General features: G+C 65.1%; 106 protein-coding genes and 1 pseudogene (2 of these 107 only partly in view). 30 read left to right on the plus strand and 77 right to left on the minus strand.

Annotation, left to right across the window (positions count from 1 at the left end; genetic code table 11):
- Positions 1 to 2488 carry the 3' portion of a bifunctional acetate--CoA ligase family protein/GNAT family N-acetyltransferase gene (locus HOP59_RS11260; protein WP_010628572.1) on the plus strand. 260 nt of this gene lie to the left of the window's left edge, so 2488 of the gene's 2748 nt are visible here — the last part of the coding sequence; the start codon falls outside the window, past its left edge; its stop codon occupies positions 2486 to 2488.
- A 379-nt stretch (positions 2489 to 2867) separates the two neighbouring features.
- Here the strand turns inward: HOP59_RS11260 and pdxH are convergent, their stop codons facing one another.
- From pdxH to HOP59_RS11285, 5 genes are all read right to left on the minus strand, one after another.
- Positions 2868 to 3509: a pyridoxamine 5'-phosphate oxidase gene (pdxH, locus tag HOP59_RS11265; protein WP_234254021.1), complete on the minus strand. Its 642-nt coding sequence runs from the start codon at positions 3507 to 3509 to the stop codon at positions 2868 to 2870.
- Between the two features lie 116 nt (positions 3510 to 3625).
- Positions 3626 to 4027, minus strand: coding sequence for a DUF2069 domain-containing protein (locus tag HOP59_RS11270; RefSeq protein WP_010628574.1), 402 nt, complete (start codon positions 4025 to 4027; stop codon positions 3626 to 3628).
- Positions 4024 to 4644, minus strand: coding sequence for an NAD(P)H:quinone oxidoreductase (wrbA, locus tag HOP59_RS11275; protein WP_234254022.1), 621 nt, complete (start codon positions 4642 to 4644; stop codon positions 4024 to 4026). Before wrbA ends, HOP59_RS11270 begins: the two co-directional genes overlap by 4 nt.
- Before the next feature lie 25 nt (positions 4645 to 4669).
- Positions 4670 to 5026 carry an arsenate reductase (glutaredoxin) gene (arsC, locus tag HOP59_RS11280; RefSeq protein ID WP_010628576.1) on the minus strand — a complete coding sequence of 119 codons (357 nt, stop codon included), beginning with the start codon at positions 5024 to 5026 and terminating at the stop codon, positions 4670 to 4672.
- A 91-nt stretch (positions 5027 to 5117) separates the two neighbouring features.
- The gene (locus HOP59_RS11285; RefSeq protein ID WP_234254023.1) at positions 5118 to 5579 is read right to left on the minus strand and encodes a gamma-glutamylcyclotransferase family protein; all 462 of its coding nucleotides are present in this window, start codon (positions 5577 to 5579) and stop codon (positions 5118 to 5120) included.
- Positions 5580 to 5702: 123 nt separating this feature from the next.
- Between HOP59_RS11285 and smrA the strand changes: the two genes are divergently transcribed.
- Complete coding sequence (gene smrA / locus HOP59_RS11290; protein ID WP_234254024.1) at positions 5703 to 6296, plus strand: DNA endonuclease SmrA; 594 nt, start codon at positions 5703 to 5705, stop codon at positions 6294 to 6296.
- 85 nt (positions 6297 to 6381) lie between these two features.
- Here the strand turns inward: smrA and HOP59_RS11295 are convergent, their stop codons facing one another.
- The 4 genes from HOP59_RS11295 to metH form a co-directional block, all read right to left on the minus strand.
- Positions 6382 to 6918 (minus strand): DUF934 domain-containing protein, encoded by a 537-nt coding sequence (locus HOP59_RS11295; RefSeq protein ID WP_234254025.1) that lies wholly within the window; start codon positions 6916 to 6918, stop codon positions 6382 to 6384.
- On the minus strand, positions 6911 to 8563 hold the full coding sequence (locus HOP59_RS11300; RefSeq protein ID WP_010628580.1) for a nitrite/sulfite reductase: 1653 nt from the start codon (positions 8561 to 8563) through the stop codon (positions 6911 to 6913). The genes HOP59_RS11295 and HOP59_RS11300 overlap by 8 nt, the downstream gene beginning before the upstream one ends.
- A 143-nt stretch (positions 8564 to 8706) precedes the next feature.
- Positions 8707 to 10035 (minus strand): MATE family efflux transporter, encoded by a 1329-nt coding sequence (locus tag HOP59_RS11305; protein WP_234254026.1) that lies wholly within the window; start codon positions 10033 to 10035, stop codon positions 8707 to 8709.
- A gap of 61 nt (positions 10036 to 10096) precedes the next feature.
- Positions 10097 to 13816: a methionine synthase gene (gene metH / locus HOP59_RS11310; protein WP_234254027.1), complete on the minus strand. Its 3720-nt coding sequence runs from the start codon at positions 13814 to 13816 to the stop codon at positions 10097 to 10099.
- Positions 13817 to 14055: 239 nt separating this feature from the next.
- Here metH and nfuA point away from each other — a divergent pair, with 239 nt between their 5' ends.
- Positions 14056 to 14646, plus strand: coding sequence for a Fe-S biogenesis protein NfuA (gene nfuA / locus HOP59_RS11315; RefSeq protein WP_010628583.1), 591 nt, complete (start codon positions 14056 to 14058; stop codon positions 14644 to 14646).
- Positions 14647 to 14731: 85 nt separating this feature from the next.
- Here the strand turns inward: nfuA and HOP59_RS11320 are convergent, their stop codons facing one another.
- Positions 14732 to 15787: a DNA-binding protein gene (locus HOP59_RS11320; protein ID WP_010628584.1), complete on the minus strand. Its 1056-nt coding sequence runs from the start codon at positions 15785 to 15787 to the stop codon at positions 14732 to 14734.
- 339 nt (positions 15788 to 16126) lie between these two features.
- On the opposite strand from HOP59_RS11320, the gene HOP59_RS11325 reads away from it, so the two are divergent.
- Both HOP59_RS11325 and HOP59_RS11330 read left to right on the plus strand, forming a co-directional pair.
- A complete protein-coding gene (locus HOP59_RS11325) occupies positions 16127 to 17236 on the plus strand; it encodes a tyrosine-type recombinase/integrase (protein WP_010628585.1) in 1110 nt (369 codons plus the stop codon).
- 28 nt (positions 17237 to 17264) lie between these two features.
- On the plus strand, positions 17265 to 17690 hold the full coding sequence (locus HOP59_RS11330) for a SufE family protein (protein WP_010628586.1): 426 nt from the start codon (positions 17265 to 17267) through the stop codon (positions 17688 to 17690).
- On the opposite strand, the gene HOP59_RS11335 is transcribed toward HOP59_RS11330, so the two are convergent.
- From HOP59_RS11335 to gorA, 12 genes are all read right to left on the minus strand, one after another.
- Complete coding sequence (locus HOP59_RS11335) at positions 17660 to 18061, minus strand: ribbon-helix-helix domain-containing protein (protein ID WP_010628587.1); 402 nt, start codon at positions 18059 to 18061, stop codon at positions 17660 to 17662. The genes HOP59_RS11330 and HOP59_RS11335 overlap by 31 nt on opposite strands.
- 86 nt (positions 18062 to 18147) lie before the next feature.
- The gene (locus tag HOP59_RS11340; RefSeq protein WP_234254028.1) at positions 18148 to 18729 is read right to left on the minus strand and encodes a DJ-1/PfpI family protein; all 582 of its coding nucleotides are present in this window, start codon (positions 18727 to 18729) and stop codon (positions 18148 to 18150) included.
- Between the two features lie 178 nt (positions 18730 to 18907).
- Positions 18908 to 19213 (minus strand): membrane protein insertion efficiency factor YidD, encoded by a 306-nt coding sequence (yidD, locus tag HOP59_RS11345; RefSeq protein ID WP_234254112.1) that lies wholly within the window; start codon positions 19211 to 19213, stop codon positions 18908 to 18910.
- Positions 19214 to 19257: 44 nt separating this feature from the next.
- On the minus strand, positions 19258 to 19710 hold the full coding sequence (gene hisI, locus HOP59_RS11350; protein WP_234254029.1) for a phosphoribosyl-AMP cyclohydrolase: 453 nt from the start codon (positions 19708 to 19710) through the stop codon (positions 19258 to 19260).
- A complete protein-coding gene (locus HOP59_RS11355) occupies positions 19707 to 20186 on the minus strand; it encodes a transcriptional repressor (protein ID WP_010628591.1) in 480 nt (159 codons plus the stop codon). The genes hisI and HOP59_RS11355 overlap by 4 nt, the downstream gene beginning before the upstream one ends.
- A 33-nt stretch (positions 20187 to 20219) precedes the next feature.
- A complete protein-coding gene (locus tag HOP59_RS11360) occupies positions 20220 to 21215 on the minus strand; it encodes an alpha-L-glutamate ligase-like protein (protein ID WP_010628592.1) in 996 nt (331 codons plus the stop codon).
- Positions 21216 to 21220: 5 nt separating this feature from the next.
- Entirely contained in the window at positions 21221 to 22726 is a 1506-nt protein-coding gene (locus HOP59_RS11365) for an inactive transglutaminase family protein (protein WP_234254030.1), read from the minus strand.
- A 35-nt stretch (positions 22727 to 22761) separates the two neighbouring features.
- The gene (locus HOP59_RS11370; RefSeq protein WP_234254031.1) at positions 22762 to 23619 is read right to left on the minus strand and encodes an ATP-dependent zinc protease family protein; all 858 of its coding nucleotides are present in this window, start codon (positions 23617 to 23619) and stop codon (positions 22762 to 22764) included.
- A gap of 335 nt (positions 23620 to 23954) precedes the next feature.
- Positions 23955 to 24350: an ectoine synthase gene (locus HOP59_RS11375; RefSeq protein ID WP_010628596.1), complete on the minus strand. Its 396-nt coding sequence runs from the start codon at positions 24348 to 24350 to the stop codon at positions 23955 to 23957.
- 85 nt (positions 24351 to 24435) lie between these two features.
- On the minus strand, positions 24436 to 25701 hold the full coding sequence (gene ectB, locus HOP59_RS11380; RefSeq protein WP_234254032.1) for a diaminobutyrate--2-oxoglutarate transaminase: 1266 nt from the start codon (positions 25699 to 25701) through the stop codon (positions 24436 to 24438).
- Positions 25702 to 25780: 79 nt separating this feature from the next.
- Complete coding sequence (ectA, locus tag HOP59_RS11385; protein WP_010628598.1) at positions 25781 to 26359, minus strand: diaminobutyrate acetyltransferase; 579 nt, start codon at positions 26357 to 26359, stop codon at positions 25781 to 25783.
- A 278-nt stretch (positions 26360 to 26637) separates the two neighbouring features.
- Complete coding sequence (gene gorA, locus HOP59_RS11390) at positions 26638 to 27999, minus strand: glutathione-disulfide reductase (protein ID WP_234254033.1); 1362 nt, start codon at positions 27997 to 27999, stop codon at positions 26638 to 26640.
- Positions 28000 to 28207: 208 nt separating this feature from the next.
- Here gorA and can point away from each other — a divergent pair, with 208 nt between their 5' ends.
- The 3 genes from can to HOP59_RS11405 all read left to right on the plus strand — a co-directional run bounded on the left by can (position 28208) and on the right by HOP59_RS11405 (position 31301).
- The gene (can, locus tag HOP59_RS11395; protein WP_010628600.1) at positions 28208 to 28864 is read left to right on the plus strand and encodes a carbonate dehydratase; all 657 of its coding nucleotides are present in this window, start codon (positions 28208 to 28210) and stop codon (positions 28862 to 28864) included.
- A gap of 83 nt (positions 28865 to 28947) precedes the next feature.
- Positions 28948 to 30255, plus strand: a complete 1308-nt coding sequence (gene pepQ, locus HOP59_RS11400; RefSeq protein ID WP_234254034.1) for a Xaa-Pro dipeptidase — start codon at positions 28948 to 28950, stop codon at positions 30253 to 30255.
- 5 nt (positions 30256 to 30260) lie between these two features.
- Positions 30261 to 31301, plus strand: a complete 1041-nt coding sequence (locus HOP59_RS11405) for a hydrolase (protein ID WP_234254035.1) — start codon at positions 30261 to 30263, stop codon at positions 31299 to 31301.
- Here HOP59_RS11405 and msrA read toward each other — a convergent pair.
- The 6 genes from msrA to galU all read right to left on the minus strand — a co-directional run bounded on the left by msrA (position 31282) and on the right by galU (position 41363).
- Positions 31282 to 31896 carry a peptide-methionine (S)-S-oxide reductase MsrA gene (gene msrA, locus HOP59_RS11410; RefSeq protein ID WP_234254036.1) on the minus strand — a complete coding sequence of 205 codons (615 nt, stop codon included), beginning with the start codon at positions 31894 to 31896 and terminating at the stop codon, positions 31282 to 31284. The two genes, HOP59_RS11405 and msrA, sit on opposite strands and share 20 nt — an antisense overlap.
- 33 nt (positions 31897 to 31929) lie before the next feature.
- On the minus strand, positions 31930 to 36240 hold the full coding sequence (gene tamB / locus HOP59_RS11415; protein ID WP_234254037.1) for an autotransporter assembly complex protein TamB: 4311 nt from the start codon (positions 36238 to 36240) through the stop codon (positions 31930 to 31932).
- Positions 36204 to 38075 carry an autotransporter assembly complex protein TamA gene (gene tamA, locus HOP59_RS11420; protein WP_338073330.1) on the minus strand — a complete coding sequence of 624 codons (1872 nt, stop codon included), beginning with the start codon at positions 38073 to 38075 and terminating at the stop codon, positions 36204 to 36206. Before tamA ends, tamB begins: the two co-directional genes overlap by 37 nt.
- Positions 38076 to 38139: 64 nt before the next feature.
- Positions 38140 to 39078, minus strand: a complete 939-nt coding sequence (locus tag HOP59_RS11425) for a coiled-coil domain-containing protein (protein ID WP_010628606.1) — start codon at positions 39076 to 39078, stop codon at positions 38140 to 38142.
- A gap of 78 nt (positions 39079 to 39156) precedes the next feature.
- A complete protein-coding gene (locus tag HOP59_RS11430; RefSeq protein WP_010628607.1) occupies positions 39157 to 40467 on the minus strand; it encodes a nucleotide sugar dehydrogenase in 1311 nt (436 codons plus the stop codon).
- A 5-nt stretch (positions 40468 to 40472) separates the two neighbouring features.
- A complete protein-coding gene (gene galU / locus HOP59_RS11435) occupies positions 40473 to 41363 on the minus strand; it encodes a UTP--glucose-1-phosphate uridylyltransferase GalU (protein WP_010628608.1) in 891 nt (296 codons plus the stop codon).
- 154 nt (positions 41364 to 41517) lie between these two features.
- On the opposite strand from galU, the gene ubiG reads away from it, so the two are divergent.
- Together ubiG and HOP59_RS11445 are read left to right on the plus strand one after the other, a co-directional pair.
- The gene (gene ubiG, locus HOP59_RS11440) at positions 41518 to 42237 is read left to right on the plus strand and encodes a bifunctional 2-polyprenyl-6-hydroxyphenol methylase/3-demethylubiquinol 3-O-methyltransferase UbiG (protein ID WP_010628609.1); all 720 of its coding nucleotides are present in this window, start codon (positions 41518 to 41520) and stop codon (positions 42235 to 42237) included.
- Entirely contained in the window at positions 42234 to 42899 is a 666-nt protein-coding gene (locus HOP59_RS11445) for an HAD-IA family hydrolase (protein WP_010628610.1), read from the plus strand. Before ubiG ends, HOP59_RS11445 begins: the two co-directional genes overlap by 4 nt.
- A 167-nt stretch (positions 42900 to 43066) precedes the next feature.
- On the opposite strand, the gene HOP59_RS11450 is transcribed toward HOP59_RS11445, so the two are convergent.
- The 13 genes from HOP59_RS11450 to HOP59_RS11510 form a co-directional block, all read right to left on the minus strand.
- Positions 43067 to 43822 carry a YciK family oxidoreductase gene (locus HOP59_RS11450; RefSeq protein WP_010628611.1) on the minus strand — a complete coding sequence of 252 codons (756 nt, stop codon included), beginning with the start codon at positions 43820 to 43822 and terminating at the stop codon, positions 43067 to 43069.
- Between the two features lie 27 nt (positions 43823 to 43849).
- Entirely contained in the window at positions 43850 to 44620 is a 771-nt protein-coding gene (gene ybgF, locus HOP59_RS11455) for a tol-pal system protein YbgF (RefSeq protein WP_010628612.1), read from the minus strand.
- A gap of 36 nt (positions 44621 to 44656) precedes the next feature.
- Positions 44657 to 45193 (minus strand): peptidoglycan-associated lipoprotein Pal, encoded by a 537-nt coding sequence (gene pal, locus HOP59_RS11460; protein WP_010628613.1) that lies wholly within the window; start codon positions 45191 to 45193, stop codon positions 44657 to 44659.
- A gap of 37 nt (positions 45194 to 45230) precedes the next feature.
- Positions 45231 to 46520 (minus strand): Tol-Pal system beta propeller repeat protein TolB, encoded by a 1290-nt coding sequence (tolB, locus tag HOP59_RS11465; RefSeq protein ID WP_234254038.1) that lies wholly within the window; start codon positions 46518 to 46520, stop codon positions 45231 to 45233.
- Positions 46520 to 47782: a cell envelope integrity protein TolA gene (gene tolA / locus HOP59_RS11470; RefSeq protein WP_234254039.1), complete on the minus strand. Its 1263-nt coding sequence runs from the start codon at positions 47780 to 47782 to the stop codon at positions 46520 to 46522. The genes tolB and tolA overlap by 1 nt, the downstream gene beginning before the upstream one ends.
- Before the next feature lie 31 nt (positions 47783 to 47813).
- Positions 47814 to 48251 (minus strand): protein TolR, encoded by a 438-nt coding sequence (gene tolR / locus HOP59_RS11475; protein ID WP_010628617.1) that lies wholly within the window; start codon positions 48249 to 48251, stop codon positions 47814 to 47816.
- Between the two features lie 12 nt (positions 48252 to 48263).
- Complete coding sequence (gene tolQ, locus HOP59_RS11480) at positions 48264 to 48953, minus strand: protein TolQ (protein WP_026038145.1); 690 nt, start codon at positions 48951 to 48953, stop codon at positions 48264 to 48266.
- Between the two features lie 23 nt (positions 48954 to 48976).
- Positions 48977 to 49372: a tol-pal system-associated acyl-CoA thioesterase gene (gene ybgC / locus HOP59_RS11485; protein WP_338073331.1), complete on the minus strand. Its 396-nt coding sequence runs from the start codon at positions 49370 to 49372 to the stop codon at positions 48977 to 48979.
- A complete protein-coding gene (gene ruvB / locus HOP59_RS11490) occupies positions 49369 to 50406 on the minus strand; it encodes a Holliday junction branch migration DNA helicase RuvB (protein ID WP_026038147.1) in 1038 nt (345 codons plus the stop codon). Before ruvB ends, ybgC begins: the two co-directional genes overlap by 4 nt.
- Before the next feature lie 101 nt (positions 50407 to 50507).
- On the minus strand, positions 50508 to 51122 hold the full coding sequence (gene ruvA, locus HOP59_RS11495) for a Holliday junction branch migration protein RuvA (RefSeq protein ID WP_026038148.1): 615 nt from the start codon (positions 51120 to 51122) through the stop codon (positions 50508 to 50510).
- A gap of 136 nt (positions 51123 to 51258) precedes the next feature.
- A complete protein-coding gene (ruvC, locus tag HOP59_RS11500; RefSeq protein WP_010628622.1) occupies positions 51259 to 51798 on the minus strand; it encodes a crossover junction endodeoxyribonuclease RuvC in 540 nt (179 codons plus the stop codon).
- A 118-nt stretch (positions 51799 to 51916) separates the two neighbouring features.
- Entirely contained in the window at positions 51917 to 53695 is a 1779-nt protein-coding gene (gene aspS, locus HOP59_RS11505; RefSeq protein WP_234254040.1) for an aspartate--tRNA ligase, read from the minus strand.
- 46 nt (positions 53696 to 53741) lie between these two features.
- Positions 53742 to 54014: an FmdB family zinc ribbon protein gene (locus HOP59_RS11510; protein ID WP_010628624.1), complete on the minus strand. Its 273-nt coding sequence runs from the start codon at positions 54012 to 54014 to the stop codon at positions 53742 to 53744.
- 155 nt (positions 54015 to 54169) lie between these two features.
- Between HOP59_RS11510 and HOP59_RS11515 the strand changes: the two genes are divergently transcribed.
- From HOP59_RS11515 to HOP59_RS11525, 3 genes are read left to right on the plus strand one after another with little or no spacing between them, the layout of a single operon-like run.
- Positions 54170 to 55117 carry a D-2-hydroxyacid dehydrogenase gene (locus HOP59_RS11515; RefSeq protein WP_234254041.1) on the plus strand — a complete coding sequence of 316 codons (948 nt, stop codon included), beginning with the start codon at positions 54170 to 54172 and terminating at the stop codon, positions 55115 to 55117.
- Positions 55114 to 56040, plus strand: a complete 927-nt coding sequence (locus HOP59_RS11520; protein ID WP_234254042.1) for a ribokinase — start codon at positions 55114 to 55116, stop codon at positions 56038 to 56040. Before HOP59_RS11515 ends, HOP59_RS11520 begins: the two co-directional genes overlap by 4 nt.
- A gap of 18 nt (positions 56041 to 56058) precedes the next feature.
- Positions 56059 to 57003, plus strand: coding sequence for a nucleoside hydrolase (locus tag HOP59_RS11525; protein WP_234254043.1), 945 nt, complete (start codon positions 56059 to 56061; stop codon positions 57001 to 57003).
- Positions 57004 to 57016: 13 nt separating this feature from the next.
- Here HOP59_RS11525 and yccX read toward each other — a convergent pair whose 3' ends face one another.
- Complete coding sequence (gene yccX, locus HOP59_RS11530) at positions 57017 to 57289, minus strand: acylphosphatase (protein ID WP_010628628.1); 273 nt, start codon at positions 57287 to 57289, stop codon at positions 57017 to 57019.
- Between the two features lie 156 nt (positions 57290 to 57445).
- On the opposite strand from yccX, the gene HOP59_RS11535 reads away from it, so the two are divergent.
- A complete protein-coding gene (locus tag HOP59_RS11535) occupies positions 57446 to 58483 on the plus strand; it encodes a Glu/Leu/Phe/Val family dehydrogenase (RefSeq protein ID WP_010628629.1) in 1038 nt (345 codons plus the stop codon).
- A 64-nt stretch (positions 58484 to 58547) separates the two neighbouring features.
- On the opposite strand, the gene HOP59_RS11540 is transcribed toward HOP59_RS11535, so the two are convergent.
- Positions 58548 to 59480, minus strand: coding sequence for a YihY/virulence factor BrkB family protein (locus HOP59_RS11540; RefSeq protein WP_010628630.1), 933 nt, complete (start codon positions 59478 to 59480; stop codon positions 58548 to 58550).
- Between the two features lie 107 nt (positions 59481 to 59587).
- Here HOP59_RS11540 and HOP59_RS11545 point away from each other — a divergent pair, with 107 nt between their 5' ends.
- Positions 59588 to 60664 carry a bifunctional nicotinamide-nucleotide adenylyltransferase/Nudix hydroxylase gene (locus tag HOP59_RS11545; protein WP_010628631.1) on the plus strand — a complete coding sequence of 359 codons (1077 nt, stop codon included), beginning with the start codon at positions 59588 to 59590 and terminating at the stop codon, positions 60662 to 60664.
- Here HOP59_RS11545 and HOP59_RS11550 read toward each other — a convergent pair.
- From HOP59_RS11550 to HOP59_RS11560, 3 genes are all read right to left on the minus strand, one after another.
- The gene (locus HOP59_RS11550; RefSeq protein ID WP_010628632.1) at positions 60661 to 61578 is read right to left on the minus strand and encodes a LysR substrate-binding domain-containing protein; all 918 of its coding nucleotides are present in this window, start codon (positions 61576 to 61578) and stop codon (positions 60661 to 60663) included. The two genes, HOP59_RS11545 and HOP59_RS11550, sit on opposite strands and share 4 nt — an antisense overlap.
- A gap of 149 nt (positions 61579 to 61727) precedes the next feature.
- Complete coding sequence (gene cls, locus HOP59_RS11555; RefSeq protein WP_234254044.1) at positions 61728 to 63146, minus strand: cardiolipin synthase; 1419 nt, start codon at positions 63144 to 63146, stop codon at positions 61728 to 61730.
- A gap of 105 nt (positions 63147 to 63251) precedes the next feature.
- On the minus strand, positions 63252 to 64757 hold the full coding sequence (locus HOP59_RS11560; protein WP_234254045.1) for a fumarate hydratase: 1506 nt from the start codon (positions 64755 to 64757) through the stop codon (positions 63252 to 63254).
- A gap of 265 nt (positions 64758 to 65022) precedes the next feature.
- On the opposite strand from HOP59_RS11560, the gene HOP59_RS11565 reads away from it, so the two are divergent.
- Entirely contained in the window at positions 65023 to 66810 is a 1788-nt protein-coding gene (locus HOP59_RS11565) for a thiamine pyrophosphate-requiring protein (RefSeq protein ID WP_234254046.1), read from the plus strand.
- Between the two features lie 136 nt (positions 66811 to 66946).
- Here HOP59_RS11565 and nei read toward each other — a convergent pair whose 3' ends face one another.
- From nei to HOP59_RS11585, 4 genes are all read right to left on the minus strand, one after another.
- A complete protein-coding gene (gene nei, locus HOP59_RS11570) occupies positions 66947 to 67768 on the minus strand; it encodes an endonuclease VIII (protein ID WP_234254047.1) in 822 nt (273 codons plus the stop codon).
- A 96-nt stretch (positions 67769 to 67864) separates the two neighbouring features.
- Positions 67865 to 69886: an excinuclease ABC subunit UvrB gene (uvrB, locus tag HOP59_RS11575; RefSeq protein WP_234254048.1), complete on the minus strand. Its 2022-nt coding sequence runs from the start codon at positions 69884 to 69886 to the stop codon at positions 67865 to 67867.
- 135 nt (positions 69887 to 70021) lie between these two features.
- A complete protein-coding gene (locus tag HOP59_RS11580) occupies positions 70022 to 70441 on the minus strand; it encodes an OsmC family protein (RefSeq protein WP_234254049.1) in 420 nt (139 codons plus the stop codon).
- A 45-nt stretch (positions 70442 to 70486) separates the two neighbouring features.
- Positions 70487 to 70684 (minus strand): hypothetical protein, encoded by a 198-nt coding sequence (locus HOP59_RS11585; RefSeq protein WP_103968000.1) that lies wholly within the window; start codon positions 70682 to 70684, stop codon positions 70487 to 70489.
- Positions 70685 to 70822: 138 nt separating this feature from the next.
- Here HOP59_RS11585 and ygfZ point away from each other — a divergent pair, with 138 nt between their 5' ends.
- Entirely contained in the window at positions 70823 to 71851 is a 1029-nt protein-coding gene (gene ygfZ, locus HOP59_RS11590; protein ID WP_234254050.1) for a CAF17-like 4Fe-4S cluster assembly/insertion protein YgfZ, read from the plus strand.
- Here the strand turns inward: ygfZ and HOP59_RS11595 are convergent.
- A complete protein-coding gene (locus tag HOP59_RS11595; protein ID WP_234254051.1) occupies positions 71848 to 72627 on the minus strand; it encodes a TatD family hydrolase in 780 nt (259 codons plus the stop codon). The two genes, ygfZ and HOP59_RS11595, sit on opposite strands and share 4 nt — an antisense overlap.
- 49 nt (positions 72628 to 72676) lie before the next feature.
- Positions 72677 to 74266 carry a peptide chain release factor 3 gene (locus HOP59_RS11600; RefSeq protein WP_234254052.1) on the minus strand — a complete coding sequence of 530 codons (1590 nt, stop codon included), beginning with the start codon at positions 74264 to 74266 and terminating at the stop codon, positions 72677 to 72679.
- A gap of 185 nt (positions 74267 to 74451) precedes the next feature.
- On the opposite strand from HOP59_RS11600, the gene HOP59_RS11605 reads away from it, so the two are divergent.
- Entirely contained in the window at positions 74452 to 75717 is a 1266-nt protein-coding gene (locus HOP59_RS11605) for an ATP-binding protein (RefSeq protein WP_234254053.1), read from the plus strand.
- Positions 75718 to 75731: 14 nt separating this feature from the next.
- On the plus strand, positions 75732 to 76271 hold the full coding sequence (locus HOP59_RS11610) for a response regulator transcription factor (protein WP_234254054.1): 540 nt from the start codon (positions 75732 to 75734) through the stop codon (positions 76269 to 76271).
- A gap of 177 nt (positions 76272 to 76448) precedes the next feature.
- On the opposite strand, the gene HOP59_RS11615 is transcribed toward HOP59_RS11610, so the two are convergent.
- A complete protein-coding gene (locus HOP59_RS11615) occupies positions 76449 to 77222 on the minus strand; it encodes a 3-hydroxybutyrate dehydrogenase (RefSeq protein ID WP_234254055.1) in 774 nt (257 codons plus the stop codon).
- A gap of 84 nt (positions 77223 to 77306) precedes the next feature.
- The gene (hybE, locus tag HOP59_RS11620) at positions 77307 to 77753 is read right to left on the minus strand and encodes a [NiFe]-hydrogenase assembly chaperone HybE (RefSeq protein WP_234254056.1); all 447 of its coding nucleotides are present in this window, start codon (positions 77751 to 77753) and stop codon (positions 77307 to 77309) included.
- 141 nt (positions 77754 to 77894) lie between these two features.
- Here hybE and HOP59_RS11625 point away from each other — a divergent pair, with 141 nt between their 5' ends.
- The 3 genes from HOP59_RS11625 (at position 77895) to HOP59_RS11635 (ending at position 80013) form a co-directional block, all read left to right on the plus strand.
- Positions 77895 to 78716, plus strand: coding sequence for an inositol monophosphatase family protein (locus HOP59_RS11625; protein WP_234254057.1), 822 nt, complete (start codon positions 77895 to 77897; stop codon positions 78714 to 78716).
- A gap of 120 nt (positions 78717 to 78836) precedes the next feature.
- Positions 78837 to 79097, plus strand: a complete 261-nt coding sequence (locus HOP59_RS11630) for a GrxA family glutaredoxin (RefSeq protein WP_086511371.1) — start codon at positions 78837 to 78839, stop codon at positions 79095 to 79097.
- Between the two features lie 148 nt (positions 79098 to 79245).
- Complete coding sequence (locus HOP59_RS11635) at positions 79246 to 80013, plus strand: VOC family protein (RefSeq protein WP_234254058.1); 768 nt, start codon at positions 79246 to 79248, stop codon at positions 80011 to 80013.
- Between the two features lie 225 nt (positions 80014 to 80238).
- Here HOP59_RS11635 and HOP59_RS11640 read toward each other — a convergent pair whose 3' ends face one another.
- Both HOP59_RS11640 and HOP59_RS11645 read right to left on the minus strand, forming a co-directional pair.
- The gene (locus HOP59_RS11640) at positions 80239 to 80898 is read right to left on the minus strand and encodes a CoA transferase subunit B (protein ID WP_010628649.1); all 660 of its coding nucleotides are present in this window, start codon (positions 80896 to 80898) and stop codon (positions 80239 to 80241) included.
- A 75-nt stretch (positions 80899 to 80973) separates the two neighbouring features.
- Entirely contained in the window at positions 80974 to 81675 is a 702-nt protein-coding gene (locus tag HOP59_RS11645) for a CoA transferase subunit A (protein ID WP_010628650.1), read from the minus strand.
- A 130-nt stretch (positions 81676 to 81805) separates the two neighbouring features.
- On the opposite strand from HOP59_RS11645, the gene HOP59_RS11650 reads away from it, so the two are divergent.
- The 4 genes from HOP59_RS11650 (at position 81806) to HOP59_RS11665 (ending at position 85279) form a co-directional block, all read left to right on the plus strand.
- Positions 81806 to 82702 carry a LysR family transcriptional regulator gene (locus HOP59_RS11650; RefSeq protein WP_234254059.1) on the plus strand — a complete coding sequence of 299 codons (897 nt, stop codon included), beginning with the start codon at positions 81806 to 81808 and terminating at the stop codon, positions 82700 to 82702.
- A 137-nt stretch (positions 82703 to 82839) separates the two neighbouring features.
- A complete protein-coding gene (locus HOP59_RS11655) occupies positions 82840 to 83709 on the plus strand; it encodes an acyltransferase (RefSeq protein WP_234254060.1) in 870 nt (289 codons plus the stop codon).
- A complete protein-coding gene (locus HOP59_RS11660) occupies positions 83658 to 84623 on the plus strand; it encodes a LysM peptidoglycan-binding domain-containing protein (protein ID WP_234254061.1) in 966 nt (321 codons plus the stop codon). Before HOP59_RS11655 ends, HOP59_RS11660 begins: the two co-directional genes overlap by 52 nt.
- Before the next feature lie 14 nt (positions 84624 to 84637).
- Positions 84638 to 85279, plus strand: a complete 642-nt coding sequence (locus HOP59_RS11665) for an alpha-ketoglutarate-dependent dioxygenase AlkB family protein (RefSeq protein ID WP_234254062.1) — start codon at positions 84638 to 84640, stop codon at positions 85277 to 85279.
- On the opposite strand, the gene HOP59_RS11670 is transcribed toward HOP59_RS11665, so the two are convergent.
- The 21 genes and pseudogenes from HOP59_RS11670 to HOP59_RS11770 all read right to left on the minus strand — a co-directional run bounded on the left by HOP59_RS11670 (position 85267) and on the right by HOP59_RS11770 (position 111214).
- Positions 85267 to 86541 (minus strand): O-antigen ligase family protein, encoded by a 1275-nt coding sequence (locus HOP59_RS11670; RefSeq protein ID WP_234254063.1) that lies wholly within the window; start codon positions 86539 to 86541, stop codon positions 85267 to 85269. The two genes, HOP59_RS11665 and HOP59_RS11670, sit on opposite strands and share 13 nt — an antisense overlap.
- A 140-nt stretch (positions 86542 to 86681) precedes the next feature.
- Entirely contained in the window at positions 86682 to 88532 is a 1851-nt protein-coding gene (glmS, locus tag HOP59_RS11675) for a glutamine--fructose-6-phosphate transaminase (isomerizing) (RefSeq protein WP_234254064.1), read from the minus strand.
- 298 nt (positions 88533 to 88830) lie between these two features.
- Positions 88831 to 90798, minus strand: a complete 1968-nt coding sequence (locus HOP59_RS11680; protein WP_234254065.1) for a polysaccharide biosynthesis protein — start codon at positions 90796 to 90798, stop codon at positions 88831 to 88833.
- 50 nt (positions 90799 to 90848) lie between these two features.
- Complete coding sequence (locus HOP59_RS11685) at positions 90849 to 92030, minus strand: DegT/DnrJ/EryC1/StrS family aminotransferase (protein ID WP_234254066.1); 1182 nt, start codon at positions 92028 to 92030, stop codon at positions 90849 to 90851.
- Entirely contained in the window at positions 92030 to 92746 is a 717-nt protein-coding gene (locus HOP59_RS11690) for an acetyltransferase (RefSeq protein ID WP_010628659.1), read from the minus strand. The genes HOP59_RS11685 and HOP59_RS11690 overlap by 1 nt, the downstream gene beginning before the upstream one ends.
- On the minus strand, positions 92739 to 93338 hold the full coding sequence (locus tag HOP59_RS11695; protein WP_010628660.1) for a sugar transferase: 600 nt from the start codon (positions 93336 to 93338) through the stop codon (positions 92739 to 92741). The genes HOP59_RS11690 and HOP59_RS11695 overlap by 8 nt, the downstream gene beginning before the upstream one ends.
- The gene (locus tag HOP59_RS11700) at positions 93335 to 94585 is read right to left on the minus strand and encodes a glycosyltransferase family 4 protein (protein WP_234254067.1); all 1251 of its coding nucleotides are present in this window, start codon (positions 94583 to 94585) and stop codon (positions 93335 to 93337) included. The genes HOP59_RS11695 and HOP59_RS11700 overlap by 4 nt, the downstream gene beginning before the upstream one ends.
- Positions 94586 to 94611: 26 nt before the next feature.
- Positions 94612 to 95730, minus strand: a complete 1119-nt coding sequence (locus tag HOP59_RS11705) for a glycosyltransferase family 4 protein (protein WP_010628662.1) — start codon at positions 95728 to 95730, stop codon at positions 94612 to 94614.
- On the minus strand, positions 95690 to 97030 hold the full coding sequence (locus tag HOP59_RS11710; RefSeq protein WP_234254068.1) for a hypothetical protein: 1341 nt from the start codon (positions 97028 to 97030) through the stop codon (positions 95690 to 95692). Before HOP59_RS11710 ends, HOP59_RS11705 begins: the two co-directional genes overlap by 41 nt.
- 18 nt (positions 97031 to 97048) lie before the next feature.
- Positions 97049 to 98488, minus strand: a complete 1440-nt coding sequence (locus HOP59_RS11715) for a polysaccharide deacetylase family protein (RefSeq protein ID WP_234254114.1) — start codon at positions 98486 to 98488, stop codon at positions 97049 to 97051.
- 5 nt (positions 98489 to 98493) lie between these two features.
- Positions 98494 to 99420, minus strand: coding sequence for a GNAT family N-acetyltransferase (locus HOP59_RS11720; RefSeq protein ID WP_234254069.1), 927 nt, complete (start codon positions 99418 to 99420; stop codon positions 98494 to 98496).
- 26 nt (positions 99421 to 99446) lie between these two features.
- Positions 99447 to 100070: a GNAT family N-acetyltransferase gene (locus HOP59_RS11725; RefSeq protein ID WP_010628666.1), complete on the minus strand. Its 624-nt coding sequence runs from the start codon at positions 100068 to 100070 to the stop codon at positions 99447 to 99449.
- 3 nt (positions 100071 to 100073) lie between these two features.
- Positions 100074 to 101699 carry an asparagine synthase-related protein gene (locus HOP59_RS11730; RefSeq protein WP_234254070.1) on the minus strand — a complete coding sequence of 542 codons (1626 nt, stop codon included), beginning with the start codon at positions 101697 to 101699 and terminating at the stop codon, positions 100074 to 100076.
- Positions 101696 to 103141 (minus strand): lipopolysaccharide biosynthesis protein, encoded by a 1446-nt coding sequence (locus HOP59_RS11735; RefSeq protein ID WP_234254071.1) that lies wholly within the window; start codon positions 103139 to 103141, stop codon positions 101696 to 101698. The genes HOP59_RS11730 and HOP59_RS11735 overlap by 4 nt, the downstream gene beginning before the upstream one ends.
- A gap of 24 nt (positions 103142 to 103165) precedes the next feature.
- Positions 103166 to 104251, minus strand: a complete 1086-nt coding sequence (locus HOP59_RS11740; RefSeq protein ID WP_234254115.1) for a DegT/DnrJ/EryC1/StrS family aminotransferase — start codon at positions 104249 to 104251, stop codon at positions 103166 to 103168.
- A gap of 51 nt (positions 104252 to 104302) precedes the next feature.
- Positions 104303 to 104899: pseudogene (locus HOP59_RS11745) on the minus strand (acyltransferase); the annotation flags it as partial.
- A gap of 8 nt (positions 104900 to 104907) precedes the next feature.
- Positions 104908 to 105858, minus strand: coding sequence for a Gfo/Idh/MocA family oxidoreductase (locus HOP59_RS11750; RefSeq protein ID WP_234254072.1), 951 nt, complete (start codon positions 105856 to 105858; stop codon positions 104908 to 104910).
- A gap of 27 nt (positions 105859 to 105885) precedes the next feature.
- Entirely contained in the window at positions 105886 to 107202 is a 1317-nt protein-coding gene (locus HOP59_RS11755) for a nucleotide sugar dehydrogenase (RefSeq protein ID WP_234254073.1), read from the minus strand.
- Between the two features lie 133 nt (positions 107203 to 107335).
- Positions 107336 to 109537, minus strand: a complete 2202-nt coding sequence (locus tag HOP59_RS11760; RefSeq protein ID WP_338073332.1) for a polysaccharide biosynthesis tyrosine autokinase — start codon at positions 109535 to 109537, stop codon at positions 107336 to 107338.
- Positions 109538 to 109595: 58 nt separating this feature from the next.
- Positions 109596 to 110054: a low molecular weight protein-tyrosine-phosphatase gene (locus HOP59_RS11765; RefSeq protein ID WP_234254074.1), complete on the minus strand. Its 459-nt coding sequence runs from the start codon at positions 110052 to 110054 to the stop codon at positions 109596 to 109598.
- Between the two features lie 23 nt (positions 110055 to 110077).
- The gene (locus HOP59_RS11770) at positions 110078 to 111214 is read right to left on the minus strand and encodes a polysaccharide export protein (RefSeq protein WP_234254075.1); all 1137 of its coding nucleotides are present in this window, start codon (positions 111212 to 111214) and stop codon (positions 110078 to 110080) included.
- Between the two features lie 802 nt (positions 111215 to 112016).
- Between HOP59_RS11770 and HOP59_RS11775 the strand changes: the two genes are divergently transcribed.
- From HOP59_RS11775 to HOP59_RS11790, 4 genes are all read left to right on the plus strand, one after another.
- Positions 112017 to 112337 (plus strand): hypothetical protein, encoded by a 321-nt coding sequence (locus tag HOP59_RS11775; RefSeq protein ID WP_234254076.1) that lies wholly within the window; start codon positions 112017 to 112019, stop codon positions 112335 to 112337.
- Between the two features lie 95 nt (positions 112338 to 112432).
- Positions 112433 to 113086 carry a YjbF family lipoprotein gene (locus HOP59_RS11780; protein ID WP_158409653.1) on the plus strand — a complete coding sequence of 218 codons (654 nt, stop codon included), beginning with the start codon at positions 112433 to 112435 and terminating at the stop codon, positions 113084 to 113086.
- Between the two features lie 14 nt (positions 113087 to 113100).
- Positions 113101 to 113961, plus strand: coding sequence for a capsule biosynthesis GfcC family protein (locus tag HOP59_RS11785; RefSeq protein WP_234254077.1), 861 nt, complete (start codon positions 113101 to 113103; stop codon positions 113959 to 113961).
- Positions 113958 to 114285 carry the 5' portion of a YjbH domain-containing protein gene (locus tag HOP59_RS11790; RefSeq protein WP_234254078.1) on the plus strand. It continues 1784 nt past the right edge of the window, so only the first 328 of its 2112 coding nucleotides appear in the window; it begins with the start codon at positions 113958 to 113960; its stop codon lies off the right edge, out of view. The genes HOP59_RS11785 and HOP59_RS11790 overlap by 4 nt, the downstream gene beginning before the upstream one ends.

A 114285-nucleotide genomic window follows, 5' to 3' on the forward strand; every position in this document is an offset into this window, starting at 1 on the left:
ATCGCGGCTGGGCAGAATCGGCGTCAAGGCGGCGCTGGTGCTGTCCGGCGGGGCCCATCTGGACGAAACCGAAGGGGACAAGGGCTCGATTCGCGAGCGCATGCTCACGGCGGCGCGCGAATCGGGTATCCGTGTGCTCGGCCCTGAGTGCATGGGGCTGATCGTGCCGGGTCGCCGTATCAACGCCTCCTATGCCAGTCAGCCGGTCAAGGCTGGCAAGGTCGCCTATCTCGGGCAGTCGGGCATGCTTGGCAACGCCATGATCGATTGGGCGGCAGGGCGTGGCATCGGCTTCTCGCACCTGATCACGGTAGGCGACAGCGTCGACGTCATGCTTCCCGACCTGATCGACTACATCAACCAGTTCGCCCCGACCCAGGCCATCCTGCTGCACCTCGAGCGTATCCAGGATTCGCAGCATTTCATGACCGCCCTGCGCGATGCCTCGCGCAATCGCCTGGTGCTGGCGATCAAGAGCGGACGCACGCCCCAGTCCGACCTTTCCGGCATGCCGCCCACGCCGGGCATCGCCAACCGCGACGTGGTATTCGATGCCGCCTTGGCGCGCGCCGGGGTGGTGCGGGTCAACGACTCCGACGAGCTGTTCGATGCGCTGATGACGCTGTCGCAGATGCGGCCGCTCAAGGGCGACCGCCTGGCCATCGTCTCCAACGGCCTGGGGCCCGCCATGCTCGCCATCGACAAGCTGATCAGCGCCGGTGGCACCCTGGCCAGCTTCAGCCAGGAGACCCGCACGGCGCTGCGCAAGGGCGACTTCGACATGAGCAAACCCGGCGAGAATCCAGTGGATCTGGGCGGCAACGCCACGCCGGAGCGTTTCGTCGACGCCCTGGAGATCGTCGCCGCCGACCCAGGGGTCGATGCGGTGCTGGTGGTGCATGCCCCCACGCGCCTGGCGCCGTCGAAGGTCACTGCCCAGGCGCTGATCGCCAATCGCAAGCGCTTCAAGCGCAACCTGCTGACCAGTTGGATGGGACTCGAAGGCGCCCTCTATGCACGCCACGAGTGCAGCCTGGCGGGCATACCGACCTACGTCTCGCCGGAGAAAGCGGTCAAGGCCTTCATGCACATGGTCGACTACCAGCGTGTGCAGGCGCTGCTGCAGGAAACCCCACCTAGCCTGCCGTTCAGCACCACGCCCGACATTCGTGCCCGCTGCCGCACCCTGATCGAACAGGCCAGGTCAGAGGGGCGCGAGATGCTGTCTCACTCCGAAACCGCCCAGGTACTGGAGGCCTACGGTATCCCCGTGGCCTCGAGCCGCTACGTGCACACGCCCGAGGAAGCCGCAGCCGCGGCTCGGGATCTCGAAGGGCCTTGGGCGCTCAAGGTAGTACACGACGGCAACTGCCGGCCGTTTCGCTATCGCAAGCATCCCCACCGCATCTCGGCGGGACTGCTGCAGGATCTCGACGACCCGCAGCAGGTGGCCGAGGGCCTCACCCGGCTGGGACACAAGGTGCACGAGAAATTCCCCCCGGTGAAGATTCGCGAGTACTGCCTGCAGTCCATGCAGCGGGGCAAGCAGTCGATGCAGATCTGCGCCGGCATCACCCGCGACCCGGTGTTCGGTCCGCTCATCGTGTTCGGCATCGGCGGCTACAAGGTCAACATCCTGGCCGACCGGCAGGTAGCACTGCCACCGCTGAACATGACGCTGGCGGCGGACGTGGTCGGACGCACCCATGCCGCGCGCCTGATCCGCGAGCACTCCAGCGAACCCGAACGCGATCTTCAGCGGCTATGCCAGCTACTGGTCAAGCTATCGCAGATGGCCTCGGACCTGCTCGAACTGCGTGGGCTCGAGCTCAACCCGCTGCTGCTCAACCGCGATGGGGTGGTGGCGGTGGATTTCGCCCTCGATCTCGGCTCACCGGCACGCTTCGCGATCATGCCTTACCCGGAAGAGCTGCGGGAATGGGTGACGCTGAACAACGGCATGCGGGTCGAGGTGCGCCCCATTCGCGCCGAGGATGCACCCCTGATCACCAGCTTCCACAGTCAGCTCTCCGAGGAGAGCATTCGCTTTCGCTACTTTCACAACAAGTCCGATCTCAGCCAGCGCGACCTGTCGATCCTGTCGCACATCAACTACGACCGTCAGATGGCGTTCATTGCCGAACATCAGAAGGAGGACGGCAGCAAGGAGATGCTGGGGGTGGTCCGGGTGTGGAACGACCCGGACAACATTCGCACCGAGTTCTCGATCATCGTGCGCGACGACATGGCCGGGCAGGGGCTCGGCAGCCTGCTGATGCGCAAGATGATCGGCTACTGCAAGAGCGTCGGCACGCTGGAGATGATCGGCAAGATAATGGTCGACAATCACCCCATGCGAGCCCTGATGAAGTACCTGGGCTTCCGCTGCCGTTACAACATGGAGGAACAGGTGGTGGATGCGGTGCTGCGGCTCAACGAGCCGGAGAGCGAATGGCAGAGGCTGCGTCTGGAAAGCCTCCCCGACTAGGGAAACGCTGCACAAATGTCTGCGCGGGCAAATCGCTGCGTTGCGCGGTGCTGGTGCGCCAGCCCGGTCGGAATCCTCACATATACCCCATATGCTCCGGTTGACTCGAAGCCTGCGGCTTCTCGCCCCTTCGGGGCCAGCCTACGGCTGTTTGTCGCTTCGCTCGGTACTGTGCTCCGTGCGCCTTGCGACCCACAGGGATGTGGGAAGTGCGTTGGTTCGTAGGGAACGAACCTAGCCGCTTCACTCCGCTCGCCTATTTGTTCAGCAGTTTCCTAGCGGAAACCCCGATTCATTACTGCGCTTGATATCCTGGCCGCCGGCGGCGGCCAGCCTATCTTCGCTCGTGACATGAAATCAGGGCTTCCTGGCGGTCAGCTCACGGGGCGAGACGGAAGGAGCGCCAGCTCTCGTCGCGGTACTCGTAGCGGATGCGGTCGTGCAGCCGGCTCGGCTGCCCCTGCCAGAATTCAATCATGTCCGGCACCACGCGGTAACCGCCCCAGTGCACCGGGCGCGGAATGTCCTGACCCTCGTAGGCCTGCTCGAAACGGTGCTGACGCTCTTCGATCCAGTGCCGGTCGGGGATCACCACGCTCTGGGTGGCGACCCAGGCACCCAACTGGCTGGCGCGCGGCCTGCTGTTGAAGTAGGCATCCGACTCATCCTCGGCTACCAGTTCCACCCGGCCCTCGACGCGAATTTGCCGGCCCAGCGAGGGCCACCAGAACACCAGTGCGGCATGCGGCACGTTGGCCAGCTCGCTACCCTTGTGGCTGTGATAGTTGGTGTAGAAGACCAGGCCGCGCTCATCGGAGCCCTTCAACAGCACGATGCGCGCATGGGGCAGGCCCTGGCTGTCCACGGTGGCCAGGGTCATCACGTTGCCGTCCTCGCCTTCGCTATCGAGCGCCAGCGTCAGCCACTCGTCGAACAGCACCATGGGCTCGGCGGGCACCATGCTTTCCTCGAGCCTGCCGCCCTCGTAATCGCGCCGGATATCGGCAATGTTGCGTGTCATGGCGTACTCCTCGTCCTTTTTCTCAATGGTGGCCGCTGTGCGAGAGCAGCACAACACCTGCGCTTTGACCGTCGTCACGGATTCCATTCACTGCAGCGGAGCAGCATAGGCGAAGGTCACTCACCGCGCTGCGCTTTCATCTGTCGGCTGCGAAAGCGGGCGTAGAACATGCAGCCGGTGAACAGCCCCAGCGCCGCGAGTGCTTCGGCGATACCCAGCAGCCCCTGACCGGGAAGCGTGGCCACCATGACCCCCTGAACGAAGTAGAGCAGGCTGACGAAGGCGAGCCAGACATGCCCACGGGGGCGCTTGGCGACGATCGAAGGCAGGAACAGGATCAGCGGTAGGCCGCGGATCAGGATGGGCGTCAGCGGGTTGGCGCCGGCTTCCATGGCCAGGCCGCTCCAGGCCAGCAGCGCCAGGAGAACGACATAGCTGACGAGCACCGCCTGACGGCTGCGCTCGGTGAGGAAGTCCAGCCCATGACGCGCCTCGAGCCCCTCGACCCAGCGCCTCATGAGCCTTCCCTCAGGCTGTCGAGCGCCAGCGCCAAACGAGCCAGCCGCTTGCCCTGAGCGCGCACCAGCCGGCGCTCGGCATCCGTCAGAGGCTGATCGCTGCGCTGCCCGGCCACATGGCTGGCCCCGTAGGGTGTGCCGCCCGCGGTGGTGGTCATCAGGTCGGTCTCGCTGTAGGGCAGGCCGGCATAGACCATGCCGTGGTGCAGCAAGGGCAGCAGCATGGAGACCAGCGTGGTTTCCTGGCCGCCGTGCAGGCTTGAGGTAGAGGTGAAGGCAGTGGCCGGCTTGTCCACCAGGGCACCGTTGAGCCACAGCGCACTGGTCGAGTCGATGAAATGCTTGAGCGGCGCGGCCATGTTGCCGAAGCGGGTCGGGCTGCCCAGCGCCAGGCCGGCGCAATGACGCAGGTCGTCCAGTTCGGCATAAATGGCACCCTCGGCGGGAATCTCCGGGTCGACTGCCTCACAGGTGGGCGAAACCGGCGGCACGGTGCGCAGCCGAGCCTCGATGCCGGAGCAGGACTCCACGCCGGCGGCCAGCTGTTCGGCCATGCTGCGCGTGGCGCCGTGGCGGGAATAATAGAGAATCAGCACATAGGGCAGGGAGTCGCGCATCGTGGCTCCAGAAGCAGAGGAAAGGTCAATCGCGGGCGTGAAGCAGGGCCAGCACGTCTTCGGGCGGGCGGCCGATGACGGCACGCTTGCCGTCGTCGGCAATCGGCCGTTCCAACAGCCTGGGAAAGCGCACCAGCGCGCTTATCACCTGCTCCTGATCCTGCAGGTCGGTATCTTCGACTTCCTTCCACTCCGCTTCCTTGGTGCGCACCAGAGCCTCGCCGTCGGCGTCCAGGCGCGACATGAGGTCACGCAGCTCCTCTTCGCTGAGCGGCTCGTCGAGGTAGCGACGCACCCTGACCTCGGCGCCGCGCTCCTCGAGCAGCGCCAGCGCCTGTCGCGACTTGGAGCAGCGGGGATTGTGGTAGAGCGTAATGGCCATGCGAGACTCCTCGATCCATGAAAGCTGGCCCGTATTGTAGAAGGGGCATCGTGTCGTCCACAACCGTGATGCTCGGGAATCTCCGCGCCGATCAGTCGGTTGCATTGGACTCGCGGGCTTGTGAAGGGGGTCGTGACGCCTCGTCGAGGCGACGATAGACCCATGCCATGCGGCCATCCGCAAGGCGCATGGGAACGCGCTGATAGCGAATGCCCAGTCGCTCGTAGCGGTCCAGCCGTTCCAGCTCGTCGGCATCGACCACTACCACTTCTCCCAGTACCCGCTCGTCGGACGCTTCGACCAGATCGAGGCGCTCGCGGCGAAAGCCTTCGAGTACGGCCGTCTCGGTCTCCCCCGCACGACCCATGACCACCCAGCGCAGCGGGGCAAAGCGCAGCGTACCGTAGACGAACACGGCGTGCTCACCGGCCTCGATCTCAGGCAGATGGGCGGGGCGATCGTAGGTGTAAGGACTCAGCATGGTGAGCCATAGCCAGCCGGCCAGGGCGAGCAGGCCCAACAGCATGGCGAGAACGTAATGACGCAGGCGCATGTCGTCTCCCTATGACATGTGAAAACACATCCTGCCACGCCGAGAGGGCGGTTGTCCGGTTCTCCGCCGCCAGTGGGCTCTGTTAGGATGCTAGTCGAGGCTCGATCACAGCGGAGGTTGCCCATGACGCACTCAGCACACGAGGATCAGGACTTCAGGGCACTGGTGGGTGATGTGAAGCCACTGCGCAGGAGCGCCAATCGAGCCGATCCGGGCCAGCGTCGTAGCCGGCCCAGCGAGGCACAGCTGGCTCGCCGCGAGAGCGCCCAGGCGGAGCTCGGGGAGAACAATTTCCTGTCGGACGATTTCGTCGAGCTGGTGCCGCCGTTCGATCCCCTGGCATTTCGCCGCGACGGCATTCAGCAGGGCGTGGTCGACCGCCTGCGGCACGGCGGCTATCCCGCCCAGTCGCGTCTGCATCTGCTGCGCCGCCCGCTGGCGGAGTGCCGCCGGATGCTGCCGCCCTTCATACGTGAAGCCTATGCCCACGATCTGCGCTCGCTGCTGATCGTGCATGGCCGTGGGCAGGAGATCGACAGCCCTGCCAACGTGCTGCGTTCCTACCTGGCCAAGTGGTTGGTGCAGTTCGACGAGGTGCAGGCATTCGCTTCCGCCCAGCAGGCCGACGGCGGCCTGGGAGCGACCTGGGTGATGCTGCGCAAGAGCGAGCGGGCGAGGGCGGACAACCGCGAGCGTCAGCAGAAGCGCCGCGGCTGATCGCAAGGTCGAAAGCCGGCACGAGGCCGGCTTTCGTTCTGGATGGCGCGATAGGGCTTTGCGTCAGGGGGTCTCGTACGCGGGGCTAGGCCAGCGCCGGCTCCACCCGTTTGGCGACTTCACGCATGCGCTGGCGGAACAGCGGCTCGCTCACGTCGACGGCCGGCTGATAGGCACGGCTGAAGGTGTTCAGCGCGTTCAGCGCGTCTTCCAGCCACTGATCTTCACGCAGCGACAGCGCGTTGAAACCGCAGCGGGTGAGGAAGAAGGCCTGATCGACCAGCACGTCGCCAATGGCGCGAATCTCGCCATCGAAGCCGTAGCGCTCGCGCAGCAGGCGCGCCAGGCTGTAGCCGCGGCCATCGGTGAACTTGGGGAAGTCGATGGCAATCAGCGGGGCGGCTGCCAGCTGTTCGGCCAGCTCCGGCGTCAGCTCGGTGTCGCTGGAAAGCCACGGCGCCAGCTCACGGCTGCCTTCCAGCGCCTGCCAGCGTGCCAGGGGCACGATGGCAGGAGTGGCAGCCGGAAGCTCCGCTTCGGCGTCGCGAATCAGCACCCAGCGGTCGTCGGCCGGCTTGCCGTCACGGATGAAAGGGCGCTGGATGGCGTTCTGATCAGGCATAGACCCGCTCCTTGAATGGCTTGAGGCCGATACGGCGATACGTTTCGATGAAGGTCTCGCCTTCGGCACGCTCGCCGACGTAGACCTGCAGCACCTTGTCGATGACGTCGGGCACGCTCTCGCGGTCGAACGAGGGGCCGAGAATCTTGCCCAGCGAGGAGTCGTTGCCCTGGGCTCCGCCGAGAGAGATCTGGTACCACTCCTCACCCTTCTTGTCGACGCCGAGAATGCCGATGTGGCCCACGTGGTGGTGACCGCAGGCATTCATGCAGCCAGAAATGTTGAGATCCAGCGGCCCCAGGTCATAGAGGTAGTCGATGTCCTCGAAGCGCTCCTGAATCGCCTGAGCCACCGGGATCGACTTGGCATTGGCCAGGGCGCAGTAATCGCCGCCGGGGCAGCAGATCAGGTCAGCCAGGGTGCCCACGGTGGGGTTGGCCAGGCCCAGCTCTTCCAGGCGATGCCAGAGTTCCTCGAGGCGGTCCACCGCCACGTCGGCCAGCACCAGGTTCTGCTCGTGGGTGACACGGATCTCGCCGTAGCTGAACTCGTCGGCCAGATCGGCCACCTGGTGCATCTGCTCCCAGGTCAGGTCGCCCGGAGAATGGTTCTTGCGCTTGAGCGAGAGGGTGACGGCCTTGTAGCCCGGCACCTTGTGGCCGTGCACGTTGTTGGTGACGAAACGCGCAAAGGCGCGATTCTCGCCGCGCAGGCGCTCGAACTCGGCAATCGCCTCTTCACCGATGGCGCGGCGCTCCGGGTCGACGAAGTGAGACTGCATCGCCTCGACGGCTTCGCGGGTCAGCGTCTGGGGGCCATCCTTGAGATGCGCCCACTCGGCGTCGACCCGACGACGGAATTCCTCGACGCCCAGCGCCTTGACCAGGATCTTGATGCGCGCCTTGAACTTGTTGTCACGGCGGCCGAACTGGTTGTAGACGCGAACCAGCGCCTCGAGATAGGTCAGCAGGTGCTGCCAGGGCAGGTCGTCACGCACTACCTCGCCGATCATCGGCGTGCGGCCGAGACCACCACCGGCCAGCACCTTGACCCGCACCTCGCCCTTGTCGTCGCGCCACAGGCGCAGGCCGACGTCGTGCACCTGGATGGCGGCGCGATCCTCGGCGGCACCGGTCACGGCGATCTTGAACTTGCGCGGCAGGTAGGTGAACTCGGGGTGAAACGTCGACCACTGACGAATCAGCTCGCACCAGGGCCGCGGATCGACTTCCTCGTCCTCGGAGATGCCGGCGAACTGATCGGTGGAGGTGTTGCGAATATCGTTGCCGCTGGTCTGGATGCCGTGCATCTGCACGCTGGCCAGTTCGGCCAGCATGTCGGGCACGGTTTCCAGCTTCGGCCAGTTCAGCTGCAGATTGGTACGGGTAGTGAAGTGACCGTAGCCGCGATCGTAGTCACGTGCCAGATCGCCCAGCTTGCGCAGCTGATAGGAGGCCAGCATGCCGTAGGGGATGGCGATACGCAGCATGGGCGCGTAGCGCTGAACATAGAGGCCGTTCTGCACGCGCAGCGGCAAGAATTCTTCGTCGCTGATCCGTCCGGCCAGATAGCGGTTCATCTGGTCGCGAAACTGAGCGACGCGTTCATTGACCAGAGTCTGATCATGGGTGTCGTAGCGATACATTCAGCCGGTCCTGCTGCAGGGGAAATGGCGGAGCGTCAGGGGGCACCTTAACGCCCCTGGCATATTCTTTGAAAGAATAAATATTCATATTTTTTATACGTAAAGACATATAAAGGTCAAGTCACCTCTCTATCACCTCTCTGTCAGATCTCCAGTCGCAGCCACTGCCGCCGCTGCCAGATCGTCACGAACCATAGCGAGTTGAGACAGCGATAGCCAAGCTGCACCCACCAGATGCCCAGCAGCCCTTGCTCCATGACCACACCGACCCACCATGCCAGCGGCAGGAAGACCAGCCACTGAAGTGAGAGCGTGGTGGTCATCACGGTGCGACTGGCACCGGCACCCAGCAGGGCCTGGGCCAGCACCAGAGCGGCGCCGTCCAGCACGATCATGACCGCGGTGAGCTGCAGCGGCAGACGGGCGAGGGCAATGAGCTCGGGGTCGCGCAGGAACAGGCCGAGGATCTGTTCCGGAAACAGCGCCATGGGCAACGCCAGGGCCGCCAGGCACAGCCAGGCGAGGCGTACCACGTCCCAGCCCCAGCGATGGGCGTCGCCATGAGCCTGACGACCGAGCGACTGGCCGACCAGGCTCATGGCGGCCATGCCCAGCCCCACGCCGGGCAGGATCAACAGCAGCGAGAGGTTCACCAGCACGTGGCCAACGGCGACGCTGGCCGTGTCGATGCGCCCCAGAATCCAGAACAGCACCGCATAGCCGGCAGCGAACCACAGCTGCTGGAAGGAGTGGGGCGTTGCCAGGCGCAGGGTAGTCAGCAGCGCCGGGCGCCGGGGCACGCCCGCGAGAAAGCCGCTGGGCACGGCGTGGCGCAGGCTCAGCAGCGCCCAGAGCGCGAGGCCGACGTAGAGCGAGAGCGTGGTGCCCGCACCGGCGCCGGCGGCGCCCATGGCCGGCAGCCCCAGGTAGCCGAAGATCAGGCACACGCTGGCCGCCACGTTGACCGCGTGCATCACCAGCATGATGCGCAGATAGAAGCCGCTCTGCTCGATGCCGTTCCAGTAGCCTCGGAAGCAGAAGATCATGGCCACGGCGACGAGCGACAGCACGCGCCAGCGGAAGTACTCGACCGCGACGGCATTGACCGCGGCATCGGGGTTGATGAGGGCCATCAGGCGCGGCGCCTGCCACAGGCACAGCAGCGTCAACGGCAGCGAGACGAGCAGGGCGATGGCCAGCCCGGCATTGAGCGGCCTGGCCCGCAGCTGCCAGGCCTCTTCGCCATGGCGCCTGGCCGTCTGCGACTGCACGCCGGAAGAGAGCCCGAAGACCAGGGCCGTGACCAGGAACATGGCATAGCCGCCGATACCGACGCCGGCCAGCGGTACCTCGCCGAGCGAGCCGACCAGCGCCGCATCGATCAGATTGATCAGGCTCTGGGTCAGCATCGCGGCGATGATCGGCGTGGCTAGGCGCAGGATACGTCGACGGCGGATCGAATCTGGCAGCATGCTCTATCGTTGGGTTCGAGAATGCCCCGCGCCGGGGCACGGGGCATCAGGGGTCGTCGTCTCAGGCCGGATCGTAGGAGAGTACCGGCGAGAGCCAGCGCTCCAGCTCCGCCAGGCTCATACCCTTGCGCTCGGCCAGGGCCTCGACCTGGTCGCGGGTGATCTTGCCGGTGGAGAAGTACTTGGCCTGGGGATGCGAGAAGTACCACCCCGACACCGCGGCAGCCGGCCACATGGCGAAGTTCTCGGTCAACTCGATGCCAGCGTTCTCGGTGGCATCGAGCAGCTGGAACAGGGTGCGCTTCTCGGTGTGGTCGGGGCAGGCGGGGTAACCCGGCGCCGGCCGGATGCCCTGGTACTTCTCGGCAATCAGGGCGTCGTTGTCCAGGGTCTCCTCGGGCACGTAGCCCCAGAACTCCTTGCGCACCCGCTCGTGCATGCGCTCGGCAAAGGCCTCGGCCAGACGATCGGTAAGAGCCTGCACCATGATCGCGCTGTAGTCGTCACCGGCGGCCTTGTAACGTTCGGCCAGCGCTTCCACGCCGTGGCCAGTGGTCACGGCAAAGCCGCCGATCCAATCGAGCTGATCGCGCTCGTTGCCGTCGGCGTCGTAACGAGGGCTGACGAAATCGGCCAGGCTGTAGCAGACGCCGTCACGGTTCTTGGTGGTCTGCTGGCGGATGTGGTGCAGGCGGGCGATCACCTCGCTGCGCGACTCGTCCGCATATACCTCGATGATGTCGTCGTCGACGCTGTTGGCCGGCCACAGACCGATCACCCCGCGCGCCTCGACGTGCTTGCCGTCGATCAGCTTGCGCAGCATCTGCTGGGCATCGGCGAACAGGTTGCGGGCGGCTTCGCCGACCATTACGTCGTCGAGAATTTTCGGGTACTTGCCCGCCAGCTCCCAGCTCATGAAGAAGGGTGTCCAGTCGATGCGCTCGACCAGCTCCTCGATGTCGTAGCCGTCGAATACCTCGAGCCCGGTGATGGCGGGCCGGGGCGGCGTGTAGCTGTCCCAGTCGATGGGCAGCTTGCGCTGGCGGGCCTCGGCGTAGCTCAGGTCCGCCGCCTTGGGGCGGCGCTTGGCGTTACGCTCGCGCACCTGCTCGTACTCCGCCTTGATCTCGGCCACATAGGCGGGCTTGAGCGTGGGGGAGAGCAGCTTGCCGGCAACGCCCACCGCCCGCGAGGCGTCGGTCACGTAGATGACCGGTTCGTCGTACTGCGGTTCGACCTTCACCGCGGTGTGGGCCTTGGAAGTGGTGGCACCACCGATCAGCAGCGGCAGCTTGAAGCCCTGGCGCTTCATCTCCTTGGCCACGTGGACCATCTCGTCCAGCGAGGGCGTGATCAGCCCCGAGAGGCCGATGATGTCGGCATTGACCTCGCGGGCCGTCTGCAGAATCTTTTCCGCCGGCACCATCACGCCCAGGTCGACCACATCGTAGTTGTTGCACTGCAGGACCACGCCGACGATGTTCTTGCCGATGTCGTGCACGTCGCCCTTCACCGTGGCCATGACGATCTTGCCCTTGGCCTGAGTGCCTTCGCTCTTCTCCGCCTCGATGAAGGGGATGAGATAGGCCACCGCCTGCTTCATGACCCGCGCCGACTTGACCACCTGGGGCAGGAACATCTTGCCGGCACCGAACAGGTCGCCGACCACGTTCATGCCGTCCATCAGCGGCCCTTCGATCACCTCGATGGGGCGCGTGGCGCGCTGGCGGGCGAGTTCGGTGTCCTCTTCAATGAAAGCGGTGATGCCCTTGACCAGGGCATGCTCGATACGCTTTTCCACCGGCCAGGAGCGCCACTCCAGGTCCTCTTTCTTCGCCGCGCCGCTACCGTCGCCCTTGTACTTCTCGGCCAGATCGACCAGGCGTTCGGTACCGTCGCTGCGGCGGTTGAGCACCACGTCCTCGACCGCCTCGCGCAGCTCCGCCGGCAGGTCGTCGTAGACCGCCAGTTGGCCGGCGTTGACGATGCCCATGGTCAGACCGGCACGGATGGCGTGATAGAGGAACACCGAGTGAATCGCCTCGCGCACCGGGTCGTTGCCGCGGAAGGAGAACGAAACGTTGGAGACCCCGCCCGAGACCATGGCATGGGGCAGGTGCTCACGGATCCAGCGGGTCGCCTCGATGAAGTCGACGGCGTAGTTGTCGTGCTCCTCGATGCCGGTGGCGATGGCGAAGATGTTGGGGTCGAAGATGATGTCTTCCGGCGGGAAGCCGACCCGTTCGACCAGCAGCTCATAGGCGCGCTGACAGATCTCGGTCTTGCGCGCGAAGGTATCGGCCTGGCCGGTCTCGTCGAAGGCCATGACCACCACGGCGGCCCCGTAGCGGCGGCACAGGGTGGCCTGCTCCAGGAAGGCTTCCTCGCCCTCCTTGAGCGAGATGGAGTTGACCACCGCCTTGCCCTGGACGCACTTGAGGCCGGCCTCGATGATCTCCCACTTGGAGGAGTCGATCATGATCGGCACCCGGGCGATGTCGGGCTCGCCGGCGATCAGGTTGAGGAAGCGCACCATCGCCTCCTGCGACTCCAGCATGCCCTCGTCCATGTTGATGTCGATGATCTGGGCGCCGTTCTCGACCTGGTCCAGCGCCACTTCCAGGGCGGTGGTGTAATCCTCTTCGACGATCAGGCGCTTGAAGCGCGCCGAGCCGGTGACGTTGGTACGCTCGCCGACGTTGACGAACAGCGAGCCCTTCTCGATGTTGAAGGGCTCCAGCCCCGCCAGGCGGCAGGCACGCGGACGCTCGGGCACCTTGCGCGGCGCCATGCCCTGGATGGCGGCATGAATCGCGGCGATGTGCTCGGGCGTCGAGCCGCAGCAACCGCCGATGATGTTGACCAGGCCGCTCGAGGCGAACTCGGCGACGATGGCCGCCATCTCTTCGGGGGTCTGATCGTACTCGCCGAATTCGTTGGGCAGCCCGGCGTTGGGGTGCGCCGAGACGAAGGTGTCGGCCTTGGTCGAGAGCTCTTCCAGGTAGGGGCGCAGCTCCTCGGCGCCCAGCGCACAGTTCAGGCCGATGGAGAGCGGCTGGGCATGGCGCACCGAGTTCCAGAACGCCTCGGTGGTCTGACCGGAGAGGGTGCGTCCGGAAGCGTCGGTGATGGTGCCGGATATCATCACCGGCAGCCGCTCGCCACGGTCGTCGAACAGCGCCTCCAGGGCGAAGATGGCCGCCTTGGCGTTGAGGGTGTCGAAGATCGTCTCGATCAGGATCAGGTCGGCGCCGCCCTCGATCAGCGCTTCGGCCGCCTCGTAGTAGTTGTCACGCAGCTGGTCGAAGGTGACGTTGCGCTTGGCCGGGTCGTTGACGTCGGGCGAGAGCGAGGCGGTGCGCGAGGTCGGCCCCAGCACCCCGGCCACGTAGCGCGGCACACCGGTCTCTGCCGCCACCGCATCGCATGCCTCGCGGGCCAGACGCGCCGATTCGCGGTTGATCTCCGGCACCAGCGCCTCCATGCCGTAATCGGCCTGGGAGAAGCGGGTGCTGTTGAAGGTGTTGGTCTCGATAATGTCGGCGCCGGCCTCGAGATAAGCGCGATGAAGGCGCGTGACGAGATCGGGGCAGGTCAGTGCCAGCAGGTCGTTGTTGCCCTTGAGTTCCGAGGGCCAGTCGCCGAATCGCTCACCGCGGAAGTCGGCTTCCTCGAGCTTGGCATTCTGTATCATGGTACCCATGCCGCCATCCAGCATGAGGATGCGCTCGCCGAGCCGTTCGGTGAGAGTGGCGGTCAGTGCAGAGGGAAGGGCGGCCATGGGTCGGGTCTGTCTCCAGCAAAGTCACGTCCAGGTATGTGACCGCCCTTGGATCCTGGTGCTCTTTGGCAGGGGCGGCCTTGTCGGCCGGCTATGGTAGCAAAACCAGCGGCTTGAGGGCAGGGTTGCTCAAAAACCGAGCAAAACAGTCGGGATTGTCTCGAAGCCTGCTTTTGCTTACCATGATGGCATGTCACCTATGGCCGGCCCCGTTGCCGCGTCCGACCAGCGAGAACATCATGAGCGAGATCATCCAGATTACCGACAGCGCCCAGGAATACCTTGCCGAGCTGCTGGCAAAGCAGAACGTCGAGGGCATTGCGGTGCGCATCTTCATCACCCAGCCGGGCACACCCTACGCCGAGACCTGCCTGGCCTACTGCCGGCCCGGCGAAGAAGAGCCCACTGACGAGCGTCTGGAGCTCGACAAGATCGCCGTGCTGCTCGACAAGAACAGCATCCCTTTCCTCGAAGAAGCGGTGGTCGACTTCAACGCCGACCGCATGGGTGGGCAGCTCACCATCAAGGCGCCCAACGCCAAGATGCCCAAGGTCAACGCCGACAGCCCGCTCGAGGATCGCGTCAATTATATCCTCTACAGCGAGATCAATCCGGGCCTTGCCGCCCACGGCGGCGAGATCAAGCTGGTCGAACTGACCGAGGATCAGGTCGCGGTTCTGGCCTTCGGCGGCGGCTGCCAGGGCTGTGCTGCGGTCGACTTGACGCTCAAGGAAGGGGTGGAGAAAACCCTGATGGAGCGCATCCCGGAACTGGCCGGCATTCGCGACGTGACCGATCACACCGACACCACCAACGCCTACTATCGCTGAAATCGGGCTCCATCCGCCCATACCCTTCGCAACAGCACCCTTCGGATAGCAAGCGACGCGCCGCTCGAGGCGCGCCGCCTCATGCTCAACGAACGCTTTCGGAAGGTGCCGTCTCGGCGCCTTTCAGCGTTTCACCTCCTTCTCCTACGCGGCCTTCGTCCGCGCGCCGAGCGACGCCTTCCTCGACGGGCTGCCAGGTGCGCCGCATGAGTTCGGCGTCCTGGGTGCGCAGCCGGGCCGCCTGCTCTTCGATGTGGCGCTTCTGGTCCTCGATGCGCGCCTGCAGCAGCGACTGTTCGTGGCGCAGCGTATCGATACGCTCTTCGGCGCGACTCCTCGCCCACTGGGTCTCGCGGTGCTGCTTCTCCTCGCGGCCCAGCGCAGCCTGGGTCTCGTGCAGCTGACGCTGCAGGTTCTCCTGACGCTTCTCCAACTGCTGGGTCGCGGCATCGTAGCGCTTTTCGGCCGCCACTCGCTCCTGGCGCGCCTCATCCAGCAGCGTCATCAGGCGCGCCTCGGCGGCCTCATGGCGCTGCTCCTCCTGATTGAGGCGAGCCAAGTGCTGCGCATCACGGTCGGCCAGGGCCTGCTGATGCGCCTGAGCCTGCTGCTCGCTTTCCTGCTGTAGCTTGTCGAGCTGCTGCAGGGCACGACTCAGACGCTCCTCGAACTGGCGAGCGCGCTCCTGCCACTGATCGCGCTCGGCCTCGACCCGCGCCAGGGCGGCGCTACGCGCCTCCAGCCGCTGCTCGGTACCCGCCACGTGAGCGGAGAGGGCGGCTTCGCGCTGCTCGGCATCCTCGACCTGCCGCTGCGCCTCCTGCATGGCTTCCTGCGCCTCGGCAACACGGCGGTCGGCGCGCTCGCGATACTCCGCCAGCGCCTCGCCGGCTGCCTCCTGGGCCTTGTGCCAGAGGGTTTCCGCCAAGCGCTGCACTGGCTCGGGCATGGCTTGCGACGCAGGCGGCTCGCGGCTGCCTTCCCGCCGCAAGCGCCATTCGCGCAGATGATCGCTGATAGTGGTGAAGCTACCGGTACCCAACACTTCGCGAATCTTCTGCACGCTGGGGGCTTCTCCCCGCGCCTGCAGGGATTCGATGGCGCCCAGTACATCCTCGTATTGCACACCGCTGCGTGCCATGTCGATCTCCTTGATGGTGTGGCTGCTGCTCCATGCATCACGCGGCGGGCGACGCTTGTTCTTGCTCTGCCATGCGCCCGCTTGAGTGGTTCAAGCATAGCCGTTTTCCCGGCTGCGGGGAAGGAAATTACATTTTATGTATTACGTAATTTACATTACGCTATTAATCAAAATTCATGATTACCCGTCTTATCTTGAAAAACTGATCGATACGTCTGACACTGAACGCTCAGTGAATGGGACAGGGGCCCCATGAGGATGTCGAGCGAGACAAGCAGGGCAGAGGCGGGCTCACAGCCCGAACCGCAATCGAGCGATATAGCGCCCATTGGCGGACTGATGCCCGGCCGCCCGCGCGCAGGCCATGTCCATATCGCCGCACACAGCGACACCGAAGCCGTAGCGCGCTGGCTTGCCGAATATCGCGACAGTCCGCGAACGCTGCGCGCCTATCGCCGCGAGGCCGAGCGGCTACTGCTGTGGCTGGAACGGGAAGGGCGGGGGCTGGCCGAACTGCGCCGTCACGACCTGGATGCCTATGAGGCGTTTCTGGCCTCCCCCACACCGCGCGAGCATTGGGTAGGGCCGCCGCGGCCGCGCCATGCTCCCGACTGGCGCCCGTTCCGCGGGCCGCTGTCGCCCAGCAGTCGGCGGCAGAGCCTGGTGATCCTGCAGGGCATGTTCGCCTGGCTGGTGGAAGCGGGGTGGCTGGCACACAACCCCTTTCGCCTGATGCGCGACAAGCGCCGTCGACTGGACAACCGCCAGACCGGCATCGAGCGCTACCTGGAGCGGCCGCTGTGGGAGTGGCTATGGCAGTGGCTGAACGAGCCACCGACCCAGGAGGCCAGCCTCAGGGAGCACTATCTCCACCAACGACGGCGACTGATCTTCGGCTTTGCCTATCTGCTGGCACCGCGTATCGGCGAGATGGCCGCCGCCGAGATGAGCGACTTCTTCCTACGCGAAGGACGCTGGTGGTGGCGCGTGGTGGGGAAGGGCGACAAGCTGGCACGCATTCCCGTACCGCCCGACATGCTGGAGCTGCTGGAGCAGTGGCGGGAAACGCTGGGGCTTTCGCGCCATCCCAAGCTCGGAGAAGCCGGAGCGTTGCTGCGCGGGCTGGACGGCCAGCGCCGCCTGGGTGACAACCAGCTCTACCGGCTGATTCGCAGCACCTTTCACGCCGCCGCCGACGCCCTGCAAGCCGATGCCGGCGAGACGGCTGCCGCTCAGGTGGCACGGCTGCGCGCCGCCACGCCGCACTGGCTGCGCCACACCTCGCTGACCCATCAGGCTCAGGCCGGGGTCGAGCTGCGCTACCTGGCCAGCACCGCACGCCACGCGCGGCTCGACACCACGGCGCAATACCTGCACACCGAAGACGAGGAGTGGCATCGTCAACAAGCCGCTCACGGTTTGCCCGGCAGGGCGCCCGAACCGGTATAATGACCTTCGAGTCATCACGGGAGGCCACATGACCACCGAAGCCACGGCCGAGCAGGCCCAGCAGGCACTGCTGGAAGAGTTCGAGATGTTCGACAACTGGATGGACCGCTACCAGTACATCATCGACATGGGCAAACAGCTGCCGCCGTTTCCCGAGGAGTGGAAGACCCCGGAGCGCAAGATCCAGGGCTGTCAATCCAACGTCTGGATTCACCATCGCCGCGAAGGCGAGGCGCTGCACTTCGACGCGGTATCCGATGCCGCCATCGTTTCCGGGCTGATTGCCGTGCTGATGCGCATCTTCAACGACCGCCCGCCGGCCGAGATCCGCAGCACCAGCCCTCACTTCCTGCAGGATCTGGGGCTCGACAAGCACCTGTCGCCGACGCGCAGCAACGGTCTGCACGCCATGCTGGCAAAGATCTACGAAGTCGCCGAGAGCGAGGCCGCCTGAGGTCTCGCTGCGCGCCGCCCCGCGGCATGGCGTCGCCGCTCCCTGGCCAGTATGCCTTCGGCGTCAAGGCTGGCGATGGCCACATCCGGCTGCGCGGGGATCTCACCCGCCAGCTGCAGCGCCTGATAACGGCCGCAGCACACCCTCAGAAAGGAAGCGAAGTTGGCGGGATCGTGGCCGGCCTCGGCGCACTCCCGCGCCAGCCTGGCCACCAGCTGACTGAGTGACAGTCCGTCACGCCTGCCCACCTCTTCGAGTACCGCCCAGAAGAAGCGCTCCAGACGCACGCTGGTGGAAACGCCATCGATACGCATGGAGCGCGTCTGCGGCTCCCAGAGATCTGCTTCGGCACCGATGAAAAGCCTGCACATGACTCTTTCCCCCTGATCCGGCTCGCGACGATGCCTTCAGCATGGCGCCGGTCGCGAGCCAGGGCAAGGTGGCCAGCACTGACCGTTCAAAGTTCGATACGCGTTCCCAGTACGGCGAGGAACTGGGCCAGCCAGGCGGGGTGAGCGGGCCAGGCGGGCGCCGTCACCAGCTTACCGTCGGTCACGGCATCGTCCACGGCGATATCGGCATAACGGCCACCGGCCAGCTCCACCTCGGGCCGACAGGCGGGATAGGCCGAGCAGGTCCGGCCTTCCAGAACCCGTGCCGCCGCCAGCAGCTGAGCGCCATGGCAGATCGCCGCCACCGGCTTGTCCTGGGCGAAGAAGTGACGCACCACTTCGATGACCCGATCGTTGAGGCGCAGGTACTCGGGGGCGCGTCCGCCGGCGACCACCAGGCCGTCATAGTCGGCAGGGTCGACGGCGGCGAAATCGGCGTTCAAGGTAAAGCGGTGGCCGGGTTTCTCGCTGTAGGTCTGGTCGCCCTCGAAGTCGTGAATGGCGGTGGCGATACTTTCGCCTGCCCGCTTGTCCGGGCAGACGGCATCGACGCGGTGCCCCACGGCCTGCAGCGCCTGGAACGGCACCATGGTTTCATAGTCTTCGGCGAAATCGCCGCAAAGCAAAAGCAGTCGCTTGGCAGACATGGCGTGTTTCCTCATCGGATCGTTGTGTTGGGTGTGCCATTGAGCAGTCTGGCACGGGCGAACCGGGTGAGGGTGGTAGCGGGCTACTACAGTGGGACGACTACAGCGAGGAAGATGCAGGACGGATGCAAGGGCAGGGTAAGGTGATGGCGGCGGTCGGGCGCACTCTACGCCATCTTCAATGCTTGGTCACGTGCTGCGAGCAGCAGCGATAGTGCTCGTCGAGCTCCGGATCTTCGCGGCACAGGCGTTCACTGGGCCCGCCCGGCACGGGGTCGATACCGCCATCGCTGCCGGGATGACAGCGTACGATGCGCTTCACCGCCAGCCAGCCGCCGCGCAACGGACCGTGCACCTGAACGGCCTCGACGGTGTAATGGGAGCAGCTGGGCCAGTAGCGGCAGCGTGGGCCGAGCAGAGGACTGATAACCAGTTGATAGAGCCTGACGAGAGCGATCATCGCCAGCCCCAGGGCGCGCGCCATCAACCCGCCGAGGCGCTGCAGCCAGGCCGCCGGGCGAGCCACGCTCAGCCTTCCTTCGACGGCTTGCCGTACAGGGTGTCTGGATCGATCAGCGGCTCGCTGGTGATCCTCGCTTCGCCGCCCTCCAGCGCTACGTAGAAGCAGCTGCGCCGGCCGGTATGGCAGGCCGGGCCGCTCTGTTCCACCTGCAGCAGCAGGGTGTCGCCATCGCAATCGAGGCTGGCCGCACGCAGATGCTGCTGCTGACCGGAAGACTCCCCCTTGCGCCACAGCTTGCCCCGCGAGCGCGACCAGTAGCAGACACGCCCGCTGGCCAGGGTCTCTTCGAGAGCCTCACGGTTCATCCATGCCATCATCAGCACCTCGCCGCTATCGTGCTGCTGAGCGATGGCCGGGATCAGACCGTCTTGATTGAAGCGCACTTCCGCCAATACGCGCTCGATGGGGAGGCGGGCATCGAGCTCGGCGCGCTCGAGCTGTTTGAAGGTATCGCTCATGACGTTTCCGTAGTGGCTGGCTTGTCGTCTCTTGCCGGCGCGGCAAGGCAAAGGTCGCAGCTGCCCAGGAGTTCGATGGTCTGACGCTCGACGCGAAACCCGAGTTCCCGCGCCCGGGTGCTCAGCTGCGCATTGACGTCATCCAGATGCAGCTCTTCGACGCGGCCGCAGTGACGACAGATCAGCAGTTGGAAGCCGTGAGCATGCTCGGGGCAGGGGCAGGCCACATACGCATTGAGGGACTCGATGCGGTGCACCAGCCCCTGTTCGATCAGAAAATCGAGCGCACGATAAACGGTCGGCGGGCGGGCAGCGGCATGCTCGACGGCGAGCCGGTCGAGTAACTCATAGGCCTTCAGACCACCGCTGGTTGCCGCGATCATCTCGAGCACGCGGCGCCTGATCGGGGTGAAGCGAACCCCACGAAGCTGGCATTGTCTTTCGGCCTGCGCAAGCAGGGCAGTAGCGTCGGTCATGGTAGAGCCGATGTTTAGGGAATGGCATTCATTCTACGTGCTGAGGCTTGCCTCGGCCAGCACGGGCTCAGGAAGCGCCTTGAGTTCGCCATGACGCGCGAAGTGGCGCTGCGAGAAGGCGACTCGCTCCTTGACGCTCACTCCTTCGGGTTGCTTCTCCACCAGGTCCAGACGCGCACGCAACCCTTCGCCATTGGCCATCTGAATGGCCAGGCCGGGGCGGGCATTGAGCTCCAGCAGCATGGGCCCACGGTTGCGATCGATGACCATATCGGTGCCCAGATAGCCAAGCCCCGTCATCTCGTAACAGCCGGCCGCCAGTTCCAGCAGGTTGGACCAGTCGGGAATCCGCAGGCTGGCGAGCTCATGGCCGGTATCGGGATGGTCGCGCCTGGTACGGTCGAACTGGACGCCGCGTACCGCCGTGCCCGTGGCAATGTCCAGCCCCACGCCCACTGCACCCTGGTGCAGGTTGGCCTTGCCGTCGGAAGCCGCCGTGGAGAGACGCATCATGGCCATCACCGGATAGCCGCGGAAGATGATCACGCGAATGTCGGGTACGCCTTCGTAGGTGTACTCGGAGAGCTTCTCGTCGAAGTTGATCAACCCCTCGATCATGGCCACGTCGGGCGTACCGCCCAGCGAATAGAGACCGGAGAGGATATTCGAGACGTGGCGATGGAGATCCTCGATGCTCAGGCGGGCACCGCTGGGCTTGATGAAACTCTCTCCATCGACATGTTCGATGACCAGGATGCCCTTGCCGCCGCTACCCTTGGCGGGCTTGATGACGAACCCCGGATGACCGGCAATCATGCTGCCCAGCGCCTTGACGCCGAACTGGGTGGACACGGTGCCGATCAGCGCCGGTGTGGTGATCCCGTGTTTTTCCGCCAGCAGCTTGGTTTTCAGCTTGTCATCCACCAGCGGGTACAAGCGCCGGCTGTTGTAGCGCCCGATATAGCGGATGTTGCGCCGATTCATGCCGATGATGCCTCGGAGCTTGAGCTGCTTCGGTCGTGCCCACATGGGACTCAATCCTCGGTGACCGGTTTGAAGCGTCGCAGCTCGAGCAGCCGATATCCCGTGTAGTTACCCAACAGCAGGATCAGCGACATGATGATGAGCTGCACGCCCAGGAAGTTGAAGGTGAGATGGCGTATCCAGGGGTTGTTCATGGCCAGGTACGCCAGTATGGCGGTAATGAGGCTTCCGCCGCCTTGAATCAAGACCTCCTTGGGACCCTCTTCCTCCCACAGGATCGACATCCGTTCGATGGTCCAGGCCAGGATGATCATCGGGAAGAAGGTGATCGTCAGGCCTGCATTGAGTCCCACTCGATACGATAGCACCGAAAACAGAGAAATGATCGCGATCACCGTGATGATGACCGCCGACACTCGCGCCACCAGCAGCAAGTTGAGGTAGGAGAGGTAGTTACGTATCACCAGTCCCACCGCCACGATCAACAGAAAACCGATCATGCCGGTTGGCAGAGTCGTCTGAATGAAGGCGAGGGCGATCAACACGGGCATGAAAGTGCCGGAGGTCTTGATGCCGACGATGATGCGCAGGAAAACCACCACCAGAGCCCCGATGGGGATCAACAGGATGGTCTGGAAGAGGGCCTGTTCCTCCAGCGGCAGACTGTGGATCGAGAAGTTGAGCAGGGTATCGTCCGCCAACTGGCTGCGCACCGCCGCCGCTGCCGGTTGATTGCGCGACAGCATCGAGAAGGTCACGCGCGAATTGGTCCCGCCCTGAACTTCGAGCACGGCGCGCCCGCCGGCTTCCCACAGCAGCAGGTTGTCCGGCTGCCCCTGGTCGGCGGTACGGGGATTGAACAGGGTCCAGTTCTGCTCGTCCTCGAACACCATGATCCAGGATGTCAGCGACTGCCGGCGGCGGCCATCCTCGAGCATCAGCCCGCTCACCTCGCGGGCATGTACGCCGGCCTGGTTGAGCAGCCGTACCAGCAGCGGGGTGCGCTCGAATTGGGTCAGCAAAAGACGCGCGTTCTCGCCCTGGCGGTCTTCGCTGAAGTCGCGGATCAGCTCGCGGGTGAAGGTGTAGGGGTCGGCGCTGCGCATCCAGGCCCGCTCGATGACTTGGGCGGCGGCGGTATCGTAGGGCCGCTCCCAGCTGATCTCTCGCAGCGGCGGGCGCACCATCTGCTGCTGACGCCTGTCTTCGGTCACCTGCAAGCGCACGGAGTAATAGAGCTGCTGGCTGCCCGTGGCACTGCGAATCGACCACTGCGCGCGGCGACTGCGCTCATCCTGCAGAAACGAGAGGCCGTAGCCCGGCGAGGCCGTATTCTCGGTCAGAATGCGATAGCCACGCTGGTGCGAAGGCAGCGCCAGATCGACCCGCACGGGATCGCCAAGTGCGGAGAAGTCGACGATGGCCTCGACCTCCCAGATCTGGCGTTGCTCACCGGGCGTCCAGGGCACCTCCATCTGAATGTGCCGATGCAGGCTCGTGCCGATGCCAAGCACCATCAGCAGACCCACGATGAGGTAGAAGGGCAGTCGTGACATGTAGAATCCTTGCAGGTAGGGCAGTCAGGCCACGATCAGCCTTCTTCTTCGTCCCGGTCGTTGATCTGGTCCTCGGCCGCCTCGGAGGCAGGGCGGCCACCGGGGAATTCGGGACGGGGGTGGAGATAGTTCTCTGCCACGTCGATCAGGGCGATGTCCATGAGGAAACGACGACCGAGCAGCACCGGATAGTTGAGGTGAGTACGGTCACTCAGGGTGAACTCCACGGTTTCGCGGATCGGACCCAGCGTCATCATGAGGCTGACGACCGGGCGCGACTCGCTGCCGGCGGCCTGCATGATGCGTACCCGGCGCTCGACCGGGCGCTCGATCCACTCGTCGCGCACATGCTCGACGACGATATCGTTGTCGGTGAGGCCTAGCTTGAAACGCACCCAATCCTCACCGTCGCGCTCGAAGCGAGTGACGTCCGTCGCACTCAGCGAGGAGGTGTTGGCCCCGGAATCGACCCGGGCGCGCAGATAGGTACCCACCTCCGGCAGCCCGATCCATTCGGCACGACCCACCATCTCCTTGGAGGAGAGCGCTTCGCTCAGCTCGTTGTTGCATTCGGCCGGAACAAGGATCGGCTCGTCGCCGCTACGTTGCTCGAGCCGCTCGATGTCGCCACGCAGGTGGCGCAGCGTGACACCCGCATCGCGCAGTTCGGCAAGCAGCTCGGCCTGGTGGCGCTCATGCTGTGCGAAGTGAGCCTCGGTCTGGTCGCAGCGCAAGGCCATGCGTTCCTCGAGCTGGCCGATACGCGCTTCGAAAAGGTCGGGACTCAGTGTGGGCTCAGGCTCGACCTGAGGCCCGGAATTGAGGGCGCATCCGCTGATCAACAACGAACTCAGCAACCAGACGGCGGGGGCGGATAGCGTTCTCGGTTGCATGAAAATCGACAGCCTCCATTTGGACAGCGCATTGGGCGCAGCGACAGTGGGCTTGGCACAATCCCGGGTAACACCGGGGTCTGGGGCGCTTGGGCAATCGCGCCGGGCATGACGGGGGATGATAAGGATTTCGAGGTGGGCTTGTCCAACATCGTAACAGATAGCTGATTTAACATAATATACATTATGCGAACTATCGGGATGCAGAATCACTGCGCTCGGGCGATGCCGTCCTTACCTGTCTCTTTCCTTGATACGCCAGACCCCGGTGCCTTGATACGCCAAACCCCGGGCGTTGGCCGGGGTTGCGGTCTGTACCTGAGCCTTTGAGTCTATCAGGCTTCGTCGGGCGGCGCGTAGGAACCGTCCTCGCGATGCACTTCCTTGCCGGTGATCGGCGGCGTGAACACACAGGCCAGATGCATGGTCTTGTGTGCGCGCAGCAGGTGTTCGTCGTGCTGGTCGAGAACGTAGATGTCACCGGGCTTGATCGGCCAGATCTTGCCGTCGGCCAGAGTCTCCACTTCACCTTCGCCTTCGATGCAGTACACCGACTCGTAGTGATGCTTGTAGTGAATGTGAGTCTCGGTGCCTTCGTAGATCCGCGTGATGTGGAACGAGAAGCCGCCACCATCGCTGGCCAGCACCAGACGCGTGCTGTCCCAGGTGCCGCTTTCCGACTTGACCAGGCGGTCGGTCTTACGCGCTTCCTCGAGATTGCGAACGATCATTGCTCTGTCACTCCATACGATCCATGGACTGGCCGGCTGACACCGCAGCCGGCCGGTTTCTGCCCGTTGCTCGGCGAATCGCCGCTCAACCAAAGACTTCCTTTACGCTGGCCTCGAGGATATCCAGCCCCTCGAGCAGATCCTCGTCGGGAATCGTCAGCGGACACAGACACTTGACCACCTCGCCGGCCTGACCACTGGTCTCGATCACCAGCCCCTTCTCGAAGGCCTTGGCGGTGATCTTGTCGGCCAGCTCGCCGTCGCCCACATCGATGCCGCGCATCAGACCACGGCCGCGCTCGCTGGCATTCACACCCTGCTCGCCAATCCAGGCGGCAATCTTCTGGAAGCGGTCCTCGACCACCCTGCCCTTGCGCTGAACGTCACGCTCGAAGGTGTCGTCCTGCCAGTACTTTCGCATGGCCGCCGCGGCCGTGGCAAAAGCCAGGTTGAAGCCGCGGAAGGTGCCGTTGTACTGGCCGGGCTTCCATTTATCGAGTTCCGGCCGCATCAGCACGTGAGCGAACGGCAGGCCGAAACCGGACAGCGATTTGGAGTTGGTGACGATGTCGGGCGTGATGCCGGCATGCTCGAAGCTGAAGAACTTGCCGGTGCGGCCGCAGCCGGCCTGAATGTCGTCGACGATCAGCAGGATGCCGTGGCCGCGGCAGATCCGCTCCAGACGTTTGAGCCAGTCGAGCCCGGCCACGTTGATACCGCCTTCGCCCTGTACGGTCTCGACGATCACCGCCGCCGGCAGGTCGAGGCCGCTGGAGTTGTCGCCCAGCAGCTTCTCGAAGTAATCGAGCGTGTCAGCATGCTCGCCAAGATAGCCGTCATATGGCATGAAAGCGCTGCCCTGCAGCGGGATGCCACCGGTGGCTTCGCGGAACTTGCGGTTGCCGGTGGTGGCAAGCGCGCCCATGGTCACGCCGTGAAAGCCGTTGGTGAAGGTCACGATGTTGTGCCGGCCCTGGGCTACCCGGGCCAGGCGAATCGCCGCCTCGACGGCGTTGGTGCCGGTCGGGCCTGGCAGATGCACCTTGTAGTCCAGCCCACGCGGCTTGAGGATCACTTCCTCGAGGGTTTCCAGGTAGTCGCGCTTGGCGGCGGTCCAGAAGTCGAGGCCGTGAACGATGCCGTCGCTATCGAGATAGTCCAGCAGCGCCTGCTTCAGGTGCGGGTTGTTATGGCCATAGTTGAGGGTGCCGGCGCCGGCCAGAAAATCGATGTACTCGCGGCCGTCCTCGTCGGTCAGGCGTGCGTTCCTGGCCTTGGTGAAAACCACCGGAAACGAGCGGGAATAGGTGCGCACATTGGATTCGAGACGTTCGAGTGTCTGGGTCTGCATGGTGACCTCCTGTCAGATGATCAGGCGAAAGGCTGCGTGGACGACCGAGCCGCTCGGCCGTCCGGCAATGGGATGGGGATCAGATGCGCCGCGTATCGAAAGGGCCGATACGTACGAGATTCTCGGGGTCGTGCTCACCGCCGAGTTGATCCGTCGAGAAGTATTCACGGCTATTGAGGGGTGCCTGCCAGCGATCGGCAAGGCGGCGGAAAAGCCCCCAGGACGCCTGATTGTCAGGCGTGATGGTGGTTTCCAGATGGTGCACGTCGAGCAATTCGGGGCGGCTCATGACGGCTTCTACCAGGCGCCGGGCCAGGCCGGTACCGCGCGCCTTCTCGCCCACCGCCACCTGCCACAGGAAATAGGTATCCGGCGCGTTGCTCTTCACGTAGCCAGAAACGAAGCCGACGATTTCGCCCTCTTCATTGGTGGCAACGGCACAGGTGTCGCGAAATTGGGTCGCCAGAAGCAGGTAGGCGTAGGCGGAATTGACATCGAGTGGCGGGCAGGACTTGACCAGTTCGTAGATGCCCCAGCCGTCGTCTGGGTTGGGTTTGCGGATGAACAGCGGCGAGGCATCGCTACCGACCACGGCATCGGCCACGCTGGGGCGGGCCAGGTCGGCGGAAGGAGTGAAAGGCTGCGGTGTCATGTTCATGGTCAGGTTTCGCTGTAGCGATGTTGCAGCTAATGATAACAGGGCTTAGCGACAAATCAAAACTAGCGTTATGACTGAGGCACAGTTCAATAACAAAAAATTATCAAGATTTTCCAAGCCGTACGCATCGCCTACAACGCGAAGCCGGCCTGGATAGGATCTATCGCAAGTCTAGTCCAGGATTTCACCGGCGTAGGAAATGAAACGGGCCGCCTGAAAAGGCGGCCCGACGTGAGGCACTGAGTGCTTGCAGAGAACGTGCTCGATTGGCGGCCGCTCTAGCGCCTCGACAGCGTGCGCATGGTGACGAATTCTTCGGCAGCAGTAGGATGAATGCCCACGGTGGCATCGAAGTCCGCCTTGGTGAGCCCCGCCTTCACCGCAATGGCGATGCCCTGAATGAGCTCCCCCGCCTCTTCGCCGACCATATGGGCACCGACCACCACGTCGCTGACATCGTCGACGATCAGCTTCATCAGGCAGCGCTCCTCGCTGCCGGAAAGCGTATGCTTCATCGGTCGGAAATCGGTGCGGTAGACGCGAATCGCGTCATACTCCTTGCGCGCCTGCTCTTCCGACAAGCCAACCGTGCCGATGTTGGGATGACAGAACACGGCCGTGGCGATGTTGCGGTAATCCATGGGCTTGGGCGGTGCCTCACCGAAATGCTGGCTGACCAGATGCATGGCTTCCGCCAGCGCCACCGGCGTCAGCTCCGGCCCTCCCGTTACGTCGCCCAGCGCCAGGATGGAGGGCATGGTGGTCTCGAAGCGGTCGTTCACCTTGACGGTACCGTCGGGGTTGAGGGCGATGTCCAGCGCATCGAGCCCGACCCCCTCGAGATTGGGTTTGCGGCCGGTAGCCGCCAGCACCACGTCCACCTCCAGCGACTCACCGTTGGTCAGCGCCACGAGAAGCCCACCCTCTACCTTCTCGATGCTTTCGATATTGGTCTCGAAGTGCAGGTTCACACCCTTGGCGGCCATCTGCTCACGGGTGAATTCACGCACCTCGCGATCGAAGCCGCGCAGGAACAGCTCGCCGCGATAGACCAGGTGCGACTCGCTGCCCAGCCCATTGAAGATGCTGGCAAACTCCACCGCGATGTAGCCGCCGCCCAGCACCAGGAAACGCTGCGGCATGCGCTCCAGATCGAACACTTCGTTGGACGTCACGGCCATTTCGCGACCGGGGAAGTCGGGTACCCAGGGCCAGCCGCCCACGGCCACCAGAATCTTGGCGGCGGTGTAGGCACGGCCATCGACCTCGACGCGGTGAGCATCGACTACCCGCGCCCGGCCGTGAATCAACTCGACCCCGGCGTTGCCCAGCAGACGACCGTAGATCTCGTTGAGGCGTTTGATCTCGCGCACTTTGTTGTCGCGCAGGGTGGCCCAGTCGAAGCGCGGGGCCTGGGGCAGGCTCCAGCCGAACCCTCGGGCGTCTTCGAAGGCGTCGTGAAAATGGGCGGCATAGGAATAGAGTTTCTTGGGCACGCAACCCACGTTCACGCAGGTGCCGCCCAGATAGCGATCTTCGGCAACGGCCACTCTGGCACCGGTTGCCGCTGCGGTGCGGGCGGCACGAACCCCACCGGAGCCGGCGCCAATCACGAACAGGTCATAGTCGAAGTCTGACACGCATTTCTCCTCGTCTAGCCGGGATTGGTGGCATACCCGGTCTGATCGGCAGATCATAACAGTGCAGGTGTAACCCTGTAGAGCGATGCCCCACGTAGAGCGGTGCCCCATGTAGAGTGGTACCTAGGTGCAGCTCCTGGTTGACCGACTCGGGGCATGGCGGTAAAAGGTGCCCTCCCCACTCTCTGACCTTCGGACGGACTCTGCCATGAACCAGGAAATCGACTGCCTGCTGGAAAACAACCGGCGCTGGGCAGAGCGGATGTGTCAGGAAGATGCGGACTATTTCACCCGCCTTTCCCGCCAGCAAAACCCCGACTATCTTTGGATCGGCTGCTCCGACAGCCGGGTGCCGGCCAATCAGATCGTCTCGCTGCCACCGGGTGAAGTCTTCGTCCACCGCAACGTCGCCAACCTGCTGCATCACAACGACATGAACGCCCTTTCCGTGGTGCAGTATGCCGTCGATGTCCTCAAGGTCAGACACATCATGGTGGTCGGTCACTACGGCTGCGGCGGCGTGCGAGCGGCAGTGACGGGCGGCGATTGCGGCATGGTGGATTACTGGCTGCATTCGGTGCGCGAGCTCTACAGCCAGCATCGCCCTTCGCTCGAGGATTTACCGCTGGACCAGCAGGTCGACCGGCTTTGCGAGCTCAACGTGCAGGCACAGGTCAACAACCTGTGTCGCACCAAGATCGTTCAGCTCGCCTGGCAGCGCGGCCAAGAACTTTCCGTTCACGGCTGGATCTACGGCCTGGGCGATGGTCGCATCGCCGATCTCGGCTGTACCGTGGAAGGACTGGATCAGGTGGCCACGCTTTATCGCATCGACCGGCTTCAGGCAGCGTCCGACAGTTGCTAGGCTCTGGCTGAAGCTGACCGGCTCGAAACCGCCCATACCAGGCCTTACACTTGAATCGAAGCCACCAACTGCCGGAACCTGACATGCCCGACGCTCTTGCCCCGCTTCAGAACAGACACCTCGAGGCCCTGGAACGGCGCTACGCCGAGGTGTTGGGCGCCCTGGGGTATGACGGCGTATTGATCTACAGCGGCCACCCTGCCCTGCACTTCGGCGACGACCAGCACGCTAGCTTCTGCAGCTACGGCCATTTCCAGCACTGGACCGGTCAGGCCGGCCTGACTCATAGCTGGCTGCTGGTGAGGCCGGGCCAGCGCACGACCTGCTTCGTGCATGCGCCAGACGACTTCTGGCATCTGCCGCCAAGCCTTCCCGACGAGGGCTGGACCGAATACCTCGAGGTGATCAGCGGTCGCTTCGAGACACCGCCGGCAGTGAAGGCCAGCCGCCTTGCCGTGATCGGCGACATTGATGACGACACGGCTCGCGCCCTTGGCGCCGAGCGCAATCCCCCCGCCCTGCTGATCGCCCTGGATGAGGGCCGGGTACGCAAGAGCGAGTACGAGATCGCCTGTCTGAGCGAGGCCAACCGGATGGCGCTGTACGGCCACCGAGCCGCCCAACAAGCATTCCTGACCGGCGCGAGCGAACTCGACATTCAGCTGGCCTACCTCAAGGCATCGCGACAGCGTGAAAGCGACGTGCCCTACGGCAACATCATCGGTCTCGGCGCCCATGGCGCGGTGCTGCACTATCAGCATTACGCCAATGAAGCGCCGGTGTCGCGCCATAGCCTGCTGGTGGATGCCGGGCACCGTTACCGCGGCTACTGCGCCGACATCACCCGCAGCTGGCCGGGGCCGGACGCCGCCCCCACCTTCGCCGCGCTGATAACGCGCATGAACGACATCAAGCAGCAACTGGTTGCCGCCCTGGCGCCCGGTGTCGAGTTCGTCGCGCTGCACGAGCGTATGCATCAGTTACTGGGGGAACTGCTGGTCGAGAGCGAACTGGTCAGCGCCTCCGCCGAGGCCGCGCTCGAAAGCGGTATCACCCGCGCCTTCTGCCCTCATGGCCTGGGCCATCTGCTGGGCGTGCAGGTACACGACGTGGCCGGACGCATGAGCCGTGAAGGCACGGCTCTGCCACCGCCGCCCGAGCATCCGGCGCTGCGCCTGACCCGGGAACTGGAAGCGGGAATGACGGTCACCATAGAACCCGGGCTCTACTTCATTCCCATGCTGCTCGGACCGCTGGAGGCAGGCCCCGCGGGTAGCGCCGTGAACTGGCCGCTGGTCGAACGCCTGATGCCTCATGGCGGTATTCGCATCGAAGACAACGTGGCCATCGCCACGAACTCGGTACGCAATCTGACCTTGGAACACGAGTGAGCGACATGCGTGAACGGCAGCAAGAGGCCGACTTTGCTCCGCCGCGCGGATTCAGCAATCCGCACGTTCAGACGCTGCTGCCCCGCTTTCTGCCCCGCCCCCGACTCGCCCGTGACGTCGAGTTATTCGAACTCCCCGACGGCGACTTCGTCGAACTCAACTGGATCCGGCCGATCCCCACCAGCAGCACGGCGCCGATCCTGGTGCTGTTTCACGGTCTGGAGGGCTCGTTTCACTCCCCCTATTCCCGCTGGCTGCTCGCCACGGCCAGCCGCATGGGCTGGCGCACGGTACTTATGCATTTCCGCGGCTGCGGCAGTCAACCGAACCGCCTGCCGCGTGCCTACCACAGCGGCGACACCGCCGATGCCTATTGGTTGATCGCCGAACTTTCGCGACGCTACCCCGGCGCCTTGAAGGTGGCCGTCGGAGTATCACTGGGCGGCAACATGCTGCTCAAGCTAGTGGCGGAACAGGGTGGCAGCGGCCTCGATCTGGCCGGCGCCATCGTGATCAGCGCCCCGCTCGACCTTGCCGCCAGCGCCGATACCCTGAACCGGGGCTTTTCCCGGGTATACGAACGCCATCTACTCAGGGCCCTCAAACGCAAGGTGGCGCCACGGCTGGTGCGCGGCGAGCTGCCGCTGTCGCTGAACGGCGAGGCGCTGCAGCGAATCGACAGCCTGCGTGGATACGACGATGCCGTGACCGCCCCGCTACACGGCTTTCAGGGCGCCGACGATTATTATCGGCGCGCCTCGGCCGGAAGGCTGCTCGGCGACATCGAGCTGCCGACCCTGATCCTGCACGCCGATGACGATCCCTTCATGCCGGCCGGACTGTTCCAGCGCCTACCACAGCCTTCCGCTGCGGTGCATCTGGAAATCACCCACCATGGCGGGCACGTCGGCTTCATGGAATGGCGCCACAAGCGTCTCTCGCCATGGCTGGCCCGACGCCTCGCCCGCGAGCTGGAAGGCTGGGCCAGTCTCGGCGACTCGTGGCGCTCGATCGCCGACCACCGGCTCAGTCGATCGGACAGCTGACTCCGGTTCCCTTCAGCCCGCAGTAGCCGCCCGGGTTCTTGTGCAGATACTGCTGATGGTACTCCTCGGCCGGATAGAAGACATCGAGGGATGCGATCTCGGTGGTGATCTGGCCGCGCCCTGCCTGAGCCAGCGAATACTGATAGACGTCCCGGCTGCGCTTGGCGGCTGCCAGTTGGGCATCGCTGGTGGCGTAGATCGCCGAGCGGTACTGGCTGCCAATGTCGTTGCCCTGGCGCATGCCCTGAGTCGGATCATGGGCTTCCCAGAACACCTTCAGCAGCGTTTCGACGTCTACCTGGCGAGGGTCGAACACCACCCTCACCACCTCGGCGTGGCCGGTCCTCCCGGAGCAGGTCTCCTCATAGGTGGGGTTGGGCGTCACCCCGCCGGCATACCCAACCGCCGTTACATACACCCCCGGGTGCTGCCAGAACAGACGCTCGGCGCCCCAGAAGCAGCCAAGCCCAACAACCAGCTGCTCATGCCCCTCGGGAAACGGCGGCAGCATCGAGCGGCCGCTGACGGCATGCACGCCGGATATCCGAAGCGGCGTGTCGCGCCCCGGCAGGGCATGAGTCGGATCGATGTTCATGACGTTATCCTCGCAGCAACACGTTGAAGGCGCTCACTGAGCGGGCTCGAGCCGTGGCGGCCGACCGGGCCGGGAGAAGATGTAAACCAGATCGACGGCCTGGGCGGCTCCGGAAACGGCCTGCACGTAGAGATTGCGCCACAGGGTATAGCGCAGCGTAAGCTCCGCGATCGGCGAGAAGATACCGACACCATAGCTGACGCGCAGATCTTCTGTCAGGTAGCCGCTCACGACCACCTGACTGTCGTCGCCGACGCCGGTCGTCTCCAGCGCCAGATCGTCGATGCCGAACGCCTGGCCGATGGCACCGACCACCCCGCCGGTCTGCCCCAATGCCAGGCCCACCAGGGCCGAGGTCAGCGCGCCGTCCGCGTCGCCGTCCCGTGGTGCCCGGCCGCGCAGCAGGTACGACAGTGCCCGCGCTTCGTCCATGGCCGGCTCGGAGAAAATCGCCAGGGTTGGCTCGGCAGCGAAGCCGGTAACGCGCAGCCCAGCAATGACGCCATCCTCGGTGATGTCGGGATTGCGTATGGCTTCGAAGTCGAGCAGCGGCTGATCCGGTGGTCCGCTGAACAGCAGCTGCCCCTGCCGAATCAGCAGATCCTGGCCGAAGGCGCGGAAACGACCGTCAACGAGGTTGACCTCGCCGAACAGCTGCACCGGGCCATCCTGCTGGCGCACTTGCAGGGTGCCGGCCAGGCCAGTTTCCAGGCCCGACGCGGCAAGCATCATGTCCGGTCCCAGATGTAGCTCGATACGCACGTCCAGTTCCATGCCCGCCTCGCGCAGCGCCACGGCGGCGGCTTCGTCACCGCCGGCGGTCGGTTCCAACTCCTCACGCCGCTGGGCTCGGGCCTCATCGCGCCGGGTGATGATGATCTCGTCTGGACTGGGACTGACTGCCGCCGGCGGCGCCTCGCCGATCTCCAGTCGTGCCCAAGGCACCTGAACGTCGCCCCGCACGCGCAGTGCCTGCGGGGTAATCCTGACGGCGATCTGAGGGGAGACTCGCAGGCGGCCGAACTGCGGCATGCTCACCAGCAGCGGCCGCCGGGTACCGTCAAGGTCCATGGCGATGCGCCACTCGTCGAGCGAGGGCCAACTGGCGTTGCCGTCGATCACCAGGCGCCCGTCGTCGCTAGCGACATAGCCCATCAGGCGTGCACTGTCGCCGTTGAATTCAATGCGAATGCGGCCATCCTCCACGATCAGCGGCACATCCAGCCCCGAAGCGCGCAACCCGGTCAGTTCCAGCGCACCATCCAGGCTGGGGTTGTCACGGTTTCCGGAGATTCCGACCCGGCCGGCCAGGGTACCTTCCAGCATGTCGAGCCCGGCTGCCAGAGTCTGGTAGCGGGACAGATCGAGAGCATCGACGACGAGACTACCGTCAAGCTCTCCGCTGCCCAGCGGGTCGTTCAGATCGAGATTCAGGGCCAGCCGCCCGGCATCGCCAAGGCCCAGGTCGAGAGCCAGCGCCATACGCGCCTGGTTGGCATCCAACTGCACGTCGAGGCGAGTCGCGGGCATCGCCCAGGGCTGCCCATAGATATCCACCCCTTCCAGGTCGAGCTGGCTGGCCAGATTCGCCTCGGCGCTCCACTGCCGACCGCCCTGTCGCCAACCGGCCTGCAGCTGTAGGTCGGTCTCGCCGCTGGCTCGCCAGTCCTCCGGTAGCCACTCGTTGAACATGCTCATGGGCAGCCCGCGCACGGCCAGACTCACCTGGCCCTGGTCGGCGCCGGCCTGCAGCGTCTCCTCCACACACAGGTGTCCGCCCTGCTCTCGACGCAGGCAGAATGGCTGTACCTGAGCCCGGCTCGTCGCCAGATCGAAAGTGAACGTCACGGGATCAGCGAGTCGCATCTCGCCGTAATCGGTATCGACCTCCAATGGATCGATGCGACCACTGTAGCGCTGGCGCTCGGTGGAGAGCCCACCCTCGAGCACCAGCGAGGCACGCGACAGCGGCATGCCCCGCCCGGCAAGCGCGGTCAGTTCGGCCCGATGGGACGACAGCCGGCCGGACAGGGCCAGCGACACCTCGCTGAAACGTTGGCCCCCGGCGTTTAGCTGCTCGATGACGAGATTGCCATCGAGGGTCGGATCGTCCAGCCCCTGGACGCTAGCGGTGAGCTGCAGCGCCTCGAGGCGGTTCTCGGCAAACGCCAGGGTCTGGCCTTGCAGGTCGAGCTGCAAGCGTGGGTTCTCCGGTGTACCGGCGGTGCGGAAGCGACCGCTCAGGCTTCCGCTGAGGTCGTCGTGCAGGCTGCCGAGCTCGGTCAGCGAGATGTCGCCGCTGAGGTCCATGCGCTGCTCGGTAATGGCGCCGGCAGCGGTGATGCGGTTCTGCCCCTGGCGGAAATCGAACTCCTGTACCTGCCAGCGCATGTCACTGTCACCGGCCAGGCGTGCCCGCAGCGACAGCGGCAGCTCCTGCAGCTGACCGTCGATGGCCAGCCGCGGCACCCGCAGCTGCCAGCCTGCTTCGACCTGATTGAAAGCGAGGTCTATATTCCCGCTGAGGCGCCCCTGCATGGCATCGGTGAACTGGCCGGGGTCGAGATTGTCGAGGCGCACGGTGGCATCGAGCGCCAGGCCGTCATGCCATTCGATGCGCCCACGGCTGACCACCGAGGCATTGCCGAGGCTCAGGGAGAGCGGGGTCCAGGCAAAGTGCTCCAGGTCGCCGCTACCGGTAAGGGCAATCCGGGTCAGCGGCACCTCCGGCCCCTCGACCCGGGCCGAGAGTGCCGCGCTGTACTGGTCGAGAGTGCCCGACAGACGCAAATCGAGGTCCTCGATCACATAGGGGTCGTCGAGCGCGTCATCCTCTTCGGCGAAGGCGGCCGCCATCGGCAGCGGCCACTGCAGGAACTCGCTGCGCAGCCTGGCGGAGAAAGGCACCTCAGGATCGAGCACATCGGCCTGGGCGGTCAGTCGCGTGCCCACCGGGCCGCGTGCCACGAGCTCGGCGTCAAGCTCGGCCAGCGTGCCGTCGAGCCTGAGGTCGAGCCGCTGCCCGGCAAGTTCGGGCATCAGCTCCGGCAGCCACAGCGCGGCCTCCAGCCGCGCCTGGAGCGGGTAATCGTCACGCAATTCGATGCGGGCGCCGAGCCTGACGTCGGCGTCCAGGCTGGCGGCTTCCAGAGCAACGATCTCGACCACGTGGCCGCTGGCCTCGAAGGCCAGGGTGAGATGACGCAGGTCATAATCGAGCGGCCCCCGCACCTCGACGTCGTCGAGATGAATGCGCGGCGCCGCTATCGTCAAGGGCAGGACGATTTCCGGCAGTGCGATGCGCTCGCGCTGCGCCAGTGGCTCGTCGGGCTCACCGGCCTCGATCGGCAGCGGTGCCCGAGCAGCGGCCTCGGCGGCGGCCAGTGCCTGAGCGCTCAGCACCGGCGTGCCTGCCGGCGCCTCCAGCGCCAGTTGCTCGGCCCCGCCCGCTGACAGACTGACCTGTAGCCGCTCGAGCCGTGTGGGCAGCAGCGTCAGCCGTTCGCCCTCGGCCTCGATCCCGGTATGCAGTCTGTTCCAGGCAACCTGGGTGCCGTCGCCCAGCCGCAGCACGACATCTTCGATGACCAGCTCGGGGGCCGTGATGTCGAGCGGGAAGTGGAACGGCGCCGGCGCGGTGGCCGCCGGCAGCTCATCGGGAACATCCGCTGCCGGCGGAGCGGCCCCCTCGCCCGCCCTCTCCTCCACGGCTTCGGCATCGGCATCGGCATCGGCGGGCAGCGTCACGTTCAGGCCTTCGGCTCGTGAAGCACCGAGCTGCAGTCCTGAATTCTCGGCCATGGCGGTGGTATCCAACTGAGCGAGTTCGACCTGCGTGCCGTCGGCCAGACTCACCCGGGTATCCACCAGCACCAGTTCGCGCACCTCCATGGGGAACGGCAAACGGATCGGATCGCTCGCCTCGGCCTCGTCCTGGGCCGCTGCTGCGGGCGCTTCGTCAGCGGCCTGTCCCGGCTGCAGCCGTACCCGCCCCCCCTGCATGGCCAAGCGTTCGATACACAGACGCCCCCGCAGCAGGCAGTCATCCGCCCAAACGAGTTCGAGCCGTTCGGCGGCGATGTCGGCAGGACCCGCCTCGATCTGGAACCCATGCAGCACGAGTCGATCCAGCGGCGCCCCTTCGATACGCTCCAACTGATAGAAACCACGCTTGGCCCCTTCTTCGAGCAGCAAGCCGGCCCCCCAGGGTGACAGTGCCAGGCCCAGCACGAGGAAGAGCATGCCGATGGCCACCAGCGGCAGCACGATCAGTAAACGGAGCAGCGACCACAGCAGCAGGCGCATTCTCAGAATTCCGGGCCGATGGCGAAGTGCAGACGCCACGAGTTCTCCTCGTCATCGAAGGGGTGAGCGATATCGAAACGCACCGGCCCGACGGGGGATATCCATCTGACGCCGAGGCCGGCACCGGTATTGAGGGTTTCCGGCCACCAGTCGTCGAAGGCATCGCCGCTGTCGACGAAGGCGGCGCCCCACCAGTTGCCGGAGACACGCCGCTGAAGCTCGGCGCTGCCGACCAGCATCTGCTGCCCGCCGCGCAACAGACCTTCTTCGTTACGTGGCGCCAGAGTCTCGAAGCCGTAGCCCCTTACCGAACGGTCGCCGCCGGCAAAGAAGCGCAGCGAGGGCGGCACCTGGGAGAAGTCATCGGTTTCGATGGCTCCGACCCCCAGCCGGGTGACGAAACGCAGGTCGTCGCCCAGCATGCGGATCCATTCGGTGTTGCCGGTCATGCGCAGAAAGTCGGCATCGGAGCCCCACACGCTGTCCGAATACTCGAATGTAATGCGCTGGCGATCGCCCCAGGTGGGAAAACGGGGGTCGCGGGTGCGCGTACGCGACCAGCTCACCCCGGGGTAGTAGATGAAAACACTTTCGGCTTCACCCCCCTGGGTGAAGTCCTCGTAGGTAGCGCGCACGAACAGGGTCTGTACCCAGCGGTTGTCGAACTCCCAGCGGCGTGCCGCTTCGATGGTGGCTTCGTTGGTACGCGTGTCCTGATTGTCGCGATGGCGCAGGCCGTACTGGAAGCGATACTGATCGCGCAGCGGGTCGTCGAGCGGCAGCAGATAGGTACCGGTGAATTGTTGCTCCGGCTGCGAGACGAACAGATCGTGTTCGAGGCTGTGCCCAAAGCGGTTGATCCAAGGCTGATTCCAGCCGAAATTCATGCGTGGCCCCACGTCGGTGGCATAGCCGATGCCGGTTTCGAACTGGTGACGATCGGCCGGGGCCAGGGATACGTCGATCGGCATGCTGGGCTGCTCCGGCGCGTGCACCCGTGCAACGGCAGCCAGCGCCGAGGCGGAGAGCCGGGGGCCGGTCGCCAGGGCGGTGCGCGTCGAAGGCACCTGTGGCAATGCGGCCTCGCCCTCGGTCGCCACCGCGTTCCACCACCCTACGGTTGGCGGGGCCAGGGCAAGCTCACGGCGGGCATCGAGCCTTGGCCGTACGCTGACTGAGCTGAACCAGTTGGTCTGCCCGAGCCGCTGGGCATAGAGCGCCACCTGACCGGCAAGATAGGGCTGGCCGGGTTCGAAGGGCGCGATGTTGCGCAAGCGATCTTCGACGATATGGTGGCCGCGTATGGTGATATTACCGAAGGTGTAGCGTCGCCCGCTGTCGAGAGTGAGGTAGAGCCTGGCGCTCTCGTCGAAGGGGCGCACTTCCATGCGTCGGTCGGTGAAAGACCAGTCGAAATAGCCCCGTTCCAGGGCGAGGTTGGCCAACCGATTGCGCATGCGATCCCAGGGCGCATGCTCCAGGGGATCTCCCACCTGGAGAGGCAAGTCATCCACGGTGTCACGAAAAGGCCCGTCGCGGGCAGCGTCGCCCTCGATGCGCACCTCGAGCACCTGCACGACGACCTGCGGGCCGGGATCGATGGCCAGTTCGACGTAACGCGGCGGCTCCTGCTGATCGAGCCGGGGGCTGATACGCGGCTCGTAGTAGCCGTAGACGCGCATGGCCTCGCGAGCACGACGCACCACCACGCCTTCGAGGCGACGGCGGTCGTACTGGGCGGCCTCCAGTTCGCTGAGATAGTGACGAATGTTCTCCGCAACCGGGTCCGTCACCCCGTCGACTCGTGCCTCGAGTGCCAGCGCTCCATGCGCCATGCCAAGACACAGGGCCGCCGCCCCCATGCGTGAAATCACGCCTCTTCCCATATTCACGGCTTCCCGTCTTGACTGCTGCCGGCCTGCCCTGGCCCCGGCTATCCTACCGCAGGGCCTCCAGCCCAGCGCTCAGCGACAGCTGCTCCTGGCGCAGCTCGCGCAGTTCCGCATCGATGCCTGCCAGCCTGGCGCGCAGCTCATCGACGACCTGAGAGGTTTCGTCGGCTTCAGCGACAGTCTCGATGTCGCCGGCCAGCGTCTCGAGCCGCTCCTCCAGCGCTGCTTCGCGAGCCTGGAAGGTTTCATCCAAGGCAGCAAGCTGCTGCTCGATGAGCTGCTGGACATGCTCGTCCAGGGCTTCGAGCCGCTCATCGAGCGATGCTCTCATGCTCTGCTGCTCTTCTGCCAGCGCTTCTTGGGCGCTTTGCAGCTCCTCGACATGTTGTACAACACTTTCATCATCTTCGGCCAGTGCATCGATTCTCGCCGCCAGGACCTCGCGCCCCTCTTCGCCTGCCCGCTCGAGCGCATTCAGCGATGAGCGTACCGCACCCAGCAACGCCTCGCGGTCTTCGGCCTCGGTGACTATTCGCTCGACGTTTCCGGAAAGATCATCGACCAGCAGAGCAATGTCGTCGATACGTTCATCGATGGCTTCGAATCGCGAACCGTCCCGCTCACCGACCTGCTGTACGTCGACTTCCAGACTGGCCATCCGTGCCACCAGGGATTCGGCATGATCCATGACCGCCGAGAGGCGCGACTCGAGGCGCTCGAAACGCTCGCCGCGGCCCTCCTCGGCATCGAAGCGGGCATGGACATTGGACATCTCGGCAGTGATCTGGAGCACCTGCGCATTCATTCGCTCACGCTCCTGCCACCCCAGCCAGCTCACCCCAACCAGCATGACCAGCAACAGCAGCACGGCCAATTTCAGCGGCCACAGGCGGGGCTGGGGCGTCATAGGGCGGCGCGGCCTTGTCAGGCTGGTATCAGGATCGGGCACGATGGGACGTCGCTCGGAAGGACGCGCTTCGGGCATGTCGAACTCCTTGTTGGCAGGTGCGGCAGGCGCCTCACCATTGTAAGCAGGTTGCACGCCTGCGCGCACACTGCCACCTCAACGCGTCGAGCTCTCTCCGGGTTCGGCACGCCGACCGATACCACGGTAGGCCAACCCCCAACTGGCGACGTGGGTGGGATCGTAGATATTACGGCCATCCAGCAGCAGCTTCTCATGCAGCAGCTTGGCCAGCCGAGACCAGTCGGGATTCCAGTAGTGCTTCCACTCGGTGACCAGCATCAGCGCATCGGCATTTTCACAGGCGGCATAGGGATCGCCGTCGAACAAGCTGAGCAACGGGTGGTCCCCCACTTCGGCGCGCAGCGCCGGAACGGCTGCAGGGTCGTGAAGCTGCACCCGCACTCCCTGAGCCCAGAGTGCCCGAAGCAGCGTCAACACCGGTGCATGATCGATACGCGCCGAGCCGGGCTTGAAGGCGGCGCCCCAGATCGCCACGGTGCGTCCTTCGAGCTGACCGTGGAAATGGGTCCAGAGCTTGCGGAACAGGGTCTCCTTCTTCTGCTCGTTGATGTCCAGCACCTGTTCGAGCAGCGCGGATTGACGCCCGCTGGCCTCCTGTACGTCGGCCAGTCGCATCAGATCGCGGGAAAAGTGCGGACCGCCGAAACCGCAGCCCGGGTAGAGGTACTCATAGCCGATGCGGGAATCGGCCCCCATCCCCTGGCGCACGTACTCCACGTCGACGCCCAGGCTGTCGGCAAGACCGGCAATCTCGTTCATGTAGCTGATACGTGTCGCCAGCATGCCGATGGTGGCCAGCTTGGTCAGCTCCGCGGCGCGGCGCGGCATGAGCTGCATCACGTCACGCCGCCGGTTGAAGGCTCGCAACAGCTCGCGTACCTGCGCCTCGGCATGCTCGTCGTCACAGCCCAGCAGCCAGCGGCCAGGACGGGTGAAACTGGCCCAGGAGCGCCCTTCCTCGATCATGTCGACCAGGGCGACGGCGCGCCGACCGTTGCCGCCGAGACGCGCCTCGAGGCGTTCGGTCTCGCCCACCGGAAAGGTGGAGTTGTTGACCAGGATGAGCGCTCCCTGCTGCCGTCCGGCGACCTCAGCCACCAGCTCGTCGGCTTCCTCGCGCTGCTCCGGCGAGAGCGCGAGCCAGAGAATGTCGATGGCCTCGCCCGAAGCCGCGCCTTCACCATTGGCCAGGCTCAAGGTGCCCTGCTCCAACCCCTCTTCGAGACGCTCGAGCAAGTCGGGCTCACGACGCAGCCAGTCGGCGGCCTGCAGCGCCGGCCAGCGCATCGAGGCATGCGGCACCCAGCGGACCTGGTGGCCGACCCAGGAGAGCGCAGCGGCGGCCGTAGCCGCCGCCAGTTCGCTGCCATGTATCTGTACGCGCATGACACTTACCCCGCTTGGCTATAGCGAGCGAGCAGTTCGCGGAATCCCTCGCCAAAACGGGGGTGGCGCCGGGCATAGACCAGGGTGGCCTCGAGATAGCCGAGCTGATGCCCGCAGTCGTAGGTCTTGCCGCACATGCGCCAGGCATCGACGCCGTCGCGCTGGCGCAGCGTCTCGATGGCGTCGGTGAGCTGGATTTCGTCGCCGGCCCCGGGCGGCGTCTCGGCCAGCAGCGCAAAGATGCTGCCCGGCAGCACGTAACGCCCAATCACGGCCAGATTGGATGGAGCATCCTCCCGGGCCGGCTTCTCGATCACCCCGGCCAGCGGACAGGAGTTGCCGGCAGCGGGCGGCTCGCCCTCAGGGCTCACGATGCCGTACTTGTGCACGCTATCCCAGGACACCTCCTCCACCATCAGCTGCGAGCGCCCGGTCGTCTCGTAGGCATCCAGCATGCCGGCGAGATCGTTGCGCTCTAGCCCTTCGTCGTCCACCAGCACGTCCGGCAGCAGCACCGCAAACGGCTCGTCGTCGCCGATCACCGGTCGCGCACAGAGCACGGCATGACCGAGCCCCAGCGGCTCGTGCTGCCGTACGCTGATGATGTTGACGTCGGCGGGTACGATGGAGCGCAGCTCATCGAGCAGCTCCTGCTTGTTCTTGGCCTCGAGAGTGGCTTCCAGTTCGAAATGGGTGTCGAAGTGGTTCTCGATGGCGCTCTTGCTGGCGTGGGTCACCAGCACGATGTCGCGAATACCGGCCTTGACCGCCTCGTCGACCACATACTGGATCACGGGACGATCGACGATGGTGATCATCTCCTTGGGAATCGCCTTCGAAGCCGGCAGACAGCGGGTGCCGAAACCGGCAACGGGGAGTACGGCCTTGCGGATCATGGTGCCTTCCTTGTCGGTTGGTGGAAAAGAACTTCCCGGGCCTGTCCTAGATTCCGTCATGGGAAAGCCCGGGCAGCTACGGGTACAATAGCGCATGATACCGAAGGTAAAGAATGTTGCCAGGGTGCCAGCCCAATTGACACGGAGAGATCACATGAGCGCAAGTTTCCACCACAACGTCGACCAGGGCGAGATCGCCAAGTTCGAGGCTCTGGCCAGCCGCTGGTGGGATCCGCAGAGCGAGTTCAAACCGCTGCATGACATCAATCCGCTGCGTCTGGACTTCATCGATGCCCGCTGCGGCCTGGCCGGGCGCAAGGTGCTGGACGTCGGCTGCGGGGGCGGCATACTCGCCGAGGCCATGGCCCATCGCGGCGCCAAGGTCACCGGTATCGACATGGGCGAGGCGCCCCTCGCCGTGGCACGCCTGCATGCTCAGGAGAGCGGCGTCGATGTCGAGTATCGCCAGGCCAGCGCCGAGGCCATGGCCGCCGAACAGCCCGGCGAATACGACGTGGTGACCTGCCTCGAAATGCTCGAGCACGTGCCCGATCCGGGTTCGGTCATTCGCGCCTGCACCTCGCTGGTCAAACCGGGCGGGCAAGTGTTCTTCTCGACCATCAACCGCAACCCCAAGGCCTACGCCCTGGCCATCGTCGGGGCCGAATACCTGTTGCAGATGCTGCCTCGTGGCACCCACGAGTATCGCAAGTTCATTCGCCCTGCCGAGCTTGCCGGCTGGTGCCGCGAGCACGGCCTCAGCGTCCGCGAGCAGAGCGGCCTGGTCTACAATCCGCTGACGCGGCGCTATCGCCTCTCCAGCAACGACGTCTCGGTCAACTACCTGATGCACTGCCAGCGGGAGCAGGCATGAACGCGTCGCCTCCCGCAGCATTGCTGTTCGATCTCGACGGTACCCTTGTCGACACCGCCCCCGATCTGGCACGCGCCACGAACGCCCTGCGGGCTCATCACGGCATGGAGCCGCTGCCCTACCCGGTGATTCGGGCCCAGGTGTCGAATGGCGGCAGCGCCCTGGTCGCCCTGGCGCTGGGTCTGGACAAGACGCATCACGGCCATGACGAAGCGCGCCAGTTCCTGCTTGATGCCTATGGCCGGGCGGTAGCCGACGAGAGCTGCCTGTTCCCCCACCTCGACCGGTTGCTGACCAGGTGGGAAGCGCAGCATCGCCCCTGGGGCATCGTCACCAACAAACCGCGCGCCTACGCCGCACCGCTGATCGAAAGCCTGGGACTGACCCCGGGCGCCCTGCTCTGCGCCGACGACCTGCCGCAGCGCAAGCCCGCGCCGGAGCCGCTGTGGGTGGCAGCGGAACGGCTGGACGTCTCTCCCGCCCGCTGCTGGTACATCGGCGACCACCTGCGCGACATGCAGGCCGCCCGCGCCGCCGGCATGGTCGCCGTCGCCGTGGGTTACGGTTACATCGAGGAGGGAGAGGATTACCGGCAGTGGCCGGCCGATCTCTGGTTCGAGACCTGCGAAGCGCTGGTGGAAGCCCTGCTACAGCCCGTCTGAGAAGCCCCAGACAGGCTGCAGTCAAACCAGAGACCGCTAAGCTAGCGCAAATAGGCGAGCGGGATGAAGCGCCAGGCGCCCGAGGCACAGCAATCCGAGCGTATGGGGTTATACGTGAGGAATGCGAGCATTCGGGCAACGCAGCGATTCGCCCGCGCAGCCATTTGTTATTTAGGCTGGGCGTCGAAGCGCTGGCCGTTTACCCCCTTGCTATCCGGCCCCATCAGCCACAGATAGGTCGGCATGATCTCTTCCGGCGTACGTAACGTCTGCGGGTCTTCGCCCGGATAGGCGTTGGCGCGCATCTTGGTGCGGGTTGCCCCTGGGTTCAGGGTGTTGACCCGGATCGTGCCCAGGTGCTCGACTTCCTCCGCCAGCACCTCCATGAAGCCCTCGGTGGCGAACTTGGAGACGGCATAGGCGCCCCAGTAGGCACGCCCCTTACGTCCCACGCTCGACGAGGTAAACACCACGGAAGCATCGGCTGAAGACTTCAGCAGCGGCAGCAGAGCCTGGGTCATCCACACCGGGCCGTTGATGTTGATCTGCATGACCTGATCCCACAGCTCGGGGTTGTACTGCTCGAACGGGGTGATGCGACCGAGCAGGCCCGCGTTGTGCAGAATGCCATCGAGCCGGCCGAACTCCTTGTCCAGCGTCTCGGCCATGTCGTGGTAGTCCTTCAGCGTGGCGCCTTCGAGATTGAGCGGAAAGATGGCCGGCTGAGGCCCGCCGGCGGTCTCGATCTCGTCGTAGACCTTTTCCAACTTGGCGATGGTGCGTCCCAGCAATACCACCGTGGCACCGTGACGGGCATAGGCCAGCGCAGCGGCGCGACCGATGCCGTCACCGGCCCCCGTCACCAGGACGATGCGATCGCGAAGCAGATCGGCGGGCGCCTCGTAGTCGAACTTGCAGGTCATCTTCACTCCTTTGGCAGGGCCAGTGCGTTACAGCGACTGGCGCAGGAAATCGTTGGCGAGGCCAGCGGCACTACTGTCAGGATAGTCGTCACGCACCCGTTCGAGCAGGCCACGGCTCTCCTCGAGCTCGCCCTGACGTGCCTTGATCAGGCCCAGCTTGTACAGAGCATCCGGCACCTTGCTGCTTTGCGGATAGTCGTCGATGACCGTGCGGAATGCCGTCTCCGCCTGATCCAGGTTGGCCTCCGCCGAATGCAGCTCGCCCAGCCAGTAGTAGCCGTTGGCCGTGAGCGTGGTGTCGGGGTGGTCGACGACGAAGGCATCGAAGGCCTGGATGGCCTCGCCGAACTGGCGCGACTGAACCTTGGCGAAAGCGGCCTGATAGGCAGCCTGCGCATCGGCGCTGGTGCCGCTGGGAGACGGCGTCTGCGCTACCTGGCGAGCCGCGTCCTGATCGACCTCGGGACTGGTCTGAATACCGGCGCTGCCGGCGGTGATCCGCTCGTCGAGGTCCATGTACTGCTGGCGGGTCTGGTTGCGCAGCTGCTCGAGCTGGTGACGCAGCTCCTCAATCTGACCGCGCAGCTGCTGCATCTCGCGTTGATGGTCCTGCAACTGATTGTAGAGCACCAGGCTGCCACCGGGCTCTTCACGCACTTCGGCCTGCTCCATGAACCCGCGGGGCTGAGCGGTGCGGTCTTCCACGATCGGGCGCTGCTGCGCTTCGACAAGGCTCATCACGGACAGCGGGAGCACCAGGGCTCCCGCGCCGCACAGCCTTTTCAGACTGTGTCTCATGCTTTACTCCCTCGGCGCTTATCGGCGCCTGTTCGCTCAGTAGGCAAAGACCACGCGACGATTCTGGGCATGTGCATCTTCGCCGTTGCCACGCACCGCCAGACGCTCTTCACCGTAGCTGACCACTTGGAGCTGGGACGGAGAGACGCCCTGCACCTCGAGGAAGCGCTTCACCGAGTTGGCACGACGCTCACCCAGCGCCATGTTGTACTCGCGGGTGCCGCGTTCGTCGGTGTGGCCTTGCAGCACGACGCGGGCATTGCCGTTGGAGCGCAGGTAGCGGGCATGCGCGACCAGGACCGATTCGAATTCCGAACGGATGGTGTCACGGTCGAAGTCGAAATAGATGGTGCGAACGTCGGGGATACGACCGTCGGCCTGCTGGCCGGCACGATCGCCGCTGACACCGGTACCGCTGACCTGTCCAGCGCCGGCAGTTCCCGTGCCGACGCCACCATCGGCGCGTGTGCCATCCATGGACCCGTCACGGCTGCCACCGGTGCTGGAACAGCCGGCAATCAGGGCAAGAGACAGGGCAATTGCCAGAGTTCTGGCATGTGACTTGAATTGCATCGTCAAACTCCTCAAAGGACTCGAATGACACGTACCACTAGTTCAAGAACGGTGACCATGCGGGTTCTCGCACGTCACCACGCGCCGAAGGCAACCGGTAGGACGCCCGTCCATCGGCCGAAACGGCCCCCAACACCCCGCTGTTACCTTGCTGGGTGGCGAAGATTACCATGGTCCCGTTGGGCGCAACACTAGGCGACTCATCCGAACGGGTCTCACTGATCACGACAAGACGGCCGGAACCGAGATCCTGGCGCGCAACCTGGAAACCGTTGTTGCTGCGGTGGATCAAGAACAGCGCCTCCCCATCCGGCGACAGACGCCCACGGGCGTTGTAGTTACCGGTGAAGGTCAAGCGCTCGGTCTGGCCGCTGCCGAAGCTGTAGCGGTAGATCTGCGGGCCGCCGCTGCGGTCCGAGGTGAAGATCAGGCTGCGACCGTCCGGCGCCCAGGCCGGCTCGGTGTCGATGCTCGAGTTGTTGGTGATGCGCTCGAGATTGCGCGATCCCACGTCCATGATGTAGATGTCCGGCTGACCGTCCTTGGACAGGGTCATGGCCAGACGACGACCGTCCGGCGACCAGGCCGGTGCGCCGTTGATGCCATCGAACGATGCCACCTGGGCGCGCTGCCCGGTGCCCACATCCTGCACGTAGATCGCCGGGCGCTCGGTCTCGAAGGAGACATAGGCCAGCTTGCGGCCATCCGGCGACCAGACCGGTGACAGGATCGGCTCACGCGAGTTCAGCACCTGCTGGCTGTTGTGTCCGTCGGCATCGGCCACGTAGAGACCGAACTGCATGTCCTGATCGACGCCCTGGGCCGTGACGTAGGCAATGCGGGTCGAGAAGGCACCGCGAATGCCGGTGATGGCCTCGAAGATCTGATCGCTCACGTAGTGCGCACCGCTGCGCAGCTCGTTGCTGCCGGCGCTGACGCTTTCGCCGAGCATGCGGCGCTGGCCGCTGACGTCCATCAGCTCGTAGCGAATGCGATAGCCGTCAGCCCCACGGCTGACCTGACCCACTACCAGATAGCGCACGTCCAGCGCGCGCCACTGGCCGTAGCGCACCTCGTCGCCGGAAGAGGGACGATCGTACATGGCATTGCGCGGCAGCGGCGCGAAATAGCCGCTGCGCTCCAGATTGTCACTGATGATCTGGGCCACATCCTCGGGCAGGCTTTCGCCGTCGGCGGAGAACGGCACTATGGCAATGGGGGTGGCCCGGTCACTGCCGCGTGTGATCTCGATGGTGAGATTGGCCTGGGCAAGCGAGCTGAACAGCAACAGCATGGCGCTCAACCAGATGGTCATCAGGGCTTTCATCAGCGTACATCTCCCGGTGTGAAACGCAGATTGAACTGGCGGAAGTCACGTTGTGCCGCCGGCGGCAATTGGCGCAGTTCGCCAAAGGGTGCGGCGGCTTCCACAGCCTGTAGGGCGGAACGATCGAAACTGCTATCTCCGCTACTTTGAGTAATGGTAGCGCCAAAAAGCTCCCCCGAGGGACCCAACTGGACCTGAACCGTGGCCGCAAGCCCACCGCCGGCTCCAGGGGGAATCACCCATGCCTGTTCCACGGCGCGGCGCACCAGATTGATGAAGCTATTGGCAGCTTCCTGCGCCTGCCGGGCGTTGGCTACGGCATCCGACTCACCCTCGATGGCGCGATCGAGCCCCTGACTGGCGGCTTCGGCCGCACGCCGGGCTTCCTCTTCGCGGCGGCGCTGCTCCTCGGCTTCGCGCTGACGTCGAGCTTCCTCTTCTCGGCGGCGCTGCTCCTCGGCCTCGCGCTGACGCTGGGCTTCCTCCTCGCGGCGACGCTGCTCCTCGGCTTCGCGCTGACGCTGGGCCTCCTCCTCGCGACGGCGCTGCTCCTCGGCTTCGCGCTGACGCTGGGCCTCCTCCTCGCGACGGCGCTGCTCTTCGGCTTCACGCTGACGCTGGGCCTCCTCCTCGCGGCGACGCTGCTCCTCGGCTTCGCGCTGGCGCTGGGCTTCGGCTTCCTGCTGACGTCGCGCCTCCTCTTCGGCGCGCTGCTGAGCCTCCTGCTGGCGCTGACGCTCGGCTTCCGCCGCGGCTTCCTGTTGACGCTGACGCTCCGCCTCCTGCTCCTCGCGCAGCCGGGCCTGACGCTCGGCTTCCTCGGCTCGACGCTGCGCTTCGGCCTCGGCTTCCTGTCTGGCCTCCTGCAACCGGCGTGCTTCTTCCTCACGCGCCGCCTGCTGCTGCTCGGCTTCACGGGCACGCTCTTCGGCGGCCTGACGCTCGGCTTCGGCGCGCGCCTGTTCCTCGGCCTCGGCCTGACGCGCTTCTTCTTCCTGGCGCGCCTCCTCTTCCGCCTGCCGCGCCGCAGCGCGAGCCCGCGCCTCCTCGGCGCGCTGGGCCTGGTCGGTGGTGGTCTCGGTGCTGACCAGCGTCGCCTGCACGATGGAGGTCGACTCTGGATCGGCCGGCTGACGCTGCGGCAGGGTGACCAGACTCAGCACCACGACCAGCACGTGCAGGCCGATAGCCAGCAGAGTGGGCACGCCATAGCCGACCGGCTTGTCATAGCTGCGCGAAGGGCCGCGCTGACCTCGGGCCATCACGTCTCCTAGTGTCCTGGTCAAGAAGCGCTTAATCACGCGGCGGCGGCTCGGAAATCAGCCCGACGTTGGTCACGCCCGAAACCTGCAGCGTACTCATCAGGGTCACGACCTCACCGTAGGGCACGAAACGATCGCCGCGCACCATGACTGGCGTGCCAGGCTGTTGATCGAGCAGGATCAGCACCCGGTCGCCGAGCTCCTCCAGATCCACGGCCATCTCTTCACCACCGACCGACAGGTAATACGCGCCCTCTCGATCCACCGATACGATGATGGGATCGCGATCTTCCTGAGAGTCGATGGGCTCGGAGGTGACCTGGGGCAATTCGATCTGAACGCCCTGGGTCAGCATCGGCGCCGTGATCATGAAGATGACCAGCAGAACCAGCATGACGTCGATGAAGGGGACGACGTTGATCTCCCCCATCGGCTTGCGGCGGCCGCCACGATTGAAAGGACCATGCATGTCGCGACTCCCTCAGGCGGCGCCGGCTTCGCTGCGACCCTGCAGATTGCGGTGCAGGATGGAGTGGAACTCCTCAGCGAAGTCCTCGTACTTGCCCAGCAGCCGGTCGGACTCGGACGACAGGCGGTTGTAGAAGATAACGGCGGGGATGGCCGCGAACAGCCCCATGGCGGTGGCGATCAGGGCCTCGGCAATCCACGGCGCAACGGTAGCCAGCGTGGCCTGCTGGGCCATGGAGAGCGCCTGGAACGAACCCATGATGCCCCACACCGTACCGAACAGGCCGATATAGGGGCTCGCCGACGCCACGGTGGCAAGGAACACCAGATGCAGGGTCAGGCGCTCCTCCTCCCGCGACCAGGCCACGCGCATGCTGCGCTGAACGCCGTCGAGGATGGCATCGGCGCTCTTGGTCTTGGCCATCAGCCGGTTGAATTCGCGAAACCCGGCGCGAAAGACATGCTCGGCGCCCTGGGTTTCCTGCTCCGACGGCGTTTCACGATAGAGTTCGTTGAGATCGACACCCGACCAGAAGCGCTCCTCGAAGGTCTGGTGCGCCGCGCGGGCTCGGCGCATCACGAAAGTACGCTGGAAAATCACCACCCACGAGAGTATCGAGCCTAGCACCAGGATCAGCATGACCAGCTGCACCACAGTGCTGGCGCTCATGATCAGGTGGGGTATTGACATAGAGTCGTTCACGGGCATCCTCGCTGATCTTGCATTCAAGCATTGAGAACCGCGGCGAGTGCCGGCGGCCAGGGTCTGGGTTTGAGGCGTTCGGCATCCAGACAGGCGATGTCGACACGCGCTTCGCATAAGGGTTCCCCATCACGCTGCACCGTCTGAGTGAAACTCAGCCGACAGCGTCCGCTCGATTCGACGGCCGCGGTGACGCAGAGCTCGTCGTCGAGCCGGGCGGGCTTGGCATAGCGGCACTCCAGGCGGTGCACGACCAGCTGCACGCCGGCATCGAGCAGCTCGCGCTGAGTGAAGCCGTGCCGGCGCAGCCATTCACTGCGGGCCCGCTCCATATATTTGAAGTAGTTGACGTAGTAGACGATGCCGCCGGCATCGGTATCCTCGATGTAAACACGCAGCGGCAAACGAAATTCACTCACGGACGCACCTCACCGCTGGCATCCAGCGCCTGCTCGTGGGGTACCAGCTCGAAGTGCTGCCAGGCCTGGCGCGTCACCACCCGGCCCCGGGCGGTACGCATCATCAGCCCCTGCTGGATCAGGTAGGGCTCGATCACGTCCTCGATGGTGTCGCGCTCTTCGCCGATCGCCGCCGCCAGCGAGTCGATGCCCACCGGCCCGCCGTCGAACTTCTCGATCATCGCCAGCAGCAGGCGGCGATCCATGTGGTCGAGGCCATGATGGTCCACGTGCAGCATGTTCAGCGCCTGATCGGCGATGGCCGCGTCCACCCGACCGTTGCCGCGCACCTGGGCGAAATCACGCACCCGGCGCAGCAGGCGGTTGGCGATCCGCGGCGTTCCGCGCGAGCGGCGTGCCACTTCGCGGGCACCCTCACGGTCCGCCTCGACCCCGAGCAGCCTGGCCGAGCGGGTGACGATCTCGGTGAGCTCCTCGATGTCGTAGAACTCCAGACGCTGGACGATACCGAAGCGGTCGCGCAGCGGTGAAGTGAGCAGTCCCGCCCGGGTGGTGGCACCCACCAGCGTGAACGGCGGCAGATCGAGCTTGATGGAGCGTGCCGCCGGCCCCTCACCGATGACGATATCGAGCTGGAAGTCCTCCATGGCGGGATAGAGGATCTCCTCCACCACGGGAGAAAGACGGTGGATCTCGTCGATGAACAGCACGTCGCCGGGCTGCAGGTTGGTGAGCATGGCGGCCAGGTCGCCGGCACGCTCCAGCACCGGGCCGGAGGTGGACTTCAGCCCCACGCCCATCTCGGCGGCGATGATGTTGGCGAGCGTGGTCTTGCCAAGACCGGGCGGGCCGAACACCAGCGTGTGATCGAGGCTCTCGTCACGTCCACGAGCGGCGCTGATGAAGATTTCCAACTGCTCACGCACGCGGGGCTGGCCGATGTACTCGGCCAGCGTCTTGGGGCGGATCGCGTGATCGACGCGACTCTCACCCTCGCGCTCCTCGGCGGCGATCAAGCGATCATTCTGCATCATGTCGAACACTCGCGGCGCTCATGAAAAGTTCAGGACGAAAGTCCCTGTCTCCGATCGAACGACTGTTGGATTCTATCGAGTCGAGGCCCGCCATGCGCGCCCTACCCGGCCATCCGCTTGGTCAAGGCCGCCTTGATCAGGGCTTCGGTCGACAAGCCCTCTTCCAGCCCGGACAGCATCTTCGCGGCCTCGGTCGGCTTGTAACCCAGGCTGACCAGCGCCGCTTCGGCATCGGCCAGCGGATCCTGGCGTTCGCGCTGGCCGCTGGGCAGCGTGGCGATGCCAGACGGATCGGCGGTAGCGCTCTGCTCCCAGTGCGGGAAGCGGTCGCGCATCTCGATGATCAGGCGCTCGGCAGTCTTCTTACCCACCCCGGGCAGGCGCGTCAGGCTCTTGACGTCATCCTCCATCACGCAGCGGATAAACGCCGTCTCGTCCATGCCGGACAGGATCGCCAGGGCCAGCTTGGGGCCGATACCGTTGACCTTGATCAGGGCACGAAACAGCGCCCGCTCCTGCTCACGGGCAAAACCGAACAGCAGGTGGGCGTCTTCACGCACGGTAAGATGCGTATAGAGCGACACCGCTTCTCCCACCCCGGGCAACGCCACCAGCGTGGTCATCGAAGCCTCTAGCTCATAGCCGACCCCTGCCACGTCCACGACCAGCCAGGGCGGTTGTTTCTCGAGCAGAGTGCCACGCAAGCGTCCTATCATTCGGCATTGTTTCCCGATGCGAATACGTCCAAGGCGCACGGCCTTCCTGGCGCCACTATACTGGTCGCTCAAGCGGCTGACCAGCCCACTACAAACGGTGTTCGAAAATTATTTTGCCTAAAGCGTCAATGCGCTTTCAAGGCTGGAAGTCGCGCCAGGAGCTGCCGCGTCGACGCGTCCTATGGCCGCCGAAGCTACCCTGTGTGACCAGACCCAGCCGGGCATGAGCATGGGTCAGCGCGATGGCCAACGCGTCGGCGGCATCGGCCTGTGGCGTACCGTCGAGCCCCAGCACCGCCACCACCATGTGCTGGATCTGGGCCTTGGTCGCCGCCCCGCTGCCGGTCACCGCCTGCTTGATCTGACGCGGCCCGTATTCATGTACGGCCAGACCGTGATTGGCGGCGCAGACGATGGCCGCACCGCGCGCCTGGCCCAGCTTCAGGGCGGAATCGGGGTTCTTGGCCATGAACACCTGTTCGATGGCCAGCTCCCCGGGGCGATACTCGCCGATCAGCTCGGCAATGCCGGCGTAGATGCGCGCCAGACGCTGAGGCAGCTCGACGTCCTGCAAACGGATACAACCGCTGGCGACGTAGCGCGGCTTGGGCGTAGTGACGTCGAGCACGCCATAGCCGGTGGTACGCGAGCCGGGATCGATACCGAGAATCAGCACGACACGTTCTCCCTCACGTGGGCGCTGCGCACGCCCATGGCACGGCCACTCTGGCAGCATCGCGAAACCGGCGCCACATGGGCGCCGGTCTCGTTCATCGCATAGCAGGCTGGCGTACTCACTCCTGCCCTTCCGCCTTGGCCTTTTGGCGCAGACGAATGTTGAGTTCGCGCAGCTGATCGCCGCTCACCTCGCCCGGCGCGTCGGTCATCAGACAGCCCGCACTCTGGGTCTTGGGGAAGGCGATCACTTCACGAATGGTGCGCGAACCCGCCATCAGCATCACCAGACGGTCGAGGCCGAAGGCCAGGCCACCGTGGGGCGGCGCACCGTAGTGCAGGGCGTCGAGCAGGAAGCCGAACTTCTCGCGGGCCTCCTCTTCGCCGATGCCGAGGATCTCGAACACGGTGCTCTGCATCTGCTGGTCGTGGATACGGATCGAGCCGCCACCCAGCTCGGTGCCGTTGAGCACCATGTCGTAGGCCCGCGAGAGCGCGCCCGCCGGGTTGGCCTTGAGCTCCTCGGGGCTGCACGAGGGCGAGGTGAACGGGTGGTGCAGCGGGCTCAGGCGACCGGCGTCGTCGGCTTCGAACATGGGGAAGTCGACCACCCACAGCGGTGCCCAGGGGCGGGTGTAGAGATTGAGGTCCTCGCCCAGCTTGACCCGCAGCGCACCCAGCGCCTCGTTGACGACCTTGGCCTTGTCGGCGCCGAAGAAGACGATGTCGCCGTCTGCCGCGCCCACGCGGTCGAGCAGCTCCTCGATCACGTTCTCCATGAACTTGACGATCGGCGACTGCAGCCCCTCGATACCCTTGGCACGCTCGTTGACCTTGATCCAGGCCAGGCCCTTGGCGCCGTAGATGCCGACGAACTTGGTGTAGTCGTCGATCACCTTGCGCGACATGCTGGCCCCGCCCGGCACCTTGAGCGCCGCGACGCGGCCGTCGGCAGCGTTGGCCGGGCCGGAGAAGACCTGGAAGTCGACTTGCTTCATCAGGTCGTCGACGTCGACCAGCATCAGCGGAATGCGCAGGTCGGGTTTGTCCGAGCCATAGCGATCCATGGCCTCGGCCCAGCTCATGCGCGGGAACTCGGGCAGCTCCACGTCGAGTACGTCCTGGAACAGCTCGCGGATCATGGCCTCGGTCACGCCCATGATATCGCTCTCCTCAACGAAGGAAGCCTCGATATCGATCTGGGTGAACTCCGGCTGACGGTCGGCGCGCAGGTCCTCGTCGCGGAAGCACTTGGCGATCTGGTAGTAGCGGTCGAAGCCGGCCACCATCAGCAGCTGCTTGAACAGCTGCGGCGACTGCGGCAGCGCGAAGAAGCTGCCCGGGTGGGTGCGGCTCGGCACCAGATAGTCGCGGGCGCCCTCGGGCGTGGCACGGGTCAGGATCGGCGTCTCGATGTCGAGGAAGCCCTGCCCCTCGAGGAAGGCGCGTACGTGATGCGAGATGCGCGAACGCAGGCGCAGCTTCTCGATCATCTCCGGGCGGCGCAGGTCGATGTAACGGTGCTTGAGACGCACCTCCTCGCCGACCTTGCCGTGTTCGTCGAGCTGGAACGGCGGCGTGGCCGCCGTGTTCAGCACTTCGACCTCCTTGGCCAGCACCTCGATCATGCCGGTGGGCATCTTGGGGTTCTGGGTACCCTCGGGGCGCAGACGCACGCGGCCGGAAATGCGCAGCACGTACTCGCTGCGAGCACGGTCGGCAGTGGCGAAGGCCTCGGCGGTATCGGGGTCGACCACGACCTGGGCGATGCCGTCGCGATCGCGCATGTCGAGGAAGATCACGCCCCCGTGGTCACGGCGGCGGTGAACCCAGCCGCACAGGGTGACCGTCTGGTCCACCATGGTCTCGTTGAGCTGGCCGCAATAATGGCTGCGCATGTCGTATCCTGTTTCGTAACGTTATCGATTGAAGGGTCGGTCGCGGTCAGGCCGCGGCGCCGTCCTTGGCCGGCGCCTTGCTTTCTTTGCTCTCTCCGCCGCCGCCAGCGGAGTCGCCGGCCAGATTTTTCTTGCTGCCGGACTTGAAGTCGGTTTCGTACCAGCCGCCGCCGGCCAGACGGAAGCCTGCCGCGGAAACCAGGCGGGAAAGCGCCGGTGCTTCACAGGCAGGACAGTCGGTCAGAGGGGCGGCGCTGAGCTTCTGGAGCTTCTCCAGACGATGGCCGCAGGCCTTGCACTGATATTCATAGATGGGCATGGTTCAATTCACTCCTGATTCGACAGCGCGCAACCAACGGCGATATAGGGTCGAGCGGTGCACATTCCAAGCCTGCCGTGAAAGCCCGATAGTATAACGTGCCTGGCAAGGCGTGTCCCAGCCCTGCCGCGGCGAACCAACACAAGGAATTCAGCATGAAAGCCGTGATACTCGATGCCGCCAGCCTGGGTCCCGACATCGACCTCTCCGCCATCCGCGACCAGGTGGAGACGCTGGAGGTCCATGAGGCAAGCACCACCGAGCAGAGCCGCCAGCGCCTGACCGGCGCCCAGGTGGCCATCGTCAACAAGGTGGTGCTCGATGCCGCCACCCTCGAGGCCCTGCCGGAACTCAAGCTGATCTGCGTGCTGGCCACCGGTACCAACAACATCGACATGACCAGCGCCGAGCGGCTCGGCATCGCCGTGCGCAACGTCACGGCCTACGGCACTGCCAGCGTGGCCCAGCACAGCCTGATGCTGATCCTGGCGCTGGCCAACCGGCTACCGCTCTATCAGCGCGACGTGGCGACTGGACGCTGGAACGAAAGCCCCTTCTTCTGCCTGATGGACCACGGCACCCTGCAGCTCGAAGGCAAGCACCTGGTCATCGTCGGCCAGGGCGAACTGGGTAGCCGCGTGGCGGCGCTCGGCGAAGCCTTCGGCATGCGCGTCAGTTTTGCCGCCCGCCCCGGTAACGAGGGCAACGATACCCGCCCCGGGATCACCGAACTCGCCCCCGAGGCCGACGTCATCAGCCTGCACTGCCCGCTCACCGACGCCACGCGACACCTGGTCGACGCTGCCCTGATCGCCACGCTGAAGCCCGATGCCCTGCTGGTCAACTGCGCTCGCGGCGGCATCATCGACGAAGAAGCGGCGCTTGCCGCACTGCGTGAAGGCCGGCTGGGCGGCCTCGGTGTCGACGTGCTTCCGGCGGAGCCGCCGCGGAACGGCCACCCGCTGCTCGATGCCCTGGCCGAGCCGCTCAACCTGATCGTCACGCCGCACAATGCCTGGATCACCCCGGAAGCCCGCCAGCGCATCGTGACGCTCACCGGTGAGAATCTGCGCCGCTGGAAGGCCCAGCGGGACGGAGCATGACCATGCTGCACAACTCCATGCTTCACAACCTGGGCTCGATCAATCTCGATCACTTCTATCGCGTGCCGCACCTGGTCCATCCCGGCGAGACGCTGGCCAGCCGTAGCTATCACCTCGGCCTCGGCGGCAAAGGGGCCAACCAGTCGCTGGCCATGGCGCTGGCCGGTGGCCAGGTGTGTCATTGGGGCCGCCTGGGCCGCCAGGACGCCTGGGCTCGGGACCGTCTGGCCCGCGCCGGGGTCGACGTCACCCACGTGGAGCTGGTGGACGAACCCAGCGGACACGCCATCATCCAGGTCGACGATCGCGGCGAGAACGCCATCATCCTGTTTCCCGGCGCCAACCACGGCTTCACGCGTCGGCATCGCGACGCCCTGTGCGAAGCGGCCAAGCCCGGCGATTGGCTGCTGGTGCAGAATGAGTGCAACGCCCTGACCGAGCTGCTCGAATGCGCGCGCAGGCAGGATCTGGCCGTTGCCTTCAATCCCGCACCGATGTCCGACACGGTGCTGGAGCTGCCCCTCGACGCCTGCCAACTGCTGTTTGTCAATCGCGGCGAGGCGGCCTGGCTGGCCGGCCTGCCCGAGACCAGCGATGCCCAAGCCCTGCTTCAGGGCCTGCAGAAGCGGCTGCCGCAGACGGCAACGGTGTTGACCCTGGGCAGCGAGGGCGCCTGGTACCAGGCGGGCGACGAGCGCCACTTCCAGCCCGCCCTGCCGGTCGAGCCGGTGGACACCACCGGCGCCGGCGACACCTTCATCGGCTATTTCATGGCGGCCCTGCAGGAGCAGCGCAGCGTACCCGACTGCCTGGCGCTGGCCGCCCACGCTGCCGCACTCGGCGTGCAGCAGCCCGGTGCCGCCGACAGCATTCCATCGCGCGACGAGGTCGAGCGATATCTCACCGGCTCACAGAGCGCCTGACACCCACAAGGAGGCAACGTGTCGCACCCGATCATCTTCGATACCGACCCCGGCGTCGACGACGCCCAGGCCATCGCCATCGCCCTACGTCATCCCGACATCGAGCTGCTCGGCTTGACCACCACCTACGGCAACGTCGACATCGAGACCGCCACCCATAATGGCCTGCTGCTGTGCGAACTGGCCGGGCGCGGCGACGTACCCGTCGCCCAGGGCGCTGCCGGCCCCATGGTCAAGCCGCGTCATCCCGCGCCGGCCCATATCCACGGCGCCAACGGTCTGGGCAACATCGAACTGCCCGAGGTGAAGGGCAAGAAGGATGCCCGCAGCGCCGCGCAGTTCATCGTCGACACCGTCAACGAGCGTCCCGGCGAAGTCACCCTGGTCGCGGTCGGGCCGGTGGGCAACCTGGCTGCCGCCTTGCAGCTCGACCCGGCGCTCACCGAGAAGGTCAAGCGGGTGGTGATCATGGGGGGCTCGGTCCGCGAGGGCGGCAACGTCACGCCGGTGGCCGAAGCCAACATGTTCAACGACCCCCACGCCGCCCAACGCGTGCTCACCGCCGGCTGGCCGCTGACTCTGGTAGGGCTCGACGTGACCCACCGTTGCGTGCTGACGCCGGCCCACATGCAGCGCATCGAGGCGGGACAGGGCGAGCTGGGCAAGGTGCTGGCCGGCAGCTACGCCTTCTATCGCGACTTCTATCGCGAGTTCCTCGGCATCGACGGCTGCTGCCCCCACGACAGCTGCGCGCTGGCCTGGCTGCTGCGCCCTGAGCTGTTCACCACCGCCCCGGGGCATCTGGCGGTCGTCACCGAAGGTCTGGCCGAGGGTCAGACCCTGTTCGCCCCCGAAGGGCGCGGCTTCATCCAGGAGCGCTGGTCGCAGACGCCCCTGGTGGAAGTATGCCTCGAAGTGGACGGTGAAGCCGTGGTGGAGTGGATAGCCGACACCCTAAGCTAAGAGCTTCCACGGGTCACAGGCAGACGAAGTTGTCCGGGTCATGGCACTCCAGCGCTTCCAGCTCGACGTGCGTGACCCGGGCATTGGGCGGCCCCTGCCACAGCCACGCTGACACCTGGTTGACCGCCTCGCCATTACCGCACAGCAGCACCTCGACCTGCCCATCAGGGAGATTCTTGGCGTAGCCGGTCAATCCGTGCTGCAACGCCTGCTCCTGAACCGCACGGCGGTACCACACTCCCTGTACCTTGCCGGCCACCAGCGCCTTCACACAGCGTTTGCTCATTTTCGTCTCCTCATTGACTGAAATGGGTGCGCACGGATGCTCTAACCTTGATACTAAGGATGCGGTCACGCCACAAGCAACGACCGCCCAACGGAAGCAGTGCCAACCACTGCGCTCCACATCACAACAACGCATCCTCACAAGGGAGATATCGCCATGCAGATCTTCGACCACCCCGAGTTCGACCATCACCAGCAGATCGTCTTCGGCGGCGATGAGGCCAGCGGCCTGCGCGCCATCATCGCCATCCACGACACGCGCCGCGGCCCTGCCCTGGGCGGCCTGCGCATCTACCCCTACGCCAGCGAAGCGGACGCTCTGACCGACGTGCTGCGTCTCTCCCGTGGCATGACCTACAAGTCGGCCCTGGCCGACCTGCCCCTGGGCGGCGGCAAGGCCGTGATCATCGCCGACCCGCGGCGCGACAAGACCCCCGCCATGCTGTGCGCCATGGGCCGGCTGGTGGAATCGCTGGGCGGCCGATACATCACCGCCGAGGACTCCGGCAGCGGCGAGGAGGACATGCGCCTGATTCGTCAGGAGACGTCACATGTCAGCGGGCTGGGCCACGACGGCAACTCGGGCGACCCCTCGCCCTTCACCGCCCACGGCGTTTTCTGCGCGCTCAAGAGTGCCGTACGCCATCGCCTCGGCCGCAGCGACCTGCAAGGACTGCGCGTCGCCATCCAGGGGGTCGGTCACGTCGGCGCCCACCTTGCCCGCGAGCTGCACGAAGCCGGCGCCAAGCTGGTACTGACCGATGTCGACCGCGACAACCTCGGCATGCTGGTCAGCGAACTGAGTGCCGAGAGCGTCACGCCCGATGCCATTTTCGATGCCGACGTGGACGTCTTCGCCCCCTGCGCCCTCGGGGCGGTACTGACCGACGAGGTAGCCGAGCGCCTCAAGGCCAAGGTGATTTGCGGCGCAGCCAACAACCAGCTGGCGACGGCGGCAGTTGCCGGACGATTGCAGGCCCGCGGCATTCTCTACACGCCCGATTACGTGGCCAACGCCGGCGGCGTCATCGAAGTCGAGGCCCAGCGCCACCAGCGCTACAACCGCGACTCAGTCATGCGCCACGTGGAGCGAATCGCCGAGACGGTGGACGAGATTCTCGGCCGGGCGCAGAGCGAGGACAAGAGCCCCGCCGCCGTGGCGGATCAACTGGCACGCGAGCGCCTCGCCGACTGAGGCTATGTACGGCCAGGGCCGGGCGGCGCATCCGCCCGGCCTGTCACCGCTCGCGGCCCGTTCGTCAATCCATCACCAGCTCACGCTTGACGAGAACGGCGCTGTTGCGCGGTACCACCTCGCGCCCTCTGGCCAGCAGATAGCTGCGAGTGAACGCCGCTCCGAACAGAAGAATGAGGGATGAGTAATAGACCCACAGCAGGATCATGACCACCGAGCCGGCGGCGCCGTAGGTCGAGGCGGTCGCGGTATAGGCCAGGTAGGAGGCGATCGCACTGCGCCCGATGGCGAACAGCAAAGCGGTGACCACGGCCCCCAGCAGCACGTCCCGCCAGCTCAGCACCACGTCGGGCAGAACCTTGAAGATGGTAGCGAACAGCGCCGTGATCACGGCCATGGCAACCAGGAACTCGGCGCCGGCCGTCAGAGCGCCGAGCAGCGGCATGGCATCGCCCACCGCCTGCAGCATGGCACGAATCATGATCCCCACCAGCAGCGACACCAGCAGGATGAAGCCGATCGCCAGTACCACGGCGAGCGATAGCAGGCGCTGCTTGAGAAATATGAGCACGCTGTTGCGGCTGGGCTTGGCCGTCACGCCCCAGATGGTATTGAGCGAGAACTGCATCTGGGCGAAGACCGTAGTCGCCCCCACCAGTAGGCCACCGACACCCAGCAACGTCGGCAGGATACCCGCCTGCTCGATGCGCGACGCTGCCACCGCCTGCTCCACCGCCCTCGCTGCCTCCTCGCCCAGAGTGCCCTGCAGCTGTGCGACGATCTGCCCTTGAGCGGCATCCTCACCGAAGACGATGCCGATCACGGCTACGGCAATGATGACCGTAGGCGCAAGCGAGAAGAGCGTGTAGAAAGCCAGCGAGCCGGCATAGCTGAAGGCATTGCGCTCCAGCCATAGAGAAATCGCTTGCTGAACGGTATTCCACCAGAACCGGATCGAAAACCTGTGCACGACGCCTCCTTCGTCTTTGGCCGTCATTTCAGCATACGCTACTGCAAGCCGTCTGTCGGCACATGGCCCCGCGTTGCAGCCCCAGGCCACCCGCGCCCATAATGGTGCGCCCAACCACCAGCCAAGGAAGCGCGATGAGCGATACCGATCACGAATTCGACTGCCTCGTATTCATCGGACGTTTTCAGCCGCCGCACCTGGGACATCTGGCGGTAATCAACGAGGCCCTGCGCCATGCGAGACAAGTGATCGTCCTGGTGGGGTCGGCCTGGCAGGCGCGCTCGCTGCGCAACCCCTGGCGCTTCGACGAGCGTCAGGCGCTGCTGCGTAGCTGTTTCGACGAAGAGGAAAATGCGCGCCTCGAGATCGTGCCGCTGCTGGATGCACTCTACAACGACGACGTCTGGGTGCGTGACGTACAGCGTAAGGTGCGCGACATAGCAGGCCACCATCACGCCCGCCTGCCACGCATCGGCCTGATCGGCGCCAGTCGCGGCCAGTCGAGCTACTATCTTTCGCTGTTTCCCCAGTGGGAATCGGTCAGCGTGCCGCTGGTCGAAGGCATTTCGGCCAGCCAGATCCGCGAGCGATTGTTCCGTTCCCCCTCCTCCACCGAGGATTACCTCAGCACCGGCGCCACCCATGACTTGCCGCCCGGCGTCTGCGAGGCGCTACGGGATTTCGCCGGCGAAGAGGCACACCTGCAGCTGATGGAGGAGCAGAAACTGCTGGAGCAGTATCGCCAGGCCTGGGCCAACGCCCCCTACCCCCCTATCTTCGTCACGGTGAACGCCGTGGTGGTGCAGTCGGGTCACGTGCTGCTGGTGCGGCGTACCGCGGCCCCGGGGAAAGGGCTGCTGGCGCTGCCCGGCGGCTTCATCAACCCTCACGAGCGCCTGCTCGACGCCTGCCTGCGCGAGCTGCGCGAACGGGTCAGACTCAAGGTGCCAGAGCCGGTACTCAAGGGCTCGCTGCGCGGCCAGCGACTGTTCGACGAACCCCACCGCAGCTGGCGTGGCCGCACCCTGGCCGAAGCCTTCTACTTCGCCCTGCGCCCCGACCAGCAGCTTCCCCAGCTCAAGCCAGTCAAGGGCGGCGACCACGCCCGCTGGGTACCGCTGGCCGAACTCGAACCGGACAGCCTGTTCGAGGATCACTTCTTCATCATCCAGAATTTTCTCGGCCTGCCGGCCGATTTCGGCGGGATCTAAGCCTGCAAGAAGTCGCGGGGAAGCTTCATCATCTGCCGCCACAGCTTCTCGACCCCCGGCTTGTGCACCAACGAGCAGCGGTAGAGACGGATCTCCAGCGGCACGTCCCACTGTTCGCCGCCGGCGCGTACTAGCTTGCCGCTCTTGAGCTCTTCGCGCACGCAGAAGTCGGGAATCCAGGCCAGCCCCACCCCTTGCAGCACCATGCCCTTGAGCCCTTCCGCCATGGCGGTTTCGTAGACGGTGCGCAGGCGCAGGCGCAGTGGATCGTTCTTGAGCAGCATGCGCACGCTGCGCCCCAGGAAAGCACCCTGGGTATAGGCCAGATAGGGGATCGTCTCCTTGCTTTCGAGGCTGAAGCGCGGCCGCCCCTTGGCATCGGGGAGACTGATGGGCAGCATCTTGACCTGGCCGATGGAGAACGAGGGAAACACCTCCGCATCGAGCTGCATCGTCGCGTACGGGTCGTGGTAGGCCAGCATCAGATCGCAGTTGCCCTCACGCAGCACGTGAATCGCCTCGCCTACGTTCATGGCCACGAGGCGCGTGGGCAGCTCACCCAGCCCTTCCTGCAGCCGCGAGATCCACTCGGGATAGAAGCTCAGTGCCAGGGAGTGGGCGGCGACGATGTCCAGCGCCTCGCGCGCCATGGAAACGCCGCGCAGATGCCCTAGGCACTCGTTGAGCTGCTCCACCAGATTGCGCGCCGTGACCAGGAACAGCTGCCCTTCCGGCGTCAGGTTGATGGGCGTGGTGGAGCGGTCGACGAGGGTCACACCCACGGCCTGCTCCAGGGATCGAATCCGGCGGCTGAAGGCCGGCTGGGTGACATGGCGCTGCCGGGCGGAGGCGGAGAAGCTGCGGGTGTTGGCCAAGGCCACGAAATCTTCCAGCCATTTTGTCTCGAGGTTCACCGGGACTCCCGCTCACAGCAATCGCAAATCAAGTTGGGTGCCCTGCACAAAAACTCAGAAATGAGAGAATGTTAGGCGTTGCCTAATTTACCCCAGCTGCCTACTTAACCCAAGCGACTTCGGCCGCGCCCAGCACGACTATCGCAGCGCTACTGAATGGGCGCCGTGAGATAGGCCGCCCGCGAGACGAGCTTGCTCCACAGGGGGCGATTCTGCAGCTCGTCGTAGCCGATGCGGCGGCAATCGGCGAAGTCGCGCTCCAGCATCAGGCGCACCTGGGCGGCAAAACGCCGGTCGGGAATGAAGGCGGTGATCTCGAAATTCAGGCGAAACGAGCGGTTGTCGAGATTCACCGTACCCACCGATGCCGCGCTGTCGTCGATGAGAATTACCTTTTGGTGCAGAAAGCCCGGCTGATAGCGATACACCTTGACCCCAGCCCGCACCATATCGGGCAGGAACGAAAAGGCCGAGAGGTAAATGAGCAGATGATCGGGATGCTCGGGCATCATGATGCGCACGTCGACGCCGCGCATGGCGGCAAGCCGCAGGGCATCCTGCACGCCCTGATCGGGAACGAAATAGGGGCTCGTGACCCACAGCCTCTCATGGGCGCTGTGGATGGCATGCTGCACCAGCAGACTGGCCGTCTCCTGACGGTCGGCAGGCCCCGAGGGCACGATCACCACGTTGTGGCACTCCTCGCAGGTGACGTGCGGCTCCCAGCTCAGGTTGAGTACCGCCCCCGTGGCCCAGTGCCAATCCTCCCAGAACGCCTCCTGCAGCCCCAGCACGCTAGGGCCGGTGAGTTTGAGATGGGTATCGCGCCAGGGGCCGTGCCGTGGATGCTGACCCAGGTACTCCACCCCGACGTTGAAGCCACCGAGCCAACCCTCGTAGCCGTCGACGACGAGGATCTTGCGGTGGTTGCGGAAATTGAGCTGGAAGCGATGCTTGAAGCCCCGTGAGGAGCGGAACGCGCTGACCTCCACGCCCCCCTCCCTCAGCTCATGCAGGTAGCCTTCGGCAAGCTTGCGACTGCCGATCTCGTCAAACAGGAAATAGACCCGAACCCCTCGCTGCGCGGCGCGCAGCATGTGCTCCTTGAGCCGGCGCCCCAGCGCATCGTTGCGTACGATGAAGAACTGGATCAGCACGTAGTCGCGAGCGGAATCGATGCCGGCGAACAGACTGTCGAACGTGGCCTTGCCGTCGATCAGCAGCTCGGCCTGATTGCCGCTTGTCAACGGCATCATCGCCAGCTGCTCCACGGCGCGGATATCGGGATCGCGGGTATAAGCCAGGAACGGCTCCAGCCGCTCCCGATAGCGGGCGAGAATTCGCCGCAGTACGGTATCGCGCTCGCCGCGGGCGGAAACGTAGCCATAGAAACGCGGCCGACCGAAAATCCAAAACGCCGGCACCGCCAGGTAGGGAAAGGTGACGAGAGAGATGATCCAGGCCACGGCCCCCTGCGAGGTGCGGCTGGAAAGCAGCGCCAGGACCGCCGAGACGAAGCCCAACAGATGTACCATGAATATCGCCAGGCCGAACAGCCAGGATGCCATGATCTCTCCCTGTAAAAACAGCAATCTGAAGCATACCTTAGACGACAACGGCCCCGCCAGTTGGCGGGGCCGTTTGCCTATGGAACTAGAGATTTCGTACCGACATCATGCGCGCTCGGCGATGATCTCCTTCCACTTGGCGGGGCCGGTCTGGTGTACCGAGGTACCCTGGCTGTCGACCGCCACGGTGACCGGCATGTCTTCGACCTCGAACTCGTAGATCGCTTCCATGCCCAGGTCGGCGAAGCCCACCACGCGGGACTTCTTGATCGCCTGTGCCACCAGGTAGGCGGAGCCGCCTACCGCCATCAGATAGACCGCCTTGTTGTCGCGAATCGCCTCGATGGCGGCCGGACCGCGCTCGGCCTTGCCTACCATGCCCAGCAGACCGGTCTCTTCCAGCATGGTACGGGTGAACTTGTCCATGCGCGTGGCGGTAGTAGGACCGGCCGGCCCGACCACCTCGTCGCGAACCGGATCCACCGGGCCAACGTAGTAGATGAAGCGGCCCTTGAGATCCACCGGCAGCGACTCGCCCTTGGCGATCATGTCGACCATGCACTTGTGCGCGGCATCGCGGCCGGTGAGCAGCTTGCCGTTGAGCAGCAGGGTGTCGCCCGGCTGCCAGGTCAGCACTTCTTCCGGCGTGACCGTATCCAGGTTCACGCGCTTGACGTTGTCGCCGGCCTCACGGGTGATCTCCGGCCAGTCTTCCAGCTTGGGCACCGGCAGTGCCGCCGGGCCGGAGCCGTCCAGGGTGAAGTGCGCATGACGGGTGGCGGCACAGTTGGGAATGATCGCCACCGGCTTGTTGGCGGCGTGCGTCGGGTAGTCCTTGACCTTGATGTCGAGCACCGTGGTCAGACCGCCCAGGCCCTGGGCGCCGATACCGCTCTTGTTGACCTTGTCGAACAGCTCTAGACGCAGCTCCTCGGCACGGTTGGACGCGCCGCGAGCCTGCAGTTCCTGGATGTCGATGGGATCGAGCAGCGCCTCCTTGGCGATCTCCATGGCCTTCTCGGCGGTACCGCCGATACCGATGCCGAGCATGCCGGGCGGACACCAGCCGGCACCCATCTTGGGCAGCTGCTCGAGCACCCAGTCGACCACGTTATCGGAGGGATTGAGCATGGCGAACTTGGACTTCGCCTCGCTGCCACCGCCCTTCGCCGCCACGTGCACCTCGACCTTGTCGCCGGACACGATCTTGTGATGGATGATCGCCGGGGTGTTGTCGCCGGTGTTCTTGCGGGCGCCGTCCGGGTCGGCCAGCACCGAGGCGCGCAGCACGTTGTCGGGCAGCTGGTAGGCGCGGCGTACGCCTTCGTTGATCATGTCGTCGAGGCTCATCTCGGCGTCCCAGCGCACGTTCATGCCCACATGCACGAACACGGTGACGATGCCGGTGTCCTGACAGATCGGACGATGGCCCATGGCGCACATGCGCGAGTTGATCAGAATCTGGGCGATGGCGTCCTTGGCCGCCGGGTTCTCCTCCCGCTCGTACGCCGCCGCCATGGCGTCGATGAAATCCTTGGGATGGTAATAGGAGATGTACTGCAGGGCGTCGGCGACGCTCTGGATCAGATCGTCCTGGCGGATCACGGTCATGTGCAAGGAACTCCTCGGCAGTGTCGGCATGCCCGCTTCTGGATTCGCAAGCGCGAAGCGGCGGGTTCGAACGGGGGCGAATTATACCGTATCGCGGCCTGCTCGACAGGTTCATGCCGCCAAGGTCGAACCTTCCTAGTGTTTGAACAGCAAGATAACGGTATAAAATCTTGAATGGATTTGTCGCCCTGGACCACCGCCTCTACGCTAGCTGTTAGTCAGTCATGGACTCATGGAACGAAGCGTCACGATCAAGGAGCCGATCATGCAACCCACCGTGTCCGATTTCCTCGTCTCCCGCCTGCGCGAATGGGGTGTGGAGCGGCTGTACGGCTACTCAGGCGACGGCATCAATGGCGTGATGTCCGCCCTGCGCCGCGCCGATGGCAATCCCCGCCTCGTCCAGCCCCGCCACGAGGAAGTGGCGGCCTTCATGGCCTGCGCACATGCCAAGTTCAGCGACGAGGTCGGGGTCTGCGTGGCCACCTCCGGCCCCGGAGCGGTACACCTGCTCAACGGCCTCTACGATGCGCGCAAGGATCATATGCCCACCGTGGCCATCGTCGGCCAGCAGGCGCGCAAGAGCCTCGGTACCGACTATCAGCAGGAGCTGGACCTGATGGCGCTGTTCAAGGACGTCGCCAGCGAATACGTGCAGATGGTCACCGAGCCGGCCCAGGCCCGCCACGTCATCGATCAGGCGATGCGCATCGCCATCGCCCGCCGCACCGTGACCTGTGTGATCCTGCCCAACGACGTGCAGGACCTGCCCATGGAGGACCCGCCCAGGGAGCATGGCGCGGTATTCTCCGGCGTCGGCTACCAGTTTCCCCAGCAGTTGCCCGAAAGTGCCGACCTGGACGCTGCCGCTGAGATTCTGAAGTCCGGCAAGAAGGTCGCCATTTTGGCCGGCGCCGGGGTCAAACATGCCGTGGACGAGTTGATCCGCGTGGCCGACCTGACCGGCGCAGGCATCGCCAAGGCGATACTGGCCAAGACCATGGTGCCTGACGACCTGCCCGGTGTGACCGGCTCCATCGGCCTGCTCGGCACCGAGGCCAGCGACCGCATGATGAGGGAGTGCGACACCCTGCTGATGGTGGGCACGCGCTTCCCCTACGTGGAGTTCTTGCCCGAGCCGGGGCAGGCCCGTGCCATCCAGATCGACGTGGTGCCGGAAGCCCTGGGCGTGCGCTACCCCACCGAGGTCAATCTGCATGGCGATGCCGGCGCCACCCTGGCAGCGCTGGCCGAACGCCTCAAGCGCAAACGCAACAGCAAGTGGCGCAAGCAGGTGCAGGGCTGGATCGACGACTGGTGGGAGAAGACCGAGGCGCGTGCCGCCACCGAGGCCACACCGATCAACCCGCAGCTCGTGTTCCAGCGCCTCTCGCCGCGCCTGCCGGACGACGTCATGCTCACCTGCGACGTGGGCAGCGCGACCAACTGGTATGCGCGCAACCTGAAGATCCGCCGCGGCATGCTGGGCTCCGTTTCCGGCGGGCTGGCCTCGATGGGCAACGGTGTGCCCTATCTGATCGCCGCCAAGTTCTGCCACCCCAGCCGCCCCGCCATCGCGCTGGTCGGCGACGGCGCCATGCAGATGCTGGGCAACAACGCGCTTATCACGCTTGCCAAGTACTGGCAGGAGTGGCAAGACCCCCGCTGCATCGTGCTGGTGCTCAACAACCACGACCTGAGCCAGGTGACCTGGGAGCAGCGCGTGATGGAGGGCGACCCCAAGTTCGACACCTCTCAGGATCTGCCCGAGTTCCGCTACGACCAGTATGCCGAGCTGCTCGGCTTCAAGGGCTTGGTCATGCGCGAGCCCGACGACATCGATCGAGTGTGGGACGAGGCCCTCGCCGCCGACCGCCCGGTGGTGATCAACGCCTATACCGACAGCGACATCGCCCCCCTGCCCCCGCACATCGAGTTCGAGCAGGCCAAGAGCTACCTCGCCTCGATGCTCAAGGGCGACTCCAGCGGCCTGCACAGCGCCAAGCTCTCCGCCAAGCAGATGGGCCGCTCGTTGTTCAGACGAAAGAAGTGACGCCCAGTTGCCTGAGGCTCCCCACCGGCCCGGTCATGCCTGCCTGACAAGGCGGCATGGCCGGGCGGTTTCACTCGCCGTCTGCGACGACGCCGAACAGGAAGATAACGGTATAAATGCTAGCGATGTAAACCGTTCAATCAGGCTGACAACTCGGGCAGCGATAAAGCCGACGCGAGGCGACCATCAGCCGCTCGACCGGTGTGCCGCAGGCGTGGCAGGGCCGCCCGTCGCGCTCGAACACGGCAAAGCGACTGAGCCGCCGGCTTTCCCCCTGCCGCCTGGCAGCGGCCGCCCACTCGGCGCGGTTGGTCACGCCGGCCTGTTCATAGGCCTGCCGGGTCACGGCGAGAATGGTGTGCGCCAGCCCTTCCAGTCGTTCACCGTCCAGGTCGACGACTCGGGCCGTGGGCGGTAGCCCGGCGAAGAACAGAATTTCGGAGCGCAGGTAGTTGCCGATGCCGGCGAAAGGCGCCTGATCGAGCAGCAGCCCGCCCAGCCGGCGGCGCACGAAGCGCGGCTCGCTCAAACGCGCCATGGCCTGCTCCGGCGTGACCCCGTGGGTCAGCAGGTCGGGACCAAGGCGGGAGAGAAACGGATGCTCGGCGAGCCTCTCGGCCGGCCACAGCGAGACATCGGAGGCGCTGTAGAGGCTGGCCGAGCGCCCTTCTGCCGTCAGCCGCACGCGCAGCGAGCGCTGGGTATCGGGTTCGCGCTCGGCGTCGTGGAGCTTCCATACGCCGTAGAGCTGGTTGTGACTGTAGAGCACGCGACCGTCGTCGAAGCGGGTCAACAATGCCTTGCCCCAGCTGTCCACCGCCGTGACCTCTCGCCCCACCAGCGATTCGGCCTCGGCGGCCAGTTCGGGGAAGGCAAACCACACGGACTCCAGCCGCCTGCCGGCAAGCTGCTCATGCAGGCGGTCGGCGGCACGGCGAATCTCAGGGCCTTCGGGCATCGTTACTCCGATTCAGAATAAAGCGGGAACGCAGCGAGAAGCGCCGGGGACAGCGCCCCCTCAAGCCCTGTCGACGGAAAGCCTCGAGCGGGCGGACTACCCCAGCGCCAGCTGCCGCTCCTTGAGCTCATGCAGCCGGTCGCGCAGCCTGGCCGCCTCCTCGAACTCCAGGTTCTGGGCCGCTTCGAACATGGCGTCCTCGACCCGCGAGACCTCCTTGGCCAGATCGGTCGGCGAGAGTTCGCCGAGATCGTAGACCGCCGCGCCCTCGGCCACCTTGCGCTCGCTGCGCCGTCCCTTGCCCTTGCGCCCCGGCGCCTGAGCCGCCTCCATGATGTCGGCCACCGAGCGGGTCACGGTAGTCGGCGTGATGCCGTGCTTCTCGTTGTGGGCGATCTGCTTGGCGCGGCGCCGCTCGGTCTCGTCGATGGCACGACGCATGGAGTCGGTCATGCGGTCGGCATAGAGGATCGCCTTGCCGTTGGCGTTGCGTGCCGCGCGGCCGATGGTCTGGATCAGCGAACGCTCGTTGCGCAGGAAGCCCTCCTTGTCGGCATCGAGGATCGCCACCAACGATACCTCGGGAATGTCGAGCCCCTCACGCAGCAGGTTGATACCCACCAGTACGTCGAAGTTGCCCAGACGCAGGTCGCGGATGATCTCGACCCGCTCCACGGTGTCGATGTCGGAGTGCAGGTAGCGCACCCGCACGCCATGCTCGTCGAGATATTCGGTGAGATCCTCGGCCATGCGCTTGGTCAGGGTAGTGACCAGCACCCGCTCGCCCACTTCGGTACGCAGGCGGATCTCGGAGAGCAGATCATCGACCTGGGTCGAGGCCGGGCGCACCTCGATCTCCGGGTCGACCAGGCCGGTGGGACGCACCACCTGCTCCACCACCTGGCCGGCGTGCTCGGCCTCGTAGGGCCCCGGCGTGGCCGAAACGAAGATCGTCTGCGGAGAGATGCTCTCCCACTCCTCGAAGGTCATGGGGCGGTTGTCCAGCGCCGAGGGCAGGCGGAAGCCGTACTCCACCAGCGTCTCCTTGCGCGAGCGGTCGCCCTTGTACATGCCGCCCACCTGGGGAACGCTGACGTGGGATTCGTCGATGAACAGCAGCGCGTCGTCGGGCAGGTAGTCGAAGAAGGTGGGCGGCGGCTCGCCGGGATTGCGCCCTGAAAGGTAGCGCGAGTAGTTCTCGATGCCGTTGCAGTAGCCCAGCTCGTTCATCATCTCCAGGTCGTAAAGGGTGCGCTGCTCGAGGCGCTGCGCCTCCACCAGGCGGTCGTTCTTGCGCAGCCACTCGAGGCGCTCGACCAGCTCGAGTTTGATCGCCTCGGCGGCGGAGAGGATCGTTTCCCGCGGCGTCACGTAGTGGCTCTTGGGATAGATCGTCATGCGCGGCACCTCGCCGCGGGTTTCGCCGGTAAGCGGATCGAACAAGCGAATCGAGTCGATCTCGTCGCCGAACAGCTCCACCCGCACCGCCTCTTCGTCGGAATCGGCCGGATAGATGTCGATCACGTCGCCGCGCACTCGGTAGGTAGCGCGCTTGAAGTCCATGTCGTTGCGGGTGTACTGCAGCTCCGCCAGGCGTCGCAGGAAGCGGCGCTGATCGATCAGCTCGCCGCGGGTGAAGTGCAGACGCATCTTCAGGTACTGGTCGGGATCGCCCAGGCCGTAGATCGCCGAGACCGAGACCACGATCAGCGCATCGCGCCGCTCGAGCAGGGCCTTGGTCGCCGAGAGCCGCATCTGCTCGATGTGATCGTTGATCGAAGCGTCCTTCTCGATGAAGGTGTCCGACGAGGGGACGTACGCCTCCGGCTGGTAGTAGTCGTAATAGGAGACGAAGTACTCGATGGCGTTGTCGGGGAAGAACGACTTGAACTCGCCGTAGAGCTGTGCCGCCAACGTCTTGTTGGGCGCCATGACGATGGTCGGGCGCTGCAGCCGCTCCACCACGTTGGCCATGGTGAAGGTCTTGCCCGAGCCGGTCACGCCGAGCAGGGTCTGATGGGCCAGGCCCGCCTCCAGCCCCTTCACCAGGCCTTCGATGGCGGCTGGCTGATCGCCGGCAGGCTTGAACTTCGAATTGAGGCGAAACGGCTTGCTCATCGCGGCTCCAGGCATGCAGCAGGCGCCCTGGGGCGCCTGCTGTCTCAATGGTTCGTCTTGGTCCGTGCATCAGGTCTATGCTTCAAGACCATGCTTCAGCACTGCAGCTCCGTGAGTATAGGAGCGTGGCGGCCATCATGCCGCGTCGACGGCACTGCGCGTGGTGACTTCCACGGTGGAACTGGTCATGAGGCGGTGGATGGGGCACTTGTGGCTGATCTCCTCCAGCCGCAGGCGCTGCGCCTCGTCCTCGATGCCGTGGAAGGTCATCACCACTTCGAGTCGATAAATGCCCTTGCGTTCATCGCTGACGTCGCGATTGACCCTGACGCTGACGCCCTCCAGCGGCCACTGCTTGCGCTGGGCGTACATCTGCGCCGTGATCGCCTTGCAGGCACCCAGCGAGAGGTCGAAATAGTCGTGGGGGTCGGGGGCGCTCTCCTCACCGCCGAAAGCCTTGGGTACGTCGACGTAAAGGTCCTCGAAGCCCGCTATCCGCACCCGCTGGCGCAAGATACGATTCCGCTCGCTGACGATCTCGATGGTCTCTTTCATTGTACGCTCCGCTCTTGCAGCTGGATGGGTGCGGCTGGATGGGTGTTACTTGACCTGGATGGGCAGCTTGAGCGCCTCGACGGCACGGATCAGCGCCTCGCGACTGACGCGACCTTCCACCTCGGCACCGTGGCGCCCCACCTCGGCACTCTCCACCCCATCCACCATCATCAGGGCGGTAGTAATGCGATTCACCTGTTCGGCGTTTTCCACACCGGTGAAATCGAGCGATTGATGCGGCATGCATGACTCCCTAGCGTGGAATAAGGTAATAAGCAGTCTAACATGAGCGTTGCGGTGCGACACCGCTTGCAATCCGCCCTCGCCGCCCGCATACCGAACGATATACCCCCGACATGACGACCTGGAGCCACAGGCATAATGAGTGATTGGACAACCGCCCTGGAGGGGCGCCGTACGAGCGATTCACGGGTCGAGTTCGAGATCGGCGAGCCGGTCCAGCAGGCCGCGGCGAACGTCAAGGTGACGCCACTCGTCCACCTCGCCGTACTCGACGTGGTCGGCAAGGCTGCCGACAAGCTGCTGCAGGGCCAGACCAGCGCTCAGGTCGAGCTGGCCAAGGGCGACTTCGCACCCTTGACCTGTTTCTGCAACGCCAAGGGCCGCATGCTGGCTAACGCCCAGCTGCTGCGCATCAGCCCCGAACGCTACCGTCTGATCCTGCACCGTGACCTGGTGGAGCCGCTGCGCGATCACCTGAAGAAGTTCGCCCCGTTCTACAAGAGCGAACTCGCGATACGCGACGACCTGGCCCTGCTGGGATTGATCGGTGCCGACGCACCGGCCGTCGCGGCCGGGTATCTCGACACAGCAGCCCCCAGCCTGTGGCATCAGGCCGGCGATGAGGAGCGCCAGCTACTGGCTCATCCCGGGCCGCAGCCACGCGTGTTGATCTGCCTACCCCGGGAGCAGGCTATCGCAACGGCCAGCGCCCTGAACGATCAAGCGACCCTGGTAGGCAACGCCGAGTGGTGCCTGCAGGACATCCGGGCCGGGCTCGCCTGGCTCACTGCCGCCCACCAGGACGCCCTGCTGCCGCAGATGATCAACTGGGAGGCGCTGGGTGGCATCAGCTTCAAAAAGGGCTGCTACACCGGCCAGGAGGTGGTGGCTCGCGCGCACTTTCGCGGCCAGGTGAAGAAGCGTCTGGCCCACTGTCGGCTCGAGGGCGAGCAGTTGCCGGAACTGGGCAGCGCCATCGTCGACGAGAATGGCAAGAACACCGGCGAAGTGATCGCCGCGGAGTGCGACAACGAGGGTGGCGTCGAGCTGCTCGCCGTGCTGACCACCCGTGAGGAGATCGGCCCGCTCAGCATCGAGAATCGTAGCGTGACCCCGCTTCCTCTGCCCTACCCGATCGAACGGCTCGATCCGGAGAGTCTGGCCTAGGCCGCACCCTCGCCCAGGTCCAAGCCGAAGACTCTCACCGCGGTCGCCGTACTTTGTGCGGCGACCGCCTCGGGCGTCTCGCCGCGTAGCTTTGCCACCATCTCGCATACCTGAACGATCCGCGCCGGCTCGTTGCGCTGCCCCTGGTAGCCGCACAGCGGCATGTCGGGGCTATCGGTCTCCAGCACGAAGCCATCCTCGGGCAGGCTCTTCACTGCGCGCCACAGGCGCTGAGCGCGCTCGTAGGTGACCGCACCGCCCAGCCCCACCACGAAGCCGAGATCGAGAAACTTCCAGGCCTGGTCCGGCGAGCCGGCGAAGGCGTGAATCAAGCCGCCCGCCGGCAGGTCGAGCTGGCGCAGGCGCTTGGAGACCTTGTCGTTGGCATGCACGCAGTGAATCACCACCGGCAGCCGGCGCGCCTTGGCCAGCCGCAGTTGGGCATCGAACAGCTGCCACTGGTCGTCGAGGGTCTCCTCGAAGCGCGCATCGATACCGCACTCGCCTAGCGCCCGCACTTCGGGGTGTTCGTCCAGTAGGCCAGCCAGTGCTTCGACGTCGCCTTCGCCGTGTTCGTGCATGAAGTAGGGATGCAGCCCCAGACTGACGTGCACGTCGTCACGCGCGCCCAGCGCCAGCACGGCGGGCCAGCGCTCGCGGGTGGTGCCCGGCACCAGGAAATGACCGATACCGGCCGCCCTGGCGCGTTCGAACATCGCCTCGCGGTCGTCGTCGAAGGCCTCGAAGTCGAGATGGCAGTGGGCATCGATCAGCACGTCGCTCTCCTTGGCAGCTTCTTCGTCGTCCCTGACGAAGGGATGGTGGCTAGTGTTCGCGGGTTGCGGCGAAACGTATCTCCGGCCAGCGCTCCTGGGTCATCTGCAGATTGACCCTCGTGGGGGCAATGTAGGTCAGGTAACCGCCGCCATCCAGCGCCAGGTTGGCGCTCGCCTTGCGCTTGAACTCCTCGAGCTTCTTGGCATCGTCGCAGTAGATCCAGCGCGCGGTCTGCACGTTGACCGGCTCGTAGACGCAGTCGACCTTGTACTCCTCCTTGAGCCGGTGAGCGACCACGTCGAACTGCAGGGTACCCACGGCGCCGAGGATCAAGTCGTTGTTGTCCAGCGGCTGGAACAGCTGGGTCGCGCCCTCCTCGGAGAGCTGCTGCAGGCCCTTCTGCAGCGCCTTGAGCTTGAGCGGATCCTTCAGCTGCACGCGCTTGAACAGCTCCGGGGCGAAGTGGGGAATGCCGGTGAAGCGCATGTCCTCGCCCATGGTGAAAGTATCGCCGATCTGGATGGTGCCGTGGTTGTGCAGGCCGATGATGTCGCCGGGCCAGGCCTCTTCCACGTGGGCACGGTCGGAGGCCATGAAAGTCAGGGCGTCGGCGATCTTGACGTCCTTGCCGATGCGCACGTGGCGCATCTTCATGTTCTTCTCGTACTTGCCGGAACAGACCCGCAGGAAGGCGATACGGTCGCGATGCTTCGGGTCCATGTTGGCCTGGATCTTGAACACGAAGCCGGTGAAGCGGCTGTCGTTGGCCTCGACGGTGCGGGTATCGGTCTCGCGGGGCTGCGGCGGTGGGGCATACTCGACGAAGCCGTCGAGCATCTCGCGCACGCCGAAGTTGCCCATGGCGGTACCGAAGTAGACTGGGGTCAGCTCGCCGCGGCGGTAGGCCTCGAGATCGAACTCATGGGAAGCGCCACGGACCAGCTCCACCTCCATGCGCAGTTCCTCGGCCGCTTCCGCGCCGAGCACCGTGTCGACCTCGGGGTTGTCGAGTCCCTCGATGCGCTTGTCATCGGGGATACGGCTGCCCTGGCCCTGGGTATAGAGATGGATCACGTCGTTGTAGAGGTGGTAGACCCCCTTGAAGTGACGACCCATGCCGATCGGCCAGGTCATCGGCGCGCACTGGATGTTCAGCACCGTCTCCACCTCGTCCATCACCTCGATGGGATCGCGGATGTCGCGGTCCATCTTGTTGACGAAGGTGAGAATCGGCGTGGTGCGCAGGCGACAGACCTCCATCAGCTTGATGGTACGGTCCTCGACGCCCTTGGCGCCGTCGATGACCATCAGCGCCGAGTCCACCGCCGTCAGCGTGCGGTAGGTATCCTCGGAGAAGTCCTCGTGACCCGGGGTGTCGAGCAGGTTGACCATGCGGCCGCCGTAGGGGAACTGCATCACCGAGGTGGTCACGGAGATGCCCCGCTCCTGCTCCATCTTCATCCAATCGGACGTGGCGTGGCGGTCGTTGCGCTTGCTCTTCACCGAGCCGGCCAGCTGGATCGCATTTCCGAACAGCAGCATCTTCTCGGTGATGGTGGTCTTGCCCGCGTCGGGGTGCGAGATGATCGCAAAGGTTCTACGCAGCCCGACTTCGCGGGCCAGATCGGCGTCTGACATCAGTCTCGAATTCGTCTAGTGGCACCGCCTGCGGCAGTGCGTGAATGAGCAGTGGGCCGCATTCTACGGCTTTGCCCCGCGCAGTTGTAGGCCAGTCGTGCCGAAAGCGCATGCCAAGGCCGTCCACCTGCCCGCCGGCAGGCACGACAAGGTATCATGTGGGCGGATTCTTCGCTGGAGCCCTCATGCCAACCGCCCCGCCCCTGCCGCTCTCGACCCCCAGCCGCAACCTGGTGCGTCTGACCCTGGTACGCGGCATCACCTGGACCGGCTTTCTGATCGCCACCATCGTCGGCGTCGAACTGCTGCATTTCGAGATCGAAGTGGCGGCAGTGATCGGGGTGATCGTCTGCATGGGGCTTGTCAACCTCTTCACCTGGTGGCGCCTGGGCCGCCAGTGGGCGGTCAGCCACACCGAGTACGTGCTGCATCTGCTGGCCGACACCATCGGCCTGACCCTGTTGTTCTATCTCACCGGCGGCTCCAGCAACCCCTTCATCAACTACTACCTGGTACCGGTGACCATCGCCGCCGCCACCCTGCCCTGGCGCTACGCCTGGATCATCGCCAGCGCCGCCATGGGGTCGTACACCTTGCTGATGTGGGTCTACCACCCGGTCCCTCAGTTCGCCCACTACTACGACGCCGTGGGGGTCAATCTTCACATCCTCGGCATGTGGATCAACTTCGGTCTCTCGGCGGGTCTGGTGACCTTCTTCATCTACAAGATGGCCCACGCCCTGCGCAGCCGTGAGCGGGCCCTGTCCCAGACCCGCGAAGCGGCGCTGCGCAACGAGCAGATCGTAGCGGTGGCCACCCAGGCGGCCGGCACCGCCCACGAACTGGGCACACCGCTGTCGACGATGGCGGTACTGCTCAGCGAGATGCGCGAAGACGCCAAGAACGACCCCGCCCTGATCGAGGACATCGAACTGCTGCGCCGCCAGGTGGACGTGTGCAAGTCGCGCCTGCGCCACCTGGTGGAAAGCACCGACCGCAGACGCATGGCCGAACCCGAGGTGTGCGATGCCCGCGAGTGGCTGCAAGGCGTGGTGCAGCGCTGGCTGGTGCTGCGTCCCGACGTCAGCCACCGCCTGGAGATCGCCGAGCAGCGCGGCACGCCCTGGCTCAAGGTCGACACCACGCTGGATCAGGCCATCACCAACCTGCTCAACAACGCTGCCGATGCCAACCCCGACGACGTCAGCATTCGCCTGGACTGGAACGACGAAGAGGCCATCATCGACATTCGCGACCACGGCCCCGGCGTCAGCCTGGACATCGCTGACCAACTAGGCGAAACCTTCGTCTCGACCAAGAGCAAGGGGCTCGGCATCGGCCTGTTCCTGACCCACGCCACCATCAACCGCTTCGGCGGCGGTGTTAGCCTGTATAATCATCCTGACGGGGGGACGCTGACCGAAGTGATCCTGCCGCACAGCGAGCCCTGAGCGACGAGGACGCCATGCAAGACGCCGAAACACGCCTGCTGATCGTCGATGACGACGAAATGTTCTGTCACGTGCTGTCACGCGCCCTGGGCAGGCGCGGATACGAGGTGCTGGTGGCCCACGACGCGGAACAGGCGCTGAGCCTGGCCCGCCGCCACCGTCCCGAGCTGGCCACCCTGGACCTCAAGCTAGAGCACAGCTCGGGCCTGAAATTGCTGCCTGAGCTGCTCAACGTGGTGCCCAGTTGCCGCATCGTGGTGCTGACGGGCTATTCGAGCATCGCCACCGCGGTGGAGGCGATCAAGCTCGGCGCCGTCAACTACCTGTGCAAGCCGGCCGACGCCGACGAGATCCTCACCGCCCTCGACCAGCAGCAGGGCGATCCGGATGCCGAAGTGGCGGAATCGCCGCCCTCGATCAACCGCATCGCCTGGGAGCACATCCAGAAAGTACTGCAGGAGCACGACGGCAACATCTCCGCCACCGCCCGTGCCCTGGGCATGCACCGCCGCACCCTGCAACGCAAACTGCAGAAACGCCCGGTGCGACGGTAGTTCTTATAGCGGACGCGGCTTTTGTTGGGCATAGTCCTTCGAGGATGCGCTGTAAATCCATCCCTGGACGCTACCGGCGCCATCCCTGGCGCAGGACATCCTCTTCGGACTATCCCCAACCGCCGCTTTGCAGCTCGGCGTAAACCCATGGGCGGTTAAGGGGCATTTCGACAGGACTCACTGGGCCGTCCAACCCAGATCAATATTCCAGCTCGAGCCCGTCACCGCGCCTGCCGCATCCGAGGCCAGGTAGGCCACCAGCGCCGACACTTCCTCGGGATCGATCAGGCGCTTCACCGCGGCATTCTTGAGCATGATCTGCTCCACCACGTCCTGTTCGTCCATGTCGTGCAAGCGGGCCTGATCGGCGATCTGATTCTCCACCAGCGGTGTCTTCACGTAGGCCGGACAGATGGCATTGGCAGTGATGCCCTGGGGGCCGCCCTCCAGCGCCGCCGTCTTGGTCAGCCCGATCATGCCGTGCTTGGCACTGATATAGGCCGACTTGCCCGGCGAGGCGACCTGGGCATGCACCGAGGCGATATTGACGATACGCCCCCAGCCGTTCTCACGCATGGAAGGCCAGGCGGCCTGGGTCAGCAGGAAAGGTGCCGTCAGCATCAGATCGATGATCTGGCGCCACTTGGCCTCGGGAAAGTCCTCTATCGGCGAGACGTGCTGAATGCCGGCATTGTTGACCAGGATGTCGACCTTGCCGAAACGCTTGATCGCCTCCGCCACGGCCGCCTTGCACGCCTCACCGTCGCTGAGATCGGCCTGAAAGAACGCCGCACCCACGGCATCGGCCTTGGCCCTCGCCTGGTCATTGAAGTCGACGGCCAGTACCTGGTGACCGAGCTCGCGAAACTGGTGTACCACGGCCTCGCCGATGCCGCTGGCGGTTCCCGTCACCAGGGCGACGCGTGGCACGGTAGAGGTTGCATTGCTCATGGGTAAATCCTTCTACACGAGGATGGAAGACCTGATCCCCAGCATAAGCCGGGGGTCACTGCCACGACCAGCCCGCCGGAAGTCTTACCCATCAGCAGCGGGAGTCATGACCTTTTCCATCAGCCGCTGGGCCAGACGGCTGCCCTCCTCGCGGGATTCCAGGTCGCTCAGGTCATCGAGCAGCTCGCAGCGCCACAGCCAGAGATCCGCGTCCAGCACTTCGGCAACGAAGGGATAGCGGCCCGAGGGTAGATCGAACGCTCTCCGCTCACCTTCCGCAGGTGCCCGTGCGCTGGCAAAGGCAGGAAACAGCACCAGCGACAGCGAGACGGGGCTGACGAGGGCGCCCACCAGGTAGTCGCGCCCGACAGACGCCTCGCCTTGGTCGGGGCTGGCCTGAAAGCACAGCGCATCGACATCCAGCAGCGGGTTGGCGGTCGGTGTCGCTTCGAGCGCGGCACCCTGCCGCCGCCGCCAGGCCTCGGCCATCTCGTTCAGGCGCCGGTACTGCTCGGGCGTCGGGGCCAGCATGGCATGCTCCTTTCAATGCAGGTGAATACGGGGCAGCTGAATACGGGACAGCTGAATACGGGACAGGTGTATAGGCGCCCCGTTCGGCAGAACGTCTCATGGCTGCTATTCTGGCAGGTCCATGAGCGACGAGGAATGCCCATGCTCCCCCAGCAGCGTCTCGAACTTGCCGTCGACATCGCCCGGGAAGCCGGCGAGAAAATCGTGGCGGCCAGGAATGGCCAAGCCTTCAATCAGCAGCTCAAGAACGGACAGGAGCTGGTCACCGACGTGGACGTGGCCGTGGACACCCTGATCGGCGAGCGCCTGGAGGCCAGCCTGCCCGGCGAACAGCGACTGAGCGAAGAGCTGGCGCCCGACCGCGAGGTGATGAGCACGGCCGAGTCACTGTGGGTCATCGACCCCATCGACGGCACCGTCAACTTCGCTCACGGCCTGCGCCACGTCGCCGTTTCCATTGCCTGGGTCAGTGAAGGCAAGACGCGTCTCGGCGTGGTGCATGCACCGTTTCTCGGTGAAACCTACACCGCCCTCTACGGCCAAGGAGCCTGGTGCAACGGTAAGCCGATCCATGCCAGCCGCACGGGCAACCTGCAGCGCTGCCTGGTCGCTACCGGCTTTCCCTACCGGCGCGACAGCCGCCCGCCGCTGATGCGCCGCCTGATGGCCGTGCTGGAGCACTGCCAGGACGTGCGCCGCAACGGCTCCGCCGCTCTCGATCTGTGCGACGTCGCCTGCGGCCGTCTGGATGCCTACTACGAAAGCGTCTCGCCCTGGGACTTCGCCGCCGGCGTGCTGATCGCCCGCGAAGCCGGGGCCCGTACCGGCCATCTCTATCCGTGCCCCAAGGGCATACCGGAAGATCTCTACGGCGAGAACATTCTGGTCAGCGCGCCCGAGATTCACGCCGAGCTGGGGGATCTGCTGCGCGCCGCCGACGCCAACGAGCTGCGGTATGACTGAGCCTGCCGTCGCCGCGGCAATAGCACGCCCCAATCGTGTCGCTAGCAGCGCCCTATTGGCCCCGACAGCCCTCATCCGTCACAATGGCGCCAGACAAAACATCTTCAGGAGACATCTTCTATGTTCGTGGTCATCTTCGGTCGTCCCGGTTGCCCCTTCTGCGTGCGCGCCCAGGACCTCGCCCAGCGCCTGGAAAGCGCCAACGTGATCGAAGGACACCGCTACGTGGACATCTGGGCCGAAGGCATCAGCAAGGCCGACCTGGAGAAGACCATCGGCAAGCCGGTGTCGACCGTGCCCCAGATCTTCATCGACCAGAACCACGTCGGCGGCTTCACCGAGTTCGACCAGTACGTGCGCGACAATGCCCTGATGGCATGAGCCTGCCGAGCGCTGGCGCCGGTAACGATGCCGGCCCGGCGCTAGCGTTCAATTCCCGTTTAACGTTCCCCCCGCGTTGAAAGCCGTTCCTGGCCAGCCCCTATACTGAAGTCCAATACGAGGCGCATCCGGACAAAGGAACCGCACGATGCAACGGGAAGAATTCCTGCAGCAACTCTGGCTCGATTACATCCACCATCATCCTGATGTGGGAATGCTTCGCCTGTGGCCGACGGATGCACCGGTCGAATACCTGACCCTGCTCACGCTCAGCCAGCCTCCCTTCAGCACACAGGACATGCTGCCGACGCTGGGCCACCTCGGCTACCGCCCCGTGCATCGCTATGCCATGGCCGACCGCGGTCTGCTGGTGTGTCTGCTGGCACCGCCGGAAGATGGCACCTGGCTGGTGCTTGCGGAGCTCCAGCTCGGCACGCTGTCGCGGGAGCCGCGGGAAAAGCTGACCGAGCTGGTGAGTCGCACCCATCCTCAGGACACCCGTGGCAAGAACCTGCTGTGCCGCGGGCGTCCCTGGGCCATGCCCAGCTGGAGTGATTACCTCACGCTCCATGACGCCCACCCGCTGGCAGCATGGATTGCCGTCATGGGGCCCAGCGTGCATCACGCCGGTTTCGACTGCGAACGACTGGGCAACCGCTTCGAGCTGCTCGACGATGCCCTCGCGGCTGCCGGACTCGAAGGCAGCGAAGAGCGCCAGCACGGCATCTTCCCCGTATCGCCACTGCTCGAGTACCGCTTCTACCCGACCTGTTCGCAGCGCCTGGCCTTCGCCGAAGGGGACGAACACCGTATCTGCCTGGGCGGCCTCGCCCTGATGCAGAAGCGCCTGAGCAGCGACCACGAGCGTGCCGTGGAACTCCTGCTGCCCCACCACACACGTTGCGAGATCACCTGAGGGCCGCCCGCGTTATCCACAGAAATTGTGGATAACGCTGTGCAAGACAGTGTGACAAGCAGCTACATTCCGATAGCGGCGCGCTTCGCTCAGGCTGGTCATAAATTCATCACCCCCCAGTAATGGAAAGGCCCGAGCTCTGAATGAGGGCTCGGGCCTTGGTGCCTCAGCCGGACCGACCGGCATCGCCGATCGGCTCGTGTACGTTGCTGGGCCGCTGGCGCGTCAGTCGAAGGTCATTTCCGGCACGTGGTCAGGCACGATCAGCTTGCCAGCGGTCTTCTCGACGATCTCTTCCACGCTCACTCCCGGGGCGCGCTCCTTGAGGACGAAGGCGCCGTTCTCGATCTCCAGGTAAGCGAGGTCGGTGAGCACGCGGTTGATGCAACCGGCGCCTGTCAGCGGCAGCGTGCACTTCTCGAGCAGCTTGGATTCGCCGTGCTTGGAGGCATGGGTCATGGTGCAGATGATGTTCTCGGCACCTGCCACCAGATCCATGGCGCCGCCCATGCCCTTGATCAGCTTGCCGGGCACCATCCACGAGGCGATGTTGCCCTCCTGATCCACCTCGAAGGCGCCGAGCACGGTCAGGTCGACATGGCCGCCACGGATCATGGCAAAAGATTCTGCGGAGTTGAAGATGGCCGCACCAGGGCGGGCCGTCACGGTCTGCTTACCGGCATTGATCATGTCCGGATCGACCTCGTCCTCGGTGGGGAAGCGCCCCATGCCGAGCAGGCCGTTTTCCGATTGCAGCATCACGTCGATGCCGTCCGGTACGTAATTGGCCACCAGCGTGGGAATACCGATACCCAGGTTGACGTAGAAACCGTCTTTGAGCTCTTGTGCCACGCGCTGTGCCATCTGTTCGCGAGTCAGTGCCATCTTGTTTGCCTCTTGTGTTCGGTGGAGAAGCGATACGTTCGATGCCGGTTACTGTCGGCTGCTGCGGTGGCGGGCTCAGCCCTCGCGCACCGTGCGCTTCTCGATACGCTTCTCGAAAGTGCCCTGGATGATGCGGTCGACGTAGATACCCGGCGTATGGATCTGGTCGGGGCGCAGCTCACCCGGCTCGACGATCTCCTCGACCTCCACCACGGTGATCTTGCCGCAGGTAGCGGCCAGCGGGTTGAAGTTCTGCGCCGTATCGCGATACACCACGTTGCCGTAGCGGTCGGCCTTCCAGCCTTTGACGATGGCGAAATCGGCGTGGAACGCCTCCTCGAGGATGTAATGGCGACCGTTGAACTCGCGCACCTCCTTGCCCTCACCGATCGGCGTGCCGTAGCCGGTTGCCGTGTAGAAGGCAGGAATCCCGGCGCCGCCGGCGCGCATCTTCTCGGCCAGGGTGCCCTGGGGGGTCAGGATCACTTCGATCTCTTCGTTGAGCATCTGCTGCTCGAACAGGGCATTCTCGCCGACGTAGGAGGCGTAGAAGCGCTTGATCTGCTTGTCTTCCAGCAGCAGGCCCAGGCCGAAGCCGTCGACGCCGCAGTTGTTGGAGATGACGGTGAGATCCTTGACGCCGCGACGCTTGACCTCGGCAATCAGGTTTTCCGGGATCCCGCACAGGCCGAAGCCGCCGGCAACCACGGTCATGCCGCTTTCGATGCCGTCCATCGCTTCTTCGTAGGAATACACGCGCTTGTCGAAACCTGACATCGCAAAGCCTCGTCTTGTTGTGAAGTGGTGAAATGAAAGTACCTGACCAGTGTTGACCCCGCCAATATATTTGTTAAGTTTGTTTTTTTTATCAATTGATATGTATAGCTTATAAAATAGGCAGCACGACATGACCATCAAACAGCTGCGCGCCTTCCTGGCCGTGGCCCAGACGCTCAGTTTCACTCAGGCCTGCGAGCGACTCCACCTGTCACAGCCGGCATTGAGCCTGGCCATCAAGGGGCTCGAGGAGACCCTGGGCGGTCCGCTGCTGATTCGCAGCACGCGCAGCGTAAGGCTGACCCCCGAAGGCGAGACCCTGCTGCCTCTGGCCAAGCGCCTGCTGGCCGACTGGGACAACGCCGAGGAGCTGCTGCGCCAGCGTTTCACGCTGCAACTCGGGCGGGTGGCACTGGCCGCCATGCCTTCCATCGCCTGCAATCGGCTACCGCGGGCATTGCGCCGCTTCCGGCTGCGCTTCCCCCGGGTCAACGTGACCGTGCATGACGTGATCAACGAGCAGGTGATCGACATGGTGCGCCAACGCCAGGTCGAGCTCGGCATCGCCTTCGAGCCCGAGACTCGCGAAGGCATCGACTTCCTGCCGCTGTTCGACGACACCTTCGTCGCCGTGCTGCCGCCCGATTCGCCCCTGGCAGAAGCCGAGTCGGTCGACTGGAAGGCACTGCTGGCCCATGACTTCATCACCCTGCAACGCCCTTCCATGGTGCGCATCCTGCTGGAGCAGGCGCTGGCCAGACAGCAGTCCGAACTGCCGGCGGCGTTCGAGAGCCATCAACTGGCCACGGTGGGTCGCATGGTGGCAAGCGGACTCGGCGTCAGCGCCGTGCCCTCGCTGTGCCGCGAACAGATGCATGAGCTCGGCGCACGCTGCGTGCCGCTGTTCGAGCCGCAGATCCGGCGCACCGTGGGTATCGTACTGGGCGCCGGACAGGAGCTCTCCACCGCCGCACGGGCGCTGCATGAAGTGCTGCAGACGACGCTGTGCGAGTCGCCCCCCACATAATGTATGGCTGGGCAGCATCGGCACGATCCATTAGCATGTGCGCCTAACCGTCACACAAGGGAAGCGCTGAACAAATCGCCGAGCGATTCGCTCGCGCAGTCATTTGTGCAATGCTTCCCAAGGTCAAGGAGTCAGGTATGGCGCCCCTCAAAGGGCCAATCAGCGTACTGCTGCTGGTGATCACCACCCTGTTCTGGTCGATTCCCCTGATTCTGTTGACCCTGCTCAAGCTGATCACCCCGACTCGTCCGCTGCGCCTGATCGTGCTACGCGGTTTGAATGGCGTGGCGCTGAACTGGATCGGCTGCAACCTGTGGTGGATGCGCCACTGGCTGAAACCGCTGCTCGATGCGACGCTACCCGAGGGGTTGTCGCCCGGGCAGCGCTGGCTGGTGATCTCCAACCACCGCAGCTGGACCGACATCTTCATGCTGTTGATGGTGCTGCACCGGCGTATTCCCATGCCGCGCTTCTTCCTCAAGCAGCAGCTCATCTGGATTCCCATCGTCGGCCTTGCCTGGTGGGCGCTCGAATACCCTTTCATGCGCCGCTACAGTCGCGAGCAGATCGCGCGTCGCCCCCAGCTCGCCGACATCGACCGCAAGGCCACCGAGCTGATGTGCGAGCGGGCCCGAGAGATGCCACTGGCGATCTTCAACTTCGTTGAAGGCACACGATTTACCCCGGCCAAGCGCGACGCGCAAAATAGCCCATTCCGCCACCTGCTCCGGCCCAAGGCCGGTGGTGTCGCCCAGGTGCTGAGCCACCTGGGCGAACAGCTCGACGGTATCCTCGACGTCACGCTGCACTACGAGAATCCCCAGCCGACCTTCTGGGGCTTCCTGTGCGGCCGCGAAGGCCGGATTACGCTCGATGCCCGACGTCTCGACGTCCCCGAATGGATGCTCGACAGCCGTTACCATGACGACCCGCACTACAAGGAACGCTTCCATACATGGCTGAACGCCCTGTGGCAGGAAAAAGACCAGGCGCTCGACTCGCGCTGACACTGCTCTGCACTCTGTCATTGCTCCTGGCCGGCTGCGCCTCGCCCGGCGGCAGCGTTCAGCGCAGCAGCGACCCCCAACGCAGCGACGCACCAGGCATCTCTGGCGGTTGGGTCGTGGTTCAGCGCGGCGATACCTTGGGCAGCATTGCGGCACGCGCCGACGTGCCCTTGGCCCGTCTGCAACGCTTCAATCCCGACGTCAATCCCAACCGTCTGGCGGTGGGTCAGCGTCTGCTGATCCCCACCCAGCAGGAGCGCGCGCCCTCGGGGGGCCCCTATCGTTACCAGATTCGTCCCGGCGACACCTATTCGGCCGTGGCCCGACGCTTCGGCACCACGCCGGCACGTATCCAGTCCGCCAACCCCGGGGTGGAGCCGACGCGGCTGCGGGTAGGCCAGGTCATCCAGGTACCGCTGCGCGGCGGCGCCGCGGCTACAGCGAGCTCGTCGGGTGCGGCGGCCAGCCGTCCGAGCAGTGCCAGCGCCCCGGCGCCGACTTCCACACCACCGCCACCCGCTACCGGCAACATTCCCTCTTCGGCGCGCAACTGGCCCTGGCCGCTGGATGACTATCGCATCGTGCGCGCCTACGGCGCCGACAATCACGGCACCCTGCAGCCGATGCTGTTGGCCACGAACCGCGGCGCGCAGGCCAAGGCAGTGGCGGACGGCGACGTACGCTTCGCCGGCAGCATGCGCCAGCTCGGCCGCGTGGTGATCGTGCACCACGCCGACAACCTGCAGAGCGTCTATGCCCTGTGCGACAACGTGCTGGTAGCAGACGGCGCTCGCGTCACGCGGGGCACACCGCTGTGCGATGTCGGTTTCAGCAATGCCACGGAGCGTTTCGACCTGCTGTTCGACATGCGCCTCGGCGGCAAGCCCATCGACCCCCGTCGGGTACTGCGCTAGGAGAGCCAGGAGAGATGACGACGGCGGAATGGCAACGGCTCACGGCATCACCCGCCCTGTACCGTTGCCAGGGTGTACTCGGCGAATCCGAAGCCGACCGGGCGCTCGCGACACTGGACAGCGAGCTGGCCTGGCAGCGTCCTGCCTTGAAGCTGTACGGTCGCGAACATCCGATACCGCGCAGCCAGGTATGGATGGGCGATGGCGAAGCCCGCTATCGCTATTCCGGGCGAGATTTCCAGCCCGAACCCTGGCACCCCAGGGTAGCGGCGCTACGCGACAGGGTCGCCACTCTGCTGGAGGAACTGGGATTGAGGGTACGCTTCAACAGCGTACTGTTGAACCGCTATGAGGATGGTCATGAGCGCATGGGCTGGCACAGCGACGCCGAGCCGGAGTTGGGGCGCCAGCCCGTCATCGCCGCCCTCTCGCTGGGCGCCGAGAGGCCGCTGCGCTTTCGCTGGAAGCGGGGTGAAGGCGAGCCATTCAACGTCTGGCTGCCCCACGACAGCCTGCTGGTCATGGGGCCCGGCTGTCAGAGTCACCTGCAGCATGCGCTGTTGCCCCGGCGCATTCCCGGGCTGCGCATCAGCCTGACCTTCCGCCAGATCCTGGCACCGGCCGGAGACGCTTCAACAGACGATCAGCGCGCCTGACGGTAAAGCCCCCATAGCGTGGCAATCAACAGGGCGTAGATCAGGCTTCCAGCAGGGTATGCCAGAAAGCAGTAGGTCAAACCGAAATCGATGAACGCCACCGGCACCAGCGTGCCCGCCACGGCCAGGGCGCGGCGCTCCCCCGAGCCGGCCCCCACCCCACGGGCGAACAGCCACAGGGGAGCGAAATAGAGGCCCAGCAAGGCAATGAGCCCGGGCACACCGCGCTTGACCCAGGCATCCAGCACCTCGTTGTGGGCGTGCCAGTGGCGCGCCAGCGAGGGATGCTGCATCCCTTCGGCGCCCCGCTCCCACATGGCGATCTGGTAGCCGCTGGAACCCCAGCCCAACAGCGGCCGCTCCAGGATCAATTGCGACGAACCCCGCCACATTTCCAGCCTGGCGCTGACCGAGTTCATGTCGTCATCGCCCGCCACATAGTGGCGCAGACTGGTGACGGCATTGTCGACCCGCGAGGCGACACCGGTCTGCGGCATCACGTAGAGACTGCCCAGCAGGGTCACCAGCGCCGCCATCAACGTCATGCGCCAGCTCAGCGGGAGGCGCCGGCCATGTCCACGATAGAGCACCCAGATGGCCAACGGCAGACCGATCCAACCGCCACGGGAACCGGACAGGGCCGAGGTGATCAACCCCGCCAGGCCGCCGGCAATCAGCAACAGCGACCAGGGCCAGCGCTCGCGGCGGGCAAATGACCAGCTCAGCCCCGCCAGACACAGCAACCCCATCAACAAGCCCAGGTTGCCGAACAGAATGGCATGCAACGGCTCATGCCCGTCGGCCCGGGAGGTACGCTCGATGATGCGCTGCCACGCCGCCCAGCTCCCGGCTGCCAAACTGCCCAGCGCCAGACCGCCCCACAGCCAGGTGGCTGCCACCCGTACCCGGGAGAAGGCCACCAGCACGATCAGGCCAAGCGCAAAGGGCCAGGCGTCGGCCAGCCCTTCTACGCCCTCGCCATGCACCAGCAGCATGCCGATCCAGACCAGACCCTGAGCGCTCAAGGCCAGGACCAGCAGCAGGTCCTCCCGTTGCGGGAAGGCCTCGATCTGTTTCTCGGCGGCGAGCCAGGCCGCTGCCAGCAACAGCAGCGGCACGCCGACCAGGGTCACCCAAGGCAGCACCAGCAGCCCTGCCCCCAACAGCAGCATGGCCGCGGCACCGAGCCAGGCCTGACATTGCATTTTCGCCTGTCGCGGCAAGGTACCGGACAGCGGTCGATAGGAATCGTTTTCGATCATGGCAAAAGCTCGTCCGTGGATGCACTGCCGTCAGCGGCGCCGGGGTCAGGCCCTCCTGGCCTCCCCGGCGCCGACCACCACGCCACCTCTCGGAACACGTCATCTCTCAGAATAGAGAATGGCGCACCCCATGGCGTCGTTTATTCCACGGTAACGGATTTCGCCAGGTTACGGGGCTGGTCCACGTCGGTGCCACGCGCCACCGCCACATGGTAGGCGAGCAGCTGCAGCGGCACGGTATAGGCAATCGGCGCCAGGAAACGACAGCAACCGGGCACCTTTACCACCGTCATGCCATCGCCCTGCTCCAAGCCGCTTTCCGGGTCGGCAAACACCAGCAGCTGGCCACCGCGGGCACGAACCTCCTGCAAGTTGGACTTGAGCTTCTCGAGCAGTTCGTCCTTGGGTGCCAGCGCCACCACCGGCATGCTGGCATCGATCAACGCCAGCGGACCGTGCTTCAGTTCACCCGCCGCATAGGCCTCGGCGTGAATGTAGGAGATCTCCTTGAGCTTCAGCGCCCCCTCCATGGCGATGGGCATCTGTGCGCCCCGCCCCAGGAACAGGGTATGGCGGTAATCGGAGAAGCGCTTGGCCAGGCTGGCGATCTCGCCCTCGAGCTTGAGCGTATCGCCGAGCAGCGTCGGCAGATAGCGCAGATGATGAACGATTCTGGCGGTCAGTTCCTCATCGCCCCCACGCAGCTGACGCAAGCCCAGCGCTACCAGCATCAGCGCGGTCAGCTGGGTAGTGAAGGCCTTGGTCGACGCCACTCCGATCTCGGGCCCGGCATGGGTCATCAGGCTGAGATCGGACTCGCGCACCAGCGAACTGCCCGGCACGTTGCAGATCGATAGTGCCCCGATGTAGCGGTCCGGGCGACACTTGCGAGCATGGCGCAGCGCGGCCAGGGTGTCGGCGGTCTCCCCCGACTGGGAGAGCGTCAACAGCAGGGTCCCGGGCGGTGCCGCCACGTCGCGGTAGCGATACTCGGAGGCAATCTCCACCTGACAGGGAACGCCGGCCAGGGATTCGATCCAGTAGCGCGCTACCATGGCGGCATGATAGCTGGTGCCGCAGGCCACCAGGTGGATCTGACGGGCTTCGCTCAGTAGCGTACGAGCCCGCGGACCGAAGGCTTCGACCAGCACCCGGTCGCTGCCCAGCCGGCCTTCCAGCGCGTTGGCCACGGCAACCGGCTGCTCGTGAATCTCCTTGAGCATGTAGTGCTCGAACTCGCCCTTGCCTGCCACCATGTCATCGTGTTCGTAGCGCAGCACTTCCCGCACTACCGGCCGGCGCCGGCCCGCGGCATCTAGCGCGTGCACGACGCAGCCTTCACGAGTGGCCTCCACCAGGTCGCCATCATCCAGATAGATGAAGCGGTCGGTCACCTTGAGCAGTGCTAGGGGGTCGGAGCCCAGATAGCATCCCTGCTCGGCAATGCCGACCACCAGGGGGCTGCCATGCCGGGCACCGACGACGCGATCGGGCCTGTCGGCATCGATCACACCTAGGGCGTAAGCACCTTCGAGACGTGCCACCACGGCGTCGACCGCGGCCAGCAGCTCACCTCGGGTCTTCAGCTCACGCTCGACCAGGTGCGCCACCACCTCGGTATCGGTGGCGGAAGTGAAGACGTAGCCATCGGCCACCAGCTCGGCCTTGAGCGCCTGATGGTTCTCGATGATGCCGTTGTGAACCACGGCGACACGCCCCGACACGTGGGGGTGCGCATTGTCCTGGCTCGGCTCGCCATGGGTCGCCCAGCGGGTGTGGGCCACGCCGGCCATGCCGGTCAGCGGTGCGGCCGTGAGCAACCGCTCCAGCGCCGCCACCTTGCCCACCTCACGGGCTCGGCCCAGCTTGCCGGGCGCTTCCACCAGGGCGACGCCCGCCGAATCGTAACCTCGGTACTCGAGGCGCTTGAGTCCTTCCATCAGAATGGGCAGAACGTTGTCCGTACTCACGGCAGCTACGATGCCACACATGTTCTCTTCTCCATGAAGGCGCCCCGCCCAGCAATCGCGGGCACTGACCAGGGCTAATTGACTTAGGGAAGCGCTGAACAAATCGACGAGCGAGATGAAGCACAAGGCGCACGGAGCACAAGAACCGGAGCATATGGGGTATATGTGAGGATTCTGACGGTCCGACGCTTCGGCACCGCGCAACGCAGTGATTCGCTCGCGCAGGCATTTGTGCAGTGTTTCCTTAGCGCTGCGATGCAGCGGCTGCGATGAAGGCCAGCCGCCGGACATCCCGGTCCGACGGCCCCAGACAAACCTGTTACTTATGGCGCTCGAGCACCGGTCGCAGCGGGGTTACCGCCGCGCTCGACACCGGCTCCAGCACTTCGCGGCGGCGCTTCTCCAGCCATACCAGATCGACGATGCCGCCCTCCGGGCGGTAGGCCGTGGGCGCTTCGAGCAGCAAGCGCCGAATGCCGTCGTGGTGGAAGTTGCGGCATGCCTCGAACAAGCGGTCGAGGAAGTTCTCGAGACGCGGCCACTCCCAGAACACTTCCTGAGCGGTCATGATGCGCGGATGCGAGGTGGCGGCGACGTCGTCGCCCACCAGCAGCTCCTCGTAGAGCTTCTCTCCCGGGCGCAGTCCGCTGTAGGCGATGGCGATGTCGCCGTCGGGACTGCGTTCGTCACGTACCTTGAGCCCCGACAGGCGGACCATCTGCCGCGCCAGATCGGCGATGCGCACCGGCTCGCCCATGTCGAGCACGAACACATCGCCGCCACGGGCCATGGCCCCGGCCTGGATCACCAGCTGAGCCGCCTCGGGAATGGTCATGAAGAAGCGCGTGATGTCCGGGTGCGTCACGGTGATCGGCCCGCCGGCCTGGATCTGCTGGCGAAACAGCGGCACTACCGAGCCGCTGGAGCCCAGCACGTTGCCGAAACGCACCATGCAGAAGCGAGTGGCCTCCTGCTGTCGGGCGAAGGCCTGACAGACCAGCTCGGCCAGGCGCTTGGTGGTGCCCATCACGTTGGTCGGTCGCACCGCCTTGTCGGTGGAGACCAGTACGAAGGTCTCGACCCCGGAATCGATCGCCGAGCGCGCTGCCGAGAGCGTGCCGAAGACGTTGTTCTGCACCCCCTCGACCACGTTGTGCTCCACCATCGGCACGTGCTTGTAGGCCGCGGCGTGATAGACCGTCTGCACTTCATAGGCCTTCATCACGGTGGTCAGACGCTGACGGTGCTGCACCGAGCCCATCAGCGCCTCGACGCGCACCTCGAGCCCCTCCTCGGCGGCAATGCCCAGCAGATCCTGCTCGATGCGGTAGAGCGCGAACTCGGAGATATCGAGCAGCAGCAGGCGTCCGGGAGCGTGCCGCAGGATCTGACGACACAGCTCGGAGCCGATGGAGCCGCCCGCGCCGGTCACCAGCACGACCTTGCCGCGAATGTTGGCATCCATCAGGGTGGGATTGGGCGGCACCGGATCACGTCCCAACAGATCCTCCACCGCCACGTCGCGCACCTCGCTGATGCGGGCGCGTCCGGTGACCATGTCGACCACGCCGGGAATCGTCTGCACCGGGAAGCCCTGAGGCTCCAGCTCGGCCAGGATTTCACGACGCCGCGCCCGACTGGCGCTGGGCACGGCCAGCAGCACGCGCTCGGCGCCGTAGGTATCGGCCAGATAGCCGAGCTGGCGCGGCGGATAGACCTTGAGCCCTTCGATGTAGGTGTTCTGCAGGCTCAGCGCATCGTCGACGAAGGCGATCGGCAGGTACTCCTGACCGTGGTTGAGCGACGCCGCCAACTGACGCCCCGCCGAGCCGGCACCGTAGATCACCACCCGCGGCTTGTGGCGAATCTGACTGCGCAGGTACATGGCACGCAGACCGAAACGCACCCCACCGATGGTCAACAGCGCCAGCATGGCGTAGATGAACGGCACGCTGCGCGGAATGCCCAGGGCGAACAGGTAGCTCGCCAGCGCCAGCGACAGCGCCGAGACCACCACCCCGATCACCACCGCGCGAATCGCCTTGGGACCGAGATAGCGGATCACCGCACGATAGAAGCCCAGCCTGACGTAGATCGCCAGGCTCAGCGGAATCAGCACCAACAGCGCCACCCAGGTGCTCGCTTCGAAGAGAGGCGTCCAGCTCTCCAGGCGCAGCAGCATGGCCAGCAGAAAGCTCGCCGCGATCAGTATGCAGTCCACCATCAACTGGATGGTGCGCTTCTGACGACGCGGCAGGCGGAACAGGGATTGCAGCAGGGTTCGCATGACGTCTCTCCATGACCGCGGGCATGGCTCGCCCGCGTGATTCCGATGCCTCAGGCGGTTGCCTTGGCCATCACGTCTTCCAGCACCGCACAGGTTCGCGCGATCTCCGCCTCCCTCAGGGTCGGGTGACAGAGGAACATCAGGCTGGTCTGGCCAAGTTCACGCGCCACGGCCAGCGGTCGCTCGGGGCGCCAGCCGGTACCATCGAATGCCTTTTCCCTGTACACCTCCGAGCAGGAGCCGGAAAAGCACGGCACTCCGGCGGCATTGATCTCCGCCATGATGCGATCGCGGTCCCAGCCCGGCGCCAGCCGCTGCGGCTCGACGAAGACGTAGCACTTGTAGGCCGCATGTTCGCAATGGGCGGGAATCTCGGGCACACGCAGCGCCTTGCAGTTGGCCGCGGCCTGCCAGATACGGCCGGCGTGGGCCTGTCGCGCCGCCTTCCAGCGGGACATGCGGTCGAGCTGGATGCGACCGATGGCGGCCTGCATCTCGGTGAGCCGCCAGTTGGTGCCGAAACTTTCGTGCAGCCAGCGAAAACCGGGCGGGTGCTCACGCTCGTAGACTGCCTCCCAGCTCTTGCCGTGATCCTTGAAGGCCCACATGCGCTGCCACAGCTCGGCATCGCTGGTAGTGACCATGCCGCCCTCGCCGCCGGTGGACATGATCTTGTCCTGACAGAACGACCAGCAGCCCACATGACCGATGCTGCCTACGCTGCGCCCGCGGTAGCGCGCGCCGTGGGCCTGGGCGCAGTCCTCGATCACGTACAGGTCGTGCTCCTCCGCCAGCGCCATCAGCTCATCCATTTCACAGGGCCAGCCGGCCAGGTGAACGGCAACGATGGCGCGGGTACGCGGCGTGATCTTCTCGGCTACGCTGGCGGCGGTGACGTTCTGCGAATCGCGATCGACGTCGGCGAATACCGGCCTGGCCCCGGCCATGACGATGCTCGAAACCGATGCCAGGAAGGTTCGCGAGGTGACGATTACCTCGTCGTCAGGGCTCTCGCCGATGCCGAGCCCGTACAGGGCGAGGTCGAGCGCCACGGTACCGTTGGCCACGGCGATGGCGTATTCGCTGTCGGCGAAACGCCGGAACTCCCGCTCGAAGTCGCGACATTCGCTGCCGGTCCAGTAGTTGACCCGATTGGAAAGCAGCACGCGGGCCACCGCATCGGCCTCTTCCTGGGAGAAGGCCGGCCAGGGGGAAAAAGGTCCATTGAGCATTACGGTCTTCCTTGGGATGAAGGCAGGTTCAGGCGAAGTACGTTCGAGGTGTCGGAGAGAGGATCGGCACCAGCCTCAGCCGAGGATGGCGAAAGCGGACGCGCCGGCACCCCACCGACCACCTGGCGGTCACCGACGTCGGCGACCACTGCCGCTCCGGCGCCCACCATCACGCCTTCACCGATGTTCATGCCCTGGCGTACCGCGGCGCCGGCGCCGATCCAACTGGTACGCCCGATCTCGACGTCGCCGGCCACGTTGGCGCCCGGTGCGACATGCACACAGGCCGCCAGCCGGCAGTCGTGCCCCACGCTGGCGCAGGTGTTGACGATGCAACCTTCACCAAGCGAGGCAAAGGCGTTGATGACGGCCCCTGCCACCACCACGCAGCCGGGCCCCAGCTTGGCCAGAGGGCTGACCGTGGCGCGTGGATGCACCAGCGAGACCACCCGGGCGCCATGGGCCAGCAATGCCTCGAGCTTGGCCTCGCGAATGCCGTTGTGGCCGATGGCCACGATCACCCCATCGAAACCGGGCAGATCGTGCAGCAGCATGGGCAGGGTGCCACGCACTTCCCAGTGCTCGTGCCGGGTCATGCGTGGCCAGGCATCGTCATAGAAGGTCAGATCCTGCCAGCCGCTCTGGATGGCAATGTCGGCCACGACCTTGCCATGACCGCTGGCACCGAGAATGGCCAGGCGACGGCGATTACTCATGATGACTCCCTCCACGAAATCTGGGCATGGCGACATCGCCGTCGTGGGCGATGCCCTCGCGTACCAGCACCTTCTTTACGGTCAGCAGCAGGATGCGCAGGTCGAGCCACAGCGAGCGGTTGTCGACGTACCACACGTCGAGTTCGAACTTCTGTTCCCAGCTGAGCGCATTGCGGCCATTGATCTGAGCCCAGCCGGTCACCCCCGGACGCACCTCATGGCGGCGGGCCTGGCGAGGCGTATAGAGCGGCAGATACTCCATCAGCAGCGGACGCGGTCCAACCAGGCTCATGTCGCCCTTGAGCACATTCCACAGCTCCGGCAGCTCGTCGAGGCTAGTGGCCCGCAGCACGCTGCCCAGCCGGGTCATGCGCTGGGCGTTGGGCAGCGGCTGACCGCTGTCGTCCACCGCATCGAGCATGGTGCGGAACTTGACCATCTCGAAAGGACGTCCGTGGAGCCCCGGCCGGGTCTGCCGGAACAGCACCGGCGCACCGAGCTTGAGCCGCACCAGCAGTGCCACGACCAGCATGACCGGGGAGAGCAGGATCAGAGCCAGCAGAGAAACCACGATATCGAAGAGTCGCTTCATCGTTTTTCATCCATGACGTCGTTCATGATGTCGGCCAGGCGCTCGGCCAGGATCCGGTAGTCGTAGACGGCTTCCATGTGCGCCCGCCCCGCCCGCCCCATGCGAGCCCGCTCCTCGGCCGGCAGCGCCGCCAGGCGCTTGATCGCCTCGGCCAGCACCAGCGGATCCTCCGGCGGCACCGTGATGCCCGCGCCCGCTTCGGCCACCGGGTCGTTGACCGCCGCCGAGGCGATGATCACCGGGCGGGACGCAGCCATGTAGTCGAACAGCTTGTTCATGCTGATACCGAAGCGATACAGCCTGGGCAGGTCGCGCACGGTGATGACGAAGGCGTCGGCCTCGCTGGCCAGGGCCGGAATTTCGCGCTTGGCCACCGGCGGCTCGAAGCTCACCCAGCGCCCGTCGAGCCCGAGCGAGCCGGCCTGACGTATCAGCGCCTGCTTGGCCGGTCCTTCGCCGATCAGGCGCAGTCGAACCGGCACGGCGTCACCGCTGGCATCCCGCTTGACGATCGCCATTGCCTCCAGCAAGTGCGAGAGTCCGTTGGCCTCGCCATGGCTGCCGAAATACATCAGCGTCAGCGGCACCTCGCGTGGCCGCGCAACCGGCGGACCGGGATCGGGAAAGTCGGCCAGGTCGACCCCGTTGGAGAGCCACTCCACGCGCTCCTTCGGCACGCCCAGCGGAGCGATGTAGTCCACCGCCCGGGGCAACAGGGTCAGCACGCGGCGGGCACGGCGATAGAGAAAGGTTTCCAGCGCGCGCAGCGCCCGGGTCAGCAGCGCCCCTTCGCGCAGGCGACCCATGTCGATCAGCGTCTGCGGCCACAGGTCGCGCACCTCGAACACGAACGGCACCCGGTGGCGACGAGCCAGCCACCAGCCCGCCAGGGCGGCGAAAGGATGCACGCTAGAGCCGATGATCAGGTCGGGGCGCTCCAGCTCTGCCAGGCGCGAAGGCCGTACCGCCTGCCAGGCGTACTCCAGCATGTTCTTCATGCGTCCACCGCCATTGCCGCGGTAGCTGGAAGTGCGCAGCCACAGGAAGCGCACTTCACCGCAGTTTTCCACCCGCCAACGCTCATCCTCGTGGAGACGCTGCTCGCCGCTGGGGTGGTCGACGCTCGAGGCGATCAGCGTGGCGTGCCAGCCCTGGTCGGGTAAATGACGGGCCAGTTGATAGTGACGAGCGCCGCCGGCCGCACCGGGATGCTTGGCATAGTGATTCAGGATCCAGACGTGTTTCATGCCATCCTCAGTTAGCGGGAAAGAGATCAGCGGGAAAGAGTGAGGTAGGTGTCCAGCAGCTTGCGTTCCTCCTGCTGCCAGTTGTAACGCTCGGCGACGGCCCGCTGGCCGTTGCGTCCCATTTCCCGGGCGCGCTCGGGATGGGTCACGATGAAGTCGATGGCCTCGGCGATCGCCTCAGGGTCGAGAGGATCGACGCAGATGCCGCAGTCGCTGCCCTCGACGATCTCCCGCCACAGGGGGAAGTCGGAAGCGATCACCGGCAGACCGGCGCTCATGTACTCGAACATCTTCACCGGCAAGGCATCGAGGTAGTTGATGATCGGATGCAGGGTCACCAGCCCGGCGATGGAGCCGGCCATGACCCGGCGCACGCCGGCACGGTCGAGATAGCCGTGGGCCTCCACCCGCGCCCAGCCGGCATAGGTCATCACCTCCTGCTCGAGAGAGAGCTGCTTGAAATCGCCGGCGAGCTGCAGGCGGCACTCCTGCTCGACCCTCTCCATGGCACGCACGAGTTCGCGTATGCCACGCACCTCGGCAATACCGCCGACGTAACAGACGGCCGGCGCCTCACCGACGGCGGAGGTCAGGCGTGCATCGGGCGCCCCGTCGAGTTCGCCCTGCATGGGAAAATTGTTGACGTCGACGACCTGGGGATGGAACTCCTCGAAGCGGTCACGAATGTAGGGCGTTGCCGCCACCACCGCATCGAAGTGCCGGCACACCCGACGCTGGTAGGTCTCGACACCGCGGGACAGCACGTGCCGTGTGAACTTGTTCAGGTAGTGCTTGGCCAGCATCTGACGCGGCAAGTCTTCGTGGGCGTCGTAGACCACACACTTGCCCTGCCGCTTGAGGCGTCGCCCGACCGGCATCAGCTCGGGATCGTGCAGATGATAGATATCGGCATCCAGCTGCCTGGCCTGCTCGAGGACGCGCTGCGTGGTCTTGACCACGCGATTGAGGCGTCCGGGCAGCTTGCCTACGTCGACGATGGAGACGCCGTCCCGCTCCTCGTCTCCCTCGCCGTCGGCCACCACCAGCGTCACCGAATAGCCGGCTGCGGCCAGCGAGCGGCACTGCTTGTGAAAGATCCGGGTATCAAAGCGCGGATGGGCGGAGGTCAGATGTACCACTTTCATTGTCGTTGCATCCTTGTGAATCCCTGGCAGCGTCATGCTGCCCCGGTGCGCCACGGCGAGTGCCGGCTGGCCCGGCTTGCTGCGTGGCATCACTGCTCTGCCGCTGACGTGAAGTGACCAGGGCATTGGCGAAGGCGCCCCAGCCCAGCGCGGGCAATGGCCAGAAAACCGGCTTGGCCAGTACGATCAGCAGCAGGCAGACGAAGTTGATGGAGAAGGCGAACACCCACCGGGCATCCCGCGCGCCGACGAAAAGCAGGCGATAAGTCGCGCCGACGAAGGCACTCACGGTAAGGCCGAGGTAGAGCACGAAGCCCAGCAGGCCGTAGTTGACCCAGGCCGAGATCATGCTGTGGGCATAGCCGCCGGTGATTTCGGGCGATCTGATGTGGCCGCCGAAGCGACCCAGCAAAGGGTTGGCCAGTATCTGCTCGCTGGCGCGCTGCCCCAGGTTCTGGCGCGCCAGCCAGGAACTGGTACCCGACAGGTCGAGCACCTGCAGCTGGCGACTCCCCGCCAGCGCCTCGAACTGGCTGACCACCAGGGCGATCAGGGCGGCGATGACGGCCAGCAGGGTCAGCATGTACTTGACGCTCATGCCCGCCCACAGCAGCAGCAGTACCAGCGTCAGCGCGAGGAAGGCATACAGCTCCGAGCGCGCCCCCAGCACGAACATGACGAAGGCCCCAAGCACGATCAGTCCGGCCCGTACCACGGCTCGCTCGCTGATCGCGATCAGGAACACCAGCAGCACCAGGGCGCTGCGCGCATAGCCCTGATAGGTGGAGACGTTCTCGCCGCCCTCCTCGACCATGCGTCGGGCAAAGAACATCCACTGGCCGGTGGTCGCCACATGGAACAGCAGATAGCCGGCGATCAGTGCGAAGGCGAGCCAGAAGGCGCGTGCCAGCCGCGGGGAATCCAGCGGCACGCGGTACCCCATGATGAACAGCACCAGCCACAGCACCAGGGTCTCGATGGTCTGGATCAGCGCAGCACGCATGATGCCGCCCCCCACCAGGCCAAAGTTGACCAGTGCCCACAGCAGCACATAGGCGAAGAAGGCGAAGGTCAGCAGCGCATAACCCCGGGTCGCACTCAGCAGCACGTGGAGCTGGGAAGAGAGCAGCGCGCAGTAGACGACGAACAGCATCACCGACACCACGCCGAACAGACCGCCCAGCAGGGCCGGGATCATCCCCATCGCCACCAGGGTGTGATAGAGGATGAACCCAGGGAAGAGCACGAAGAAACCCAGCGCCGACACACGCTTGGTCAGGGCATCACCGGAAAGGATCATGAGCGTTACCCCGGATACTCAAGCATCCAGCACGCGCTGGTAGAGTGCCCGCTGGGCCGACGTGGTCAGCTCCGAGTTGTGCCACAGCAGAGTGAAGGTTCCCCCCACCGCGCGGCAGCGGGCCTTGAGCCGGCTGAAGCACTCGAAGGCCTCCTCGCCCACGCCGAGCCCAAGGTAGAGCGGCGAGATCACCGAGGCCTCCATGGCAATGAGCGGGCGGATACGCAGCGGCAGCGGCTCGCCCTTGACCGGATCGAAAGCGGGATACTCGAAGCAGGTGCCACAGCGGAACCCGGGGGCTTCGGCATAGCCCAGCGTGGTGTCGTAATCGAGCCCCGCCTGAACGTAGCCCTGCAGCGTCAGCGGCATCTGCCAGCGCAGATAGTGCATGCGACCGCCCCACTGCTCTTGCTCGATCCCCTCTTCGGCACATACCCGGCGCAGGCGCTCGGCTTCGTTGGCCAGCTCCTTGGGGTTGCGGAAGGTGTGATAGCTGGGATGCAGGCCGATCTCGTGGCCGCGCTCGTGTATCTGTCGCATCAAGTGCCGCATGGCCGGATGTTCCGGCTCGTAATCGGCATCCTTGCGCGGGTCGGTACGTCCGCAGATGAAATAGAAGGCGCTGGTCAGACCGTGTCGCTCGGAAACGTCCATCAACCAGGCGAAGGTATTGAGCGGATCCAGCGGGTGCAGCCGACGCCGGGTGCGCAGGCGCACCCATGGCGCCACCAGCAGCGCCTGCGGTCGACGGTTGCGCAGCACGTCGCCGGCGATCACTCGCGCCAGACGCACGTCATGGGCAAAGCCATAGCGGCTGGGGCGGTCGACGTCGTGGGTCGGGCGCTGAGTGAAGCAGTGCTGGCGCAACACCGCCCGGGGCCATTGGCAGCGAATCACCTGACCCAGCACGGCCAGCCATTCATCCACCACGGGCCGCTCGATGTAGCCGTGGCGGCCAGCATGGGAGGCGCTGGCAGGGAAACGGCAATGTCGGTCGAGTACCTGGGCATCGACCTCCTCCTGGCGCGACAGCATCCAGAAGGTCAGACCGAGAATGTCGTAGTGAATCGCCAGGCCGCCCGTCATGGGCTCCACGAGGGGGCGCGGCAGGCTGGCCGCTCCCGGTGCCGGCAGTGGCATGTCCAGCGGGGCGCTGAAACCTTCGCTTGCCGCATCCCACTGGGTATGGGGCAGCTCCACGCCGCTCAGATAAAACCCGGGCTGCAAGCGGTCGAACAGAATGTGGCCTGGCTCGCCGACGTGGCGCAGGTGAAGCCGCTCGGGGCCGTCGCGTTCCAGGCGCAGCGGCAGGCCGAAACGCTCGTGCAGAACCTGCTCCAGCCAGGCCAGCACCGGTTCGCCGGCAGTAGCGGCGGCAGACGAATCTTCCGGCAGACGCGCGGCGTCCAGCGCGGCCCCCTGCCGTGCCCGGGAACTCCGGTCGTAGAGTGCGGTCATCTCGTTCACTTGGATTCCCTCTTCATCATTGTGCGGGCCGTGACGTATGCCTCACGGGCCAACTGACGGATCCCTCGTCGACTGATCGAGTAGTGGCACACCAGTCGTCCACCCCAGGCCTCCTTCATCTCCGCCACCGGCGCAATGTTGGCGCCGATGAAATCGAAGACACTGCACCCCTGGCGCTCGAAGAAATCCAACGCCTCCTCGGCCACCAGGTTGTTCACGCCATCTTTCATTGCCTCGGTCTTCATGCCTGCCGACCAGGCCAGGGCATGGCCGCCCGGTTGGAACAGGCAGACCCGGGTACCCATCGCCTCGCCCTCGGCATTGCGCGCCAGGAAGCAGACGAAGTGCTCGGGCCCCATCAGCTCGGCCAGACTCGTCAGCTCCGCAACGTCGAGGCGATAGTCGAAGCCCTTGCGCGCTTCCGGACCGGCCAGGCATGCGGCCACCGCGGCGTAGTCCTCGGTCACCTCGCAGCGATAGCCGAGCCGGCGGCACTTGCGCGCCTTCTTGCGAGCGCTGGGATCGATGGCCTCCTCCCGGGTGGCGATGTCGAGGTGGTAGGTGTACCGGGGCCGCGCCGCCATATTGGCCCACTCGAACGGGCGCACGTCGTCCGCCACCGAGGAGAGCGACAGGCTGCCGCCGAATTCGCACTGCTCCAGGTGTTCCGCCAGCCGCGTCAACGCCAGCCGCTTGCGCCGGTTGCGCGAGGCAGGCCGTTCACTGGCGCAGTGGAAGTCGATCGGCAGATGCGGATTGCGTGGCGGCGTTACCAGGCGCCCCTGCCGGTTGCGATAGAGCACCGTCTCGAGGCGCCAGGCGTCACCCTTCTCGGGCGTGAGTACCAAGGGCTCGGCGCTCAGCTTCCAGCGCTGTTCGTTGAAGCGGATCCATCCAGGATGAAACAAAGGATCGTTGCTCATGTACGGCTTTCCTTTTCGTACGCAGCCTAAGGCCCGGTCTTGAGCGATGCGGCAGGTGCCGCGGCTTCGCGATAGTCCTCGTCGAAGTCGCAGACCAGGTAGAAGCGCTGCCCGCCAGTTGCCGCATCGTGATAACGCTCGACGATGCGAAAACCGAGACGCATGCTTGGCTTGAGTGACGCGATGTTGTCGGCAGTGATACGTGCGGAGTAACCGCGCACGCCGTGGTCGCGAAAATGCAGGATGGCGCTGCGCCGCAGCTCGGTGGCGAGCCCACGGCCACGGTGAGCCGGATGCACCCCGCTGAAGCTCGAGTGCACCCTGCCCTCGGCCAGATCACGAGGCGTGAAGCCATAGAAGGCCGCCCCTACCACGCGCCCCTCGATGTCCAGGGCCACCACACCGAGGCGGTCGCCCGCCAGGCGATAGAGCCAGCGTCGGGGCAGATCGAGGGGTTTGCCGTCATGCAGTTCGGCATACAGCGACAACGCCTCAGCCAGATACACCCGCTTCATGCCGCAGAGCCGGTAGGCCCCGTGGCAGCGCAGAGGAACGGCCCGGTAACGGCGAACCTGGATGAGATTGCGACCGAGCAGGCCAGCCGAGGCCAGGCCGACGCGCAGGTATCGGGTCAACGCATGGAACGCCATGGCTCAGCCGAACCTCTCGAGGAACATCTGAGCCGCCACCCCGTTGTGGGAGTAACCCTCGGAGCGCAGACGCTCGAAGGTCTCAGGCGGAAAGCGCCCGGTGGATGCCAGCGTATTGCCCTGGGCCAGGCCGGGAACCATACGCTTGAGCAGACGCTTCATGTGCCTGCCGGGGCCGCGACGGAAAGCATCCAGCCGGCTCAGCCGGGCCCGCATGCTCTGCCGCGACTGCTGAGACGCGTTGCCCAGTGGCGCCCTGTGCCCACTGACCTCAGTGAAGAGATTCTCGACGAAGGTGACATACCCGGAGCGACGCTCCAGCCAGTGCCGGGGCACCGCTTGCCAGAAGGCCATGAAGTCCCGCTCGTAGAGCGGCATCCACCAGTCATGGCCGTAGAACTCGAAGCAGCGCACCGAATTGATGATGAATTTGGCCTGTCGCTCCTGCCAGCCGAAGAGGATGAACTGACGAATGAACTCGTCGGGGTCCAGCGCCTCGTCCAGGGTGTAGTCATGTGCCAGGCGGGGCAGTATGCGCTCCTCGAAGAGCGCCTTGCCCTCCTCGCTCGCGTTGAGCAGGAAGTGCCGCTGGCGAATCGCCTCACTCAGCTCGCCGGCCTCCATCAGCCGTCCCGCGCGCTTGGCCTCGAACACGCTCGACAGCAGGAAGCCCGTCACACAGCAGTGGCCGGGCACGAACAGCGATCCCGGCTCGACCTTGCCCTGTTCGGTCAGCAGCTTAACGGCCAACCAGTCCTGCATGTTGGCAATGGCGTTCCAGCCTGAGGCCCACTGCTGATACCGCCAGTACTCCTCGCTGTCGGCTACGCCGCTCCAGGCCGACTGGCTGTACTCGACGAAGGTCCAGGGCAGGCCCAGGCTACGTGCCACCTCACGGCTCACCTTGGCTTCGCGATTGTCGCGATGACCGTAGGCATAGGTGAGCACCTTGGGGTACTCGCAGCGCGCCAGCAGCGTGGCAATGAGGCGTGAGTCGTAACCGCCGCTCAGGGGCACGACGATGGTGCGCCCGCCCGCCATCCTGACCATTTGCTCGCAGGCCTCGTCGACCACCTCCTCGAGCCGGATCAAGCGCCGGTTGTCGTCACGGTCCGACATGCCGTAGTACTGAAAGCGGAAGTAGCGCTCCAACGAGAGGGTCAGGCCGAGGTCGGAATCGTTGACGATCAGCGCTTCGCCGGCGCGCAGCTGCTTGACGCGGCGAAACAGGGTATCGCCACCGGTCACGTAGCCGGCCAGCTCGAAATCGGCCCTGGCATCCGCATCGATCCGCTCTTCCCCGACCTGCTGGCGGACCCAGTCGGCATCGTCGCTGAGAAAGACGTTGCCGGCATCCACCCCATAGAACAGCGGGATCGAGCGTACGCGGTCCACGGCCGCCACCAGGTGATTGCCGACCTGGCGCACCATGGCGTAGAACCCGCTGAGATCGCTCATGCGCTTGCGCCAGCTGGCTACTCCCTCCACCTGATCGAGCTGCTTGACCGCTCCGCCGGGAGACAGACAATGGCCGTTCAGCCAGGCAGCGCCCCGTACGAAACCGCGGCCTCCCGAGATCTCGCACTCCTGCCAGCGGGGGGAAGTGAAGTGACACTGTATCGAACTCATTGGTACGCCTTACGGAACAGAAGGAGATAACGAATTCCCACCAGAGCGGCGCTGAGCAGCAGCGCGGCACCCCAGGGCAGCCAGACCGGCCCCAGCGTCTCGACGACGACCAGCGGCGCCAGCAGGGCCAGACTCATCAGCAGCGCGGTCAGCGTGGACAGTGCCAGGCTGACCGGTCGATTGCCGGTGAGCCGGGCAATCCAGGCGAGAAAGCCGATCCAGCACAGGGCACTGCCCAATGAGAACAGCGCCACCGTCAGCAGCAGGTCGTTGGCCGCCGCACCAGTGGCGATGGCCGCCACCCGCACGACGAGCAGAACGGTCTGGAAGATCAGCCCTTGCCCCTGACGCTCGAGCACCGTGAACAGATGGCTCAGCGGTGAGGTGATGAACACCATGTAGAGCCAGGGCGCCATCCAGCGGGCGAACTCGCCCGCCTCGCGCCAGCGCTGGCCGAACACCAGTGCGAACAGCTCCGGCCCGCTCAGCACGAGAACGATGGCCGCCGGCATGGCAAGCTGGGCCAGCACGCCATGCACCCTGGCGACCAGCGCCCCCAGCTCGCCGCGGCGATGCGCCTCGGCGGCACTGGCAAAGAACACCTTGCCTATGGCTTCGCCGATCAACGTCATGGGCATGGCCAACACACGGTGTGCCAGGGCGTAGAGCCCCGCCGCCACCGGGCTGAACAGGGCCGCGAACAGCAGCGGCGGCAACTGTTTGCCCAAGGTGTTGAACAGACCCGACCAGGTGGAGAACAGCGGAAACTTGCAGTAGCGCCGTGCCACCGCCCACACCTCTCTCGGTGTGACGCCGTGCTGGCGCACCGCGCGCAGCGCCGGCCGCGCCAACGTCAGCGTGCCTGCCCCCTGGCCCGCGGCATGACCGAGCAGCAGCCCGGCCCCACCCATCGGGCTGGCCAAGAGCTGAATGGTCAGCAGCGCCAGGGACTGCTTGATCCGGGTCGCGGCAATGGTCGAGAAGGCACGCGTGCGCACCGCCCAGTGGCTGACGGCCTGATAACCGCCGGCAAAGGCCACACCCAGCGGCAACAACCACAGCCACGGCGCCAACGCAGGTACGCCCAACAGCTCGGCCAATCCCCTGCCACCCAGCGCCACCAGCAGCAGCGACACCATGGTGGTCAAGCACACCACCAGCAGGCTGAGCGCCAGCACCGCCGACGCCTCGCGCTCGGTTTCGGGCAGCGGAATCGCCAGCTGGTAGCGACCGCTGGCAACCACGGTAAAGAGCGCCAGCAAACCTCCGTACACCGCCAGCAGGCCGAAATCCTCCGGCGCGTAGAGGCGGGTCAACAGCGGCGCGGCAAGCAGCGTCAACAGCTGCGCCCCTGCCGTGCCTCCCACCAGCACACTGACGCCACGGGCGAAGGCATGGGTCGGCAGTAGCTTCCTTGCCGGTACGACGAGCCGATTCAGCACGTGATCTCTCTCCTGACCGACGGCTCACGCCACCGCCTCTGCCAACGCCGCGACGATGCGCTGCTGATCCTCGGCCGTGAGGTACGGATGCATCGGCAGGCTGATCACGCGGCGCGACGCCCGGTTGCCGATCGGCAGGTCGACGCCCGGGTCGGCCACCGCCGGCTGCTTGTTGAGCGGAATCGGATAGTGCACGGCGGTAGGTATGCCGGCCTCGGCCAGACGCGCGATCACCACTTCGCGATCGTCGACCTCCACCGTGTACTGGGCGTAGGCGCTGGTGTTGTAGGGCGCCACATGGGGCACCGTGAAACCATGGTGCTGCAGCAGGCGACCATAGCGCTCGGCTACTTGCTCCCTGAGCAGCAGCTCCTCGTCGAGGATGTCGAGCTTGGGCAGCAGGATGGCGGCCTGCAGCGTATCCAGCCGGCTGTTGATGCCGATCCTGACGTGGTAATAGCGTCGGCCTTGACCGTGTCGCGCGATCTGGCGCAGCACCTTGGCCAGCTCGTCATCATCGGTGAACAACGCCCCACCGTCGCCGTAGCAGCCCAACGGCTTGCTGGGGAAGAACGAGGTGGTGGCAATGCTCGACAGGCTGCAGGAGCGCCGTCCGCGATAGGTGGCACCGAAGCTCTGGGCGCCATCCTCGATCACCGGGATACCGTGGCGGGCGGCGATCTCGTTGATGGCGTCCATGTCGGCACACTGGCCATACAGCGACACCGGAATGATCGCACGGGTGCGCGGCGTGATCGCCGCCTCGAGCTTCTCGGGATCGAGCAGGTAGGTGCGCGGGTCGACATCCACGTAGACCGGACGCGCACCCAGCAGCGCGACCGTTTCGGCGGTGGCAATGTAGGTGAACCCGGGAGTGATCACCTCGTCGCCGGGGGCAATCCCCAGCGCCATCTGTGCGATCTGCAGCGCATCAGTGCCGTTGGCGCAGGTGATGCAGTGGCGCACACCGACGTAATCGGCCAGCCTCGCCTCGAGCTCGTCCACTTCCGGACCGAGAATGTACTTGCCGTGCTCGAGCACGTTGCGGATGCCGGCGTTGATGCGCTCACGAATACGCACCTGCTGGGCCTTGAGGTCGATGAATTCCATGCGTCCGTTGTCCTTAACGGTAGATGGGGCATCCTGCTGCGCCGGGAGACAGGTGAGCGTGCCGCCTTGCAGCCGGTAGCGATCGCCGGTGTGCGGACACACCGCTTCACCCTCACCTTCCAACGGCAGCTCCAGGCGTTCGCCATGGCGGCTCATCCAGCCCTGCTGACGGGCCGGCACGCCCAGCATCAGGGCGAAGTCGGGCACGTCGCGGTTGACTACCGCCCCCGCCCCGACAAAGGCGTAGCGGCCGATGGTCACGCCACAGACGATGGTGCAGTTGGCGCCCAGGGTCGCCCCTTCACGCACCAGGGTGTCGCGATACTCACTCTTGCGCTCGACCTGCGAGCGCGGGTTGTAGACGTTGGTGAAGACCATGCTGGGGCCACAGAAGACGCCCGCCTCGAGAGTGACGTTGTCGTACACCGACACGTTGTTCTGCACCCGGCAACCGTCGCCGATGACCACCCGATTGCCGACGAAGACGTTCTGCCCCAGCGATACGCCGCGGCCGATGCGAGCCCCACTGCATACGTGGACGAAGTGCCAGACATAGGACGACTCACCGATCTGCGCTCCCTCATCGACGATTGCACTGGAGTGAATCTGCACGCCGGGGTAACGGTTCTCTTGTGCTTGAGTCTGCATGGCACACCTCACATCAGATGGCGCTTGAGGCAGGGGTGCGCTTCGCCGCGCACCGGCATTTCCGGCACCGCGTTGCGAATGGTATCGACGGTTTCGATGCAGTGACGGGCGCTGTCGAGGCCAAAGCCGCGACCGGCCAGGATCTCCTGATAGGACACGGTGTGGAGGTCGGTGAAGCCACCCGAGAACTCGATCTCACGCCCTTCGCAGAGGATCGAACGGTAGGTGCGCTGTTCGCCCTGCACGCTGCTCGGCAGGTCGTTGCTGTCGATCGAGAGGAACCAGCGCACCCGCGCCTTGCGGTACTCCAGATAACCCGCGGCACGCTGCTCGTCCAGGTAGTGCACCACGTTGCGCTCGAGATCGCCGAACACGTAATGCAGCATGTCGAAGAAGTGCACGCCGATATTGGTCGCTACGCCGAAGGACTTGCGCGGATCGCCCTTCCAGCTTTCGTGGTACCACTTGCCACGCGAGGTGATGTAGGTAAGCTCGACGTCGTACTTGTCGTCACGGGGCGTGGTGGCCACCCGCTCCTTGAGTTCGAGAATGGCCGGATGGTGGCGCAGCTGCAGGATGTTGAACACGCGGCGCCCGGTCTCCTTCTCCACCTTCTCCAGCTCGTCGAGCAGCGCCGGAGTGGGCACCAGCGGCTTCTCGCAGATCACGTTGCAGCCCAGTCGCAGGCCGGCGGCGATGTGGGCGTGGTGCAGATGGTTGGGCGAGCACACAGAGACGTAGTCGAGCGCCGTGTAAGGGTCACGCTTGCGCTGCCAGGCGCTCTCGATGAAGCGTTCGAACTCGGTGAAGAACTCGCTCTCCGGCGATATCGAATCGATGATGCCGACGGAGTCATTGACGTCGTAGGCCATGGCCAGGTGGTTGCCGGTTTCCTTGATGGCCTTCATGTGGCGCGGGGCGATATAGCCGGCAGCACCGATCAGAGCGAAGTATTTCATGGCGTTTACCTGTGGGTTGGACATGGATCAGGCCTTGATCACCCGCTCATCGCTCTCGCCGCGGTAGATCCCGCGGGTGTCGACGATCAGACGGGCATGGGCACGGATCATGTCGTAGTCGAAGCGATCATGGTCGGTGGCAAGGATCACGGCGTCGTACTCGGCCAGCGCAGCCGGCGACAGCGGTACGCTCTCGAGATCGAAGTGATGCTCACGCATGGGCGGGAAGGACGGCACGTGGGGGTCGCTGTAGGCCACTTCAGCACCTCGGTCGCGGATGCGCTCCATGATGAATACCGACGGCGACTCGCGCATGTCGTCGACGTTTTTCTTGTAGGCAATGCCGAGTACCAGTACGCGACTGCCCTTCAGCGCCTTGCCGCGCTGATTGAGCCCTTCGATCAGCTTGTTCACCACGTAGTCGGGCATGGCCTGGTTGATCTCGCCAGACAGCTCGATGAAACGGGTGTGCAGGCCGTATTCCCGGGCCTTCCAGGTCAAATAGAAGGGATCGATGGGAATGCAGTGCCCACCCAGCCCCGGTCCGGGGTAATACGGGGTGAAGCCGAACGGCTTGGTGGCGGCGGCATCCACCACTTCGAAGATGTCGATGCCCATACGGTCGGCGACGATCTTCATCTCGTTGACCAGGCCGATGTTCACCGCACGATGAATGTTCTCGAGCAGCTTGGTCATCTCGGCGGCCCGGGTTGAGCTCAGCGGCACCACCTGATCGATGGCGGGGCGATAGAGCGCCACCCCCACCTCACGACAGGCCGGTGTGTGCCCGCCCACCACCTTGGGGATGGTGCGGGTCTCGAAGTCGGGGTTGCCCGGGTCCTCGCGCTCCGGCGAATAGACCAGGAACAGCGACTCACCGACCTCGAGCTCACCCTCTTCTACGCGGGGCAGCAGCTCCTCTTCGGTGGTGCCGGGATAGGTGGTGCTCTCCAGCGAGATCACCTGGCCTTCACGCAAGTGCGCCTTGAGCGCATCGACGGTGTTGATCACGAAGCTGATGTCGGGCTCGCGATACTTGTTGAGCGGCGTAGGAACGCACAGGATCACGGCGTCGGCCTCAGCCACGCGGGAGAAGTCCGCGGTGGCTTCGAAGCCGGTATCCCTGGCCTGGGCGATCCGCTCGCTGGAGATGTGCTCGATGTAGCTGCGCCCGGCGTTGAGCTTCTCGACCTTGCCTGAATCGATGTCGATGCCCAGCACTCGGTAGCCGATCTCGTTGTAGCGCAACATCAGGGGGAGCCCCACATAGCCGAGCCCGACGATCCCGATCACGGCATCCTTGCTCTCGAGCCGGCCAATCAGACGATCTTTGATAGTGGTCATGACGCTTCCATGATTTTCGAGTGGTAGTGATCGGCGCTCGTGCCGGCCGCGCGAACGTCGCGACACCTCGGCCTTACGCCAGGGAACGGCCCGCCGCCGCGGGCCCGGACAGAGACCCGCACGCAGCCGGCGCTCAGGTCTGGGTGGTCTTGTAGGCGTAGTGGTAGTAGCCATAGCCGTAGCTGGTGGCGGCCTTGCGCTCGATGGCGTTGAGAATCCCGCCCTTGACCGTGACGCCGCTGCTCTCGAGGCGCCGGATGGCAACATCGACCTCGCGCGGCGGGTTGAGGCCGAAACGCGCCACCATCAGGCTGGTGCCACAGCGGTGGCCGATGATGGCGGCATCGGTCACGGCGAGAACGGGCGGGGTGTCGACGATCACCAGGTCGAAGCGCTCACTCAACGCATCGAGCAGCTGGCCGAAGCGCTCGCTCATCAACAGCTCGGCGGGGTTGGGCGGCGCCTTGCCACGAGCCACATAGCTCAGCCCGTTGATCGGCGACTGGCGTATCACCTCGTCGAGCTCGGCCTTTGCGGCCAGCACCTCGGAGAGCCCGCCCTTGCTGTCGGCATTGAAGGCGGTATGCACATGGCCCTTGCGCATGTCAGCGTCGAGCACCAGCACACGCTGACCGCCCTGGGCAATCACCGCCCCCAGATTGACGCTGATGAAGCTCTTGCCGATGTTGGGGCTCGGCCCGGTGATCATCAGCCGGTTGTCGGCGGCCTCGAGCATGGCGAAGTGCAGTGAAGTACGCAGTCCACGCAGGGCCTCGACGGCGGTGTCGTCGGGCGCATTCTGTGCCAGCACCCCACAGGCCACGCTGCGCCCACGACGCCGATGATTGCGCTTGACCCTGCGCACCAGCTTCTGCTGGTCGTCGGACAGCGGCACGGTGGCGTACACCGGCAGACCCAGATCCTCCAACTGGTCGGCGCTCTCCACGCCACGATTGAGGATGCTGCGAACGATGACGAAGGCCACCGCCAGGAAACCGCCCACCAAGGTGATCATCACCACCGTCACCGGCTTACGCGGCTCCACCGGCCCCGGCTGCGCCACGGCATCGTCGAGAATGCGCACGTTGCCCACCGTGCTGGCCTTGGTGATGCTCATCTCCTGGATCTTGTTGAGCAGCTGCACGTAGACCTGCTGGGTGACTTCCACGTCCCGCGACATGCGCAGGATCTGCTGCTGGGTTTCCGGCAGCGCATGAATGCGCTCGTTGAGCCGCTCGCGGTCACGCTCCAGGTTGTTGCGCTTTTCCATCATCGCCGCATACAGCGGGTGCGAGGAGTTGTAGCGCCGACTCAGCTCGGCCTGCTCCATTTCCAGCTCACTGAGTCGCGAATCGAGGTCAACCACCCGGTCCAGCACCGAGCGCGTCTCGATGTTGAGATCGACGCTCTCGTGCTCCATGCGGAAGGCGTTGAGGGCATCCTCGGCCCGCGCCAGGTCGGTACGCACCTCCGGCACCTGCTCTTCGAGAAAGATCAGGCTCTGCTCGGCCTCGGCACTCTGCCGCTCGACGTTCTGGGTCAGATAGATCTGGCCGATCACACTCAGGGTGCGCTGAGCACGGCGGGGGTCTTCGTCCAGCAGCGTCATGTTGAACACGCCGCTGTCACGACCGCGCTGGTTGACGCTGAAACGACCGCGCAGCTGGTTGATGGCGGCCAGACGGGTACGTCGCACCACAGTGAACTCTGCCCCTTCGGCGGCCTCCAGCTCCGCAACACGCAGCTCGACGGCGCCGTCGGCGAAGTGCTCCGTCGCACCGACACGGCCTTCGCCAAGCAGCGAGTCGCCGTGGTACAGGCGATAGCTGCCGCCTTCGCCTGCCACCAGGCGCATCGCCCGCCCCAGCCACTCATCATCGACCCGCAGCTCACCGACGTTGAGATATTCGCCGGCCCACACACTGCGCCGGGAGAATCCGGGGCGCTCCATGCCGCGCCGCACCAGAAAGTCGCCGACGAACGGAAAGCGCGCGGGTGTCACGGAAATGTCGAGTCGCTCCTGATCGACAGCCTGACCCAGCACCATGCGCGAGCGCAGGATCTCGAGCTCGGCGTCGGCCTTGGGCTCGTCGCCGAGAAAAGAACGCACCTCGGCCAGCGGATTGCTGAGCCCGGTCTTGCCCTCCACCTGCACGAGGGCATCGGCACGATAGATCGGGGTGGCCAGTTGCACGTGGATCACGGCGGCCACGGCGAACAGCGCCGTCACCAGCATGATCAGCCACTTGTTGTCGAGCAGGACGCCAAGCAGCCTACCCAGATCGATATCGTCATAGCCCGGGCGCGAGCCCGTCTTGCTCTCTTTCACCATCATGGAATCCCTGGTGTGAAGGTGGTCGTTCGCGTCAGCCTCGCGGGACTGTCTAGACGGACTAGCCAGGAGGACTAGCCAGACGGGCCTGCCACAGACGAGCCGCCTCGGTAAGCTGACGATGTACGCGCTCGAAGACCTCTTCGTTCCTGCGGTAAGGATCGGGGATGTCGTCCCCATCACCCTCCATGCCGGGCAGCCAGCGCCCGAAGCGCATGGTCTTGCCGGTGGCAAAGGGAAAGCGCTCGGCGATGGCGAGTCGCTGCCCCTCGCTCATCACCAGAATCAGGTCGGCCTGCCTGACCATCTCGGCATCGATCTGACGTGCGCGGTGCGCGGAGAGATCGAGCCCATCGGCCTCGGCCAGCCGCGCAGCGGTAGCATCGGCCGGGTGACCGACCAGCGCCCCCAGACCGGCGGAAGCGACACGATGCCCCGGCAATGCCTGGGCGAGCAGCGCCTCCCCCACCGGACTGCGACAGATGTTGCCGGTACACACCACGAGAAGGTCCTGAAACATCACTGCTCCTGTTTTCTGCTGCCCTATTCGCCGATCCGTTCCAGCTCACGCCCAGTACGGGTGGTCTGGTAGATGCTGCTGACGGTGGGCAGGATCTGACGCACCACGCGGTTCCAACGTCCCAGCGGCGTCGTCGTCACGTAAATCACGTCGGTGGGCTCGAGAGCGAACTCGGCGCCCAGCATCAGCGCCGTGGCATTGCGGGCATCGAGCTGATACACCGTGGCCAGCTTGTCGCTCTCCTCCGGCGCCCGTCGGATGACGAAGATGCCCGAGGCGTTGGCATTGCCCTCGTTGATGCCGCCGGCCTCTGACAGTGCCTCGGTCAACGTCAACCGGTTCGCTCCCATCGACAGACTCCGCGGCTCGCGCACCTCGCCCATGACGTAGACCTTCTGGTCGCTGTTGTCGGGAACGTGCAAGACGTCGCCGGCCCGCAGCAGCAGGTTCCGGTCGAGCCGGCCGCGATTGAGCATTTCGTGGAGCGAAAGGCGGATCTCTTCGCCGTCCCGGGTCAGCAGCACGTCATGCCAATTGGCGTGGTCCGACAAACCGCCGGACTGACTGATGGCATCGAGCACGGTCAGCGGCACGTTGCGGATCGGCAGCGGGCCGGGGTCGGCTACCGCACCGGTCACATTGACCCGCTGCGAGTTGTACTGGGCGACCTGGACTTCTACCTGCGGCATGGCCACATAAGGCTCGAGGCCGCGGGCTATGACGTCGCGCACCTCCCGCACCGTGCGCCCCTCCACGGGGATCCGGCCGATGAAGGGATAGAAGATGGTGCCGTCGCTGTGCACGGTGTTGCCCGACTCGGCGGCGCTGCGCTCCCCCCCGGCGGGAATGGTCAGCTCCGGATGACCATAGACGATGACGGTGAGCACATCGCCTTTGCCGATGTAGTAGTCGTAACCATCGATGTCCTGCTGCAGCGCCTCGCCGCCCCTGCTGAAATCTTCGACTTGCCGACGCTCCTGCCGCAGCGCTCGCACCAGGCCAAAGGTGATCGGCTCGATGTCGACCAGATCGTCGATGGGCGCTGCATCCGTGCGATAGTCGATGTGGCCACCGGGGGCAAAGGCGCACCCCCCCATGAGCAACACGCTGCAGGACAAGAGCACACGACTCATTCGCGTACGCAAGGAATAATGCTTCATTGACTGTTCTCGCATGGCCAAATTAACCCGCCCTGCCCATTTGACTTTTATTTGTCTCGAATTTGTCGCTTTAGCGAGCCTCTATATGTCTCTTATTTTATTCCACCGCGTCTCCATTCAGTGACACAAAGAAGAACAAAGCGACTTCACGCATATCGACTCATCAATATCGACATGACAGTTTCTCACGACACAGCATGTCTAAATCTAGCGACAACCCCACCCTTACACTGTCGTAAAGATTCCACAAACCTGCCTTCATTTACCGACAACAAAATACACTTTGGCAAGCCAGGACCTTTAATTTCTTTCACTTCTGCAGACACGCTACCGCCACGAAGTTATGCGGCAATCCCCGAGGCCACTACAAGTAATTGATTTTAGATAAAAAATAATCCACAGCATTAGCCGTGGCGCAATGACAACCTAAGAAGCCTAGATGAGGTGCAGGGTCCTCTCGTCCATGTAAGGCGCCCACTTGAGTGAAGGCCAGAATACCTCTTTTTTGGGGCTTGTCATCATCCAAAAGCCAATTTATACATTTTTTTACATTTCTTGTTACTTTAGAAACAGAAGAAAAATCTTGGTTTCTTCAAACACAAAAGGTATTGAGTTATTTATTTCTCCCCATATCCTTAACGCCCAGCACAGACAGGACTCGCCGGCTAATTATCATTAAGTTTTTTGCATTGCCTGCTCTCGCAGGCAGGCCGGACAGTCCATCCCGTTTTTATTGGCGGGGTGCGCTCTCCGGCCATTCGCCCCGCCGGAAGAGTCCGGCGCAACAAAGGAGAAGAACCCTATGCACTCACTGAAGATGGCCAGGCATCATGCCGCCGCCCTGGCGGGCGTGGCCTTGCTCGCCCTTGCGCCTTTGGCGCTGGCGCAGCAGGCCACATTGCCGCAAGGCACCCAGGGGGCACCTGGCAACTCGGCCAACACGCCTGCACCGGCCGCCGTAGCCGGCGGCGGGCTCACTACCGGCCTTGGAGCGGCCGGGGCAGCCCCAGGCAATTCCGGCCAGGCGCTTGCCGGCGCCGTGAATCGCGGTGCCGCCGGCATTGGCGTGGTGATTGCCGCCGGCACAGGTACCGGAACCGGAACGGCTACCGGGACCCGCTGATGGGCCGACACAGACGGTACCGAGACTCTCGTGTGCCGAACCAGGACCGCCGTCAGGCGGTCCTGCTTCGATGCTCGTGCTGGGCAGGCATGCTGATGAGCCTGACGGCCTGCGCTCAAGGCCAGCTCTCGCCATTGGGTGAGACGCTGCTGGGCAAACAGCCGGCCCGAGACCTGGAGGAACGCGCGGAAGCCCTGCCCTATGCGTCGCTGGTAGCGAAACAGCAAGGCAATCGGGCGCTGCTGATAATGGCGCACCGCACCGGTGAGCACGGACGGGACACCTACTGGCAGGCGGGCGACCACGCCACGCTGCATCTGCGTGACGGCTTGCCCCTCAGCACGGCCGGCTTCGAGGAGGTACTGCTGGGGCGGTGGCAATCCGCCGGCGATGCTCCGCAGCACTACCGGGTACACGCTCACTGGCAGGACCGCCACGGCCTGGAGTGGCAGGACGTGGCGCAAGCAACGCTCGACTGCGAGCCGCCCGAGCCCGTCGAGATGCCACTGACTCGAATCACACTCGAGCGCTGCACGGAGCGACTCGACTGGCAGGGCAGCAACACGAGTAGCCGCGGGGTGTTCTGGCGCCAGCCGGGAACCCGGTGGATCTGGGGGGGTGACATGACGCTCTGGCCAAAGGGTCAACGGCTACAGTGGCAGGTAGCACGGCCCTGGTGGAGCGATGCCGAGAATACTGCGAGCGAAGCCGAGCAGATGACCCTGCTCAACGACGATGCATCGCCGTGACGAAGAGAACGAGCATGACCCAACGTCACCACGCCCGCGCCAGGCGCTGGTCCTGCACCAGCCTGGGCACGCTGCTGATACTGACCTTGTCTCTGGCCGCCAAGGCCGACACGCCAACACTTTCGCAACTGTGGCTCGAGCAACCGTCCCAGCCCGAGGCGTCTGTCCTTGCCTACTATCTGCTTCACGTCGACCGCGAAGCACAGCGGCATCAGGGCCTGCGGCTTGGGGAAGAACTGACCACGTTGGCCGACTGGCATGCCCTGGCAGGCCATGCGCAACTCTCGCGGGGACTGCACGAATGGCGAACCCGCATCGAAGAGCTGCAGGCACATCCCAGTCGCACACTCGCTCGAGCCGATCTGGCTGCCCTGCTGGCCTCGCCCCGCCATGATCCCGCGCTGGACTCACTCGCTGCCGCAGGCACCTGCGCCCTGCCCGACTGGGTCGAATTCTGGCACTTCGGCGGCGTCACTCGCCAACGCTGGCAACCCGGCATGGATCTGCGTGGACTGCTGCGCGAGCGCCCCCGGGGCCACTGGTCCGCGGCAGACGAAGCGTGGGTGCTCCCACCTCAAGGAGCGCCCCGCCGGGTTGGCGTGGCGGCGTGGAACGCCGGCAACCTGCCCTTGGCGGCCGGTAGCCGTGTGGTGCTGATATTCCCCGACCCCGTACAGGAGGCCTCCTGGGTCAATCGCGCCCTGCCCGACTACCTGGCCACGCGGCTGCCCAGCGACGCCTGCAGCCCCCTCACGCTGCCGGCCGACGAGCAAACCACGGCGGAGCAAACCACGGCCGAGGGAATCACGACTCAGCAAACTACGACTCAGCAAACTACGGCTCAGCAAACCACAGTGGGAGGCGCCGCCCAATGAAGCGCCCCACTGCGCATCCGCTGCGTCTTACCTCTCTTGTTCTGGCCATCATGGCGACGACGATACCCGCCGCCGCCGACTCGACCCAGCCACGTCTGGGCACGGGTCAAGGCGATTTCGGCGGCGTGGGCATCATGCAGACCCCGACGGCCCGCATGGCTCCCTTGGGTGGCTTTGCCTTCTCCATGTCACGCACCGCGCCTTACCGCCGTTACAGCCTGTTCTTCCAACCCACCGAGTGGCTCGAAGCGGGCTTTCGCTACGTCGAAGTGGAGAATCGCCGTTATCTGGCCGCCCGCGGCGACCGCAACAACCTGGACAAGG

The sequence above is a fragment of the Billgrantia aerodenitrificans genome (assembly GCF_021404405.1).
In the GTDB taxonomy this organism is placed as follows: domain Bacteria; phylum Pseudomonadota; class Gammaproteobacteria; order Pseudomonadales; family Halomonadaceae; genus Halomonas; species Halomonas aerodenitrificans.

Bases quoted from the DNA above. Each gene is read 5' to 3' on its own strand.
- pdxH (WP_234254021.1), bottom strand. From the start codon at position 3,509: ATGACACGCAACATTGCCGATATCCGGCGCGATTACGAGGGCGGCAGG.
- HOP59_RS11270 (WP_010628574.1), bottom strand. From the start codon at position 4,027: ATGAGGCGCTGGGTCGAGGGGCTCGAGGCGCGTCATGGGCTGGACTTC.
- wrbA (WP_234254022.1), bottom strand. From the start codon at position 4,644: ATGCGCGACTCCCTGCCCTATGTGCTGATTCTCTATTATTCCCGCCAC.
- arsC (WP_010628576.1), bottom strand. From the start codon at position 5,026: ATGGCCATTACGCTCTACCACAATCCCCGCTGCTCCAAGTCGCGACAG.
- HOP59_RS11285 (WP_234254023.1), bottom strand. From the start codon at position 5,579: ATGCGCCTGCGTCATTACGTTCTCGCCATGCTGTTGGGCCTGCTCGCC.
- smrA (WP_234254024.1), top strand. From the start codon at position 5,703: ATGACGCACTCAGCACACGAGGATCAGGACTTCAGGGCACTGGTGGGT.
- HOP59_RS11295 (WP_234254025.1), bottom strand. From the start codon at position 6,918: ATGCCTGATCAGAACGCCATCCAGCGCCCTTTCATCCGTGACGGCAAG.
- HOP59_RS11300 (WP_010628580.1), bottom strand. From the start codon at position 8,563: ATGTATCGCTACGACACCCATGATCAGACTCTGGTCAATGAACGCGTC.
- HOP59_RS11305 (WP_234254026.1), bottom strand. From the start codon at position 10,035: ATGCTGCCAGATTCGATCCGCCGTCGACGTATCCTGCGCCTAGCCACG.
- metH (WP_234254027.1), bottom strand. From the start codon at position 13,816: ATGGCCGCCCTTCCCTCTGCACTGACCGCCACTCTCACCGAACGGCTC.
- nfuA (WP_010628583.1), top strand. From the start codon at position 14,056: ATGAGCGAGATCATCCAGATTACCGACAGCGCCCAGGAATACCTTGCC.
- HOP59_RS11320 (WP_010628584.1), bottom strand. From the start codon at position 15,787: ATGGCACGCAGCGGTGTGCAATACGAGGATGTACTGGGCGCCATCGAA.
- HOP59_RS11325 (WP_010628585.1), top strand. From the start codon at position 16,127: ATGCCCGGCCGCCCGCGCGCAGGCCATGTCCATATCGCCGCACACAGC.
- HOP59_RS11330 (WP_010628586.1), top strand. From the start codon at position 17,265: ATGACCACCGAAGCCACGGCCGAGCAGGCCCAGCAGGCACTGCTGGAA.
- HOP59_RS11335 (WP_010628587.1), bottom strand. From the start codon at position 18,061: ATGTGCAGGCTTTTCATCGGTGCCGAAGCAGATCTCTGGGAGCCGCAG.
- HOP59_RS11340 (WP_234254028.1), bottom strand. From the start codon at position 18,729: ATGTCTGCCAAGCGACTGCTTTTGCTTTGCGGCGATTTCGCCGAAGAC.
- yidD (WP_234254112.1), bottom strand. From the start codon at position 19,213: ATGGCGCGCGCCCTGGGGCTGGCGATGATCGCTCTCGTCAGGCTCTAT.
- hisI (WP_234254029.1), bottom strand. From the start codon at position 19,710: ATGAGCGATACCTTCAAACAGCTCGAGCGCGCCGAGCTCGATGCCCGC.
- HOP59_RS11355 (WP_010628591.1), bottom strand. From the start codon at position 20,186: ATGACCGACGCTACTGCCCTGCTTGCGCAGGCCGAAAGACAATGCCAG.
- HOP59_RS11360 (WP_010628592.1), bottom strand. From the start codon at position 21,215: ATGTGGGCACGACCGAAGCAGCTCAAGCTCCGAGGCATCATCGGCATG.
- HOP59_RS11365 (WP_234254030.1), bottom strand. From the start codon at position 22,726: ATGTCACGACTGCCCTTCTACCTCATCGTGGGTCTGCTGATGGTGCTT.
- HOP59_RS11370 (WP_234254031.1), bottom strand. From the start codon at position 23,619: ATGCAACCGAGAACGCTATCCGCCCCCGCCGTCTGGTTGCTGAGTTCG.
- HOP59_RS11375 (WP_010628596.1), bottom strand. From the start codon at position 24,350: ATGATCGTTCGCAATCTCGAGGAAGCGCGTAAGACCGACCGCCTGGTC.
- ectB (WP_234254032.1), bottom strand. From the start codon at position 25,701: ATGCAGACCCAGACACTCGAACGTCTCGAATCCAATGTGCGCACCTAT.
- ectA (WP_010628598.1), bottom strand. From the start codon at position 26,359: ATGAACATGACACCGCAGCCTTTCACTCCTTCCGCCGACCTGGCCCGC.
- can (WP_010628600.1), top strand. From the start codon at position 28,208: ATGAACCAGGAAATCGACTGCCTGCTGGAAAACAACCGGCGCTGGGCA.
- pepQ (WP_234254034.1), top strand. From the start codon at position 28,948: ATGCCCGACGCTCTTGCCCCGCTTCAGAACAGACACCTCGAGGCCCTG.
- HOP59_RS11405 (WP_234254035.1), top strand. From the start codon at position 30,261: ATGCGTGAACGGCAGCAAGAGGCCGACTTTGCTCCGCCGCGCGGATTC.
- msrA (WP_234254036.1), bottom strand. From the start codon at position 31,896: ATGAACATCGATCCGACTCATGCCCTGCCGGGGCGCGACACGCCGCTT.
- HOP59_RS11425 (WP_010628606.1), bottom strand. From the start codon at position 39,078: ATGCCCGAAGCGCGTCCTTCCGAGCGACGTCCCATCGTGCCCGATCCT.
- HOP59_RS11430 (WP_010628607.1), bottom strand. From the start codon at position 40,467: ATGCGCGTACAGATACATGGCAGCGAACTGGCGGCGGCTACGGCCGCC.
- galU (WP_010628608.1), bottom strand. From the start codon at position 41,363: ATGATCCGCAAGGCCGTACTCCCCGTTGCCGGTTTCGGCACCCGCTGT.
- ubiG (WP_010628609.1), top strand. From the start codon at position 41,518: ATGAGCGCAAGTTTCCACCACAACGTCGACCAGGGCGAGATCGCCAAG.
- HOP59_RS11445 (WP_010628610.1), top strand. From the start codon at position 42,234: ATGAACGCGTCGCCTCCCGCAGCATTGCTGTTCGATCTCGACGGTACC.
- HOP59_RS11450 (WP_010628611.1), bottom strand. From the start codon at position 43,822: ATGACCTGCAAGTTCGACTACGAGGCGCCCGCCGATCTGCTTCGCGAT.
- ybgF (WP_010628612.1), bottom strand. From the start codon at position 44,620: ATGAGACACAGTCTGAAAAGGCTGTGCGGCGCGGGAGCCCTGGTGCTC.
- pal (WP_010628613.1), bottom strand. From the start codon at position 45,193: ATGCAATTCAAGTCACATGCCAGAACTCTGGCAATTGCCCTGTCTCTT.
- tolB (WP_234254038.1), bottom strand. From the start codon at position 46,520: ATGAAAGCCCTGATGACCATCTGGTTGAGCGCCATGCTGTTGCTGTTC.
- tolA (WP_234254039.1), bottom strand. From the start codon at position 47,782: ATGGCCCGAGGTCAGCGCGGCCCTTCGCGCAGCTATGACAAGCCGGTC.
- tolR (WP_010628617.1), bottom strand. From the start codon at position 48,251: ATGCATGGTCCTTTCAATCGTGGCGGCCGCCGCAAGCCGATGGGGGAG.
- ruvB (WP_026038147.1), bottom strand. From the start codon at position 50,406: ATGATGCAGAATGATCGCTTGATCGCCGCCGAGGAGCGCGAGGGTGAG.
- ruvA (WP_026038148.1), bottom strand. From the start codon at position 51,122: ATGATAGGACGCTTGCGTGGCACTCTGCTCGAGAAACAACCGCCCTGG.
- aspS (WP_234254040.1), bottom strand. From the start codon at position 53,695: ATGCGCAGCCATTATTGCGGCCAGCTCAACGAGACCATGGTGGACCAG.
- HOP59_RS11510 (WP_010628624.1), bottom strand. From the start codon at position 54,014: ATGCCCATCTATGAATATCAGTGCAAGGCCTGCGGCCATCGTCTGGAG.
- HOP59_RS11515 (WP_234254041.1), top strand. From the start codon at position 54,170: ATGAAAGCCGTGATACTCGATGCCGCCAGCCTGGGTCCCGACATCGAC.
- HOP59_RS11520 (WP_234254042.1), top strand. From the start codon at position 55,114: ATGACCATGCTGCACAACTCCATGCTTCACAACCTGGGCTCGATCAAT.
- yccX (WP_010628628.1), bottom strand. From the start codon at position 57,289: ATGAGCAAACGCTGTGTGAAGGCGCTGGTGGCCGGCAAGGTACAGGGA.
- HOP59_RS11535 (WP_010628629.1), top strand. From the start codon at position 57,446: ATGCAGATCTTCGACCACCCCGAGTTCGACCATCACCAGCAGATCGTC.
- HOP59_RS11540 (WP_010628630.1), bottom strand. From the start codon at position 59,480: ATGACGGCCAAAGACGAAGGAGGCGTCGTGCACAGGTTTTCGATCCGG.
- HOP59_RS11545 (WP_010628631.1), top strand. From the start codon at position 59,588: ATGAGCGATACCGATCACGAATTCGACTGCCTCGTATTCATCGGACGT.
- cls (WP_234254044.1), bottom strand. From the start codon at position 63,146: ATGGCATCCTGGCTGTTCGGCCTGGCGATATTCATGGTACATCTGTTG.
- HOP59_RS11560 (WP_234254045.1), bottom strand. From the start codon at position 64,757: ATGACCGTGATCCGCCAGGACGATCTGATCCAGAGCGTCGCCGACGCC.
- HOP59_RS11565 (WP_234254046.1), top strand. From the start codon at position 65,023: ATGCAACCCACCGTGTCCGATTTCCTCGTCTCCCGCCTGCGCGAATGG.
- nei (WP_234254047.1), bottom strand. From the start codon at position 67,768: ATGCCCGAAGGCCCTGAGATTCGCCGTGCCGCCGACCGCCTGCATGAG.
- uvrB (WP_234254048.1), bottom strand. From the start codon at position 69,886: ATGAGCAAGCCGTTTCGCCTCAATTCGAAGTTCAAGCCTGCCGGCGAT.
- HOP59_RS11580 (WP_234254049.1), bottom strand. From the start codon at position 70,441: ATGAAAGAGACCATCGAGATCGTCAGCGAGCGGAATCGTATCTTGCGC.
- HOP59_RS11585 (WP_103968000.1), bottom strand. From the start codon at position 70,684: ATGCCGCATCAATCGCTCGATTTCACCGGTGTGGAAAACGCCGAACAG.
- ygfZ (WP_234254050.1), top strand. From the start codon at position 70,823: ATGAGTGATTGGACAACCGCCCTGGAGGGGCGCCGTACGAGCGATTCA.
- HOP59_RS11600 (WP_234254052.1), bottom strand. From the start codon at position 74,266: ATGTCAGACGCCGATCTGGCCCGCGAAGTCGGGCTGCGTAGAACCTTT.
- HOP59_RS11605 (WP_234254053.1), top strand. From the start codon at position 74,452: ATGCCAACCGCCCCGCCCCTGCCGCTCTCGACCCCCAGCCGCAACCTG.
- HOP59_RS11610 (WP_234254054.1), top strand. From the start codon at position 75,732: ATGCAAGACGCCGAAACACGCCTGCTGATCGTCGATGACGACGAAATG.
- HOP59_RS11615 (WP_234254055.1), bottom strand. From the start codon at position 77,222: ATGAGCAATGCAACCTCTACCGTGCCACGCGTCGCCCTGGTGACGGGA.
- hybE (WP_234254056.1), bottom strand. From the start codon at position 77,753: ATGCTGGCCCCGACGCCCGAGCAGTACCGGCGCCTGAACGAGATGGCC.
- HOP59_RS11625 (WP_234254057.1), top strand. From the start codon at position 77,895: ATGCTCCCCCAGCAGCGTCTCGAACTTGCCGTCGACATCGCCCGGGAA.
- HOP59_RS11630 (WP_086511371.1), top strand. From the start codon at position 78,837: ATGTTCGTGGTCATCTTCGGTCGTCCCGGTTGCCCCTTCTGCGTGCGC.
- HOP59_RS11635 (WP_234254058.1), top strand. From the start codon at position 79,246: ATGCAACGGGAAGAATTCCTGCAGCAACTCTGGCTCGATTACATCCAC.
- HOP59_RS11640 (WP_010628649.1), bottom strand. From the start codon at position 80,898: ATGGCACTGACTCGCGAACAGATGGCACAGCGCGTGGCACAAGAGCTC.
- HOP59_RS11645 (WP_010628650.1), bottom strand. From the start codon at position 81,675: ATGTCAGGTTTCGACAAGCGCGTGTATTCCTACGAAGAAGCGATGGAC.
- HOP59_RS11650 (WP_234254059.1), top strand. From the start codon at position 81,806: ATGACCATCAAACAGCTGCGCGCCTTCCTGGCCGTGGCCCAGACGCTC.
- HOP59_RS11655 (WP_234254060.1), top strand. From the start codon at position 82,840: ATGGCGCCCCTCAAAGGGCCAATCAGCGTACTGCTGCTGGTGATCACC.
- HOP59_RS11660 (WP_234254061.1), top strand. From the start codon at position 83,658: ATGGCTGAACGCCCTGTGGCAGGAAAAAGACCAGGCGCTCGACTCGCG.
- HOP59_RS11665 (WP_234254062.1), top strand. From the start codon at position 84,638: ATGACGACGGCGGAATGGCAACGGCTCACGGCATCACCCGCCCTGTAC.
- HOP59_RS11670 (WP_234254063.1), bottom strand. From the start codon at position 86,541: ATGATCGAAAACGATTCCTATCGACCGCTGTCCGGTACCTTGCCGCGA.
- glmS (WP_234254064.1), bottom strand. From the start codon at position 88,532: ATGTGTGGCATCGTAGCTGCCGTGAGTACGGACAACGTTCTGCCCATT.
- HOP59_RS11680 (WP_234254065.1), bottom strand. From the start codon at position 90,798: ATGCGAACCCTGCTGCAATCCCTGTTCCGCCTGCCGCGTCGTCAGAAG.
- HOP59_RS11685 (WP_234254066.1), bottom strand. From the start codon at position 92,030: ATGCTCAATGGACCTTTTTCCCCCTGGCCGGCCTTCTCCCAGGAAGAG.
- HOP59_RS11690 (WP_010628659.1), bottom strand. From the start codon at position 92,746: ATGAGTAATCGCCGTCGCCTGGCCATTCTCGGTGCCAGCGGTCATGGC.
- HOP59_RS11695 (WP_010628660.1), bottom strand. From the start codon at position 93,338: ATGAAGCGACTCTTCGATATCGTGGTTTCTCTGCTGGCTCTGATCCTG.
- HOP59_RS11700 (WP_234254067.1), bottom strand. From the start codon at position 94,585: ATGAAACACGTCTGGATCCTGAATCACTATGCCAAGCATCCCGGTGCG.
- HOP59_RS11705 (WP_010628662.1), bottom strand. From the start codon at position 95,730: ATGAAAGTGGTACATCTGACCTCCGCCCATCCGCGCTTTGATACCCGG.
- HOP59_RS11710 (WP_234254068.1), bottom strand. From the start codon at position 97,030: ATGATCCTTTCCGGTGATGCCCTGACCAAGCGTGTGTCGGCGCTGGGT.
- HOP59_RS11715 (WP_234254114.1), bottom strand. From the start codon at position 98,488: ATGACCGCACTCTACGACCGGAGTTCCCGGGCACGGCAGGGGGCCGCG.
- HOP59_RS11720 (WP_234254069.1), bottom strand. From the start codon at position 99,420: ATGAGCAACGATCCTTTGTTTCATCCTGGATGGATCCGCTTCAACGAA.
- HOP59_RS11725 (WP_010628666.1), bottom strand. From the start codon at position 100,070: ATGGCGTTCCATGCGTTGACCCGATACCTGCGCGTCGGCCTGGCCTCG.
- HOP59_RS11730 (WP_234254070.1), bottom strand. From the start codon at position 101,699: ATGAGTTCGATACAGTGTCACTTCACTTCCCCCCGCTGGCAGGAGTGC.
- HOP59_RS11740 (WP_234254115.1), bottom strand. From the start codon at position 104,251: ATGGAATTCATCGACCTCAAGGCCCAGCAGGTGCGTATTCGTGAGCGC.
- HOP59_RS11750 (WP_234254072.1), bottom strand. From the start codon at position 105,858: ATGAAATACTTCGCTCTGATCGGTGCTGCCGGCTATATCGCCCCGCGC.
- HOP59_RS11755 (WP_234254073.1), bottom strand. From the start codon at position 107,202: ATGACCACTATCAAAGATCGTCTGATTGGCCGGCTCGAGAGCAAGGAT.
- HOP59_RS11760 (WP_338073332.1), bottom strand. From the start codon at position 109,537: ATGATGGTGAAAGAGAGCAAGACGGGCTCGCGCCCGGGCTATGACGAT.
- HOP59_RS11765 (WP_234254074.1), bottom strand. From the start codon at position 110,054: ATGTTTCAGGACCTTCTCGTGGTGTGTACCGGCAACATCTGTCGCAGT.
- HOP59_RS11770 (WP_234254075.1), bottom strand. From the start codon at position 111,214: ATGAAGCATTATTCCTTGCGTACGCGAATGAGTCGTGTGCTCTTGTCC.
- HOP59_RS11775 (WP_234254076.1), top strand. From the start codon at position 112,017: ATGCACTCACTGAAGATGGCCAGGCATCATGCCGCCGCCCTGGCGGGC.
- HOP59_RS11780 (WP_158409653.1), top strand. From the start codon at position 112,433: ATGAGCCTGACGGCCTGCGCTCAAGGCCAGCTCTCGCCATTGGGTGAG.
- HOP59_RS11785 (WP_234254077.1), top strand. From the start codon at position 113,101: ATGACCCAACGTCACCACGCCCGCGCCAGGCGCTGGTCCTGCACCAGC.